The organism is Amycolatopsis sp. NPDC050768 (assembly GCF_040654155.1).
Classification (GTDB): domain Bacteria; phylum Actinomycetota; class Actinomycetes; order Mycobacteriales; family Pseudonocardiaceae; genus Amycolatopsis.
The window spans coordinates 332613-446405 of record NZ_JBFAHL010000002.1 but is presented as its reverse complement, the minus strand read 5'-3'; the positions used below and the strand labels follow the sequence as shown (position 1 = coordinate 446405).

Below are 113793 nucleotides of genomic sequence, written 5' to 3'. Positions count from 1 at the left end.
GGCCGACGCGGCGTTGTCGGGCTCGGACGTCGAGGCGATTTCCGCGCGGTTGCGGAGGTTCGATGCCAGTGGTCCGGACGGCCCGTGGACGAGGGCCGCGCTGGAGGCGATCGCGGCGAACCCGGGGCTGCGGGCGGGGACGCTGGCCGAGCAGCTGGGGTGGGAGGAGCTGCTGGTGTTCAAGCGGTCCGTGCGCAAGCTGAAGGATCTGGGGCTCACGCTCTCGCTCGAGGTGGGGTACCGGATTTCGCCGCGGGGCGAGGCTTATCTCAGGTTGTCAGGTCGTACACGGTGACACCGTCCACTGTGGTCGCCTGGTAGTTGTCGGCGACCCAGGTGGCGATCTGCTGGGCGTAGTCGCTGCCGGTGCTGCCTTGCATCGTGAGGCCGTCGCCGAGGAAGTAGTGGATTTGTCCATTATGGACGTACTGTTGGAACTGGGCGAGGGTCGGGTACGGGTCGGTGCCGTTGAAACCGCCGACGGCGAGGACCGGGAGGTTGCTCGCGAGCTGGTAGCCGGCGGCGTTGTTGGAGCCGACGGTGGCGGCTGTCCAGGTGTGGCCGGGGGCCTGGAGGAGTGCGGTGAGGTTCGGGCCGGGGGTTGCGGTGCCGAGGAGTCCGCCGGCCATGCCGCGGCCGCCTCCGCCTGGGCCGCCGAAGCCTCCGAAGCCGCGGCTTACTGACGGTCCGGCTGACGGAATGGCGCCGCTGTGGGGAGTAGCCGCCGTGGCGATCGTGTACGCACCGGTGGCGGCCAGGAGCGTCACCAGGCCCAGGACCGCGAGCCCCCGTGCGGCGATGCGGCCGAGCTGGTTGATGAAGAACACCGCCACGGCCGCGAGCAGCCCGGCGACCAGGATCGCGGGCGCGAGCCACGGTTGCCAGGACGGTTCGCGGATGAGCAGGACGTAGGAGGTCACGGCCGTGAGCGCGAGGCCACCGCTGAGGACGCCGGCGGCGGCGGGGTCGTCGCGCAGGCGCCACAGCTGGACCGCGGCCGTGCCGACGAGCGCGGCGACGGCCGGGGCCAGAGCGACCGTGTAGTACGGGTGGATGATGCCGCCCATGTAACTGAAGACGATCGCCGTCACCAGCAGCCAGCCGCCCCAGATCACGAGCGCCGAGCGGCTTTGGTCGGTGCGCGGTGCTCGGCGCGTGAACCACAGGCCCGCCCCCAGCGCGAGCAATGCGGCGGGCAGCAGCCACGCGATGCCGCCGGCCATTTCGCTGCCGAACAGGCGGAACAGGCCCGTGGTGCCCCAGCCGCCGCCGCGTCCGCCGCCGACGCTGCCGGTCTCGTCGCCGGTGATGCGGCCGAAGCCGTTGTAGCCGAAGGTGAGGCCGAGGAGGCTGTTGTCCTGGGAGCCGCCGATGTAGGGGCGGTCCGCGGCCGGCCACAGTGCGACGACCGCGAGGTACCAGCCGGCCGACACGATAACGGCTCCCAGTGCGCCGGCGAGGTGGAGCAAGCGTTTGCCCAGCGGCGTCGGCGCGGCGATCAGGTAGGCGAGGCCCAGCGCGGGCAGCACCAGGAACGCCTGGAGCATCTTCGCGAGAAACCCGAACCCGACGGCCACTCCCGCGAGCGCGAGCCACTTCGGGCCGGCCTTCTCGATCGCCCGCACCGTGCAATAGGCGGCGGCGATGAGCAGCAGGACCAAAAGCGCGTCGGGATTGTTGAACCGGAAGATCAACGCGGCCGCCGGGGTGAGGCTCAGGATCGTCCCCGCCAGCAGTCCGGCGGCTGCTCCGGAAGTGTGGCGGACGGTCGCGTAGAGCAGGTACGTCGACCCGACCCCCATCAGCGCCTGCGGGACGAGCACGCTCCACGCGTTCACGCCGAACAGCCGCGTCGACAACCCCATCACCCACAGGGCGGCGGGGGTTTTGTCGACGGTGATGCCGTTGGCCGCGTCGCTGGACCCGAAGAACCACGCCTTCCAGCTCTGCGCGCCAGCCTGGGCGGCCGCGGAGTAGAACGCGTTGGCCCACCCGGAGGCGCTGAGGTCCACCAGGTACAGCGCCGCCGTGCCGGCGAGCAGGACGGCCAACGCCGGCCGCACCCAACGGGGCCGGGCGACGTCCGCCCGCTTCGGTGTGGCGGCGGGAATCGCGACTGCGGTCATGACAGCCACCCTGGCGCCCCACCCTGGGCCGGCCTTGTGGACACCCTGTGTGCGCCCTGTGCGACGGGATGTCACAGCGTGAGCGGACATCACGGGTGGTAGGGGAGGAATCCCGCCTGTGCGGCTGGCTGACTGATGCGCTGGGTCGGGACGGAGACCGGGAGGAGGACTCTGCGCGGCGGGGGATGCTGTGGGCTTCGACGGATCCGTGGTGCGCCGCCGCGTTGGCCAGACCGGGGCCGGCAGCCCTCGGGCTAGGACGTTTGCTGCGCGGCCGGACAGTGGGGGGCGGTGATGTCCGTCGCGTGGTCAGGCGTGGACCCGCGCGAGGGAATCGCGGGCGCGCGTTTCGGGACAGCGGCCGGGATCTCGGTGCGCCGGGGATGGCCTCGACGCTCCCGCGGTGCGCCACGAGTGCGGCGCCCGTGATGGTCGTGGCGAGGTGGACCGCTTGCGGGAGCGGACGGGTCGGGGCGTCGGCGGTGGATGGCCGCCGTGGCGTCAGGCTTCGATCTGTGCCACGGGTGAGTCGGTGCGCTGGGCCGGGACGGTGACCGGTAGCCGGACCGCGAACTCGGTGCGCCCGGGGATGCTGTGGACCTCGATGGTGCCGTGGTGGGCCACCAGCACCGCGGCCGCGATGGCCATGCCCAGGCCCGTCGAGCCGGCGGCGCGGGAGCGGGAGGAGTCGCCGCGGGCGAAGCGTTCGAAGACGGCCGGGAGGAGGTCCGGGGGGATGCCCGGGCCGTTGTCGGTGACGGTGATCACGGCGGTGCCGTCGGCGGAGCGGGCGAGGGACGTCACGACGGTGGTGCCCGGTGGGGTGTGGACGCGGGCGTTGGCCAGCAGGTTGGCGAGGACCTGGTGGAGACGTTGCACGTCGCCCAGGACCAGCACGGGGGAGTCGGGCAGGCGCAGCTCCCAGCGGTGCGAGGGGCCGGCCACGTGGGCGTCGCCGACCGCGTCGGCGACGAGGCGGGCCAGGTCGACTTCGGCGACGTCGAGAGGGCGGCCCGCGTCGAGGCGGGCGAGGAGCAGGAGGTCTTCGACCAGCGTCGTCATGCGGTCGGCCTCGGATTCGATGCGGGTCATGGACCGGGCGACGTCCGGGGGTACGTGCATGCGGCCGCGACCGGCGAGCTCGGCGTAGCCGCGGATGGCGGCCAGGGGCGTACGAAGCTCGTGGCTCGCGTCGGCGACGAAGCGGCGTACGCGCATTTCGCTGGCGTGCCTCGCTTCCAGCGCGGCGGAGATGTGGCCGAGCATGAGATTGAGCGCGGAGCCGACCTGGCCGACTTCCGTGCGGGGGTCGGTGTCGCCGTCGGGAACGCGGACGGAGAGGTCCACGTAGCCGCGGTCCAGGGGCAGCTCGGAGACGCGGGCGGCGGTCGCGGCGACGCGGTCGAGCGGGCGGAGCGTGCGCCGGACCGCGAAGGCGCCGATGAAGGCCGCGCCCGTGACGCCGGCGGCCGCGACGCCGAAGAGGATCAGGCCGACGGTGAGCAGCGTCTGCTGCACGGGCTCGAGCGGCACGCCGGTGACGACCACGCCGTCGGGGATGGGCGTCGCGGTGAGGCGGTAGTCGCCGAGGTCGCCGACGGTGCGGGTGTAGGCGCGGCCGTCGGCGGGCAGGCTCTGCAGGGCGGCGAGCTGGTCGTCGGTGAGTGTGACGCGCTGGCCGTGCTGGGACAGCGAGCCGCCGTCGATGAGGCGGCCGCCGGAGAAGTGGGCGTTGACGGTGCCGGCGCCCTGCCCGGGCGCGTCGAGCGGGTTGTGGCCGCCCAGCGGCCCGCCGTGCGTCGCGAAGTCCTGGGCGCGGCCGGCGGCGGCGTAGAGCTGCCCGTCGGTCTGGTCGATGAGGAACGCCCGCAACGCGAACTCACTCACCACCCCGATCACCAGGCACACCAGCGACAACAGCGCCACGATCGCCACGGTCAGCTTCGCGCGCAACGACAGCCGCCCGAAGCGGGTCCTCGCGCGCTGAGTCATGACACGAGCGTGGGGGCGCCGGGTGTGGGCCGCATGTGTGCTGCCTGTGAGCCCGCTGTGATGTCAGGTGTCCGAAAAGTCGGGGTCACAGGTCGGGCTGACCACGGCCACAGTCCCGGCACAGGGTTCGCCTCGACGGTGGTGGTCAATTCCCCCAGTCGAAGGAGCATGTGATGACCTCGGAACAGTCCACTCAGGACGTTGCGCAGCCCGCTTGGGGTGGCACTCCCGGCAGCTCGAACCCCGGCCCGAATCCTCGGCGCAAGTGGGTCGCGGGCGGGGTTGCCGCGGTGGTCGCCGTCGGTGGCGGCGCCGCGATCTGGATCGCGAGCAGCTCGGCCGACTCCGGCACGGCCACCGCCGCCGGCCCGGGCGCGGGCGCCGGCGCCCGCCAGGGCGGTCCGGGTGGCCCCGGCGGCGCCGCCTCGCTCGGCCAGGCCCTGCACGGCGAATTCACCACCACCGACGACAGCGGCGCCTACGTGACGAAATTCCTCCAGACGGGCAAAGTCACCGCCCTGTCCGCCACCTCCCTCACCGCCCAGAGCGACGACGGCTTCACGAAGATCTACACGATCGACTCGACCACCGCGACGGGCATCACCAACGGCGAAAAGGTCACCATCGTCGCCACCACTTCCGGAGACGCGGCCACCGCCACCTCGGTCACGGAAGCGATGGAGGGCCCACCGTCACAGTAGTTCCGCGGGCCGCGGGTGGTTGGCTTGCTCCGCGTATGACCGCGCAAACGAGGCGGTGTGTGCGAGCGGTGGGAACGGCTGGGCGAACGCCGGTCGGCAATCGTCGATGGCCTGCCGTCACGGCAGTTCCTGCGTTGCGGCCAGGGCTCGCGCGGCACGACACTGCCGCTGAGGGCTGTGTGTGCGGGCGGCGCGAACGCCAATCGGCAGCGGTCGCCGTCACGGCAAGTTCCTGCGCCGCGGTCAAGGCTCGCGCGACACAACACTGCTGAAGAGGGCGGTGTGCGAGCGGCGGGAACGGCTGAGCGGACGCCGGTCGCCAGCGATTGGCAGCCCGTCGTCGCAGTGGTTTCGGGCTAAGGCAAGCGTTTGCGCGAAGCAAGACCGCCGAAAGGAAATCACGCGTGAGCGGTGCGAGCAGCTGGCGAGGGCCGGCTCGGAGCATCCGACGGCCCGCCGTCACAGTAGTTCCCGGGCGGCGGCAAGAGCTTGCGCCGCGTACGACCGTCCGAACAGGACCGTGTGCACGAGCAGCGGGAACAGCTGATGCATCGGCACCCGCGAGCGCCAGCCGGCGGCGAGTGGCGTGGCCTCGTCGTACGCCGCGATCACCTCGGCCAAATGCGGGCAGCCGAACAGGTGGAGCATCGCGAGATCCGTCTCGCGGTGCCCACCGTGGGCGGCCGGGTCGATCAGGCAGACACCGGCCGCGGTCCACAAGACGTTGCCGTTCCACAGGTCCCCGTGCAGTCGCGCAGGCGGCTCCGCAGGCCCGGTAACGGAGGGGAACCGCGAACAGGCCCGTTCGAAAACACGGGCCTCGGCGGCATCAAGGGCCCCGGAGTCCACCGCCTGCCGCACGTACGGCAAGACGCGCTGCTCCGCGTACCACTGCGGCCACTCGGCGCCGGTCACGTTCGACATCGGGGCCAGGCCGATCCAAGCCTCCACCGGTCCACCCGGAGGTGGCGACCCGAACGCCGGCGCCCCGGCCGAATGCAACCGGGCCAAACCCAGGCCGAATGAACGCGCCGCGGCAACCGTCGCAGGAGAAGGCGCAATCCGGTCGAGGACCAGCCACTCCTCGTCAAAGCCACGCACACCGACGACCGAGACCGCATCAGCCGAAGCCAGCCATCGCAAACCCGCGGCCTCGGCGACAGCCGCACCGGGCGCGTGCTTCACCACCACCCACCCGTCGGCCAGCTCGGCTTCCGCCAAAGAACCCGACGAGCGCGTACGCAGCACCTCAAGGCCAGTCAGCCGGGCAACAACGTCAGCAGCGCTCACCGGTCGTAGTCAACCGCCAGCTCAGGCGTCGTCGGGCGGGCCCGGCACGTCAGGATTCGGTTGTCCGCCACATCCGCTTCCGTGAGCGCATACTGCACATCCATGTCCACGCGCCCCCGCACCAGCTTCGCCACGCAGCTGCCGCACGCGCCGCCGGTGCAGGAGTACGGCACGTCGAGGCGGGCGCGCAGCGAAGCGTCCAGCACGGTTTCGCCCGGCTGCGTCACGATGTCCGTCACGTGCCGCCCGACGGTGACCGACAGTGCCGCCGACGCACCTTCCGGGCTGCGCGCCGGGGCGCCGGCGAAGAGTTCGAACTGCACGTCCTCGTCGGGGACGTAGGCCTCGCGCAGGGTGCGGCGCGCCATGTCGAGCAGGCCGCGCGGGCCGCAGAGGAACCATTGATCGACCTTGGCCGGGTGAAGGCGGTTCTGCAGTAGCGCGCGCAGCCGGGTCGCGTCGAGGCGGCCGCTGCGGTAGCGCTCGTGGGAGATCGCGAGGGCCTCGCCGACGGTGTCGAAGTGCCGCACCGGGCGGTGGGCGTGCAGGTCCGGATCGCGTTCGTCGGTGCGGAAGTGGACCACGTGCAGCCGGCCCGCCCACTCGCGGGCCAGCGCGCTGATCTCGTCGGCGAACATCGTCGTCGCGCCGGAAGTGTTGACGTACAACAGGGTCGCGCGGCTGTGGGCCTCCGCGCGCAGGGCGCTGGACAGGATCGACAGCACCGGCGTGATCCCGCTGCCGGCCGCCAGCACGACGTAGTGCGCCGAACGGTCCGGGCACGGCGAAAGCGTGAACCCGCCTGAAGGTGGCAGCAGTTCGAGCACGGCACCCGGCTTCAGCTGCGAAGTCGCGAACGGCGAGAAAGTGCCGCCCGCACGGCGTTTCACCGCGATCCGCAACGACGCCGAACCGGCGGGGGAGCAGAGGGAGTACGTGCGCCGGACCACGGTGCCGTCCACCGTCGTGCGCACGACCACGTGCTGGCCGGGCACGTGCCGGAACGTCTCGCGCAGCTCTTCGGGGACGTCGAAGGTGATCGCCACCGCGTCCTGGGCGATCGGTTCCACGGAAACAACCCGCAGCGCGTGGAACCGCCGAGGCCCGCGCCGCAAGGGTTCCGGCGCGGGTTCCTTCTCGAAGCACTCGGTGAGCCGCCGCCACGCGCGGTACTCGGCGGCCGTCAGCTCGCGGCCCCACGCCGTGGTGATGGGGACTTCGCGCGCCAGGTACGCGTCGCGGTTGTCGTTCCACGCGCGCACGTACCGGTAGAACGGGATCGCCGGGTGAAGATGGTGCACCAGGTGATAGTTCTGGTACAGCATGATCGGCGTCATCAGCCACTCCAGCCCCACGCGCACCCGCGTGGCGCCGAAGCGGTTCTCCGCCAGACCGTGGTGGGGCAGCCAGTCGAACCACCACGCCAGCAGCGCGAGCCCCAGCCGCTGCGGGATGAGGTAGACCACCAGCAGCTCCCAGCCGTGGCCGCACGCCACCACGGTCACCACCATCGCCGCGAACGCCACCAGTGCCACCAGCGTCTCCGCGCGCTCGAGGCGCGGGCGGCCGTGCACGCGACGGGAGTAGAAGCGCACGTACCAGAAGTCGATCGTCAGCCAGCGGAACGGCAGCTGCCACCACGGACCCTGCGAAGTCCACGCGTCCGGGTCCGTGCTCGCGTCGGCGTTGGTGTTGCGGTGGTGCTCGAGGTGGATGAAGCGCAGGAACGGGAACGAGCCGTAGGCCGCCACGAACAGCATCGCCAGCCGGCCGAGCACCTCGTTGAGCCACGTGAGCTTCCCGGCGGCGTGATGGGCCGACTCGTGCGCGACGGTGAACATCGTGAACGTGACGAGCGCGTGCAGCGGGATCGTCACCCACAGTGGCGCAATGCCGCACAACGCGAGCCAGGTGGCCGTGCCCCACACCGCCAGACCGCCCGCGAACAGGGTGAGCGTGGGCAGGGATGCGGGCGCGAGCGGAATCCGGGGACTGGGCACGGCGGTGCGCTCGGGCGCCCCAGGCTGTTCCCCGGCGCCGAGCCGGCTGTCGACGACGGGCATCGAGCGGTCTCCTCGGTCGATCGCTCCTGGCCAAGCGGTGACAACTTAGACAATCGCACGGGGTTTGTAAATCGGTTTGACACGGATTCAGGGGTGCGTCCTGGTCAGTGGCTGCGCAGGCCGTCGTCGCTGAGCTCACTTCCCGTGAAATCCGGTGTCGCCGAGGAGTCCCCGGGGCGCGTGCGCTCGCGGGAGCGGCTGCTCGCGGCCGCGGCCGAGCTGACGAGCGTCGGCGGCTGGGCGAGCCTCACGATGGGCCGGCTCGCGGCCGACCTCGGTGTGAGCCGCCAGACCGTCTACAACGAGGTGGGCTCCAAGGCCGGGCTGGCCGAGGCCCTCGTGCTGCGCGAGACCGACAAGCTCGCCGGCACCGTCGGGCAGATCGTCGCGCGCCACCCGGGCGAAGCGGCCGAGGGCGTCACCGCCGCGTTCTGCCACATCGTGGCGGCCGCGCGCGTGAACCCGCTGCTCAAGACTGTGCTGGGCGGGCAGGACGGCGACGAGCTGCTGTCGCTCATCACCACGCGTTCGCAGGCCGTGCTGGAGCGCGCCGTGACCGCGGTGACGCCCGTGTTGCGGGCGCAGTACCCGGAGCGCGGGTTGTCGGAAGAGGAGTGGTCCGTCTTCGCCGAGACGTTCGTCCGGCTCCTGCTCAGCCACGTAGTGCAGCCCGGCGGGCCGGTCGAGCGGACGGCCACGAGCGTGCGCTGGGTGCTCGGGCGGATGCTCGACCGCTGATCGGGAGGGGTGTCAGGGTGCCCCCGACCAGGTCCGGTGAGGCCAAGGGCCTAGACTCGGCTGTCCCGGTCGGCAGGTGACCGGGGCCGTCCCGAGGGACAGTCCAACCCCCATTGTTTACCGCTCGAGGAGAAGACCTTGAAGAGCACCGTCGAGCAGCTCAGCCCGACGCGAGTCAAGATCAATGTCGAGGTGCCGTTCGACGAGCTCAAGCCGAACTTCGACCGCGCCTACCGCAAGATCGCCGAACAGGTGCGCATCCCGGGCTTCCGGCCCGGCAAGGCGCCCGCTCGCGTCCTGGAAAGCCGGATCGGCCGTGCGCCGGTGCTCGACGAGGTCGTCAACGAAGCCATCCCGGCCAAGTACATCGAGGCCGTTCGCGCCGGTGAGGTCCGCACGCTGGGCCAGCCGGAGTTCGAGGTGACGAAGCTCGAGGACCGCGACGTCCTGGAGTTCAGCGCCGAGGTCGACGTGCGGCCGGAGATCGCGCTGCCCGACCTCGAGGGCCTCGAGGTGAGCGTTGACGACGTCGAGACCACCGACGCGGAGGTCGACGAGCAGCTCGACGAGCTGCGCGCCCGCTTCGGCACCCTGACCGGTGTCGAGCGCCCCGCCGAGAACGGCGACTTCGTGTCCATCGATCTGTCGGCCACGGTCGACGGAACCGCGGTGGAGGAGGCCTCCACCACCGGCCTGTCCTACGAGATCGGCTCCGGCCAGCTCGTGGACGGCATCGACGAGGCCATCGTCGGTGCGAGCGAGGGTGAGACGAAGACCTTCACCACCAAGCTCGTGGCCGGCGAGTTCGCCGGGCAGGACGCCGAGGTCACCGTCACCATGCAGTCGGTCAAGCAGCGCGAGCTGCCGGAGGCCGACGACGAGTTCGCGCAGCTCGCGAGCGAGTTCGACACGATCGACGAGCTGAAGAGCGACCTTCGCGAGCGTCTCGGCCGCGTCAAGAAGATGCAGCAGGGCGTGCAGGCGCGCGACAAGGTCCTCGACATCCTCCTGGAGCGCACCGAGGTGCCGATCCCGGAGAAGGTGCTCGAGGCCGAGATCGAGAACCGCAAGCACGACGCGGTGCACCCGTTCGACCACGACGAGGCGAAGTTCGCCCAGGCGCTCGAGGCCGAAGGCCGTACTCTGGACGAGTTCAACGCCGAAGTCCAGGAGGAGTCGGAGAAGGCGGTGCGCACCCAGCTGCTGCTGGACACCATCGCCGACAACGAGAAGACCTCCGTCAACGACGGCGAGCTCACCGAGCGCATCATGTACCAGGCCCAGCGCTTCGGTGTCAGCCCGGACGAGTACGTGCAGCGGGCCCAGCAGTCGGGCCAGCTGACCGCGATCTACGCCGACGTGCGCCGCGGCAAGGCGCTGGCGTCGGTGGTCCGGGGCACGACTGTGAAGGACGCCTCGGGCGCCGAGGTCGACCTCACCGAGCTGTTCGGCGCCGACGAGGCTGATGCCCCGGCCGGCGACGAGACGCAGGTCACCGAGGAAGCGGCCGCGACCCCTGCGGAGTGACGCTGTAAGCGAACTTGGGCGGTGTCGGGCATTCCGCACCGCCCGAGTTCGTTAGGGTCGGTTGCAAGATCTCAAGCATCTGAACACGACAGCGGTGGCCGACACGACGAAGGGTCACCGCCGGCGAAAAGGCAGGCAGACGTGAAGCAGCACATGCCCGAGGGGCGGACCGGCACCTCCGGACTCACCCTCACCGACTCGGTGTTCGAGCGGTTGCTCCAGGAGCGCATCGTCGTCCTCGGCTCCGAGGTCAACGACGAGATCGCCAACCGGATCACCGCGCAGCTGTTGCTGCTCGACGCGGACGACGGTGAGTCCGACATCCGGTTCTACATCAACTCGCCGGGTGGCTCGGTCACCGCCGGGTTCGCCATCTACGACACCATGCAGCTGATCCGCCCGGACGTCGCCACGTACGCCATGGGCATGGCGGCCTCGATGGGGCAGTTCCTGCTCTCGTCGGGCACGCCGGGCAAGCGGTACGCGCTCCCGCACGCCAGGATCCTGATGCACCAGCCGTCGGCGGGTGTCGGCGGTACCGCGTCCGACATCGCGATCCAGGCGGATCTGTACAACAAGTGGAAGCAGGAGCTCGCCCGCATCACGGCCGAGCAGACCGGGCAGACCACCGAACAGATCGTCAAGGACGGCGACCGCGACCGCTGGTTCACGGCGCAGGAGGCGAAGGAATACGGCTTCGTCGACCACGTGCTGTCGGCCGGCATCACCTCGAACAACTGAGCGCGAAGCACACAGGAGACCTCTCATGAGCAATTACCGGCTCCCGGGTGACTTCCGGGCTCCGCAGACTCCTCAGTCGCGGTACATCCTGCCGTCGTACGTCGAGCGGACGAGCTACGGCGTCAAGGAGTCCAACCCGTACAACAAGCTGTACGAGGAGCGGACGATCTTCCTCGGCGTGCAGGTGGACGACGCGTCGGCCAACGACGTGATGGCCCAGCTGCTGCACCTCGAGCACGAGGACCCGGACCGCGACATCAGCATCTACATCAACTCCCCGGGTGGGTCGTTCACGTCGCTGATGGCGATCTACGACACCATGCAGTACATCCGCCCGGACATCTCCACGGTGTGCCTCGGCCAGGCCGCTTCGGCCGCCGCGGTGCTGCTGGCGGCCGGCACGCCGGGCAAGCGCATGGCGCTGCCCAACGCGCGCGTGCTGATCCACCAGCCGGCCACCGAGGGCACCTACGGGCAGGTCTCGGACCTGGAGATCCAGGCCAACGAGATCCAGCGCGTGCGCCGCCAGATGGAGGTCATCCTGGCGAAGCACACGAACAAGGAGCCCGACCAGATCAGGGCCGACATCGAGCGGGACAAGATCCTGACCGCCGACGAGGCCAAGGCCTACGGCCTGATCGACGAGGTCCTTCCGTACCGGAAGGCCTCCGCCAACTGATCACGGAACCGGTGCGCGTCGAATCGGCGACACGCACCGGTTCTCTGGTCTAGTGTCGACCTCTGACGTGCCTTCTCCTCACCCGGGTGTTCCCGCTCGCGGCTTCGGACGGGTACCGTCAGTGGCAGTGCGTGAAGCTTCGGCCGGTCGGTGTGAAAGCAGTCGGCGCGGGACCGGAGCGGCAAGACAGTGTCAGGTGCGTACCGCGCACCGGAGGGGACGAGGTCAACGGCCATGGCACGGATCGGTGACGGCGGCGACCTGCTGAAGTGTTCTTTCTGCGGGAAGAGCCAAAAGCAGGTGAAGAAGCTCATTGCCGGCCCCGGGGTCTACATCTGCGATGAGTGCATTGACCTCTGCAACGAGATCATCGAAGAGGAACTGGCCGAAGCCGGCGAGGTGAAGCTCGACGAGCTGCCCAAGCCCGCGGACATCCGCGAGTTCCTCGAGCAGTACATCATCGGCCAGGACGACGCGAAGAAGACGCTCGCGGTCGCGGTGTACAACCACTACAAGCGCATCCAGGCCGACGACAAGGCCGGGCCGAAGGACTCCAAGGACGAGCCCGTCGAGCTGGCGAAGTCCAACATCCTGATGCTCGGGCCGACCGGTACCGGCAAGACCTACCTGGCGCAGACGCTCGCGAAGCTGCTGAACGTGCCGTTCGCCATCGCGGACGCCACGGCGCTGACCGAGGCCGGCTACGTGGGCGAGGACGTCGAGAACATCCTCCTCAAGCTGATCCAGGCCGCCGACTACGACGTGAAGCGCGCCGAGACGGGCATCATCTACATCGACGAGGTCGACAAGATCGCCCGCAAGTCGGAGAACCCGTCGATCACGCGCGACGTGTCGGGCGAGGGCGTGCAGCAGGCGCTGCTGAAGATCCTCGAGGGCACCACGGCGTCGGTGCCGCCCCAGGGCGGGCGCAAGCACCCGCACCAGGAGTTCATCCAGATCGACACCACCAACGTGCTGTTCATCGTGGCCGGTGCGTTCGCGGGGCTCGAGAAGATCATCAACGAGCGCGTCGGCAAGCGCGGCCTCGGCTTCGGCGCGGAGATCCGCACCAAGGCCGAGATCGAGGGCAGCGACGTCTTCTCCGAGACGATGCCCGAGGACCTGATCAAGTTCGGCCTGATCCCGGAGTTCATCGGCCGCCTCCCGGTGGTCGCCACGGTGAACCACCTGGACAAGGATTCGCTGGTCTCGATCCTCACGAAGCCGCGCAACGCCCTGGTGAAGCAGTACAAGAAGCTCTTCGAGATGGACAACGTCGAGCTTGAGTTCACCGACACGGCGCTCGAGGCCATCGCTGACCAGGCCATGCTGCGCGGTACGGGCGCCCGCGGCCTGCGCGCGATCATGGAGGAAGTCCTCCAGCCGGTCATGTACGACATCCCGAGCCGCGACGACGTGGCGAAGGTCGTGATCACCGAGCAGACCGTGCGGGAGAACGTGAACCCCACGATCGTCGCGCGGCAGCCGTCCCGGCGGGCCCGCAGCGAGCGTGGTGAGAAGTCGGCCTGAGCCGTTAGCTGATCGGCTTGAGCCGTTTGCGGGAGTCCGCTGCCAGGCTGTTCGCGGCACGCGCGATAATGGACAGGATGACAACCGTGCCGCTGACCGCAGCCCCAGGGGACAACACCACCGCCTCGGTGTCGGACGAGGATGAGGCCACTTCGCCTCCGCCTGCGTCGACTGATGCGCCGTCGGTGGGCATCGTCGAACTGAGCGAGCGAGTCGTCGCGTCCATCCTGACGCGCTTCCCGTGGCTGTACCGCGCGGGCAACATCATGCTGGCCGTCTTCGCGGTCGTCTGCCTGGTGGCGGTGGGGACGCGGTTGTCGGCGTTGCCGCTGATCCCGTTGCCGTTGTTCGCCTTGGCTTGGTACTTCCTGCGCTTCCTGCGCGTGGCGGAGACCCGTCGGCTGCAACTGCGTTGGGCGCTGCTGACGGCGTTGGCGACGATGGTGGGGTTCTGGTTGATCTCGGTGGTGGCTCGGTGGGTGTCTTCCTGAGGCTCGTGTTGCGCGGCTGAGTGCGGGCGGGCTGGTGACCGGGTTGATCGTGCTGGTGCTGGTGGCGCGGAACTGACTTCAAGGGGGCGTCCGTCGCGTTTGGAGCGTGCCCGCTGCCTCACACCGCGCGCGGCACGTGCTTCCCGACGAAGCTCACAAGGCTCGGCACGACGGAGTGGAAGAACGTGTCGCTGTGGATGCCCTTCGCCGTGTAGCCGACGGCCGGGTGGGTGGCCGCGATGTAGCGGCGGACGCCGGTGATGAAGGAGTCCTCCGTGCCGCACCAGAGGGCCGTGGGGATGCCGCGCAGGGCGGTGAGGTGGCGCAGCGGGTCGAGCGAGGTCCAGTCGGTCTGGCCGGTGAAGATGTCGCGCTTGGCCATCTCGGGCCAGTTCGTGATGAGCGCCGGCGAGATGGCCGCGATGGCCTCCGGCGGTTGACGACGTTCGGCGCGGCGGCGGCCGTAGACCATCGCGCCGAAGCCGCCCATCGAGACGCCGGCGCAGGCGAAGGGCAGGCCGTGCGCGCCGCCGAGGCCGCGGGCCGCGAGCCAGCGCGGGACTTCTTCCAGCAGCATCGCCATGGGGTCGTCGCCGGGGCGGACCTCGTGCCAGTAGTTGTCCCCGCCGTCGACGGCGACGTAGCCGTGCGCGGGCACGGCCTTGCGCGCGACGTCCGTGGCGAGCTGTTTGAGCAGGCCGCTGGGGGCGGCGCTGCGGGCGTTGCCGTGCAGGCCGTGCAGCATGAGGGACATCGGCAGGTCGAGCGGCGGCTTCTTGCTCGGCAGGAAGAGAACGAGGTCGACGTCGCGGCCCCTCGCGGCGGAGTGCACCCGCTCGACGCGCAGCGAACCGACCTGGGTGACCGGTGAGTCGGTGGTGACGCCGAGGACCTGCAACGCCTGACCGAGAGGCGTGAGCCCCGCTGCCGTCGCCGCGGCGAGCCCCGCGACGCCCAGGCCCGCGGCCCCGGCGGCGATCGCGGTGCGACGGCTGACGCGGCCGTTCACGCGGCCTCCGTCCCGGCGACGGCGACGGACGCGCGGCGGGCACTCAGGCTGCCCACGGCGCCCTCGGCCCCGGAAACGGCGCCGCGCACGGCCCGGCGGTCGACCCGTCCGTCCACCTCGGCCTCCGTCCCAGACCACCGCAGGAAACTCCCACCCACCTGGACGCAGCTCACCATCCGCGCGTTGCCTGGCGCCACCGATCATCGTGCAGAGTCCGCGCCCTCGGCGCCAGTCCTGAAAACCCGGCCCTTGCGACCGTTCCATAACTCTGTTATCAATGAATAACACTGTTATGGAAGGATCTCGCATGACCAACAAGTTCCTCGAAGGCAACTTCGCCCCCGTCACCCACGAGCACACCGCCACGCGGCTCGAGGTGACCGGGGAGCTGCCCGACTACCTCGACGGCCGCTACCTGCGCAACGGGCCCAACCCGCTCGCACGGCAGGACCCCGAGAGCTACCACTGGTTCCTCGGCGACGGCATGGTCCACGGCGTCCGCCTGCGGGGCGGGCGGGCCGAGTGGTACCGGAACCGCTGGATCCGCACGCCGCACGTCGCGGGGTTGCTCGGGGAGGGGCCGGAGGCGCCGAACATGGGCATCGGGGCCAACACGAACGTCATCGGGCACGCCGGGCGCACGCTGGCGCTCATCGAGGGCGGCCTGCCGGCGTATGAGCTCACCGAGGAGCTCGACACCGTCGGCGCGTGCGACTTCGACGGGACGCTGCCGGGCGGCTACACGGCCCACCCCAAGCGCGATCCGGGCACGGGCGAGCTGCACGCCGTCACGTACACGTTCGGCCTCGGCAATCGCGTGCGGTACTCGGTCGTCGGCACCGACGGGCGGGCGCGGCGCGTCGTGGACATCGAGGTGACGGGCCGGCCGATGATGCACGATTTCTCGCTCACCGAAAAACACGTCGTCTTCTACGACCTTCCCGTGACCTTCGACGCGAACCAGACGCCGGCCCACGTCGACGTGCCCGACCCGGTCACCGCGCGCTCCGGCCGGGGCGTGAGCTCACTGCCGTACCGCTGGAATCCCGAGTACCCGGCACGCGTCGGCGTGATGCCGCGCGACGGGGACAACGCCGACGTGCGCTGGTTCGACGTCGAGCCGTGCTACGTATTCCACCCGCTCAACGCCTACGACGACGGCGACCGCGTCGTGCTCCACGTCGTACGTCACCCCAAGGTGTTCGACCACGGCGTGCACGGCCCGACCGAAGGCGAGCCGACGTTGGACCGCTGGACCGTCGACCTCACGGCGGGCAAGGTCCTCGAAGAACGGATCGACGAGCACGGGCAGGAGTTCCCGCGCGTCGACGAGCGTCACGTCGGGCGCGCGCACCGCTACGGCTACGCGGTGGCCGTGGACGGGCTCTCGAACCTCACCGGCGCGGTCTACAAGCACGACCTGCGCAACGGAACCGCCCAGCGGCATGGGTTCGGCCCCGGCCGCGTGCCCGGCGAGTTCGTGTTCGTTCCGTCCCGTGTGGACGCTGCCGAGGACGAAGGCGTGCTCATGGGTTTCGTCTTCGACGCGGCCACCCAGCGCAGCGACCTGACGCTGCTCGACGCGGGAACGCTCGAGCCTGTCGCGGCCGTGCACTTGCCCGACCGCGTGCCCCACGGCTTCCACGGCAACTGGGTGCCGATCGGCTAGACCGAACGGCCTACGTCAGCACCCGCTGATCGCCCGTGTAGAGGTTCATGCTGTCGCCACGCAGGAAACCGATGAGCGTCATCCCGTTCTCCTCGGCCAGCTCAGCGGCCAAAGAGGACGGAGCGGACACGGCGGCGAGCAGACCGATCCCGGCCATCGCCGCTTTCTGCACCAGCTCGAACGAGGCACGGCCGGAGACCAGCAGCCCACAGTCGGGCGCGGGGATCCGGCCGGCCTGCAAGGCCCACCCGAGCACCTTGTCCACGGCGTTGTGCCGCCCGACGTCCTCGCGCACGACCTCGAGCTCACCGTCCTGAGTGAACAGTGCGGCCGCGTGCAGCCCGCCGGTGGACTTGAACACCTTCTGCTGTTCCCGCAACGTGTCCGGGAGCTTCACCAGCACGTCGGTCTTCACCTCGAACGGCGAGTCCGCGGGGGAGAAGCGGCTCTTCAGCTTCACGGCGTCGAGCGCGGCCTTGCCGCAGACGCCGCACGAGGATGTGGTGTAGAAGTTGCGCTCCACACCGACGTCCGGAGGTGCCACTCCGGGCGCGAGTGTCACGTCGAGCACGTTGTAGGTGTTGCGGCCCTGGTCGTCGACGCCGTCGCAGTAGCGCGCGGCCGCGATGTCCTCACGGGAGCCGAGCACGCCCTCCGACAACAGGAAGCCGTGGGCCAGCTCGACATCGTGACCCGGAGTGCGCATCGTCACAGCGAGTGCTTTGCCGCCGACGCGGATCTCCAACGGCTCTTCGGCCGCCAGTGAGTCGGGGCGACGACGTTCGCCGGTCGAGGAAATCCTCCGCACCGGCCGTCGCACGGTCACCCTGCCCATCTGTCCACCTTTCAGCGGCCTGTGAAGACGTGCGCAGACGATCTACGACACCCAGCCGATGCAACGTCGGGGAATAAGTAATACATTCCCACCATCACCTCACAGTTCGGAGGAGTCTGACGATGGCCCTCGGCTTCCTGGCCCGCTCTCGTATCGTCGCACCGCCTGGCTGGACCCGTTGGCTGGTCCCTCCCGCGGCGTTGTCGATCCATCTCTCGATCGGTCAAGCCTACGCGTGGAGCGTGTTCAAAACTCCGCTCGAGAAGACCATGCACCTCTCGGGCACGGAGTCCGGGCTGCCGTTCCAGTTGGGCATCGTGATGCTCGGCCTCTCGGCCGCGTTCGGCGGCACGCTCGTGGAGAAGAACGGCCCGCGCTGGGCCATGTTCGTGGCGACGATCTGCTTCGGCACCGGCTTCCTCGTGGCGGCGCTCGGCGTGGCCACCGGGCAGTTCTGGCTCGTGGTCGTGGGCTACGGCGGGATCGGCGGCATCGGCCTCGGGATCGGCTACATCTCACCCGTGTCGACGCTGATCAAGTGGTTCCCCGACCGGCCCGGCATGGCCACGGGCATCGCGATCATGGGCTTCGGCGGCGGCGCGCTCATCGCATCGCCGTGGTCCTCGGCGATGCTCGGCTCGGCACCGACCACGAGCGACATCGCGGTCGCGTTCCTGATCCACGGTGTCGTGTACGCGGTGTTCATGACGATGGGCGTGCTGCTCGTGCGAGTGCCGGCCGACGGGTGGAAGCCCGCGGGCTGGGAGCCCAAGGCTCAGGAGACCAAGAAGCTCATCTCCACGCACAACGTCTCGGCCGCCAACGCGCTCAAGACGCCGCAGTTCTGGTGCCTGTGGATCGTGCTGTGCCTCAACGTGACCGCGGGCATCGGCATCCTGGAGAAGGCCGCGCCGATGATCTCGGACTTCTTCAAGGGCACCTCGGCGCCGGTCAGCACGGCGGCCGCCGCCGGTTTCGTCGCGATGCTCTCGCTCACCAACATGCTGGGCCGGTTCGTCTGGTCGTCGGTCTCGGATGCGGTGGGGCGCAAGAACATCTACCGCTTCTACCTCGGCGTCGGCGCGGTGCTGTACCTGGTCATCGCGCTGACCACGAACTCGTCGAAGCTGCTGTTCGTGCTGTGCGCGATGCTGATCCTCTCCTTCTACGGCGGCGGTTTCTCGACGCTGCCGGCGTACCTGAAGGACCTGTTCGGCAACTACCAGGTCGGCGCGATCCACGGCCGGCTGCTCACCGCGTGGTCGGTCGCCGGCGTTCTCGGGCCGCTGATCGTCGACGGCATCGCCGACAGCGAGAAGTCCGCGGGCAAGAGTGGTCCGGACCTCTACGCGACGTCGTTCTACATCATGATCGCGCTGCTCGTGGTCGGCTTCATCGCCAACGAGTTCGTGCGGCCGGTCAAGGCGAAGTTCCACGAGCCCGTGGCGAGCACCCAGGTGGGGAGTGAGGCGTGATGAGCACACCGGACGTGGAAGGCCGCTCGGGCGGGCGCACCTTGCTGCTCGTGGTCGCCTGGCTGTGGGTGCTGGTGCCGTTCGTGTACGGCGTTTACGAGCTGATCCTGAAGGTCATCGATCTGTTCAGCAGCTGATGGCCCGCTGATCGGGATTACCCGGGTCTGCTGAGGAGCGCGACCACCGGTGCACGACGTGCCGGCGGTCGCGCTCTTTTCGCTCCGCCGGCGGCTGCTCGACGGACAGCCGTGATGAGCAACGTCTACTCAGGATCGCCCGGGAACCGTCCGCACATACTGAGGCCCGTGCGACGACCGCAGGTTGTGCCGTGGTTGCCCTGCCACGCTGAAGTTGGCGCCGTGACGCGGGCATGTCCATGGTGTCCCTCGGCGGCCGCGATCATCGTAACGGCTTCGTCCGGAAAGGCGCTGGACAAATGGTCAAGAGTCGTTGACCATTGGCTCTCGTGACTGGGGACGACTACGTTCCGCCCTCCGACAGCGTCGAGGTGCGGACTACCGAACAACTGCGCGCTGTGAACAACCTGGTGCGCCACCGCGTGCTCGCGGTGCTGCGCGACGGGCCCGCGACGATCACGCAGATCGCCGCGCGCTTGGATCTGGCGAAAGGGAGCTCGAGCTACCACGTGCGCGTGCTGGAGCGCGCCGGGCTCATCCACGTGGTCCGCACTCGCAAGGTGCGCGGCGTGGTGGAGCGGTACTACGGGATGGTTGCGCGGACGATCGAGCTGCCGGATCCCGCGCCGGGGCAGCGAGACGTGCTGATGCAGCACGCGATCGACGACCTGGCGACCGCGCCTGACGGGTCGCCGCGGCTGGTGCGGCTGAAGCACCTGCGGCTGAGCGAGGCCCGGTTCGCAGAGTTCGAGCAGCGGCTGGGCGAGCTCCTCGACGAGATGCACGCGGCACGCGAACCCGCCGAGCCCGCGGCGACGATCGCGGTGGCGTTCTTCCGGCCTGGTGAGGGGGCGGCGCGGTGACTGCGGTGATGAGTGTCTTTCGCCGTTCGGGTGCGGCGCCCAAGATGCCGCCCGCCTTCGCGCGGCTGTGGACGGCGGCGACGGTATCCGGGTTGGGGGATGGGGCGTACGCGGCGGCGTTGCCGTTGTTCGCCGTGGCGCTGAGCAAAGATCCCGTCGTGATCAGCCTGGTGTCGGTGGCGATGCTGCTGCCGCACCTGGTGGTGGGGCTGGTGGCGGGCGCGCTGGTGGACCGGTGGGACCGGCGGCGCACGATGTGGCTCGCCGATCTGTGGCAGGCGGGGTTGCTGGTGCTCGCGGTCGTGGCGGGGGCGGTCGGGGCGCTGGGGATCCCGGCGTTGCTGATACTGGCGTTCCTGCTCGGCGCGGGGCAGCTGTTCTTCGACGTGGCCTCGCAGGCCTACCTGCCGGATCTGCTCGGGCGCGACCAGACGTTGCTGCGCCGCGCCAATGGACGCCTGCGCGGCGCGTCGACGGCGGCCGGGCAGTTCGCGGGGCCGCCGGTGGGCAGCTTCCTGTTCTCGCTCGCGCGGACGGTGCCGTTCGTGGTCGACGCCGTGTCGTTCGTAGCGAGTGCGCTGCTGATCCGGACGTTGCCGTCGACGCCGGTGCCCGAGCGCGTCGAGGGCCGCAGTGTGTGGGCGGAGGCGCAGGAGGGGTTCCGGTACGTCGTCCGGGACCGGCTGCTGCTCGGCCTGGCGTTGCGGCCGGCGGTCGGCAACCTGGCGTTCGGTGCGGTGGGTGCGGTGCTGGTGTTGTTCGCGCAGGACACCCTGGGCCTGTCCGCCCTCGGCTACGGCTTCCTGCTCGCCGCCGACGCCGTCGGCGGGGTGCTGGGTGCGATGGTCGTGGCGGGACCGCTCGAGAAGCTGCTGGGCACGGGCACGGCGCTCACTCTGACGGCCGTCGTGGAGGGCGGGTCGATCCTCGTCTTCGGACTCGCGGACAGCCCGTGGCTCGCCGGCGCCATGTTCGCCCTCTGCGGCTGCGGCATGGCGACCACCATGGTGCTCGGCTGGTCGCTGCGCCAGGTGATCGTCCCGGGCCGGCTCATGGGCCGGGTCGCCGCGGCCTCCCGCCTGGTCGCGACGTCGGCCGGCCCCCTCGGCGCGCTGCTGGGCGGCTGGCTCGCCTCGGCGGCGGGCCTGCGCACCCCGTACTTCGCCGCCGCGGCGGTCCTGCTGACGATGACCGTGGTGACGATGAGCATGACCAGCAACGCCAAGGTGAAAGCCGCGTTGGCGTCTACAGTGGACGGTTAGAGCTCCGCCAGCAGCCGGCGCCGCGCGGAGTCCACGTGGTCGGTGGCGACGCGGTCCAGTTCGGCCGCGTCGCCGTCGCGGATGAGGGCCGCCAGTTCGCGGTGTTCGGCGACGACGTGGGAGCGGTACTGCGAGCTGCCCAGGGACACCCGCTGCAGCTGGAACAAGAACACCTGCGAACGCACCGCCTCCCACGCCTCCGTCAGGCGACGGTTGCCCGCGGCGGCGTAGACGCGGTCGTGGAAAGCGATGTCCAGCGCCAGCAACTGGGGGCCGTCCGCGCCGGAGGCGACCGCGGAAGACAGCGCCGCGACGAGGTCGTCCAGCGCGGCCAGATCGTCCACAGAGGACCGCGCCCGAGCCGTGACCGCGGCCAGGCGGTCGAGGGCCGCGCGCACGGAATACACCTCTTCGACGTCCACCGCGGTTACCTCGACGACCGTGGTCGGGCGGTGCCAGCCGCCGCGGACGAGGCCTTCGCGGGTGAGCAGGGCGAGGCCCTCGCGCACCGAGCCGCGGCTGACCTCCAGCGACGCGGCGAGCTCGACCTCACGCAGGGGCGCGCCGGGTGGGAAGTGCCCGGCGAAGATCGCGTCGCGCACGCGGTCGGCGGCTTCCTCGGCGAGGCCGCGGCGCGCCGCTTTCCGCAACGGTGTGGCGTCCATCGGTCAATGTTGACATTCGGACATGGGCACTTCAAGGTGAGGGGGCCACCGTGAGCCGAAGGAGAGCCCATGCGCCCCGCGTTCCACCTCGCCATCCCGGTCGACGACCTCGCCCGTGCCCGCGCCTTCTACGGCGGGGTGCTGGGGCTGGCGGAGGGCCGGTCGGCGGACGCGTGGGTGGACTGGGACTTCCGCGGCCACCAGGTGGTCACGCACGTGGTGCCCGGCGCGAAAGCCGAGGCCGGTCGCAACCCCGTGGACGGCCACGACGTGCCCGTGCCCCACTTCGGCCTGGTCCTCGACGTCGACTCCTTCCACGAGCTCGCCGGTCGCCTGCGCGGCGCCGGCACGGAGTTCGTGATCGAGCCGTACCAGCGCTTCGCGGGCGAGCCGGGGGAGCAGTGGACGATGTTCCTGCACGACCCGGCCGGCAACGCCCTGGAGTTCAAGGCGTTCCGCGACGAAGCGCAGCTGTTCGCGAAGTGAACGTCCTCGTCACCGGCGGCTCCCGCGGCATCGGCCGCGCGATCGCCCACGCCTTCGCCGCCCGGGGTGACCGGGTGGCCGTCCACTATGGATCGAACGCCGCGGCCGCCGAGGAGACACTGGCCGCGCTCCCGGGCGGCGGCCACGTGCTGATCGGCGGCGACCTCGGCGATCCCGAAGCGGCGCAACGGATCGCGGACACGGCCGAGGAGCAGCTCGGCGGCGTCGACGTGCTCGTGAACAACGCGGCCGTCGGCACCACACCCGAGACGTCGACGCCCGTCGCGACCGTCGGCTACGCGCACTGGCAGGAAGTCTGGCGCCGCACGCTGGATGTCAACCTGATGGGTGCCGCCAACATCTCGTTCCACGTCGCGCGCCACCTCATCGCGCGGAAAGCGCCGGGACGGATCGTGAACGTCGGCTCGCGCGGCGCGTTCCGCGGTGAACCCGAGCACCCCGCGTACGGCGCGAGCAAGGCCGCGCTGCACGCGCTCGGCCAGTCGCTCGCGATCGAGCTGGCGCCGCACGGGATCTCGGTCACGTCGGTGGCGCCCGGGTTCACCGCGACCGAACGCGTCGCGCACCGGATCACCGACGCCGTGCGGGAGCAGAGCCCGTTCGGCCGGGTGGCGGAGCCGGAGGAGATCGCCAACGCGGTCGTCTACCTGGCCTCGGCCGAGGCGACTTGGGCCTCGGGCGCGATCCTCGACCTGAACGGCGCGTCGTACCTGCGCTGAAATGTGAACGCTGAAATGTGAACTGGGTCACGCGTGCAGCAGAACCGGTACGCGAGGCGTCGGTAGGGCGTGCGGATCGCAGGAAAGATCGTCGTCTCGGTGCTGGCGCTCGTGGTGTTCACCGGCACGGCTTACGGCTACTCCACATTGAGCTCACTCGACGACGTCAAGCGCAGCAGCGTGATCGACGCCGGCGACGAGCCGGCACCCGGTGAACAGCCGGCCGACGGCTCGCTCGACATCCTGCTGGTCGGCCGCGACTCGCGCACTGACGACCAGGGCAACCCGCTCTCGCCCGACGTGCTGCGTGAACTGCGCGCGGGCGCCAACGGCGACGACCTTACCGACACCCTCATCGTGTTGCGCATCCCCAACGGCACGCAGACGGTGAAGGCCTTCTCGATTCCGCGCGACTCGTACGTGACACTGCCCGGCGGCGACAAGGGCAAGATCAACGCCGCGTACGGACACGGAAAGGCCCTGGAGGTCTCGAAACTGCACGCCGCGGGCGAGACCGACAAGACCAAGATCGAGCAGGAGTCGCTCACCGCCGCGCGCCGCGCCACGCGGCAAGCGGTGGAGGACCTCACAGGCGTGAAGATCGACCACTTCGCCGAGGTCAACCTGCTGAGCTTCTACGACATCAGCAACGCCGTCGGCGGCGTCGAGGTCTGCCTCAACAATGCGACGTCAGACCGCAACTCGGGTGCGAACTTCCCGGCGGGGCCGCAGAAGATCTCGGGCGCGGACGCGCTGGCCTTCGTCCGCCAGCGCGACGGCGTCAAGGGCACCGACTTCGGCCGCATGCGCCGGCAGCAGGTGTTCCTCGCTTCGCTGGCGCACCAGGTGCTTTCGGCCGGCACGCTCGCCAATCCGGGCAGGCTCGGCGCGCTCATCGACGCCGTGAAGAAGTCCGTGGTCCTCGACGATTCCTGGAACCTGCTCGACTTCATCGGGCAGCTGCGCGGCATTTCCGGCGGTGGCATCCAGTTCACGACGATCCCCGTGGTGAACCCCGACTACCGCTACAGCAAAACGAATCCCCGGGCGACGGCGGTGCAGGTGGATCCTGCACAGGTCAAGGCGTTCGCGGCGAGCCTGATCGGCGCACCGCCTGCTTCTCCGGCGAAGCAGGCCGGCTTCGTGGTGGACGTCTCCAACGCGGGCGGCACGAGCGGCCTCGCCCAGCGCGTCTCGGATGTGGTGAAGGGCAACGGTTTCACTCCGGGCACCACCGGCAACGCCACCGCGCGCCGCACCTCATTGGTCCGGTACGGCGCCGCGCTGGCCACCCAGGGCCAGGCGGTGGCGAAGCTCCTGGGGGGCCTCGCCACCGCCGAGTCGCCCGACGTCCCGGCCGGCCACATCGAGGTCACCCTCGGCCAGGTCTACTCCGGCCCGGGCGCGTCCCCCGGCGGCAACCCCACCGGCGGCGGCGCCGGCGCGGGGGGCTCGGGTGACACTCCGATCACGGGCGCGGGGAACAACTGCGTGGACTGACCGGCACCGGACCTGGTCGGCGTGTCGGGGCGGTGGTGCCGCGGAACGGGCTGGTTGACTGGACCGATGCGATCCTGGGCCCGCTGGCTGCTCGCCGCCGCCGTTCTGGTGGTGCTCGCCATCACGCTCCGGCCTGGGCACCTCAGCCCGCCCGAGAACCTCAATCTGGTCCCGTTCGCGGGGATCGTCGACGAGGCCCGCAACGCCAACGGCCGCCTCGGGCTGATCAACAACGCCGGCAATATCGCGTTGTTCGTGCCACTGGGGTTCCTGGCGACCGTGGTCACGCGCCGGAAAGCCGCCGTGATCGCGGCGCTGGCGGGATTCTCGGCAGCGATCGAGATCGTGCAGTACTTCGTGGGCCGCAGCGCCGACGTCGACGACCTGCTGCTGAACACCCTCGGCGCGGCACTCGGCGTGCTGCTCGCCGCCACAGCCCGGTCACGCCGGAAAACCCCCGCGTGACCGGACCGCGGAAGGGTCACGAGTGGTGGTGCGGCTCCAGCCGGACGACGACCGCCTTCGACACCGGCGTGTTCGACTTCTCCGCGACGGAGTCCAGCGGCACCAGCGCGTTGGCCTCCGGGAAGTAGGCCGCCGCGCAGCCGCGAGCGGTCGGGTAGGACACGGCGCGGAAGCGCGGTGCGCGGCGGTCGCCGTCGCGCCACTCCGAGACCAGGTCCACGATCTCGCCGTCGGCGATGCCCAGCTCGGCCAGGTCGTCCGGGTGGACGAAGACCACGCGCCGGCCGTCCTCGATGCCGCGGTAGCGGTCGGACAGGCCGTAGATCGTGGTGTTGTACTGGTCGTGGCTGCGCATCGTCTGCAGCAGCAGCCGGCCCGCCGGCACCTCCGGGTACTCCAGCTCCGACACGGTGAACGTGCCCTTGCCGGTGGCCGTGCCCGTGAACTCGCGGGAGTCACGCGGCGCGTGGGGAAGCACGAACCCGTCGGGCTCGCGTACGCGGCGGTTGTAGTCCTCGCAGCCCGGCACCACACCCGCGATGCGGTCGCGGATCAGGTCGTAGTTCTTCTCGAACGTGCGCCACGGCACGGCGTGGTCGGCGCCCAGCAGCCGCTCGCCCAGCCGGCAGACGATCGCGACCTCGGAGATCAGGTGCTCCGACGCCGGCTTGACCCGGCCGCGCGAGGCGTGCACCTGCGACATCGAGTCCTCGACGGTCACGAACTGCGGTCCCGACTCCTGCACGTCACGCTCGGTGCGCCCGAGTGTCGGCAGGATCAGCGCGGTGGTGCCGTGGACGACGTGCGAACGGTTGAGCTTCGTCGACACGTGCACGGTGAGCGAGCACGAGCTCAGCGCCTTCGCCGTGAGGTCGGAGTCGGGCGTCGCGGAGGCGAAGTTGCCGCCCATCGCGAAGAAGACCTTGCCGCGGCCGTCGCGCATCGCGCGGATGGCGTCGACGGTGTCCCAGCCGTGCTCGCGCGGCACGGTGATGCCGAACTCGCGGTCGAGCGCGTCCATGAACGTCTCGGGCATCTTCTCCCAGACGCCCATGGTGCGGTCGCCTTGCACGTTGGAGTGGCCGCGCACCGGGCACAGGCCCGCGCCCGGCTTGCCGATCATGCCGCGCGCCAGCGCGAGGTTCGTGATCTCGGAGATCGTGGGCACCGCGTGCTTGTGCTGCGTGAGCCCCATGGCCCAGCAGTAGATCGTGCGCTCGGACGTGGCGATCATCCGCGCGACGTGCTCGATCTGCGCACGCTGCAGGCCCGTGGCCTTCTCCGTCTCGGCCCAGTCGAGCTCGAGCAGGTTCTTCGCCCAGTCCTCGAACCCGTAGGTCGCGGAATTCACGAACTCCTGGTCGATGATCGTGCCGGGCGCCTCGTCCTCCCACTGCAGCAGCAGGTGGCCCACGGCCTGGAACAGCGCGAGGTCGCCGCCGAGGCGGATCTGCGCGAACTCGTCGGCCAGCGGGGTGCCCTCGCCGACGACACCGCGCACGTTCTGCGGGTTCTTGAACCGCATCAGCCCGGCCTCGGGCAGCGGGTTCACGGCCACGACCTTGGCGCCGTTGCCCTTCGCCGTCTCCAGCGCCGAGAGCATGCGCGGGTGGTTGGTGCCCGGGTTCTGGCCGACGACCACGATCAGATCGGCGTGGTGGATGTCCGCGAGCGACACCGAACCCTTGCCGATGCCGATGCCGGTGGACAGCGCCGAGCCCGACGACTCGTGGCACATGTTCGAGCAGTCCGGCAGGTTGTTCGTGCCGTAGGAGCGCACGAGCAGCTGATAGAGGAACGCGGCCTCGTTGCTGGTGCGGCCCGAGGTGTAGAACACGGCCTCGTGCGGGCTGGCCAGCCCGTTCAGCTCGCCGGCGACGAGGTCGAACGCAGCGTCCCACGAGATGGGCTCGTAGTGGGTGGCGCCCTCGCGCAGCACGAACGGCTCGGTGACGCGGCCCTGCTGGCCCAGCCAGTAGTCCGTCTTGTCCTGCAGGTCGGAGACCGCGTGGGTGGCGAAGAACTCGCGGTCCGCGCGGCGGCGCGTCGCTTCTTCCGCGACGGCCTTCGCGCCGTTCTCGCAGAACTCCGCGAGTTTGCGCTTCTCGCCGTCGGCCTGGAGCGGCTCGGGCCACGCGCAGCCCGGGCAGTCGAAGCCCGCGCGCTGGTTGAGCAGGCGCAGGGTGAGCGCGGTGCGCGTGGGGCCCATCTGCTCGATGCCGCGCCGGAGCGAGACAGCGACGCCGGGGATGCCGGCCGCGTAGGTCTTCGGCTTGCCCACCTTCAGGTCGGCTTCGTCCACGTCGTGTTTCGGCGCATCACGGTGCATGTGTCCATCGTGCGCTTCGATCATGGATTCCCCGACACGGGGTCTGGTTTTTCACACTTGAAAGATGCTGTTTGACCTGGATACCCACCCGTTCGGCTGAGAGGTTCGACCTTCGGAGTGACGACGGTCACTGATCGTGCCGTCGATCATCTGCGTCGGCGATGTCAGGCGCGCTGCGCCCGTTCGCGGCGTTCGGCCAGCTTCAGCCCGCGGTCGGCGACCGTCACGACCAGAAGCAGCGCGCTGATCACCACGAGCACGGCGCCGAGGTGGTGCAGTCCGGCCGAGTCGGCGCGCACGCCGTAGCACTGGGCGATCACGGTGGAGGCCACGATCGCGCCGAGGTACTGGGCCGTGCGGAACAGCCCGCTCGCGGTGCCCATGGTCTCGGCGGGCGACTCCCGGTAGAGCGTGGTCTGGTTCGCGACGCTGGTCAGGCCCTGGGCCAGGCCGAACACCGCGATCAGCCCGAGCAGCGCGCCCAGCCACGTCGTGTCGCCGACGAACAGCAGCGCGACCGAACCGGCCAGCAGCGCGACGGCGACCACCACCAGTCGTTTGCGGATCCCGGTCGCGCGGCCCGAGAACGCCGCCGCGCACACGGCCACGACCGACATCGGCAGCAGCAGCGCCCCCGCGATCGCGTCGCTGAAGCCGCGGCCTTCCTCGAGCCACTGCACGTAGCCGAACATGATCGCGTAGATCACCATGAAGCTCAGCGCCTGACGCAGGTAGGTGCGCAGGATCGGGGTGTTGGCCGCGAGCATCCGCAGGTCGATGAACGGCACCCGCGTGTGCAGCTCCGCCCACACGAACGCCGCGCCGACGGCGACGGCCGCCGCGAGCAGCCACAGGTCGCCGATGCCCGGCGCCATCAGGTAGCACAGCAGCACCAGCAGGGAGAGCGAGAACAACGCGATGCCGAGCACGTCGATCGGCTTCGGTTTCGTGGCTTCGTCGCGCACCGGCGCGTCCTTGGGGACCCAGAAGATCGCCAGCAGCAGCGAGGCGCCCGCGAGCGGGATGTTCACGGCGAAGATGGCCGGCCAGCCGAAGAGCGTGATCAGCACGCCGCCGAGCGTCGGGCCGATGACCATGATCGTCTGCGAGGAGAGCGAGAGCAGTGACAGCACGCGCGCGGGCACGCCCTGGCCCAGCGTGTCGGCACGCTTGCGCAGCACGGCCATCGCGGCGGGGAAGCCGGCACAGGTGCCGATGCCGAGCACCGCGCGCACGCCGGTGAGCCACTCGACGGAGAACGGGATCATGCCGGCGATCCCGGCGACGATCACCACGGACGCGCCGCCGAGCAGCACGCGGCGGGCGCCGTAGCGGTCCACGAGCAGGCCGACCACGGGCTGGCCGACGGCGGTGGCGAGGTAGAGGGCGGAGATCAGCCAGGCCGTCTTGCCGGGCCCGGCGCCGAAGCTCTGCCCGATCGGCACCAGCGCGACGGCGATGAGGGTGGAGTTGATGGGGTTCAGCACCGCGCTCGCCACCAGCGGGGTGACGAGTTTGGCACCGAAGTTCGCCGGTGCCTTTCGGGGTGTTGCGGTGGTCGTCACGGATCCTTCGTCCTGGAGATGTCGGGGAATATCGGGTGTCCTCCACGGCGTCCGCGCTGACGTCGGTGTTCGGGTCCCGGCGCTGATGCCGGGCACGCTGGATGATCAGTGCTCGGCGACGCGTTGCAGCAGGGGCAGGGCCTGGCGCACCGTCTCCAACTCTTCGGCGGTCAGCTCGGCCGCGAGCGCGTGGGCGAGCCACTCGTCGCGGTGCTGGCGGATCCCCTGCACGGTCTTCGCGCCGAGCTCGGACACCGACAGCACGGTCCGGCGGCCGTCGGCGGGGTCGCGCGAGCGGGCGAGGTAGCCGAGCGAGTCGAGCGCCGAGAGCGTGGTGGCCATCGACTGCTGCCGCACGTGCTCGGCGGCGGCGAGCTCACCCTGCGTCGCGGGGCCCTCGCGGTAGAGGCGGTTGAGCGCCGCCGACTGCGACGGCGTGAGGCTGTCGGCGTTGTCGACCTGCCGCAGCCGGCGGTGCAGCTGCGCGACGACGCCGCGCAGCCAGCCTGCGGATTCGGCGACGGGAGCGGGTACGGTGGCCATATCCACAGTTTAGGCTGTGTAGTCTGGCCTGTGCATCCCGCGAAGGGGCGACCTTGGCCACACCCGGTGACTTCGGTCTCCGCGGTCCTCGGCCGGGTGCGGACCGGGCAAGTGCGAGGACTCGGGACGAAGCGAACGAACGCGACCGGAAGCGGTAACGCCTTTTTCAGAAGCGCCATCAGCTGGATCTGATCAGTGTTTTTCACGCCGTTTCAGATGCAATCGTCGCTTGTTGACAACCCTTTGATCCACGCAGGACGATGAGGATCGCGGTGCTGTACTACGGCACCATTTTTTTGAGTCGGCTGATATGCGCGCCATTTCCGGAAGAATGGCGTGGTGGGGAGGCGCTGATGCCTGCTTGGACGCGGATCCGCCGCAGCCGGGCGGACGCGAGGGCTGCCGCGGAGACCGGACGCGGGCCTGGGTATGCGCTGGTCGCGGGTTGGTCGGGGATCCTCTTCGCGGCGTTGTTCACCGTCGCGCTGGTCCTGGTGCACCGGGCGCCGGGACTGACCGTGGCGGACAGCCAGTACGCGAATTTCTACGCCGACGGTGGTTCCGGTGCATTGGTGACCGCCGGCCTGTACATCGTGCCGTTCGCGGGGATCGTCTTCCTGTGGCACATGATGGCCACGCGTGAATTCATCGCCACCCTGCCCGGCACGCAGAACCGGGAAATGCCGCGGGCGCTTCAGTTGGCGTCCGGGGTGGCGTTCATCATCCTGCTGTTCTCGGGGATGGCGCTGACCGGGGCGATCGCGCTGCTGAAGCAGTTCTCGGTGGCGCCGCTACCGCCCGTGTACGTGGCGCGCGCGCTGAGCGCGGCAGGCTACGGGCTGGTGTTCGTCTTCGGTGCCCGCGTCGCCGGCATGTACATGATCACCACGACGACGCTGCTCAACGCCGCAGGTGTGCTGGCGCGCCCGCTGGCGTGGTTCGGCTACCTCTGCGCCGCGACTGTGCTGCTGAGCTGGACCTTCCACCCGATCTTCGCGCTCATCTTCCCCGGCTGGGTCTTCGTCGTCAGCGTCGTGGCGGTGGTCCGGGCCCACCAGGCCAAGGCGCGGACCACGCAGCCGAGCCGGGCCGGCGCCGTGACCTCGCCGGCCGAAGGGCACCTCTCCAAGGAGTGAACGCCATGACCACCAAGACCCCCATCGACGAAATCCCGGGCCCGCGCGCGCTGCCCTTCGTCGGCAACGCCTTCGACATCGACGCCCACAGCCCGTTCGAAAGCCTGATGGGGATGGCCAGGGAGTACGGCCCGATCTTCCGGCTGACCACACCCGGCGGCACGCGGCTGATCTTGTCCGGCGCCGCACTGGTCGAGGAGATCTGCGACGACTCGCGCTTCGACAAGGTGGTCAGCGGTGGTCTCGCGAACGTGCGGCAAACGGCGACCTCCACCGGATTGTTCACGGCCGAGACGGACGATCCGCTGTGGCACCGGGCGCACAACATCCTGATGAAGCCCTTCAGCCTGCAGTCCATGCGCGACTACGTGCCGATGATGCTGGACATCGCGGGCCAGCTGGTCGACAAGTGGGAGCGGCTGAACCCGGACGAGGACGTCGACGTGCCGGCCGACACGACCCGGCTGACGCTCGACACCATCGCGCTGTGCGGGTTCGGCTACCGCTTCAACTCCTTCTACCGCGAAACCCAGCACCCGTTCGTCGCGGCGATGATCCGCACGCTCACCGAGTCGCAGGCGCGGGCCCGCAGGCTGCCCATCCAGACCCGGCTGCGGATCCACGCGCAGCGGCAGCTGGACGAGGACCAGGCCTTCATGAACGACCTGGTCGACAAGCTCATCGCCGAGCGCCGCGCGGAGGGCGAGGCCGGCAAGAAGGACGATCTGCTCGGCCAGATGATCAACGGCGTCGACAAGAAGAGCGGCGAGCGGCTGCCCGACGAGAACATCCGGGCCCAGTGCATCACCTTCCTGATCGCCGGCCACGAGACCACGAGCGGCCTGCTGTCCTTCGCGATCTACTACCTGCTCAAGAACCCCGACGTGCTGGCCCGCGCCCGCGCCGAGGTCGACGAGGTGTTCGGCACCAGCGCCGAACCGACCTACGAGCAGATCCACAAACTGACCTACGTCCGGCAGGTGCTGAGCGAAGCGCTGCGGCTGTGGCCGACCGCGCCCGGGTTCACGCGCACGCCGTTCGAGGAGACCGTGATCGGCGACCGGTACTTGATCGAGCACGGCGTCCCGTTGACCGTGCTCACCCCGATGCTGCACCGCGACCGCAGCGTGTGGGGCGACAACGCCGAGGAGTTCGACCCCGAGCACATGGCTCCCGAACGGCTCGCGGCCCTGTCGCCCGACGTCTACAAGCCCTTCGGCACGGGGCGGCGGGCCTGCATCGGCCGGCAGTTCGCCATGCAGGAGGCCGTGCTCGTGCTCGGCATGCTCGTGCAGCGCTTCGACTTCATCGACCACCTGAACTACCAGCTCAAGACCAAGACGACGCTGACCATCAAGCCCGACGAGATGCACATCCAGGTGCGCCCGCGCCCCGGGTTCGTGCTGACCCGGCCCGGCGGTGCCCCCGCGGCACCGGCGAAGTCCGTCTCGGCTGCGCCGGCCCCGCGCGTCGCGCTCGCGCCGGACGCGCACAAGACCCCGCTGCTGGTCGCCTACGGCTCGAACCTCGGTACCGCGGAAGGCATCGCGACGCGGCTCGCCGGCGAGGGGACCGAGCGCGGCTACGCCGTGACCCTCAGTGCGCTCGACGACGTCGCGGACGCGCTGCCTGCCCAGGGCACGGCCGTGATCGTCACGTCGTCCTACAACGGCACGCCGCCGGACAACGCCGGCAAGTTCTGCGACTGGCTGCGCGGGCCCGGCACCGCGAAGGACGCCGCTGCGGGGCTGTCCTACACCGTGTTCGGCTGCGGCAACACCGAATGGGCGGCCACCTACCAAGCGGTGCCGAAGCTGATCGACACCGAGCTGGCCGCGCACGGCGCCACCCGGCTGCACGCCCGGGGCGAGGGCGATGCGAACGGCGACTTCGACGCCCAGTACCGCACCTGGCACCACGGGCTCTGGGCCGACGTGGCCGCGAGCGCCGGCCTGCCCGAGAGCGCGGCCGAGCCGGCCACGACGGGCCCCCGGCTATCGATCACGCTGGTCAACCGCCAGCTGAACAACCCGGTGATCATGTCCTACCAGGCCCAGCCGGCCCTGGTGCGGGTCAACCGCGAGCTCCACGCGCCCGACGGCGGGCGGTCCACCAAGCACATCGAGGTCGCACTGCCCGAGGGCGCCGACTTCCACGCCGGGGACCACCTCGGAGTGCTGCCGCGCAACCACATCGACCCGATCCGCCGGGTGATGCAGCGCTTCCAGCTCGACGGCGGCATGTACGCGACGATCATCCCCAACAGCGGAGACCACACCCACCTGCCCGTCGACGAGTCCGCACCGCTGCTCGGCATCCTCGCGAGCTGCGTCGAGCTGCAGGACGTGGCCACGCGGGCCGGCATCGAGGTGCTCGCCGGCTACACCGAGGACCCCGCCCAGCGCGCCGAGCTCGAGTCGCTGGCCGGGGACGACGAGGCGTCCCAGGCCCGCTACCAGGAGCGGGTCTTCACGCCCCGGCGGTCGCTGCTGGACCTGCTGGAGGAGTTCCCCGCCTGCGCCGTGCCGTTCGGCGTCTACCTCGACCTGCTGCCTCCACTGCGGCCGCGCTACTACTCGATCTCGTCCTCGCCGCTGACCGACGCGAAGGTGGCCAGCATCACCACGGGTGTGCTGCGCGCCCCCGTGCGCGGTGGTGGCGACACCACGTTCTCGGGTGTCTGCTCCAACTACCTGGCGGGCAGCCCCGACGGCAGCACGGTGTTCGTCTTCGTGCGGCGCCCGACGATCGAGTTCCGGCCACCGGACAATCCGCACACCCCGATGATCATGGTCGGGGCCGGGACGGGGCTCGCACCGTTCCGCGGGTTCCTGCAGGAGCGGGCGGAGATGCGCGCCCAAGGCGTGCCGATCGCCGAGTCGTTGCTGTTCTTCGGCTGCCGCAACGCGGACCAGGACTTCCTGTACGCCGACGAGCTGCGCGAATACGACCGCCAAGGCGTCGCCAAGCTGCACGTCGTGTTCTCACGCGCCCCGGTCGACGGGCGCAAGTACGTCCAGCACGAGATCGCGGCAGCGGGCGACGAGGTGTGGCGGCTGCTGCAGGACGGCGCGGCGGTGTTCGTGTGCGGCAACGCGAACACGATGGCGCCGGGCGTCCGAGCGGCCTTCACCAAGTTGTTCGCCGAGAAGACGGGCACCGGCGAGGCCGACGCACAGGCCTGGCTCGCCGGGCTTCGCGCCTCGAACCGGTACGTCGAGGACATCTGGGGCGGCGGCTGAGCGCAGGCCGCACTGGCGGCCGTTCGCCGCTGGTGCGGCCCTCGCTCGGGGGCGCGGCCTCGGGGCCCGCCTGGTCAGGCCGGTGGTGTGCCCGTGAACGCGGAGGTACCGAGGCTCACCGCGAACCAGAACTCGTTGACGCCGTGGCCCTGGAGCTGATGGACGATCACGGCGGCCGCCAGGAGCAGGACGAGGCCGCCGACCGCGAGGACACCTGGCCAGCGGCTGGGAGTGCGCGCGCCGTAGCCGTAGCCCGCGGTGACGCCGGAGCGGCGTTCGCGCTTGCGGCGCTTCTTCATCTCCTTCTTGGCACCCAGCCAAGCGTCGAGCTCGGCGTGCTTGCGCCAGTTCGGATCGACGAGGTCCGGGTGCGTCTCCATCCGGTCGTCCGGATCTTCCGGTCGCGTCATCCGTGCACCGCCTTTCCCCCTGAGCAACCCCGCCGGAGCGGGTTCGTAGACTTGTCCATTGTGACCGAGAACGCTCCGCAGCAGAAAACCGACCTTCCGGGTGCCTGGGACCCGGCCGCCGAAGAAGCACCCATGTACGACCGCTGGGTAGCGGCCGGGTACTTCACGGCCGACGCTTCGTCGGAGAAGCCGCCGTTCTCGATCGTACTGCCGCCGCCGAACGTCACCGGCAGCCTGCACATGGGCCACGCGCTCAACCACACCCTGATGGACGCGATGAGCCGCCGCCGTCGCATGCAGGGCTACGAGGTGCTGTGGCTGCCGGGCATGGACCACGCGGGCATCGCGACGCAGAACGTGGTCGAGCGCCAGCTCGCCGGCGAGGGCCTTTCGCGCCACGACCTGGGCCGCGAGAAGTTCGTCGAGCGCGTCTGGGAGTGGAAGGCCGAGTACGGCGGCAAGATCCTCGGCCAGATGAAGCGCCTCGGCGACGGTGTCGACTGGTCGCGCGAGCGCTTCACCATGGACGAGAACCTGTCGCAGGCCGTGCAGACGGTGTTCAAGAACTTCTTCGACGCCGGGCTCATCTACCGCGCCGAGCGCATCATCAACTGGTGCCCGCGGTGCCAGACGGCGCTGTCGGACATCGAGGTGGACCACAGCGACGACGACGGCGAGCTCGTGTCGATCCGCTACGGCGAAGGCGACAACGCCATCGTGGTGGCCACGACCCGCGCCGAGACGATGCTGGGCGACACCGCCGTGGCCGTGCACCCGGACGACGAGCGCTACGCGCACCTGGTGGGCACCGAGGTCGAGCTGCCGCTGACCGGCCGCAAGATCCCGATCATCGCCGACAAGCACGTGGACCCGGAGTTCGGGACCGGTGCCGTGAAGGTGACCCCGGCGCACGACCCGAACGACTTCGAGATCGGCCGCCGGCACGACCTGCCGATGCTCACGATCATGAACGAGCGCGCCGAGATCACCGCGCGGGGCCCGTTCGAGGGGCTCGACCGGTTCGAGGCGCGGCCCGCGATCGTGGCGGCGCTGCGGGAGCAGGGCCGGATCGTGGCGGAGAAGCGGCCGTACGTGCACGCCGTCGGCCACTGCTCGCGCTGCGACACCGTGGTGGAGCCGCGGCTTTCGCTGCAGTGGTGGGTGAAGGTCGAGGAGCTGGCGCGTGCGGCGGGTGACGCGGTGCGCGACGGCCGCACGAAGATCCACCCGGCGGAGCTGGAGAAGCGCTACTTCGACTGGGTCGACAACATGCACGACTGGACGATCTCGCGCCAGCTGTGGTGGGGCCACCGGATCCCGGTCTGGTACGGCCCCGACGACCAGGTCGTGTGCGTGGGCCCGGACGAGCAGCCGCCCTCGGGCGAGGGCTGGACGCAGGACCCGGACGTGCTGGACACGTGGTTCTCGTCGGGCCTGTGGCCGATGTCGACCATGGGCTGGCCGGCGCAGACTGATGATTTGGCGAAGTTCTATCCGACCAGCGTGCTGTCGACCGGCTACGACATCCTGTTCTTCTGGGTCGTGCGGATGATGATGTTCGGCGTGCAGGAGATGGACGGCGTGCAGCCGTTCGACCACGTGTACCTGCACGGCCTGATCCGCGACGCGCAGGGCAAGAAGATGTCGAAATCGCGTGGGAACGTGATCGACCCGCTCGAGTGGATGGACGCCTACGGGGCCGACGCCACCCGCTTCACCCTCGCGCGCGGCGCGAACCCGGGCGCGGACATGGCGCTGGCCGACGAGTGGGCCGCGGGCTCGCGCAACTTCTGCACGAAGCTGTGGAACGCCAGCAAGTTCGCGATGATGAACGGGGCTTCGGTCTCGGCTCCGTTGCCCGCCGCGGCGGAGCTGACCGAGGCCGACCGCTGGATCCTCGGCCGCCTCGGCGCGCTGGTGTCCGAAGTGGACGGCCTGTTCGAGGACTTCCAGTTCGCCAAGGTCGCGGGCGCGCTGTACCAGTTCACGTGGAACGAGCTGTGCGACTGGTACCTGGAGCTCGCGAAGGTCCAGCTGTACCAAGGCGATGACGCGCGCGTTTCGGCAACGCGCTCGGTGCTCGGGCACGTGCTGGACACGGTGCTGCGTCTGCTGCACCCGTTCATCCCCTTCATCACCGAGAAGCTGTGGATCGCGCTGACCGGCGGTGAGTCGCTGGTGATCGCCTCCTGGCCCACCGCGCCGGAGGGCTACGCCGACGCGGTGGCGGACGCCCGGATCGCCGACGTGCAGAAGCTCGTCACCGAGATCCGCCGCTTCCGCGCCGACCAGGGCCTCAAGCCGGGCCAGAAGGTCGCCACCCGGCTGTCCGGCGCGGGCTTCGACGCGGTCTCCGGCCACGACGACGCGATCCGCTCGCTGGTGCGCCTGACGCCGGTTTCCGCGGAGTTCTCGGCGAGCGCGTCCCTGGAGGTCGCCCTCGCAGGGGGCGTGGCCGTGGTGGAGCTCGACCTGTCCGGCACCATCGACGTCGCCGCGGAGCGCAAGCGTCTGCAGAAGGACCTGGGCGTGGCGCAGAAGGAGCTCGCGCAGACCGAGGGCAAGCTGGGCAACGAGTCGTTCATCGCCAAGGCGCCCGAGCAGGTCATCGAGAAGATCAAGACTCGCCGGGCCACGGCCGCGGCGGACATCGAGCGCATCGAGTCGCGGTTGGCGGCGTTGCCGGCTTCGTGAGGTTTGGCTTGACGGTGGCGTCCGGTGCTTCTCGCACCGGGCGCCACTTTGCGTTTCAGCCGAGTTCGCGGCCCGCCTCGATGAGCGCCAGCACTTCCGGCCGCAGCCGGCGGCCGGCTGAGGTGGCGAGGTAGGTGGGCATCACCGGGGTCGGGTTGCGCAGAGAGCGGAAGGCGACGCCCGGTACGGGCAGCAGGTTGGCGTGGGCGCGGTAGAAGACCGTCCACTGGGGACGGCCAAGGCCGAGCGTGCCGAGGGTGTCCTGGGCGTTCGTGAACTCCTTGCCCAGCACCGGTTCGAAGCCGGCCTCGCGGCAGGACGCGAGCACCAGGTCGTGGAGCGGCCGGTTGCGTTCGGGGGAGCTCAGGCGCAGGGGCAACGGTGCGAGGTCGGCGAAGTCGACGGTGTCGCGTGAAGCCAGCGGGTGCGTGGCGGGAAGCGCGACGAGCACCTCGTCCGTCCACAAGGGAGTCAGGTCGAGGCGGTCGGCGGGCCAGTCGCCGCGGAGGAAGGCGGCGTCGAGGGCGCCCTCGCGGACTTGCCGGAGGCGGGCGGGGGTGGGGGCGTGCACGAGCTCCAGCTGGGCGTCCGGGGCGAGGCGCGTGAACGCGGAGAGGAAGCCGTCGAGACGGTCGCCGAGGCCATCGCTGGTGCCCAGCCGCACGAGGCGGGCGCGTTCGGCGCGGAAATCGGCCACGGCGTCCGCCGCGCGCTCGGCGGCGGCGAGCACGGCCCGCGCGTGCGGCAGGAACCGCTCGCCTGCCTCGGTCAACGAGACGGTGCGAGTGGTCCGCTCGAACAGCTCCGTGCCGAGTGAGCGCTCCAGCCTTCGCACCTGCTGGCTCACCGCCGGCTGCACGATGTGGAGGCGCTCGGCCGCGCGCCCGAAGTGCAGCTCCTCGGCCACGACCACGAAGTACCTCAGCTGACGCAGCTCCATCCCCGGCCCCATTCATCAGCGTTCGTGATGAGTCTACGAGCGGACTGGTCGTTGGTCGCCGCGCGCCGTCGCGGTTGGCTCGAAGGCGAACGGAAGAGAGGAAGATCCGATGGCATTCGTCGAGGTCCGGGGCACGCGGCTCTACTACGAGGACGAGGGCGACGGCCCGGCCGTACTCCTGCTGCACGGCTGGGGCACGAGCGGCCGCGTCTGGCAGTCGCAGCTGCCCGACCTGATCCGCGACCACCGCGTGGTCACGCTCGACTGGCGCGGGTGCGGGCGCTCCGACCGGCCTGCGGCCGGCAACACGATCGCCGGCAACGTGGCCGACCTCGTCGAGGTGATCACCGGGCTCGGGCTGGAAAAACCCGCTGTGGTGGGTTCGTCGATGGGCTCGGTGTTCGGCACCGAGCTCGCGCTGGCGCGGCCGGACCTCGTCGGTGGTGTCGTCGCGGTGGACGGCCCGGGGTACTGGCCGTCGGAGGGTATGCGCGACACGGTCCACGAGGTCACCGCGGCGCTGCTGGCCGACCGGCCCGGCCTCGTCGCGAGCTGGGTGCCGAACTGGTGCGCGCCCGGAGCGAGCGCGGCGCTGGTGGACTGGACGATCCGCCAGATCGTCGACTCCGCCGGCTACATCGACCCGCTCATCGGCGAGTCGGCGACGTGGGACCCGCGCCCGCGGCTGCCGGAGCTGAGCGTGCCGATCGCGTATGTCCACGGCGAGCTCGACCTCCAGATCCCGCTGGCAGTGGCGCGCACCTGCGCCGCGCTCACACCCGCCGCGAGCGTGCACGTGGTCGCCGGCTGCGGGCACCTGCCGCACCAGGAGGACCCCGTCGCGTTCACCGCGGTGCTGCGCGACGTGCTCGCGGGCCTGCGCGTGGCGGTGTGACCGTGGTTCCCGTGACCCTCACCGGCGGAACCGCCGAGGTCCACTACGCCGCGACCGGCTCCGGTCCCGGGCTCCTGCTGCTGCACGGCACGGCGGCGTCGCACGAACAGTGGGCGCCGGTGGTCGAGCTCGCGCGCGAGTCGTTCACGGTCGTCGCGCCCGATTTCTCCGGCTCCGGCGGCACCGTCGACCACGGTGGCCCGGTCTCGATCGCCGATCTCGCGGCCGAAGCGCTGGCCGCGGCGGACGACGCCGGCCTCACCACGTTCCACGTCGTCGGTCATTCGCTCGGCGCGGTGGTGGCGGCGCACCTGGCGGGCACACACCCGGCGCGCGTGCGTTCCGCCGTGCTCCACGCCGCGTGGCCGAAGACCGACACGCGGCAGGACGCCGAGTTCCGCTACTGGCTCGAGCTGCTCGACCACGGCGCCGAGGTGTTCGCGCGGATGCTGCCACTGATGGCGTTCGGGCCCGGCTACTGGGCCACGACCACGGCCGACGCCAACGACGAACTGGTGGCGCAGCTGGTGATCCAGCCCGGGACGGCGCGGCAGATCGAGGCAGACCGCGGCGTCGACCTCCAGCCGGTGCTGGGCTCGATCACGGCGCCGAACTTGGTGCTCTCCAGCGCGTACGACCGGTTGATCGAGGCGGCGCAGCAGCAGGAGCTGCTGGCCGCGATCCCGCACGCGAACCACGTCGAGCTGCCGGCCGGGCATGGTGCGCCGGGTGAGCTGCCGGGGGAGTTCGCGAAGGTGCTCCTGGACTTCGTGCGTCACGCCGAGGAGGTCCAGGCCGAGGCGGGCCGGGCCGGCACTTGACTGGGGGTGGGTGCTGGCCCGGTCCTGGCTGCGCCGGTCGTCGTCGGCGCGGGTCTCGCCTGCCGATTTTCATCTCAGTTGGTGTCGTTCGGCAAGCGAATAACCTGAGTTGGCACTCCGGTGTGACGGCTGCGAGACTCTGCGATGCCGAGGGAGGGGCGTGAGCGAGCGACGGGGGCCGGCGGGTGACCGCCGCCCCCGCTCGTTCTCGGTCAGGGAGTCAGCCGACGAGCTGCCGGTGGATGATCCCGGCGAGGCCCGCCATGCCTTCGGGCAGCGGGTGGTAGGCGGCGGCGGTGAACAGCAGGGTGTCCTGGCCGTTGATCCAGGCCGCGCCATCGGGCGCGCAGGCGTCGTGGCCGGCCGACGGAGTGAACGTGTCCACATAGGACGCGTTGCCGTCGGCTTCGACGGCGTTCTCGATCGCAGTGTCGAGGGCTTCCTCCACACTGGACAGCCAGGCGTAGTCACCGTCGGCGAAGGGCAGCACGCTCGGGCAGTAGCCCGACGCGGGTGCGATGCGCGGGTACCCGATCGCGAGCACCTTCGCGTGCGGCGACCGCACGTGGATGCCGGCCAGCACCGTCTGGATGCTCTGCTGCGTGTTCTTCAACGCGGCCTTGATGGAATCCACGCCGCCGGCCGTGAAGTGGCGCTCGCACGGGTTGCCGCTCGGGTCGGTCGAACGCAGCGCCGGGCACGTGCCGATCAGCGTGCCGAAGACGCCGGAGTCGTTGCCGCCGATGCCGAGCGTCACGAGGTCGGTGTCCAGGCGCAGCGCGGAAAACTGCGGCGCGTTCACGCCCAGCGGCACGCTTTGGGTGGCCGTCATGTTCGACGTGTCCGCGCCCGAACAGCTGACGTCGGTGTAGGTGCCCACACGCAGCGCGGACGCCAGGATCGCCGGGTAGTTCGACGAACTTCTCGCGCACCCCAGCGGATCCAGCCGCTGTGTGGGGATCAGCGGCCCGGCGGTATACGAGTCGCCCAGCGCGACGTAATGCCGGAAATGCTCCTGCCGAGGCGCGGCGTCAGCGGTGGCGGTGACTGTCGTGACGGCTGTTGCGGCCGCCAGCGCGGCGAACACGAGCCGGGTGGTACGCATGCGAAGGCCCCGTTTCTCCGAACCGAATTCACGGACTCTCCTCACGTTTAGCCAGCTCTTCGCGGGTTGCCTGCCGCCGTTCGGGTGGACGCCCCGCGGATTCACCCGCCAGTGGTGTGACGCGGCGGGAATCGGTTCAGGCCAACGGTTTCCGGTAGGTCAGGAGGTGCCGCCAGAACGGGAGCCGCCGGATCGTGCTGCCGGGGAGGCGTTGCAGGGCTTGGTGCCTGAGCTCGTTCATGGTCGGGAACGTCATTTCCACGGGTGCGTTCGGCGTCGGGTCCGGGCCGCCGTTCAGCCATTCTCCCACCGCGACGACCAGCCGCGCGGTCACGTTGACCGGCGCGAAGGCGAGCTCGACGGCGTGGTCGGCGGGGGTGCTCGGGCGGGCGAGTCCGAGGACCGCGAGGACTCCGCCGGGCTGCAGGGCGTCGCGGAGCTTCGTGACGGTGTCGAACGGCATGTGGTGGAGGGAGGCGATGCAGGAGATGAAGCCGTAGGCGTCCTGTTCGAGGTCGTCGTTCGCGATGTCGCCTTTCCTCGCGTTGACCCGTCCGGGCCCTGGCGACCCCAGCGCGGCGGCGATCCGCACCATCTCCTCGGACACGTCCACGGCGTCCACGTCGAGCCCTCGCGCCGCCAGCCGCCGCGCGAACCGCCCCTGTCCGCACCCGACGTCCAACGCCCGTTTCGCCTCTGGCGGCACGAGGCTCAGCAGCAGGGGGTGGTAGCGGTGGTTGTGGTTGAACGGCATGTCCCGACCTAACCAGCAACGCCGCCCGCCGGGGTGCTGAACGCCGGTACGCGCGCTCCCTCAACCGCAAACGGATCGCCGCCGGCACGCTGATCCGCGACGACGCCGATCGGGTGCTCGTTGTCGAGCCGTCCTACAAGGACCACTGGGAGATCCCGGGCGGCGCGTGCGAGGCCGGCGAGACGCCGTGGCGCACCGGTCCGCCTGCTCCCGATCGACGAAGCCGCCGCGCGGGTGAATCCGGGGCTGGGGCGTCGGCTGCGGGTGGCGCTGGCCGCCGCGCGGGCCGGTGCGACGGTCGTGTTCTGCGAGGGCGGGCGGCCCGTCGCGAGCTGACCCCGCCGACGGCCGAAACCCGCAGGTCACCACTACCGACACGGGCCCGACGCCCGGCAACTCACCGCACGTAGACTCGTCTGGTCAGGTGAAGCCCGTCGTCGAGGGAGCGTTTGCGTGCCGCGTGGTGAGGCGGACGGCCAGGGGCCGTTCGAGGAGATCGACGAGGCCGGCCAGGGTCGGCCCGATCTCGCGGACCCGGACAGTTTCGCCGGGGTCGACGAGCTGGGGGCCCGGGCGCACGACGAGTCCGACGACACCGACCCCGACCTGGACGCGCCGGACGCCGCGTACACCGTCGGCGGTGGTTCGCGCGGCGGGATCGGCGGCATCGGGCAGCTGGGCGACAACCTGGCGACCGGGCCGGTGCCGGACCTCCTCGGTGCCGAAGACGCGGAGCTGCACGAGCTCGACGACCAGGGTATCGACGAACCGGCCCAGAACCCCAACGGTCCCCAGGCCCGCCGTGAGCTCATGGCCGTCGAGGCGGAGTTGAACCAGCGCTGGCCCGAGACGAAGATCGAGCCGAGCCTCGCGCGGATCCAGGCGCTGGTCACGTTGCTGGGCGAGCCGAACCGCGGCTACCCCGTGCTGCACGTCGCCGGGACCAACGGCAAGGGCTCGGTCAGCCGCATGATCGACGCGCTGCTCACCCGCATGGGCCTGCGCGTCGGGCGGTACACGAGCCCGCACCTGCAGCTCGTCACGGAGCGCATAGCGCTCGACGGGCACCCGATCTCGGCCGCGCACTACGTGGACCTGTTCCGCGACGTCGCGCCGTACGTGAACATGGTCGACGCCGCGAGCGAGGACGGCGTGGCGATGAGCAAGTTCGAGGTGCTCACCGGCATGGCGTTCGCCGCGTTCTCCGACGCGCCCGTGGAGGCCGCCGTGATCGAGGCGGGCATGGGCGGCGCGTGGGACGCCACGAACGTCGCCGACGCCGACGTCGCCGTGATCACCCCCATCGGCCTCGACCACACCGAGTACCTCGGCCCGACGGCCGTCGACGCGGCGCGAGAGAAGGCCGGGATCATCAAGCCCGGCTCCGTCGCCGTGATCGCCGAGCAGGACCCCGACGTGCTCAACGTGCTGCTCAAGCGCGCGGTCGACGTCGACGCCGCGGTGGCGCGCGCGGGCAGCGAGTTCGGCGTGCTCGAGCGCGAGGTCGCCGTGGGCGGGCAGATGCTGAAACTGCAGGGCCTCGGCGGCGTGTACGACGAGATCTTCCTGCCCCTGCACGGCGCCCACCAGGCGGCCAACGCCGCGCTCGCGCTCGCGTCCGTCGAGGCGTTCTTCGGTGCGGGCCAGGAGCGTCAGCTCGTGCTCGAAGCCGTGCGCGAGGCCTTCGCCGAGGTCGAGAACCCGGGCCGGCTGGAGCGCGTGCGCGCCGCCCCGACCGTGCTGCTCGACGCGGCGCACAACCCCATGGGCGCCCAGGCGCTGGCCACCACCGTCACCGACGAGTTCGCGTTCCGCCGCCTGGTCGCGGTCGTCGCGGTGATGGCGGACAAGGACGCGCGCGGCATCCTCGACGCGCTCGAGCCCGTGGTGTCGGACATCGTGGTCACGCGCAACTCGGCCCCGCGGTCGATGGAGCTGGAAGACCTCAACGAGCTCGCCATCTCCATCTTCGGCGAGGACCGTGTGCTCGCCGAGCCCGACCTGGAGACGGCCGTCGAGACGGCCATCGGCCTCGTCGAGCAGTCCGACGACCCGGAGGAACCCCTCGCCGGCGGCGGTGTGCTGGTCACCGGCTCCGTCGTCACCGCGGGCGAGGCCCGCACCCTGTTCGGGAAGGAACCGGTATGAGCGAGACGCCCCCGCCTCCTCCCAAGGACCCGATGAAGGGCTTCCGCGGCGTCCTCTCGGGCACGCTGATCATGGAAGCCATCACGGTCGCCCTCGCCCTGCCCGTCGTCAACAAACTCGGCGGCGGCATCACCTCGGCGACAGGCTGGACGGTCATCGGTATCGCCGTGGCGCTGCTCGTGTTGTGCGGCCTGCTCAAGCACGTCTGGGCGGTGCCCGTGGTGCTGGTGTTGCAGGTCGCGCTGATCGCGATGGCGTTCGTGTTGCCGGCGATCGCGATCATCGGGGTGCTGTTCTTGGCCGCGTTCGTGTGGTTCTTGTACCTGCGCCGCGAAGTCGCGCGCCGGATGGCGGCGGGGACGTTGCCGAGTCAGCAGCAGTCTTCTTCGCAGCAGCAGCGCTGAGGCAGCTACACCCCGCGTAGGGAGTCCGGCTCCTCCGCGTCGTTCCACTCGACCGGCAGCGCTCCGACGGCGGGAAAGCTCAGCCCCGGGTCATCGGACTGCACCAGACACATCATCCGGTGACCGAACAGCAGGGCGCTGCGCGCTTGCCTGGCGAAAATGTCCAGCACCGCGTGGGCTAGATGGCGCTGCACGGCGGCGAACTTGTCGTAGTGCCGCAGGACGAGCACGAACCCGGCCGCAGCGAGGTCAGGGGCGTGGTCACCCGAGGCGATGTCGCCCATGAAGTCGTCAAGGCCGTCGAGGTTGTCGTCGTAGTACTCCGGGAAGTCCACTGCACTGGCGATGTCCCGGTGGAGGTCCGCCTCCCGCGTCCACCCGCCGGTGTCGATCTCGACGATCCGGTAGCCGTGGTCGGCCAGCCACGTGGTCGTGGTGGCCAAGACCGCGGGATCCCAGAACAGCGCGACGCACGTGTTCCGGAGCAGCCAGAAATCCAGTTCCCCGGAGAGCTCAGCGCTTGGATCGAAGGCAGCCATCCTCGCCGACCCTATCCCGTCGGGCACGCCACAGCGCTGACCCAGTTCACCACCGCGTCGCCAGGAGTTGTCCGGAGAGCCGTCGGAACCGGATAGAACGTCCGGCATGACCGAATCGACCCACTCCCGCCGCACCCTGTTCAAGGCCGGTTTCGCCGCGTCGGCCGTTGTCGGCGGGGCGTTGCTCCTGCCCGAGAGCGTGTCCGCCGCGCCGCTGGTGCGCCGCGCGCGCCCGGTGCTCACGCACGGCGTCGCGTCCGGCGATGTCACCACTGGTTCCGGCATCATCTGGTCGCGGGCCGACCGGCCGGCGCGGCTGATCGCCGAGATCGCGCGCGACGAATCCTTCCGGCACGCTCGCAGAGTCACCGGGGACATCACCACGCCCGACACCGGCGGCACCGGCAAGGTGCGCGTCGCCGGGCTGCAGCCCGGGACCGAGTACCACTACCGCGTCACGGCCGTGGACCTCGACGGCCGCACCTCCAGCGAGCCCGTCGCCGGCCGGTTCTCGACGGCGCCCGTCGGCCGCCACGACACGCGCATCCTGTGGAGCGGCGACGTCGCGGGCCAGAACTACGGCATCAACCCCGCGTTCGGCGGCATGACCATCTTCTCCGCCATGGCCGACCGCCGCCCCGACCTGTTCCTGCACAGCGGCGACACGGTCTACGCCGACGGGCCGCTCACCGAGACCGTCACACTGCCCGGCGACGGCGGCACCTGGCACAACATCGTCACGCCGGAGAAGGCAAAGGTCGCCGAGACCCTCGACGAGTACCGCGGCCAGCACTCCTACAACCGCCTCGACAAGAACTTCCTGCGCTTCGCCGCGCAGGTCCCCAGCTACGTCCAGTGGGACGACCACGAGGTGCTCAACAACTGGTATCCCGGCGAAGTCCTCAACGACCGCCCCGAATACACCGAGAAGCGCCTCGACGTCCTGGCCCCGCGCGCGTACCAGGCCTTTCACGAGTGGCACCCCATCGACAGCCGCCGGGCCGTCGACGGGCGGGTGTACCGCAGCTTCCGCTACGGCAGCCGCGTCGAGGTGTTCGTGCTCGACATGCGCACCTACCGCAACGCCAACACCGCGGACCAGACCAAGCCCGGCTACATCCTCGGCGACAAGCAGGCTCGCTGGCTCGCCGACGCGCTGGACCGCAGCACCGCGACGTGGAAGATCGTGCAGGCGGACATGCCGATCGGCCTCGTGGTCCCGGACGGCACGGCCATCGAGGCCGTCGCCAACAACCGGCCGGGCGCGCCCGGTGGTCGTGAGACGGAGCTGGCCTGGGTGCTGCGCGAGATCTCGCGTCGGCGCGTGCGCAACGTCGTGTGGCTGACCGCCGACGTCCACTACTCCGCCGCGCACCACTACTCGCCCGACCGTGCGGCCTTCAAGGACTTCGACCCGTTCTGGGAGTTCGTGTCCGGGCCGCTCAACGCCGGCGCGTTCGGGCCCAGCGCCCTCGACCCGACCTTCGGCCCGGAAGCGGTGTTCGTCCACGCGCCGACGACGCAGAACTCCTCGCCCGCGCAAGGGTTCCAGCACTTCGGCGAGCTGAACGTCGACGGCGGCAGCGGCGACCTGCGCGTCGACCTGCGCGACGCGGAAGGCAAGTCCCTGTGGTCCAAGACCCTGCACCCGCAGGGCCGCTGACCCCGCCGAAACCGGCCGCACGCGCGGATCGGCTAGGCTCGCGCCCGATAACACGAATCCGCACAAGGAGAAACACCGTCGTGACTGAACGCACGCTGGTCCTCGTCAAGCCCGATGGCGTCGCGCGCGGCCTCGTCGGCGAGGTCGTCTCGCGCATCGAGCGCAAGGGCCTGAAGCTGGCCGCCCTCGAGCTGCGCACCGTCGAGCGCTCGCTGGCCGAGGAGCACTACGCCGAGCACAAGGAACGTTCGTTCTTCGGCGACCTGCTGGAGTTCATCACGTCGGGTCCGCTCGTCGCGATCGCCGTGGAGGGGCCGCGCGCCATCGCCGCGTTCCGCCAGCTGGCCGGCGGCACCGACCCGGTCGAGAAGGCCACGCCGGGCACCCTGCGCGGCGACTTCGCGCTGGAGACCCAGTTCAACCTGGTGCACGGCTCCGACTCCCCGGAGTCGGCCGAGCGTGAGCTGAAGCTGTGGTTCCCGGACCTGTGAGCCGGGCTTGAAAGCCGGGGTGGGGCCGAGTGGCTCCGCCCCGGCTTTTCCCGTTTCCGCCAACACTTTCGAGGTGTCATGACTCTGTCCGCCGAGGACTATCTGGCGAGCCTGCGCGCGCTCACGGCCGAGTTCGCCGAGGCCGCGAACTCCGGTGAAGCGAGCGCGCCGGTGCCGGACTGCGCCGGCTGGACACGCGCCGACCTCGTGACCCACCTCGGCGGCATCCACCGCTGGGCGGCGGAGATCGTGCGCACCGGCGAGCCGCAGAAACTGTCCGCCGCGGACGAACCCGGCGACCTCGCCGCGTGGTACGCCGAGAGCGCCGCGATGCTGCTCACCGCCCTCGAAGCGGCCGACCCCGCCGAGAAGTGCTGGCACTTCGGCGGCACCCCGAAGACCAAGACGTTCTGGTTCCGCCGCCAGCTGCACGAGACGGCCGTGCACCTGATCGACCTCCACGGCTGCGCGGGCACCACACCGGTCCTCGACCCCGTCGTGGCCGCCGATGGCGTCGACGAGGTGCTCACCGCACTCCTGTCGCGCGTCACCCGCTGGCACGCCGTGCCGCCGCTGCCCGAGCCGATCACGCTGAGGGCCACCGACACCGGGCACGAGTGGACGGTCGTGCCGGGGGAGCCGCCCGCGGTGGGCGAAGGCGAGGCCGCCGCCACCGTCGAGGCGAGCGCGCAGGAGCTGCTGACGCTGCTGTGGAAGCGCGGCGAGGTCACGCCGCGCGTCACGGGCGACGAGGAGCTGGCGCGCGCCTTCCTGAAAGCGCCGCTGACCCCCTGACCGGAACCGCCCGTTCTGAGCCATTCAGGCGGCGTTCACCCTGAATCCTTCCGCCGGCCGGGCTGCTCCACTTTGCTGGGCGAAGTCACTCACTCGATACTGGGGTACCTGGTGAAGAAGTCACGCTCCGTGCTGCTTTGCGCCCTTTGCGCACTGTTCGCCACCGCCGTCACCGCGCCTGCCTACGGCGATCCGCTCGCCGCGCCACTCGGCACGCGGCCGGTTGAAGGCGCGCCCGCGGCGTCCTCGGCCCGCGAAGCGCCGGTCACGGCCGCGGCGACGACCGACGACGGCCTCGAGACCAGCAGCGCCACCTCGGCCATCGCGCCCGGCCTGCAGCTCACGCAATTCGACCGCTTCGACCCGGCCGGCTGGATCCGCGGTGACACACTGAGCGTCGACCTCACCAGCAAGGTCCTCAAGCCCACGTACCTGAGCCCTGGCACGGTTTCCGCCCGCACGCCGCTGTCGCAGCAGGTGGCGCGCACCGGCGCGGTGGCCGGCGTCAACGGCGACTTCTTCGACATCAACGCCACCGGCGCGCCCGAGGGCGTCGGCGTTTCCGACGGGCAGCTGCAGACCGCGCCGGCCGCAGGGCACAACACCACCGCCGCGATCACCGACGAGGGCCGCGCGAAGCTGGCCGACGTCTTCCTCGAAGCGTCGGTGCAGCTGCCGGACGGGCGCAGCGTGCCCGCCACGAACTTCAACAGCCCCGTGCTGGGCAAGGACGCGCTCGGCGTCTACACGCCGCTGTGGGGTGCTTCGGCGCGCGCGACTTCGGTGGCCGGCGCCGCGCGGGTGGCCGAAGTCGAGGTGCGCGACGGCGTGGTCACGCAGGTGCGTACACAGCCGGCCGACGGGCCGATTCCCGCGGGCAGCACACTGCTGCTGGGCCGGGAAACAGGCGCGGACACGCTTTCCGCGCTGAAGGCCGGCGACCGCGTCGGCGTCTCGTACGCGCCGCGCTCGGACGCCGGGAAGATCGCCGTGGCCGTCGGCGGCAACGAAGCGTTGCTGAAGGACGGCCAGCTGCAGCCGGTCGACGACACCACGCTCGCCCCGCGCACCGGCGTCGGCTTTTCCGCCGACGGCAAGCACCTGTGGCTCATGACGGTCGACGGCCGGCAGGCCGACAGCCGCGGCATGACCGAGGCCGAGCTGGGCCGGCGCCTCAAGGCCCTGGGTGCCGACGACGCCATCAACCTCGACGGCGGCGGCTCCTCCACGCTGCTCGCGCGCGGTGAGGGTGAGGCCGCGCCGAGCGTGCGCAACGCCCCGTCGGACGGCGCGGAACGGCTGGTGCCCAACGGGATCGGCATCAAGACCGGGCCCGGCAGCGGCCGGCTGACCGGCTTCGCGCCGGCTCCCGCGCAGAACACGAAGAACGCCACCCGAGTCCTTTCCGGACTGTCGCGCGTGCTCGTCGCCGACGGCCACGACGAGACCGGCGCGGCCGTCGCGGCGCACCCGCGGTGGAACACGTCGGACGCGGGCCGCGCCACCGTGACGGACAACGTGCTCACCGCCCACGCCGACCGGCAGCATCCGGAAGCGCGCGAAGACATCTCCGTGGTCGCCCGCGACGGCAAGGCTTCCGGCAAGACGACCGCGTCGGTGCTCGGCACACCGGTGCGGCTGGGCACGAGCACCGCACAGGTCGCGCTGTCCGGTGCGGGCGCGCACAGCTCGTTCCAGGTCTACGGCTACGACGCCGACGGCTACGGCACCTGGGTGGAACCGCGCGACGTGCAGCTCGACTACGACCCCGCCGTGGTGGACGTGAAGCCTGCCGCCGACGGGTTCGAGGTCACTGCGAAGGCCGCTTCGGGCGCCTCGGCGATCACGGTGCACGCGGGCGGGCTGACCGAGCACCTGGCCGCTTCGGTGGGCACCGAGCCGCAGGTGGCGTCTCCTTTGGACGGTCCCGCCGGCTGGAGTGCCAGCGTGTACCCGGCTGTGGTCGGAGCCGCGTTGTCGCCGGCCGAAGGACGTGACGGCGGGCAGGGCCTCGCGCTCGACTATCGCCTCACCGGCACCACGGCCACGCGCGCCGCGTACGTGACCGCCGCGACGCCGTTGCCCGTGCCGGCCGGGTCGCAGAAGATCGGCCTGTGGGTCGACGGCGACGGCAAGGGCGCCTGGCTGCGCGCGGAACTGCGCGACGCGGCCAACGTGGCGTCCATTGTGGACCTCTCGCTCAGCGTCGACTGGACGGGCTGGAAGTACGTCACCGCCGCCGTGCCGGCCGGGCTGCCGGACGGCCAGCGCCTCACGCGCTTCTACGCCGTGGAGAACGTGCCGGACCAGCAGTACGAGGGCCACCTCGTGTTCGACGACCTCACCTTCGAGGTCGCGCCGTCCACGTCCGTGCCCGCCGATCCGGCCGAGCACGACCCCGCCCTGGTCACCGACGGCACGCCCGGCACCGGCGGCCTGCGGATCGCGGTGCTCAGCGACGCGCAGTTCACCGCCGATGCGCCCGACGGCCCGCTGGTGGCGCAGGCGCGCCGCGCGATGCGGGAGGCCGTGGCCGCGAAACCGGACCTCGTGCTGATCAACGGCGACCTCGTCGACCGCGGCACCGCACCCGACTTCGTGCTGGCGCGCAAGGTGATCACCGAGGAGCTCGACGGCAAGGTGCCGTGGTACTACGTGCCCGGCAACCACGAAGCCGAGGGCGGCAACGGGCTCGCCAACTTCGAGGCCGTGTTCGGCGTGACCCACCAGGTCGTGGACGTGCACGGCATCCGGCTCGTGCTCATGGACTCCTCGCGCGGCTCGCTGCGCGCCGGCGGGTTCGACCAGGTGCGGATGCTGCGCGACGCGCTCGACGGCGCCGCCCGCGACCGGTCGATCCGCGGCGTCGTCGTCGCGATGCACCACCCGGTGAAGGACCCGAGCCCCACCGGCAACTCGCAGCTGGGCGACCGCAAGGAAGCCGACCTGCTGCAGACGTGGCTCACCGGCTTCGAGCAGTCCTCGGGCAAGCAGGCGGCCGCGATCGCGTCGCACGCCGGCGTGTTCAGCCTGTCGCGCACGGACGGCGTGCCGTACCTGGTCAACGGCAACTCGGGCAAGACGCCCGCGGCCGCGCCGGGTGGCGGCGGGTTCGTCGGCTGGACGCTGGTGCGCGTCGACCCGTCGGCGAAGGACCAGCCGGTGCGCTTCGAGACTCGGCCGAACGTCGACGCGCTGACGCTGTCCGGTCCCGCTTCGCTGCGGTGGGGCGCGAAGGCGCAGCTGACCGCGACGCTCAGGCAGGCCGGCCGGGCCGTGCCGGTCGCGTACCCGGTGAGCGCGGACTGGAGCGGCTTCTTCGCGCACGTCGGCGCGGGGCGTCCGGCCCCGTGGGACGTGGTGTCCTACGACACGGCGAGCGGCGTGCTGACCGCGTTGCACCCGGGTGTCGCGCGGATTTCCGTGACGGTGAACGGCGTTTCGCGGGATCTGACGGTCACCGTCCGCTGACCGATCGGGAAACCGGTCGAAAACTGTCGGTGCCCACGCCTAGTGTCGCATGCGTGGCAGAGGCAACGGCGGAACCGGCACTGGTGCAGGCGAAGGCACTGGTGAAGCGGTTCGGTGAGTTCGAAGCGGTGCGCGGCATCGACGTCGAGGTGCGGCCGGGGGAGGCGTTCGGCTTCCTCGGACCCAACGGCGCCGGGAAGTCGTCGACGATGCGGATGATCGCGTGCGTGTCGCCGCGCACCGACGGTGACCTGCGCGTGTTGGGCATGGACCCGGACGTCGACGGGCCGCGCATCCGCGCGCGCCTGGGCGTGGTGCCGCAGGAGGACAACCTCGACGTCGAGCTCACCGTGCGGCAGAACCTGCAGCTCTACGGCCGGTATTTCGGCCTCTCACGGGCGCACGTGCGGGCCAAGGCCGAGGAGCTGATGGAGTTCGCGCAGCTGAGCGACCGGGCGGAGCAACCCGTCGACTCGCTCTCCGGCGGCATGAAGCGACGGCTGACGATCGCGCGCTCGCTCGTGAACGACCCGGAGCTGCTGCTGCTCGACGAACCCACCACGGGCCTCGACCCGCAAGCCCGGCACCTGCTGTGGGACCGCCTGTTCCGGCTCAAGGCGCGCGGCACCACGCTCATCGTCACGACGCATTACATGGATGAAGCAGAACAGCTCTGCGACAGGCTCGTCGTCATGGACGGCGGCCGGATCGCCGCCGAGGGCTCGCCGGCGGAGCTGATCGCGCGCTACTCCACCCGAGAGGTCGTGGAGCTGCGCTTCGCGCCGGGCGAACAGCAGACCGCGGCTTCGGCGGTCGAGGATCTGGCCGAGCGCGTCGAGGTCCTGCCCGACCGCGTGCTGCTGTACACGATGACGGGCGAGGCCACGCTCGAGCGCGCCCACGAACGCGGCCTGCGCCCGGTGTCGAGCCTGGTGCGGCGCAGTTCGCTGGAGGACGTCTTCCTGCGGTTGACCGGCCGGACGTTGGTGGATTGATGACGGTGTCTTCGACCGGCCGCGTTGTCGGTCCTTGGCGCGGCGCGTGGCTGCGCGTCGAGGGCCACTGGATGTGGTACCGGCGCCACTGGGTGAGCACGTTGTACTCCACGGGCCTGCAACCGGTGCTCTTCCTGGCCGCCATGGGCCTCGGCTTCGGCTCCCAGGTGCAGGCGGGCCCGGCGACGGGCGGCGTGTCGTACCTCGTGTACGTCGCCCCGGCGTTGCTCGTGGCGGGCGCGGCCCAGCTCGGCGTCGGCGACTCGACGTACCCGGTGCTGTCGGGCTTCAAGTGGCAGAAGGACTACTTGGCGGTCACGGCGACGCCCGTGTCCGCCGGCCAGCTCGTCGGCGCGCACTTCATCTGGGCCGCGCTGAAAATCACCCTCGCGGGCGCGATCTACGCGGTGATCGCCGTGTTCTTCGGCGCGTGGCAGAACTTCGGCGCGGTCCTGGTGGTCCTCGTCGGCACGCTCACCGGCCTCGCCTGCGCAGCCCCGATGACAGCGCTCGCCGCGAAGACGTTCGACGAGGGCCAGCGCTTCGGGCTGCTGTTCCGCTTCGTGGTGATGCCGATGACGTTGTTCTCGGGCACGTTCTTCCCGATCACCCAGATCCCGCTGTACCTGCGGTGGCTCGCGTGGCTGTCGCCGCTGTGGCACGGCACGCAGCTCGCGCGGGCCGGCACGCTCGGCGGCGTCGGCGGGCTCGCGGTGCTCGGGCACGTGGCGTACCTGGTGGCTCTCGTCGTGGTGGGCTGGGCGCTGGCCCACCGCTGGTTCTACCGCCGGCTGGTGGCGTGATGACCGACCTCCGTGCACCCGAGATCCCGCGGCGCCGCGGGCTGCTCATCCGCGTGCTGCCGCCCGGCATGTACAGCGGGCGCGCCGGCGCGTTGATCGAGCGGGCGGTCACCGTCTACGGGCGGTCGTGGACGATCCTGCTGTCCGGCGCGCTGGAGCCGTTGTTCTACCTGCTCGCGTTCCAGGTCGGGTTCGGCAAACTGGTCCAGACCGTGCCGGGGCCCGACGGGCGGCCGATGAGCTACGTCGCGTTCGTGGCGCCCGCGCTGCTGGCGTCGTCGGCGATGAACGGGGCCGTGTTCGAGAGCACGTACAACCTGTTCTTCAAGCTGCGCTACGCGAAGACGTACGACGCCATGCTCGCCACGCCCATCGGCCCGCTCGACGTCGCGCTGGGGGAGATCGGCTGGGCCATGCTGCGCGGCGGGCTGTACTCGGTGGCGTTCATGGCCGTCACGGGCGCGATGGGACTGCTCACGTCGTGGTGGGCGCTGCTGCTCCTGCCGGTGGCGCTGCTGGTGTCGTTCGCGTTCTCGGCCATCAGCATCACGCTCGTGAGCTACCTGAAGTCGACGTCGCAGTTCGACTACATCCAGCTCGTGCTGATGCCGATGTTCCTGTTCTCCACCACGTTCTTCCCGATCACGGTCTACCCCGAGGCACTGCAGTGGCTGGTCCGCTGTTTCCCGCTGTACCACGGCATCGAGCTCATGCGCGGCCTCGCCACGGGCTTCTTCTCGTGGAGCATGGCGGGCAACCTCGCCTACCTGCTGGTGCTCGCGGCGATCGGCGTGTGGGGGTCGACGCGGCGGATCGCGAAGCTCTTGCTGACCTGATCGGGGTGTCCAAAGTGCGACCTGTCGTATTTCGGCCACGGCGAAGATCGTGACGGCGCGCCCGGACTGCCCCAGGCTGACCGGATGCACGGAAGACCCCTGAAGCTGGCCGCGCTCACCGCCGGCTTGTCCCTCGCCCTGGCCGTCCCCGCCTTGGCCGAGCCCGCCCACGCGCAGCCGTGGCAGCTCGTCGGCCCGAACAGCGCCGGCGGCCACCTCGCGTTCACGCCCGACGCCCCGGCGCGGCTGTACGTGCTGCCCGACAGCGGCCGCGCCGTCTACCGCACCGACGACCACGGCGACACCTGGACCACGCCAGGTCCGTTGGGCGCCAACGGCACCGCGATCGCGGCTGACCCGCGCGAAGGGTCCGTCGTCTACGTCGCGGCCACCGACCCGGCCACGGGCACCGGCGAGGTGCTGCGCAGCGATGACGCGGCGCGCACGTTCCGCTCCGTCGCCACGAGTCCGGGCCTGCTCGCGTCCGTGGTGGTCTCGCCTTCGGGCGAGGACGTGTTCGCGGCGGGCGACGACGGCGTGCTCACCAGCACCGACCACGGCCGCCACTGGGCGAAGCTCCCGGGCGCGCCGGCGGGCGTCACCGACCTCGCCCTCGACGGCGACCACCTGTTCCTGTCCACCAGCAGCGAAATCCACGTCGTCGACGACGCGCTGAGCCACCCGCGCGCGCCGCGCAAGCTCTCGGTGCCCGGCTCGTCCTACCTCGCGAACCTGGCCGCGGCGGACGGCATCGTCGTCGGTTCGGGTGTGCTCGGTAGCGGCGTGCTCTCCACCGACGGAGGCCGGACCTTCCGCACGCTGACCGGTCCGTGGGGCGCCGACGACGCGACGGCGTTCACCGGGCTGACCTCCGCCGGGGAGCTCGAGGTCCAGTCCATCGCCTCGCCGCAGCCCGACGGCAGCGCCGGCGCCCGCGATGTCTGGGTCAGCCGCGACCGCGGCCGCACGTGGACCGACCACCCGGCCGCGACCGGTGCGATCGACCTCTACTCCGAGATCGGCAGCTTCCCCGACCGCCAGCACGAGCAGGTCGTGGCAGCGGCCGCGGGGATCTTCAGCACGCGGGACTCGGTGACGTTCCGGCGCATCGGCGTGCCCGACACCGAGGTCAACGCGCTCGCGAGCGTCGGCGCGGCACTCGTCGCGGCCACGCGCAGTGGCACCTACCGCTCGACGGCGCCGTTCGCGGCGCACCTCCCGCGCGGCTACGAGGACTGGGGCTGGACCGGCCAGGCCCCGGACACCTTGGGCAACTCCATCGGCGCGCTCGCGACGGTGTCGGCCAAGGCCGTGCTGCGCGTGCGCCAGGGCTACTGCGAGGTCGACTGCTTCACCGTCGAACGCTCCGGCGACGGCGGCACCACCTGGCAGCAGTTCGCGACCGTGCCGGGCAACTCCCGCGCGCTCGCCGTCGACCCGCGCGACCCGAACACGGTCTACGCGGGCAGCTACCTCACGCCCGCCGTCTACACGAGCCACGACGGCGGCCGCACGCTGACGCAGCACGCGCTCGCCGGCCTCGACGGCGTGCAGTCGATCGCCGTCGACCCGCGCTCCCGCGGTGCCGTGTGGATCGGCGACGTCACCGGCCTCTACCGCAGCACCGACGGCGGCGCCACCGCGCAGAAGCTCTTCGACGGCGAGGTCGCCCACGTGACCGTCGACCCGCGCGACGCCCGCCACGTCGTGGTCACCGGCGCCGGCTTCGTCAAGGCCAGCACCGACGGCGGCGCCACTTTCCGCCCCGCTGCGGGCCTCGGCACGGCCGGCTACTCCGACGCCGTCTTCACCCGCGACGGCACCCTCTACGTGTCCTCCGCCGACAAGTACGAACCCGGCGCCGGCGTCCTCCTCAGCCACGACGGCGGCCGCCACTTCACCAAGCTGCCCACCCAACCGGCCGACCGCGACGTCCGCACCCTCCTGCCCTCCGCCGACGGCCACTGGCTGCTGGCCGGCACGGGCGCGGGCGTCTACCGCCTGCCCTTGCACTGATCCGCGGGGCCGGGTGTCCGCGGTGGACACCCGGCCCTGGTCCTCAGTGGACAGTCAGCCGTCCAGCCACCCGAGTTTCGCGACCTGCCACGCCAGCTGCATCCGGCTCTGCGCGTCCGCCCGCTGCATCAGGTCCTGCAACCGCCGCTGAACCGTCCGGTGGCTCACCCCGAGGTGCTTCGCTATCGACTTGTCGCTCACGCCGCCGACGAGGAGAGACAGCATCCGGCGCTCGTCGGGCGACAACTGCGCGTCGGCGGGGACGCCGTCGATGCGAAGGGGAGACGCGCGTTCCCAGTAGCTCTCGAACAGCGCCACCAGCGCGGTCACCAGGCTGCTGCCCAGCACGAGCGCGGCGGTCGGCTCGCCGGTGGCCTCGTCGTCGGCGAGCGGGCACAGCGCGAGCGCCCGGTCGGCCACGGCGAGGCGCACGGGCAGCTTCGCGATCGTGCGCGCCCGTTCGCCCAGGCGGATGCCCTCGGCCAGGCCCGCGATCGCGCCCGGTTCTTCGAGCAGCGCGGTCTCGTACAGCACCCGGAAGCGCACGCCGCGGGCCAGGGCGCGGAACTCCTCGTCGTTGTCGGCGGCCGGCATGGCGATCGGTGCCTCGCGGCAGAACCACAGCACCTCCTCGCGCGCGTCGCGCTGGAGGCTCAGTGCCTGCTGCCGGATCGCCTCCGCGCCGGTGACGACCTCGACCAGCCGTGACGAATCGCGCCGCCGCGCGCTGTCACGGTACTGCTCAGCCAGCTCTGTGACGGCGGCGCGGGCGTGGTCGAGCTCCGACTGGCCGTGGCGCAGCAACGGTCCGAGCGAGACGTCGGGCGGCGCCGGCACGTAGTGCTCGCCGGTGCGGCTCACGAGCCGTTTGGCCACGAGCGAGCCGAGTACCCGCTCGGCCTCGGCCACGGCGAGCCCCAGCCGCGTGGCCACCTCGCCGGCCGCGGCGCGGTAGCCGCCCACGAGCACGCGGAACGCCCGCTCCTCGTCGGCGGTCAGGCCGAGCGCTTCGAGCACCGCACCTCCTCGCGCACGTCAGCGGAACCGCGTCCGGACATCCAACCCGGGGCACCGACGGCCTATCTCGCGGGGTTCGGCGGGCCCGTCTCCGGCGGGGTCACGGCGGCGAGCGCGTCGACGAGGCCGTGGCCGTAGAAGCCGTTGTAGCTGTCGTAGCCGGCGCAGTAGGCGTCCTGGGTGCCGTCGCCGGTGAGGTCGTAGTCGTCGGGGCACGGCATGGGCGTGGCCGCCGTCTCCAGGGCGCGGCGCAGGTCCGCGGCCGACATACCGGGGTGCGCCGACTTCAGCAGCGCCAGCACGCCGGCGACGTGGGGCGCGGCCATCGACGTGCCGCACAGCGGCGCGTAGCCCCCGGGCACGGTCGACACCACGCAGCGCCCGGCCTCGCCGCCGGGCGCGGTGACATCCACCACACCGAGGCCGTACGAGCTGTAACCGGCCTTCACGCGGTCCGCCCCCACAGCCGACACCGCCACCACGTCACGCAGGCCCGCCGGCAGCGCTTCGCATTTCGCGGCCCCGGCCGTCGGCACGCCCGAGTGGGCCGACGGTGTCAGGTCCACGGCCTCATTGGTCGCCGCCGCGACGTTCAGCGTCCCGGCCGACGTGGCGTACTCCACCGCGCGCGCCAGCACCTCGTGGACGACGCCACGGTCGTTGCCGCGCACGCACGAGAGGGACCACGGGTTCACGAACCAGCTGCTGTTGGTCACGGGCAGGTGGTGCGCCGCCGACCACATCAGCCCGCACACCGCGGCCTCGGGATCGGCGTAGCCGCGGTCGTCGATCACCTTCACCGAGGCGATCCGCACACCGGGAGCGACGCCCGTCACGCCCTTGCCGTCGTCGGCCGCGGCGATGATGCCGGCCACGTGCGTGCCGTGCACCGAAGTCGTGGGTTGCCAGGCCGCCGGCCGCGGATCGGGGACGCCGGTGAGGCAGCCCGCGGAGTCGGCCGGGTCGATCGCGGCGGCGAGATCGGGGTGGCTCGGGTCGACGCCGGAGTCGAGCACGCCGACCACCACGTCGCGGCTGCCTTCGCTCACCTGGTGCGCGAAGGTCGCGCCGATCATCTTCATGTCCCACTGCTCACCCGACAGGTCGGCCGTGGACACCTGCGCGGGGTCGCTCAGGTGCAGCTCAGCCCGCGCGGGCTGCGGCGGCACCGCGTCGCCGCTCGCGCGCTGCGCCGCCAGCCGGGTGCCTTGCGCGCTGAACGCCCGGTCGAGCCCGATATTCGACCCGAAGTCCGGATCATCCGAAGTGACGATGCCGACGGCGATCTGCGGGTAGTACCCGGACGAGTGACCGCAGGCGGCTTCCACCTGCTCGCGTGCGGAGTCTTCGGAGGTGCCCCGGTCGAAGGCGACGACGTAGCGCAAGGTTCGCCCGGACGGGTGGCAGCTCGGCTCGTCCGCGCTCGCCGGGCCGGCGGCGAGGCACCCGCAGAGCACCGCGACGAGGCACACGGCCGCGCGCAGCGGCCGCGCCAGCAGGGACACCGGACCTCCTACCGGATGCAGGAAACGCCGGGCACCCGCGCGCACGCGTGCCCGAGCCGCACGGTAACCAGGCTGGGGCGGCGGGACAAGCGGAACGGCCAAGTTCGCACCGCCACGGGCCGCGCAGGGCACCGACTACACCGGGTGCACCCCCGGGTGTGGGATACTCACGTCGACCGCCTCGACGACGGGCATCCTGCCTGCGTCGTGAGTGGTCCGGAGGAGTGCCGGACCGGCACCACTCGCGTCGCCCCCGGGAGGCCGGGCAGCTCGACGTGGTGGGGCTGGCCCGCGAGGGGTCGGAGCCAGGCCGGCACGCCGCCGAGGAGACCTGACCGTGCCCGGTTCGCCGAACCCCGGTGGACCGCACGGTTTGCCACGCAAGGATTCCCGCCGCTGGTCACCACCACGGCGGGCACGGAACAGAAAGGGCCCCTGCGCGGCCGCGTCATGACCGGTGAGAACCGGCAGACGCGCCCGGGGGCGGAGGAGACACATGTCGAACGCGGACACACCCGCCGATCAGACCGGCGGGAATACCGCCGCACCCGTGACCAGTCAGCTGGGGGAGCTGCCGCCGCGCATTCGCGTGCACGCGCTCGCCAAGCTGCTGGGCTCCAGCAGCCGCGACCTGCTCGCCAAGCTGGCCGAGCTGGGCGAGAGCCCCCGCAGCGCGCAGTCGAGCGTGACGCGCGAGGTCGCGGTAAAGGTGGCCGAGGCGCTCGCCCCGGCCGAAGCGGCCGAGAGCACGCCCGAGGTCACCGCGGCGGCCGAGAGCACCGCGACCCCTGAGGTCACCGAGGTCACTGAGCAGCCGGCTCAGCCCGAACCCGTCCAGGCCGAAAGCACCGAAAGCGCCGAGACCACCGAGCAGCCCGCCGAAGAGCAGGCCGCCCCCGGGCAGCGCGAGCCGCGCCGCCGCGTCCGCCGGGCCGCCGTGCCCGCCGTCGTCGTGAGCCACCCGCCCGCCGAGGTCGAGGCCGAGGAGCCGGAGCGGGCGCAGGCCAAGCGCCCGGTGCACGTGCCGGTGTTCGCCGCGCCGTCGCCGGTCTTCCTGCCGCCGGAGCCCGAGCCCGCCGGTGAGCGGCCCGCGCGCAACCGGCCCGCGCCGGTGTTCGGCGTCGGCCCGAAGCCGGTCGCCGAGGAAGCGCCGGCCGAGGACGAGCAGGCCGAGGACACCACGGGCGAGGACACCGACGATCGCTCCGACGACGACGAAGACGGCGCATCCGGTCGTCGCCGGCGTCGTCGCGGCCGCCGTGGCCGCGGCCGGGGCAAGGGCGGCGACGAGGGCGGCACCGAAGACGACGAGCCCGCCGACGAGCCGGACCGCAAGCGCGGCTCGGCGAAGCAGGACGACAAGCAAGCCGAGAAACAGGCCGACAAGCCCGAGAAGCAGGCCGACAAGGCCGACTCCGAGCAGGGCGAGCAGACCGAGTCCGAGGACTCGTCCGGCGAAGCCGATGCCGACGGCGACTCCGACGGCGAGGGCGGCAGCCGCCGCCGGCGCCGTCGCCGCCGTCGCAAGGGCGGGGACGACGACGGGTCCGACGCGACCACCGACGACCCGCCCAACACCGTCACCCACGTGCGCCAGGCGAAGGCCGAGCAGCCCGAGCGCCCGGCGCGCGACGAGGTGCGCAGCGTGCGCGGCTCCACGCGCCTGGAGGCCAAGCGTCAGCGCCGCCGCGACGGTCGCGAGGCCGGCCGCCGCCGCGCCCCGATCCTGTCGGAGGCCGAGTTCCTCGCCCGCCGCGAGTCGGTGGAGCGCACGATGGTCGTCGCCGAGAAGGGCGACTCCACGCAGATCGCGGTGCTCGAGGACGGCGTGCTCGTGGAGCACTTCGTCACCTCGGCCGGCACCGGGTCGATCGTGGGCAACGTCTACCTCGGCCGCGTGCAGAACGTGCTGCCGAGCATGGAGGCCGCGTTCATCGACATCGGCCGCGGCCGCAACGCCGTGCTCTACGCCGGTGAGGTCGACTGGGACGCCGCCGGCCTGGAGGGCAAGGCCCGCAAGATCGAGCAGGCCCTGTCCACCGGCGACAGCGTGCTCGTGCAGGTCACGAAGGACCCGGTCGGGCACAAGGGCGCCCGGCTGACCACGCAGATCTCGCTGCCCGGCCGCTTCCTGGTCTACGTGCCGGCCGGCGGGGCCACGGGCATCTCGCGCAAGCTGCCGGAGAACGAGCGGCGCCGGCTCAAGGACATCCTCAAGCGGATCGTCCCGGAGGACGCGGGCGTGATTATCCGCACCGCGTCGGAAGGCATCGTCGAGGAGGAGCTCGACCGCGACGTCCGGCGCCTCAAGGTGCAGTGGGACGTCATCAAGGAGAAGGCCGACGCCGGTTCCGCCAAAAAGGGCGGCACGCCGACCATGCTCTACGAAGAGCCCGACCTGCTGGTGAAGGTCGTGCGCGACCTGTTCACCGAGGACTTCGCCAAGCTCGAAGTGCAGGGCGGCAAGTCGTTTGACACGATCCACTCGTACGTGGAGCACGTGGCCCCGGACCTGGCCGACCGCCTCAAGCGCTACACCGGCACCGGCGACGTGTTCGCCGACCACCGGATCGACGAGCAGATCACGAAGGCGCTCGACCGCAAGGTCTGGCTGCCCTCGGGTGGTTACCTCGTCATCGACCGCACCGAGGCGATGACGGTGATCGACGTCAACACCGGCAAGTTCACCGGCTCGGGCGGCAACCTCGAAGAGACGGTGACGCGCAACAACCTGGAGTCGGCGGAGGAGATCGTCCGCCAGCTGCGGCTGCGCGACATCGGCGGCATCATCGTGATCGACTTCATCGACATGGTGCTCGAGTCCAACCGCGAGCTGGTGCTGCGCCGCCTCACCGAGTGCCTCGGCCGCGACCGCACGCGTCACCAGGTCGCCGAGGTCACGTCGCTGGGTCTGGTGCAGATGACCCGCAAGAAGATCGGCACGGGCCTGCTCGAGGCGTTCTCCACGCCGTGTGAGCACTGCAAGGGCCGCGGGGTCATCGTGTCCACCGAGCCGCAGCGCACCGGTGGTGGCGGCAACGGCGGCGGCACCAACGGCCACAACCACGGCGGCGGCGGTGGGGACACCAAGAGCTCCCGTCGCTCGCGCGGCCGCGGCAAGGGCGACGAGCAGCAGGCCGAGCCCACCAAGGTCGTGGAGCCGGCCCCGGCGCCCACGCCCGAGCAGCGCGAGTCCGTGGTGTCGGCCGTGCAGGCGATGGTGAACGCGTCGAAGGCGGCGTCCCACAAGGGCGAGCACGAGGGCGAGCCGGAGCCGCACGTCGAGGACGAGCCGAAGCCACTGGCGGAGGCCGTGAAGACGGTGGAGACGGCGCAGGAGACGGCGGCCCCGGCCGCCGAGACCCCGGCGCCGGCCGTCGAGGAAGCGGCTCAGCCGGTTGAGACGGTTGAGAAGACCGAGGTTGCCGAGACCGCCGAGACCGCTGAGGCGGCCGCGTCGACTTCGGAGGCCGAATCCGAGGTCGACGTGCCGGCTCCGGCCACGCGACCCACCCGGCGCCGGTCGCGCCGGGCGGCGTCGCGCCCGGCGGGTCCGCCGGTGCACGCCTCGGAGCAGAGCTGAAAGACCACGTAGGGGACCCCGGTGTCCATCCACCGGGGAACCTCACGTAACCTGTAGTACGGCCTACCACCAGAGCAGGCCGCTGCGCGAGCACCTGGACCGCCTTCGGGCGGGCCGTCCGCGCCAGCCCCCCACCCGATTGCCTAGTAGTTACAGGGCCGAGTTAATGCAGGAGACTTCCGTGTCGGCGTACGCGATCGTCAAGACCGGCGGCAAGCAGTACAAGGTGGCCGTCGGCGACGTCGTCGAGGTCGAGAAGCTCGAGGGCGAGCCGGGCACCGAGCACACCTTCCCCGCTGTGCTGTTCGTGGACGGTGGCGAGGTCACCACGGACGCCGACGCGTTGGCGAAGGTCTCGGTTACCGGCAAGGTCGTGGAGCAGACCAAGGGTCCGAAGATCCGGATCCACAAGTTCAAGAACAAGACCGGCTACCACAAGCGCCAGGGTCACCGGCAGAAGCTGACCCGCGTTGAGGTCACCGGTATCTCCAAGTAGTTCTTCGGATCTTCGCAGACTTTCAGAAAGAGGCTTGAGCGATGGCTCACAAGAAGGGTGCGTCCAGCTCCCGCAACGGTCGTGACTCCAACGCCCAGCGACTGGGCGTGAAGCGCTACGGCGGCCAGGAGGTGAACGCCGGCGAGATCCTGATCCGCCAGCGTGGCACCAAGTTCCACCCCGGCGTGAACGTCGGCCGTGGCGGCGACGACACGCTGTTCGCGCTCGCCGCCGGTGCGGTCGAGTTCGGCACCAAGCGTGGCCGCAAGACGGTCAACATCGTGCCTTCGGTCGCCGCAGAAGCCTGATCTTCGGGTTTTCTGCAACACGACTTTCCGACGAGGGGTGGAGCCGGAATATCCGGCGCCACCCCTCGTTTGTGTTGTCCGAGAGTTTTTTCTTCGCGAGTGAAGTGAGGCAGTGCCATGGCGTCCCGGTTCGTGGACCGCGCGGTGATCCACCTGACCGCCGGTGACGGGGGCAACGGCTGTGCCTCCGTGCACCGCGAAAAGTTCAAGCCCCTGGGGGGTCCGGACGGCGGCAACGGCGGCAACGGCGGCGACGTCACGCTCGTCGTCGACCCCAACGTCCACACCCTGCTCGACTTCCACTTCCGCCCCCATGCCCGCGCCGGCAACGGCAAGATGGGCCAGGGCAACAACCGCAACGGCGCCGCCGGCGACCCGCTGGAGATGCGCGTGCCGTCCGGCACCGTCGTCTTCACGGAGGACGGCGAGCTCGTGGCCGACCTCGTGTCGCCCGGCACCACGTTCATCGCGGCCCAGGGCGGCCGCGGCGGGCTCGGCAACGCGTCGCTGGCGTCGAAGGCCCGCAAGGCCCCCGGGTTCGCGCTGCTGGGCGAGCCCGGCGAGTCGCGCAACCTGGTGCTGGAGCTGCGTTCGGTCGCCGACGTCGGCCTGCTCGGCTTCCCGAGCGCGGGCAAGTCGTCGCTGATCTCCGTGCTCTCGGCCGCGAAGCCGAAGATCGCCGACTACCCGTTCACCACGCTCGTGCCGAACCTCGGCGTGATCACCGCCGGCTCCACCGTGTTCACGATGGCCGACGTGCCGGGCCTGATCCCGGGCGCGTCGGAGGGCAAGGGCCTGGGTCTGGACTTCCTGCGCCACATCGAGCGCTGCGCCGTGCTGGTGCATGTGGTCGACTGCGCGACGCTGGAGCCGGGCCGGGACCCGGTGTCCGATGTGGACGCTCTCGAAGAGGAGCTCGCCAAGTACACCCCGGGCCTGGGCGGCAAGCTCGACGAGCGCCCGCGCGTGGTGGTGCTCAACAAGATCGACGTGCCGGAAGCCGCGGAGCTGGCGGAGTTCGTGCGGCCCGAGTTCGAGGCCCGCGGCCTGCAGGTGTTCGAGATCTCGACGGCCTCGCGCAAGGGCCTGCGGGAGCTCACCTTCGCGCTGGCGAAGGTCGTGGAGGAGTACCGCGAGGCGCAGCCGGTGCTGGAGCAGCAGCGCATCGTGCTGCACCCGCTGGCCATCGACGACAGCGGCTTCACCGTCTCGGCCGACCCGGAGGAAGAGGGCGCGTTCATCGTCCGCGGTGCCCGGCCCGAGCGCTGGATCCGGCAGACGAACTTCGCCAACGACGAGGCCGTCGGCTACCTCGCCGACCGGCTCAACCGTCTCGGCGTCGAGGACGCGCTCGCGAAGAAGGGTGCGAAGCCGGGCAGCCCGGTCACGATCGGCGACGTGCAGTTCGAGTGGGAGCCGTCGTCGCCCAGCGTCGCGGTGCACCTGTCCGGACGCGGCACTGACGTGCGGCTGGAGAAGAGCGACCGCATCGGCGCGGCGGAGCGCAAGGAAGCCCGCCGGATCCGTCGTGACGGGACCGGGGAGGACGAGTCATTCTCCGACGAGGACTCCGACTCGGCCTCCGCCGACCATGCGGATGACTTCGACGACGATCTGGAGGAACTGGACCGGTGAGCGGCACGCGCGTCGAGATCGCCGAAGCCCGCAGGCTCGTCGTCAAGGTCGGTTCGTCCGGGCTGACGACCGCCGGCAGCGGCCTGGACGTCAAGCGGCTCGACGCGCTGGTCGACGCCATCGCGGCGCGCGTGGCCCGCGACTGCCAGATCGTGCTCGTGTCCTCGGGTGCCATCGGCGCCGGCCTCGCGCCGCTGTCGCTGGGCAAGCGCCCGCGTGACCTGGCCACGAAGCAGGCGGCGGCGAGCGTCGGTCAGCTCGCGCTGGCCCACGCGTACGCGGAATCGTTCGGCAGGTACTCGCTCACCGTCGGCCAGGTCCTGCTGACGTCCGACGACGTGGTGCGCCGCGCGCACTACCGCAACGCGCAGCGCACGTTCTCGCGGCTGCTCGCCCTCGGCGCCGTGCCCGTGGTCAACGAGAACGACACCGTGGCCACGCAGGAAATCCGCTTCGGCGACAACGACCGCCTCGCCGCCCTCGTCGCCCACCTCATCGGCGCCGACGCACTGATCTTGCTGTCCGATGTGGACGGTCTCTACGACGGCGATCCTCGCGACGGCGCCACGCGCAAGATCGCCGAGGTGCTGAGCGAGTCCGATGTGGAGGGCATCTCCGTCGGCATGTCCTCCTCGGGCCTCGGCACGGGCGGCATGGTCTCGAAGCTCGCCGCCGCCCGCACCGCCGCGGGCGCCGGCATCCCCGTGCTGCTCGCCGCCGCCGTCGACGCCGCGGGCGCCCTCGGCGCGGCCGACGTCGGCACGGTCTTCGCGCCCGCCGACACCCGCCTGTCCGCGCGCCGCTTCTGGCTCGGCTACGCCGCCGACTCGTCCGGCCGCCTCCGTCTTGACGACGGCGCGGTGGCCGCGATCCTGCGCCGCCGCTCGCTGCTGGCGGCCGGCATCACCGGCGTGCTCGGCAAGTTCGAGGCGGGCGACGTCGTGGACCTCGTTGATGCCAAGGACGTCCCGGTCGCGCGCGGCGTGGTGGCGTTCGACGCGGGCGAGCTGCCGGATCTGATCGGCCGGTCGAGCCACGAGGTCCCCGTGGAGCACCGCCGTGAGGTCGTCCACGCGGACGATCTCGTGCCGCTGCGCCGGTAGACCTCCACCTCGACCCGGGCGGCACACCCGGGTCCGAAGTGGACAGTGGTCAGCCGTTCGTCTTGGCCAGCCCCGCGGGCGTGTCGCGATCTCCCGCCACGGCGGTGTGCGGCACGGCGGCTTCGAGCCGGGCGAGGTCGGCTTCGCTGAGCGAGAAGTCCGTGGCGGCGGCGTTCTCCTCCAGGTACTTCCGCCGTTTCGTGCCCGGGATGGGCACGACGTCGTGGCCCATCACCCAGGCCAGCGCGATCTGGCCCGGGGTCACGCCCTTCTCCTCGGCGAGCGCACGAACCCGGTCCACCAGCACGAGGTTGGCCGCGATGTTCTCCGGCGAGAACCGAGGGAGCCCGCGCCGCGCGTCGCCGGGGGCGAGGTCGTCGACGCTGCGGATCGTGCCGGACAGGAAGCCGCGGCCGAGCGGGGAGAAGGCGACGAACCCGATGCCCAGCTCGTCGACGACGGCCTTCACGCCGTTGCTCAGGGCCTCCTGGCTGAACAGGGAGAACTCCGACTGCAGCGCGGTGATCGGGTGCACCGCGTGGGCGCGGCGGATCGTGGCCGGCGCCGCCTCGGACAACCCGAGGTAGCGCACCTTGCCCTCCTGCACGAGGGCGGCCATGCCGCCGACGGTGTCCTCGATCGGCGTCGCCGGGTCGACCCGGTGCAGGTACAGCAGGTCGATCCGGTCGGTCCCGAGGTGGCGAAGGGACCGTTCGACGGCCTTGCGGGCGTACTCCGGGCTTCCGTTCGGGCCGTGGAAGGTGCCGTCGTCGTCGATTTCGGTGGCGAACTTGGTCGCGAGCACGAGCTCGTCGCGCCGGTGCCCGAGCGCGCGGTGGATCAGCTTCTCGTTCTCGAACGGGCCGTAGGCCTCCGCGGTGTCGATCAGCGTGATCCCGAGGTCGGCCGCGTGGCGGAGAGTGGCGATCGACTCTTCGTCGTCACGGTCCCCGTAGAACGCGCTCATCCCCATCGCGCCGAACCCCTCGGCCGAGACTTCCAGGCCTTGGCCGCCGAGTTTCCTCATCCGCATGTTCTTCGCCCCTTTGCGCTGACTGTCCTCAATGTACTGATGGTTGCCTCGCTCGCCGCTCACCTGATCAGGCGGCGTGCAGCCGCTCGAGGATCACCGCCATCTCCTGCGGCAGGTCGCCGGGGCGCCGGGAGGTGACGATCTGCCCGTCCGCCACGACCGGCTCATCGACGTAGGTTCCGCCGGCGTCGGCGATGTCGCTCTCGACGTGGTAGAAGCCCGTCATGGCGCGGCCGGTCGCGAGGCCCGCCTTGGCGAGGACCCGCGGGCCGTGGCACACCGAACCGATCGGCTTGTCGCGCTCCGCGAACGTGCGCACGAACTCCACCGCGGCGTCGTTCGCCACGAGCTCCTCGGGCGCGAGGCCGCCAGGCATGTACAGCGCGTCGTACGCCTGCGGGTCGGCGTCGGCGAGGGGGAGGGTGTCCTGCAGGGTGGTGCCGCGGTAGCCACTGAGCAGGCCGCCGGCCGGCGTGATCACGTCGACGTCGTAGCCCTCCTCGACGAAGCGGTGGTACGGGTAGAAGAACTCGACGTCCTCGACCTTGTCTGCGGTCAGGATTGCGACGCGGCCGCGACCGGCCTGCGCCAGCGGAACGGGCTTGCGGTTGTCGACTCCGCGAACGGCCGTCTCACGCGTGGTCATGGTTGGTCTCCAAAACGAACGAACTGGATGGTTCGGTATCGACTATAGCACCGAAAGAACCAGATAGTTCGGAACGCTCTATGCTCGCGGGATGCCACGTGACGCGACGGAGACCAAGCGCCGGGTCCTGGAGGCCGCGTACCGGGAGTTCGCCGCGTACGGCCTGGCCGGCGCGCGGGTCGACCGGATCGCCGCGAACGCCGAGGCCAACAAGCGCGCCATCTACGACTACTTCGGGAGCAAAGAGGAGCTGTTCGACACGGTCGTGGTCGAACGCCTGCTGACGGGCATGGAGACCGTCCCGGAGACCTGGGACGACCTGGCGCGCTTCGCCGGCGCCGTCTTCGACTACTACGCCTCGGACCCCGACCGCGCCCGGCTCACGCTCTGGCGGCAGCTCGAACGCCCGGAACCGACCGCGCGCGAGCTGGAGTCGTTCGGCGCCAAGCTCGCCGAGATGCGCGCCGCGCGCCCGACCGACGAGGCCATCGACACCGCGGACCTCTACGCCCTGATCTGGACCCTCCACCACACGGCGATCCTCTACCCCGGCGCGCTGCGGCCGACCGCCGAATCCGACCAGGCGCGGCTGCGGGCCGCCGTCGTGGCCGCGGTGGGCCGCCTCAGCGCGCCGTGGCGTGGGGAGGCGGACTGACGGCGTTGCTTCGGTTGACCGACGGCCGGGGAGGTTTCCGGCGTGGCCCGGGCAGCGGTGGGCCGGCTGAGCGTTGGCGCTGGATGCCGGGCTGGCTGCGATTGCGGTCGGCGTGGGAGTCGGCCTCGCCGTGCAGCTGGGTGTCCCGCTCTCCGAGCCCGACGGTGAAGTGGGGTGCGACGACCCTCCGACTGCGGTGAAACCCGGGGCCACGGCGGGACTTGAGTCGTGATCACGGCTCAAGTCCCGCGGGGCGTCAGAGTGTGATCAGCCGCGCGCCACCGTCGCTCTCCAGGACGGTGCCGGTCGTGGTCGGGTTGGTGGCCGCGAACACCACGGCTTCGGCGACGTCGTCGGCGGAAGCGACCTGTCGCGTCGGCAGGACCGAGGCGACCTGTGCGAAGTAGGCCGCGCGCTGCTCGGGCGGGAAGCCGCTCCACCAAGCCGTGTCCACCACCCCGGGTGACACGGCGTTGACCCGGATCGGTGCGAGTTCCGCCGCCAGCGGTTTGACCGCGGCCTCCAGGGCGCCGTTGATCGCCGCGAGCCCGGTCGTGCCCGGCATGCCGGTGCGCGCGGTGATGGCGGTGACCAGGGTGATCGACCCCGTTGGCGCGAGTCTCGGCAGCACCGCCTGGATGGTGGTGAGGTGCGCCCAGAACTTCGCATCGAAGGCGCGCCGCAGCATTGCCAGGTCCAGGTCCGCGATCGGCCCCATTCCCTCGCTGCCGCTGAGGCTCACCACGAGGGCGTCGATCCGCCCGATCGTCTCGGCGAGCGCGGCCATGGCGGCCGCGTCGCCGCCGTCGGCCTGGTGTCCGGTGAGGCCGGGGTCGCTGGCCGCCAGGTCGTCGAGCCGTTCTTTGCCGCGGCCGGTGAGGTGGACGTCGAACCCGCGTTCGCGCAGCTTGCGCGCGGTCGCCAGCCCGATGCCCGAAGTGCCCCCAGCGACGAGGGCCGTGCTGTTGCTCATGTGGTCTCCAATTTCGAACCGTGACGTCTCGTCTCGAATTACGCTACCATCGGTTCTCGTGACCGACCAGCCCCTCGGCAGCCGCCCCGGCCGAAAGCGCAGCGCCGCCAGCCGCGACGCGATCCTCGTGGCGACCTTGGAACTCATCGCGGAAGTCGGGTACGCCGGCCTGACCATCGAAGGCATCGCGGCGCGCTCCGGCTCGGGGAAGCAGACCGTCTACCGGTGGTGGCCGTCCAAAGCGGACGTGCTCATGGAGGCGCTCGCGAGCAAGGCCGACCTGATCGTGCCGGTGCCCGACCACGGCGACCTCGCGGCCGACCTGCGCGAGTTCCTGCGCGACACGTTCGCGCTCGGCGGCAAGCAGACCGTCGGCGACACGCTGCGCGCGCTGATGGCGCAGGCGCAGGTGGACCCCGCGTTCGGCGACCGCTTCCGTGAAGACTTCCTGCTGCGCCGGCGCGAGGTGCTGGGCCGGATCGTCGACCGCGCGGCCGAGCGCGGCGAGCTCCCCGCCGGCGTCTCCCGCGAAACCCTGATCGACGTCGTGTTCGGCACCCTCTGGTACCGCCTGCTCGCCACCCGCACGCCGGTCGGCCCGGAGCTCGCCGACGAGCTGGTGGCGCTGATCGTCAGGGCTTGAGCGCCCGCACGATGCGGGCCAGCTGCTCCGCGTAGGCGTCGGCGAACTCGGCCGAGCCCGGGTCCTGGCCGGTGAGCGCGCGGGCGACGCGTGGGAACGCGAGCGACGCGCTGGCCGCCGCCATCAGCACGAGCATCAGCGCCGCCGGGTCGATGTCGGCCGGGAAGTCGCCGGCTTCCTGACGTGCGCGGACGTAGTCGAGCTGGCGCTGGAGGAACTCGCGCTGGGCTTCGACACCGATGGCGTCCGGCTCGCCGTCGGTGAGGTTCTCCCAGAGGAACAGGCGGCCGAGGTCGGCGTCGGCGAGGCCCGAGCGCACGAACTCGGCGGCGACGTCCGCCAGCTCGCGATCCGGCGCGGCGATCGTGGTGAAGCTGTCGAAGACCGGGCGGTTCAGCTCGGTGTACAGGCCTTCCTTGCCGCCGAAGTAGTACGAGATCAGCTGCTTGTTCACGCCCGCACGTGTGGCGATCTCGCCGACGCGCGCCGCCGCGTAGCCCAAGCTGGCGAACTCCGCCTTGGCCGCCTCGAGGATGCGCGCCTTCGTGCGCTCGGGGTCGCGCTGACGTTCGCGTGGCGCACGGCGGGGACTGTTCTCGGGCACGGGATCATCCTAGTCGATGACTCAATCATCCTCACGGTTGACTTAATCATCCGTACGGATAATTATGGAATGGTCCGAGAGGGGAAGACCATGAACTTGCGAGTTGCCGTCGTCGGCGGCGGGACGGGTGGCCTGTGCCTGGCCCACGGCCTGGTCCGGGCCGGTGTCGAAGTGGCGGTGTACGAACGCAGCCGCACGCGGACCGAGCGGCTGCAGGGTTACCGCGTGCACATCGATCCACACGGTGCGGCCGCATTGCACGAGTGCCTGCCGCCCGACGCGTGGCAGCGTTTCGTGGCCGCGACGGGGGAGAGTGCGCACGAGTTCGCCTTCGTCACGGAGCAGTTGCGCGAGCTGGCCGTGATGCGCGAACCGGACGCGGCGGATCCGGCGAAGGCCCACCACTCCGTCAGCCGGATCTCGCTACACCAGGTGCTTTCGGCCGGCCTCGAGGGAATCCTGTGGTACGACAAGGAGTTCGTGCGCTACGAGGCCGGGCCCAAGGACGTGACCCTCCACTTCGCCGACGGCACCGCGGCTTCGGCCGACCTCGTGATCGGCGCAGACGGCGCGAACTCCCGCGTGCGCGCCCAATTCTTGCCTCACGCGAATCGGGTGGACACGGGAATCGTCACGATCGTCGGCAAGGCGCCGCTCTCGGGCTGCGCCGGCCGGTTCACCGCCGGTCCGGTGTACGTCGTGGCCCCACCCGGCTGCGGCATGTTCACCGCGCCGCACCTGTCCCCGGAGGTCGCGGTCAACGACGAAACCGCCGACCTCGACCCGGTGCTGTTCGACAACACCGGCAGCTACGTGACGTGGGCCTACGGCGCACGGAACCTGCCGGCCGACCTGTCCGAACTGGACGGTGCCGCCCTGCGATCTCTGGTGCTCGACCTGATCCGCGACTGGCACCCCGACCTGGCGCGGCTGGTTTCGGACTCGCCCGAGGGCACCGTGAGCCGCCTGCCCATCCTCACGTCCGTCCCGGTCCGCCCCTGGCCCTCCGGCCCCGTCACTCTCCTCGGCGACGCCGCCCACAGCATGACGCCCTTCCGCGGCATCGGCGCCAACACCGCCCTCCGCGACGCTCAGCTGCTGTGCCGCAAGCTCACCTCCGGCCGCGCGGCCGGTGTGGCCGTCGCCGAGTACGAACGCGAAATGCGCAAGTACGCCGACAAAGCCGTCCGCACCTCGGCCCGCAGTGCCGACCAATTCGTCTCCGGCAGCCGCCTCGGCCGGGCACTGACGCGGACGATGTTCCGGACTCTCGGCGCTGCCCAGAAACTCCGCCGCTGACGGCTGGGGCGGCCGAATCGACCCCTGTGCAGCGGGGCTGTTCGAAGTCTGGGACTGCGGCGGCTTTCCTTGCCGGGTAGGCATTTCCGGCCGCCGCGCTGGAGTGGGCGGCGTCGGCCCGGCTCACTCACGGAAGTTGGGCCGGCCTTGGCTCAGGCTGTGGGGGCGTCAGCCCGCTCACCCAACGGAAGGTGGGACTTGCCCGGCTCAGGTTGCGGGTCGGGGGAGTACCGCGATCGCCGTTTCCGCGATGTCTTGCAGGGTTTCCTGGCTCGCGCCCGCCTTGCCGACTGCCTCGATGCCGCGCAGGACGGCCAGCAGCAGGGCCGCCAGCTTGACCGGGTCGGCGTCCGCGGCGAGGTCGCCGTTGCGCTGGCAGGCGGCGATGTCGCCGGCCAGCAGCCCCTGCAAAGCCTCGACTGTTTCCCGTGCCCGCCTGGCGACGACGTCGTCGTGTTCCGCCAGTTCGGCGGCGCCCTTGGCGAGGAGGCAGCCGTGGTGGGTGACGTCGGCAGCGGTGGCCGCGGCGACGGCGTTGACGTGTGCGACCAGGCGGGCGTAAGCGTCCTCATCGGACCCGCGCAGGCCGCGCCCGGTGGCGTCGACGATCGCGGTGCAGTAGTCGTCGAACACGCGGTGGAACAGCTCCTGCTTGCCTCCGAAGGCGCCGTACAGGCTGCCCTTGCCGAGGCCCGTCACCTCGGCGATCTCGTCGATGCGCGTACCCGCGTACCCGGCCTGCCAGAACTGGTCCCGGGCCGCGTCCAGCACCTTGCGCTCGTCGAACTTCCGCGGTCTCGCCACACCGCGAGCCTAACCGTTCTTGACTGTATCGTCCATAACAGGCTAGCGTTCTGGACGAAGCAGTCAAGAACTGGAGGAGTTCCATGACAGGGGTGCTGGCAGACAAGGTCGCGGTCGTCACCGGCGGCAACAGCGGGATCGGCCTGGCCGTGGCCCGGCGGTTCGCCGCGGAGGGCGCGCGGGTGTTCATCACCGGTCGCGACGAGGAGAAGCTCGAGGCAGCGGTCGCTGAGGCCGGCCCGGCGGTCACCGGGGTCCGGGTCGACGTGGCGGTCGCCGCGGACCTCGACCGGCTCTACGAAGTGGTGGGCGAGCAGGCGGGCCGCGTCGACGTGCTCGTCGCCAATGCCGGCGGCGGCCTGCCGGGAACGCTCGGGGACATCACCGAGGAATCCATCGACTACACCTTCGGTACCAACGTGAAGGGCGTGATCTTCACGGTCCAGAAGGCCCTTCCTCTGCTCTCGGCCGGCGCGTCCATCGTCGTGACGGGGTCCACCAGCGCCATCCGGCCGAGTGCGCCCCTGGAGGTCTACGGTGCGTCGAAGGCCGCCGTGCGCAACCTGGTGCGCAGCTGGGCCCAGCACGCGGCCGCGCGGAAGTTCCGCATCAACGTGCTCAGCCCCGGCCCGACCGAGACGCCCGGTTTGGTGGGCGCGCTCGGGCCGATGCTGCCCCAGCTCGTCGAGCAGGTTCCCCTCGGTCGGCTCGGCGAGCCGGACGAAATCGCCTCGGTGGCCACGTTCCTGGCCTCCGACGCGTCGTCCTTCGTCAACGGCGCCGAGTGGTTCGTCGACGGGGGACAGGCGCAGATCTGAGCCCCGGCGGGACAACGGGGTCCCGCCGGAGCGCCCGCGATCAGAGCCGGCGCGGGGCCTCGATGCCGAGCAGTTGCAGGCCGAGCACGAGCGTGCGCGACGTGAGCGTGGCCAGCTGCACTCGCGAGGCCCGCAGTTGCGGCGTCTCGGCGGCCAGAACCGGGCACTGCTCGTAGAAGCGGGAGAACGTCACGGCCGTCTCGTAGAGGTACGTACACAGCTTGTGCGGCGCGTACGCGCTGGTCGCCGAGCGGAGGGTCTCGCCGAATCGCAGCAGGGTGAGGGCGAGGGCGCGTTCGGCCGGCTCGGCCAGGGTGACCGGCGCGCCAGTGCTCTGGTCGCCCGCCTTCGCGAGGATCGACTCGATCCGCGCGTGCGCGTACTGCAGGTAGACCGACGTGTTGCCGTCCTTGGCCAGCATGCGGTCCCAGTCGAACACGTAGTCGCGCTCACGGTCGCCGGAGAGGTCGGCGTACTTCACCGCGCCGATGCCGACGGCGCGCGCCACCTCGCGCTGTTCGGCCTCGCTGAGCTCACTGCGTTCGGCGACGACGTCGGCGGCTTGCGCGACGGCCTCGCCCAGCAGGTCGGCGAGCTTGATCGTCTCGCCGGCGCGCGTGCGCATCACTTTGCCGTCGGCACCCAGCACGGAGCCGAAGCCGATGTGCTCGGCGTGCACTCCGTCGAGCCAGCCCGCGGCGCGGCAGACGGCGAAGAGCATCGCGAAGTGCTGGGCCTGCGGTGTGCCGACGACGTAGAGCAGGTCGGTGGCGCCGCGTTCGGTGGTCCAGTACTTCGCGGTGGCGAGGTCGGTGGCCGCGTAGCCGTAGCCGCCGTCGCGCTTGCGCACGATCAGCGGCAGCCGGTCGCCTTCGCGGTTGTGGAAGCCTTCGGGGAACACGCAGACCGCGCCGTCGCTGAGCTCGGTGAGCCCGTCGGCCTCCAGCTCGTCGACGACCTTGGCGAGGTAGGGGTTGTAGAAGCTCTCGCCGTAGATGTCTTCGTCAGTGAGGGTGATGCCGAGCAGGTGGTAGACCTCGTTGAAGTGGCGCGTGGATTCGTCGACGAGCCCCTGCCACGTGGCGAGCGTCTCGGTGTCGCCGCTCTGCAGCTTCACAACGCGCTCGCGCGAGCGGGTGGCGAACGCTTCATCGGAGTCGAACTTGCGGCGCGCGGCTTGGTAGAACTCATTGAGGTCGCCGATGCCGCTGGGCCCGGCGGGCGGTTCGTCGAGCAGGTGCTCGATGAGCATGCCGAACGGGGTGCCCCAGTCGCCGAGGTGGTTGTGGGGCAGCACTTCGTGGCCGGCGAAGCGCAGTAGCCGCACGATCGCGTCGCCGATCACCGACGAGCGCAAGTGGCCGACGTGCATTTCCTTGGCGACGTTGGGGCTGCTGTAGTCCAGCGCGATGCGCCGCGGTTCCGTGGCGGGTTCGACGCCGAGCCTCGGGTCGCTGCCGAGTGCGTTGACGCTGCTTTCGAGCCATTCGCGGCGGAGCACGAAGTTGAGGAAGCCAGGTCCGGCGATCTCCGGCGGTGCGGCGAGGTCGGTGATCTCGAGGTGCTCGACGATGGCCGCGGCGACTTCGCGCGGTGGGCGGCCGAGGCGTTTGCCCAGGCTCATCGCGAGGTTGCACTGGTAGTCCACGCCGTCGCGGGTCGAGACGGTGATGAGCGCGTCGGCCGGGGCGATGTCGACGTCGAGCGCGCGGTGGAGGGCGTCCACCACGCGTCGGGCGAGTTCCTCACTAACCTCGGGCTTGCGCACGGTGTCCCTCCTTCTTCGCGTAGTCGATTCGCCGCAGCGTAGCGACTCGGCCGAAGCGGGCTCGAGGGGATTACCGCAGTTCGCTGCCCTTCGTCTCGGGCAGGCGCAGCACCACGAGGAACGCGATGGCCGCGGCGACCGCGACGTACCAGAAGAACGCCGTGGCCGCGCCGGCCGCGGACAGCGCGCTGAGCACCAGGGGTGCGGTCCCGCCGAACAGCGCGACGGTGAGGTTGTACCAAGCCCCGATGCCCAGTCCGCGCAGCTCGGTCGGGAAGAGCTCGCTCATGATCGCGGGCGCGAGCGACGTCATCGCCGTGTAGAGGCCCAGCCCCACGCAGAACACCACGAGCAGACCGCCGAGCCCGGGCCGCACGAGGAACGACAGCGGCACGATCACCAGCGCCGTTGCGCCCGACCACACGAGCAGCTGCGGCCGGCGCCCGACGCGGTCGGCGAGCGCGCCCATCGGGTACTGCAGCGCCACGAACAGCGCGGTGGCGATCGAGAGCGCGAGGAACACGTCGATGTCGCTCGCCCCGCGCGTCTTCACCGCGAAGGAGGTGAGGGCGCTGAAGAAGGTGTAGTAGCAAAGTGTGGACAGCATCGTGAAGCCCACGAGCTGCCCGACAGCCTTGGGGTGGTGCGTCAGCGTGGTCAGCAACGGCCGCTCGACGCGCCGCGCTTGCTCCTTCTTCTGTTCGAACAGCTCGGTTTCCGCGAGGCTGCGCCGCAACCACAATCCGACGAGCCCCAGCACCCCGCCCAGCAGGAACGGGATCCGCCAGCCGAACGAAGCGAGCTGCGCCTTGTCCATCGTCCGCGCCAGCACGAACCCCAGCACAGTCGCGATCAGCACCGCCGACCCGGTGGAGATGTAGAAGAACGACGAGTACCGCCCGCGCCTCTTCGCCGGCGCGATCTCCCCGAGGTACGCCGAGGCGTTCGACACCTCGCCACCCAGCGAAATCCCCTGCGCCACCCTTGCGAGCAGCAACAGCACCGGCGCGAGCCAGCCCACCTGCGCGAACGTCGGCAGCACCGCGATCGCCACCGACCCGCCCGCCATGAGCGCGATGGTCAGGATCATGGCCGGCTTGCGCCCGTGCACGTCCGCGAACCGCCCGAGCAGCACCCCGCCCAGCGGCCGGAAGAAGAACGCGAGCGCGTAGGTCGCGAACGTGTTGATCAACGCCAGCGCTTCGTTGCCGGAGGGGAAGAACGCGCCCGCGAAGTAGATGCTGAACGTCGCGTAGATCGTCCAGTCGAACCACTCCAGCGCATTCCCGGCACTGGCGGCGAACAACTTCCGCACCGGCAACCGGTGCCTCGTCGCGACCTCCGCCGTCGATCCGGCCATGGCGACCTCCACGTCCCGCTCGGGTGGAAGGGCACTGTGCCAGAAATGCCGGGAGATCGGTAGTTCTTCACCGACCGGAAGTGGTTCTGGTTGGACGTCTTCGCTGGTCTGGACCCGTGGTCGCGGCCTTCCCCCCGAGTCAGGAGGTGCTGGCCAAACCGAACGGCAACACCGCCTTCGCTCCCGCCTTGCGGAGGAGGCGGGAAGCCAAGGTCATCGTCCAGCCGGTGTCGATGACGTCGTCCACGAGGAGGATGGGGCCGGGGGTGTCGGCGACGCGGGCGGCGACGTCGTCGGGCAAGGAGAGGCGCTGCCAGAGGTCGGCGAGGCGCTGGGCGCTGTTGGCCTGCCGCGGGGGTGGGCCGGCGGAGTCAAGCGTGCCGAGGTGCTCCAGGCGGCCGATGGTCGCGAGCCGCTCCGCCAGGTTCGCCACCAGGACCGGCCGGGTCGCCGACGGCACGGCCACGACGGCCGTCGGGCGCTCCGCCCACGGCCACGCCGCCAGGACCTTCACGCAGGCCTGGAACACCGACTCCGGAACCACGTCGTCCGCCGCGCCCGGCCCGACGAGCTCGCGCAGCCGCGAGCCCCAGCCGACGTCGGTGAGGCGGCCCAGCACCTGACCCGGCTCGGCCTGCTCGGTGGCGGCGATGCGGCCCGACAGCGGCACGTCGAGGCCCTTCATTCCGCTGGGCCACTGCTTGCGCGGCGCCACCTCGACGCCCGGCCGGTCCAGCCGTTCGCGTGTGGCGCCCACGACCTCCTCCGACACCGCGGTGTCCCAGTGCTGCCCGGTGCAGTTGTCGCAGCGGCCGCACGGCGCCGCGTCCGGGTCGTCGAGCTGGCGGCGCAGGTACTCCATGCGGCAGCCGGTCGTGGCGATGTAGCCGAGCATCGCCGACTGCTCGGCCTCGCGCGCTTTAGCAACCCGGGCATAGCGGTCGCGGTCGTACTGCCATTCCTGGCCCGTGCTCTCCCAGCCGCCGCGCACGCGCCGGACCGCGCCGTCGACGTCGAGCACCTTCAGCACCATCTCCAGCCGCGAGCGCGACAGCTCCACAGTCGGCTCCAGCGCGGCAGTCGACAGTGGACGGTCGGCGTACGCGAGCGAGTTCAGCACCTGCGACACCCGCAGCTCGTCGGGGAACGCCAGCGAGCCGAAGTACGCCCAGATCGCCTTGTCCTCGCGGCCCGGCAGCAGCACGACCTCCGCGCGCTCCACACCACGGCCCGCGCGCCCGACCTGCTGGTAGTAGGCGATCGGTGACGACGGCGCGCCCAGGTGCACCACGAACCCGAGGTCCGGTTTGTCGAAGCCCATCCCGAGCGCCGACGTGGCCACGAGCGCCTTGACCCGGTTGGCCAGCAGGTCGTCTTCCGCGGCCTGTCGGTCGGCCGGGTCGGTCTTGCCCGTGTACGCCGCCACCGGGTAGCCGCGCTCACCGAGCAGCGCCGCGACGTCGTGGGCCGCCGCGACCGTGAGCGTGTAGATGATGCCGGACCCGGGCAGCTCGGCCAGGTGCTCGGCGAGCCACGCCAGACGCGCCTGATCCGTCGGCAGTTCGGCCACGGCCAGCCGCAAGCTCTCGCGGTCGAGCGGACCGCGCAGCACGAGCGTGTCGCCGCCGGTGCCGATGCCCAGCTGGTCGGCGACGTCGGTGGCCACGCGGTCGTTGGCCGTCGCCGTCGTGGCCAGCACCGGCACGCCGTCGGGCAGGTCGCCCAGCAGCGTGCGCAGCCGGCGGTAGTCGGGCCGGAAGTCGTGGCCCCAGTCCGAGATGCAGTGCGCCTCGTCCACCACGAGCAGCCCGGCGCTCGCGGTGAGCTTCGGCAGCACGGCGTCGCGGAAATCGGGGTTGTTGAGCCGTTCGGGGCTCACCAGGAGCACGTCGACGTCGCCGGCAACGACCGACGCCTGCACCTGGTCCCACTCCTGCGCGTTGGCCGAGTTGATCGTGGCCGCGTGGATCCCGGCGCGCGCGGCCGCCGAGATCTGGTTGCGCATGAGCGCGAGCAGGGGCGAGACGATGACGGTCGGACCGGCGCCCTGCTCACGGAGCAGGGCCGTGGCCAGGAAGTACACGGCCGACTTGCCCCACCCGGTGCGCTGCACGACGAGCGCGCGCCGGTGGTGGGCGACGAGGGCCTCGATCGCCGTCCACTGGTCTTCGCGCAGGGTCGCGGTTTCGCCGGCGAGCGACCGCAGCAGGGTCTCGGCACGCTCGCGAAGGGCTTCGGTGGTGTCCACGTCCCCGGTCTACCCCATGCGGCCGACAGAACGGGAGCCGGACGGGGCACGAACGGACCGTTCGCGATCGAATACCCACAGTTATGTGATTCAAGTCACAAACAAGATTCGCGTAAGGCGCCAGGCGTTCCGAGCTCTCCTCGGCAACCGGTGCCTCTCGGGGGAGGTGACCGGTCGCCCGGCGATGCCCCCTTGACCGCCGGAGCGTGGCGCACGGGCCCCGGCCTCCTCCTGGGGAGCGGGAAGGCCGGGTCCGCGCGTTGCCGATCCGACCAAACGCAGGCGGGCACCCAACCGGACGCTTCCACGCCCGGCAACTGTTCCCGCCATGGCTGTGGTGGGGTGGGTAACGAGCAGCACAGCACGCACATCGCAGCCCGAATGGGCAGGTCTCGCGCGCCCGCGCGTATTAGGCTCACCGGCTATGTCACCACGCCGGATCGGGGTCATGGGCGGCACGTTCGACCCCGTGCACCACGGTCACCTCGTCGCGGCCAGCGAGGTCCAGTCGCGCTTCGCGCTGGACGAGGTCATCTTCGTCCCGACCGGGCAGCCGTGGCAGAAGTCCGAGCGCGTCGTGACCCGCGCCGAGGACCGCTACCTGATGACGGTGATCGCCACCGCGTCCAACCCGGTATTCTCCGTGAGCCGCGTCGACATCGACCGCGGCGGCCAGACCTACACCGTCGACACGTTGCGGGACCTGCACGAGGAGTACCCGGACGACCAGCTGTTCTTCATCACCGGCGCCGACGCGCTGGAGCAGATCCTCACCTGGCACAAGGCCGACGAGCTGTTCAACTTCGCGCACTTCATCGGCGTCACGCGCCCCGGCTATCGCCTCAACTCCCACCACCTGCCGAGCGGCAAGGTCAGCCTCGTCGAGGTCACGGCGATGGCGATCTCGTCCACCGCCTGCCGCGAGCGGGTGGAGCGCGGCGAGCCCGTCTGGTACCTCGTGCCCGACGGCGTAGTCCGCTACATCGCCAAGAAGGACCTGTACCGCAAAGACCGAGGTGAGTGACCGGGTACCCTCGTCCGGGCGTACCCCGAACCCTGAAGGAGCACTGTGGCAGCGACGTCCGAGGCACGAGAGCTGGCCGTCGCGGCCGCGCACGCGGCAGCCGACAAGCTGGCCAGCGACGTGGTCGTGCTGGACGTGTCCGACCAGCTCGTGATCACCGACGCTTTCGTGATCGCGTCCGCGGCCAATGAGCGGCAGGTCGGTGCGATCGTCGACAACGTCGAGGAGAAGCTGCGCATCGGCGGGCACAAGCCGGTCCGCCGCGAAGGTGCCCGCGAAGGCCGCTGGGTGCTGCTGGACTACGTCGACGTCGTCGTCCACGTGCAGCACCAGGAAGAGCGCTCGTTCTACGGCCTGGAGCGGCTGTGGAAGGACTGCCCGCGCATCGAGGTCGAAGGGCTCGAGCCCGCCGCCGCGGCCGATCGCGACGCCGCCGCGGACAGCGCGGACGGCCTGGACGCGTGAGCCTGAAGCGGCTGCTGCTCTGGCGGCACGGCGAAACGGACTACAACGCCGCCGGCCGCATGCAGGGACACCTCGACTCCGCGCTGACCCCGGTCGGCTGGAACCAGGCGCGCTTCGCCGTTCCGGCCCTCGCGCGGTTCTCGCCCGATCTGGTGATCGCGTCGGACCTGCACCGCGCGACCGACACGGCCACCGTCCTCAGCGAAGCCATCGGCGTGCCGCTGCGCATCGACAAGCGGCTGCGCGAGACGCACCTGGGTGAGTGGCAGGGCATGACCGGCCCCGAGGTCGACGCCGCCTACCCCGGTGAGCGCGACAAGTGGCGCACCGACGCCGCGTGGGCGCCGCCGGGCGGAGAGTCCCGAGTGGACGTCGCGGGGCGCGCGGGCGAGGTCGTGAACGACCTGCTGCAGCCGAATTCCGACGCCGGCGAGTCGGTGCTGCTCGCGTCGCACGGCGGTCTGATCGTGGCGCTTACGGCGAAGCTGCTCGGCCTGCCGATCGAGATCTGGCCGTCGCTCGGCGGGATCATGAACTGCCACTGGGTGGAGCTCGGCCGCCGCGACGGAGCCTGGCGGCTGTATGCGTACAACGCGGGGATCACCGGCTGATCGATGGGCCCGCACCTGCTCGTCTTCGGTGATTCGCTGAGCTTCCACGGACCGGTTGGTCCCTGTGCCGCAGACGAACCACGCCTGTGGCCCAACGTCGCGGCCACCGCGCTCGACGGGCGCGCCGACGTGGTCGCCGGCATCGGCTGGACCGCGCGCGACGTGTGGTGGTCCCTGACCGGTGACCCCCGGGTGTGGGCCGATCTGCACCGCGCGGACGCCGTCGTGCTGGCGATCGGCAGCATGGACACGCTCCCGTCGCCGCTGCCGACGTACCTCCGCACCGGCTTGCGTTACCTCCGTCCAGACGGTGTGCGCCGCGTCGTGCGCGGCGCGTATCTGGCCGCGCAACCGCGGTTGTCCGTCGTGTTGCGGGGCCGGCCCACGGTGCTGCCCGCGAAGCTGACCGTGCACTACCTCGACCTGGCCGTGGAGGCTTTGCGCGTGTTGCGGCCCGAGCTGCCGATCTTCGGGATGCTGCCGTCGGTGCACCGCGCCGACGCGTACGGCCGCGTCCACACCGCCCGCCCCGCCGCGGCCGCCGCGATGGCCGCGTGGGGCGCGCGCCTGGACGTGCCGCTGCTCGATCTGCCCGCCGTCGTGGGTGATCACGTGCTCGACGGCGAGGGCAACCCCGACGGCATGCACTGGGGCTGGGCGGGCCACGAAGCAGTCGGCACGGCCATGGCGAAGCTGATGACACCGGCTTTGCGCCCCGGCCACGTAGGCTGACGGCGTGTCGGTAGCCGTGGTCACGGACTCCACCGCTCATCTGCCGGAGGGCTTCGCCGACCGGCACTCGGTGCGCGTGGTGCCTCTGCACGTCCTCGTCGACGGTGCCGTCTCCTACGACGGCACCGAGATGGGCCCCGCCGCGCTCGCGGAAGCGCTGGGGGAGCGCAAAATCGTCACCACGTCACGGCCCACGCCCGCCGAGTTCGCGACCGTCTTCCGGGCCGCGCTCGACGACGGCGCCGAGTCCGTGGTGTCGGTGCATCTGTCCAAAGAGCTCTCCGGCACGTGGGAAGCCGCCGTGCTCGCCGCCCAGGAAGTCGGTCCGGACCTCGTGCGCGTGGTCGACTCGCGCACCACGGCCATGGGGCTCGGGTTCGCCGCGCTGCACGCCGCGGTGGCCGCCACCGCGGGCAAGTCGGCGGTCGACGTCGAGGCGGCCGCGGTCGACGCCGCCGGGCGCTCTTCCACGCTCTTCGTGGTCGAGACGCTCGAGCACCTGCGCCGTGGTGGCCGCATCGGGCCGGCCGCCGCGCTGCTGGGCACGGCGCTCGCGGTGAAGCCGGTGTTGCACATGTCCGAAGGGCGCATCCTTCCGCTGGAAAAGGTCCGGACCATGAACCGGGCCATGGGGCGGCTGGTCGAGCTCGCGGTGAAGGCGGCCGGTGAAGGCCCGGTCGAGCTCGCCGTGCACCACCTCGCCTCGCCGGAACGAGCTGTCGAGCTGGCCAACCGCCTGGAGGAAGCCGTGCCCGGCTGCGCCGGCGGCTGCGTGGTGTCGGAGCTGGGCGCCGTGATCGGCGCGCACACCGGACCGGGCGTGCTCGGGGTGGTCGTGCAGCGGGAGCGGTGATCCTCCTTGGCCGGTAAGGGTTTTCAGCCCTTGCCGGTGGTGAAGCCCGCGAGGAACAGCTCCAGCCACCTCGCCCGCACCGCCGGCTGGACGTCCGTCGGCGCCGTGAGGATGAGCAGGTAGAAGTCGTCGGCGGTCACGTCCTCACGCAGCCTGCCGTCGCGCTGGGCGACCTTGATCATCCGCGTCGTGGCCGCGCGGCTGCGGCTCTCCTGTTCGGGTGTGAGGTACTCCGCCCCGACGTTCTGCGCCGCGGCCTTCACCGCCCGGTCGTCGGCCGCCGCCTCGACGATGTGGCTCACCAGCGCCGAGATCTCGCCCATCGCGTCGGCCCCGCCGGCCACCCGCTCGGCCGCCGCCTCGATCGCCTCGGTGATCAGTTCGCTGTGCTCGCCGATCACCGCCGTGACGAGGTCGGTTTTCGTCGGGAAGTGCCGGTACAACGTGCCCACGGCGACCCCCGCGGCCTCGGCGATCGTGTCCATCGGGACGTCGGGGCCGAGCCGGGTGATCTGCTCCCGCGCCGCGTCGAGGATCTTCGTGCGGTTGCGCACCGCGTCGGCGCGCAGCGGGCGGGACGGCTCCATCGGCTCTCCGTGGTCAGCTCGCGAGGGCTCTCATGATCAGGGTGTCGAAAGCGCGGTCGGGCAGGGCGCGGCGCAGGAAAATCAAGGGTTTCGCGCCGAAACCTGCAGCGTAACGTGTGCGCGGGCGCCGAGCGGTCGCAGCCTTCGCGACGGTCTTCGCGATCACGGACGGCCGGGACATCATCCGCACGTTGATGCCCGAGTTCATGCCCTTCGCCAGCTTCCCGGCCAGGTCCGAATACGCGCCCTCGCCGGAGACCTCCGTCAAGTGGTCCACGGCGATGTTGCCCCACTCCGTCGCGATCCCACCGGGCTCGACCACGACCACGTCGATCCCGAACGGCCGCACCTCCATTCGCAGCGAGTCGGAGAACCCCTCCAGGGCGAACTTCGTGCCGTGGTACCAGGCGCCCAGCGGGGTGTAGATCTTGCCGCCCATCGAGGAGATGTTCACGATCCGGCCCGAGCGTTGCGCTCGCATCACCGGCAGCACGAGCTGGATCAGCCGCGCGGCCCCGAACACGTTCACCTCGAACTGGTAGCGCGCCTCCGACAAGGGCACGTCTTCGACCGCGCCGTACGAGCCGTAGCCGGCGTTGTTCACCAGCAGATCGATCCGGCCGGACTCCGCGACGATCGCCGCCACGGCCTTCTCCACGGACTCCTCGTCCGTCACGTCCAGCGCGATCGCCCGCACCCCGCGTTCGGCGAGGTCCGCCATCCGCTCCACCCTTCGCGCGGCGCCATAGACCGTGTAACCACGCTCCAGCAGCTCTCGTGCCGTGGACTCTCCGATACCCGACGACGCGCCCGTGACCAGGGCGACCTTGGGGGCCATGACCGTCACCTCCTGAAAGTGAACCAGGACTCAGGTTTATCATGAGTCATCGTTCACTTTCAACCGGGTGGATTTCACGGAGGTTGTTTTCGGCAGTGTCACCGTCGACGGCGGCGAACGAGTGGTGCTCGTGCGTCACCACCCAGCGGCCCTGGTCCTTGCGCAGGCCGATGGTCAGCCGAAGGTGATGGCCCGGTGGATCGGCGGAGGTGCCGCAGCGCAGGAGCGCCCAGGCGAACGCCACGTGGTCGCCCGCGGTCACGTCGAGCTCCAGGATGGTGAACGTCGCGCCTTCCGCTTGCCAGACGAAAAACGGTGGCCAGGTCTCGCGGTAGGCGTCGATCCCGCGGACACCTTCGTGAGGCGGCGGGACGTCGAACATCACGATGCCGTCGGAGTGGTCGGCGAGGACGCCGTCGAGATCTCCCGTGTGGACGGCAGTGGCCCAGTTTTCGATCAGGGCGCGGATCTCGGCTTCGTTCGTCATGTGGGTCCTTCCCGTGGAGCGCCGTCGAGGGCGGCGATGGGCGTCAGCATCGCACCGGGGGCCGACCGGAACCGGCGTTCAGCGGTCGCCGAGGCCGAGTTGTCCACAAGGGGGCAGTTATCCACAGGCTGGCGGATTCGGCCTGGTGGCCGGTGTCGATCAGCGCCTAGCGTCGCACGTGTGTTCGAGCAGACCGCCCGTGATCCGGGCACTCCCGTGAACGCCAGGCTCGCCTGGCTGGCCGACCAGCTGGCGGCGGGCCCACGCACCGTCGGGCCCGGCGGCCGGCTGGTCCGGCGCTGGCTGCCCGGCGGCGCCGACCCGGCTCACCCGGGTCTGCCCGGCGTGCTGAAAAGTCACCGAGTCCTCGTCGTGCTGGGGCTGGTGGTCGTGGCTGTGCTGATCGCTGCGGGCTTCGCGGTGTTCAGCGGCTCGCCCGCGATGGAGGTGGCGCCGTCGCTGCCGAGCGCGAAGGCGCACCCTTCCGTCGCGGCGCCGGCGTCTTCGGCGTCCGCGACGCTGGTGATCAGCGTGATCGGCCACGTCCGCGCGCCCGGCCTCGTCACCGTTCCGGCCGGCTCGCGTGTGGCCGACGCGGTGCGGGCCGCCGGTGGCGCGGACCCCGGCACCGATCTCTCCAGCCTGAACCTCGCCCGCAAACTCACCGACGGCGAGCAGCTCGCCGTCGGCATCACGGTCGCGTCCTCGGCACCGGCCGGTGCCGGCGCGGCTCCGGGCAAACTCGACCTCAACTCGGCCACCCCCGAGCAACTCGACACCCTGCCCGGCGTCGGCGAGGTCACCGCCGGCCGCATCATCGACTGGCGCACGCAGCACGGCGGCTTCTCCAGCGTCGAACAACTTCGCGACGTCGAAGGCATCGGCGAAAGCAAGTTCGAGAAGCTGCGCGAGCAGGTGACGGTCGGATGATGTTCGTCCAGCCGGAAGCCGCGCCGTCGTGGCGTGACCACGACCTTCGGCTCGTCCCGGCAGCATTGGCGGCCTGGGGCGGCACCCTGGCGGGCCTGCGGCTCGGGTGGTGGGCGGCCGAGGTTTTCGGCGTTGTGGCAGCGGTTTTGTCGGCCGTATTGCTCGCACGGCGGCGTGGGCGGTGGGTCGGCGCGGCCGGCGCGCTGTTGGTCTTGGGGCTCGTGGTGGCGCTGCCGACAGCGTGGCGCATCCGGGGAGCTGAACAGGACACGCTCGGCCAAGCCGCAGCGCACGGGGTGACCGCCACGCTTCGCGTCGAGGTCACCGAGCGGCCGCGGCCGATCCACAGCGCGGGCTACGCCGATCAGCAGGCGGGTACCCGATCGGTCGTCATCGACGCCCGGGTGGAATCGGCCACTGTGGACGGTCGGGCGGTGGATTCCACCGGCCGGGTCCTACTGCTCGCGCCGGTGGCCGGATGGGGTGATCTCCTGCCGGGCCAGGAGGTCACGGCGTCGGGTCGCCTGGCGCCGGCGCGCGGGGGTGAGCTAACGGCGGCCGTCATCTACCTTCAGGGCGCTCCGGTCGGGGTCACGCGGGCGCCGTGGTGGCAGCGGGCGGCCGCGGCGTTGCGAGCGGGGCTGCATGAGTTGTGCGCGGTGTTGCCGGAGGAGCCGGCGGGGTTGCTGCCCGGACTGGTTTTGGGCGACACGAGTGCGTTGCCCGAGCAGGTCGAGCAGGAGTTCACGGAGTCGGGGCTCACGCACTTGATGGCTGTGAGCGGCGGGAACGTGGCGATCATCTGCGGCGCGGTGTTGCTGTTGTGCCGACTGCTCCGCATCGGGCCCCGGGTGTCCGCCGTCGCGGCGGGATTGTGCCTGGGCGGTTTCCTGATTCTTGTCGGTCCGGCGCCGAGTGTGCTGCGGGCCGGGGTGATGGGCGGAGTGGCGCTGCTGGCGCTGGCGTTGGGCCGTCGTGGATCCGCGTTGCCGGCGCTGGCGTTCTCGGTGTGCGTGCTCGTCGCGTGGGATCCGGTGATGGCGGCGGACTTCGGGTTCGCGTTGTCGGTGTTCGCGACGGCGGGGCTGTTGCTGCTGGCGCCGCGATGGGCGGATTCGCTGGTACGCCGAGGGATTCCGCCGGGGTACGCGGAAGGGATCGCGGTGCCGCTGGCGGCGTTCGTGGTCACCGCGCCGGTGATCGCGGGCATGGCGGGCACGGTGAGTCTCGTCTCGGTGGTGACCAACGTGCTGGCGGCGCCCGTCGTCGCGCCGGTCACGGTGCTCGGGGTGCTGGCCACGGTGGTCGGGCCGTGGTGGCCCGGGGCCGGGCACGTGCTGGTGCACCTGGCCGATCCGGAGGCTCGCTGGCTGATCACCGTCGCGGGGCACGGGGCCCGTGCGCCGGGCGCGGTGCTCAGTTGGCCGGGTGGCTGGTGGGGTGGGGTGTGCGCGGCCGGGGTGCTGGTCGTGGTGGTGGTCGCGTTCCGGTTCCGGCGCGCGCGGCTGCTGGTGGCGATGGGGCTGGCGGCGGTGCTGCTGATCGTGGTGCCGCCGCGGGTGCTCTCACCCGGCTGGCCGCCGAAGGGCTGGGCGATGGTGGAGTGCGACGTCGGCCAGGGCGACGCCGTGGTGCTGGCCACGGCGGAGCCCGGGCGCGCGGTGGTCGTGGACACCGGGCCCGAGCCGGGGCCGGTGGACGAGTGCCTGCGGCGGCTCGGCGTGGAGCGGATCCCGCTGTTGGTGCTCAGCCACCTGCACGCCGACCACATCGGCGGGCTGCCGTCGGTGTTCGACGGCCGGGCCGTGGGGGCGATCGCCGTCGGGCCCGGGCGGGCGCCGGCGTGGGCGTGGCAGCAGGTGTCGCAGGAGGCGGCGACGCACCACGTTCCACTGCTGGAGCTGAGCGACGGGCAGCGGCTCGACTGGCCGGGGTTGTCGCTGGATGTGCTCGGACCGCGCTACGTCACGGCTCGGGCGGCCGCCCTGCAGGACGGCACGATGATCAACAACAGTTCCGTGGTGCTCCGCGCGACCACGGCCGCGGGGAGGGTGCTGCTGACCGGAGACGTGGAGCTGGCCGCGCAGGCCGACCTGCTGGCCGAGGGGGTGGACCTGCACGCCGATGTGCTGAAAGTTCCCCACCACGGCTCGCGCTACTCGTTGCCTCAGTTCCTCGAGGCGGTGGGCGCGCGGGCGGCGATGATCAGCGTGGGCGCGGGCAACAGCTACGGGCACCCGGCGAAGTCCACAGTGGACGTGCTGGGCACGTTGGGTGTGCTCGTGACGCGGACCGATGTGGACGGCGACACGGCCGTGCTGCCCGGTGACGGCGGGCCGGCGGTGGCGCGCCGGGGTGAGCCGCGCGGGCCGCCCCGGTAGGGGAGCGGCCCGCGGGCCCGGCGGTCAGAGGCCGAGGGCCTTGCTCACGGCTTCGGCCGACGGCGGCACGGTGGCCTTGGGGCCGATGCGGCCTTCGAGGGCGTCGAGCGTCTTGAGGCCGTCGCCGGTGATGAGCAGCACGGTCTCGGCGTCGGGGTCGATCTTGCCGGCCTCGATGAGCTTCTTGGCGGTCGCGACGGTGACGCCGCCCGCGGTCTCGGTGAAGATGCCCTCGGTGCGCGCGAGCAGCTGGATGCCCGCGACGACCTCCTCGTCGCTCACGTCCTCGATCGCGCCGCCGGTGCGGTTGACGACGTCGAGCACGTAGGGGCCGTCGGCGGGGTTGCCGATCGCGAGCGAGCGGGCGATGGTGTCGGGCTTCACGGGCTGGACCACGTCGTGGCCGGCGCGGAACGCGGCCGAGACGGGGGAGCAGCCGGTGGCCTGCGCGCCGAACACCTTGTAGGGGCTGGCTTCCACGAGGCCGAGCTGGCCGAGCTCGCGGAAACCCTTGTCCACCTTGGTCAGCTGCGAGCCCGACGCGATCGGCACCACGATCTGCTCCGGCAGGCGCCAGCCGAGCTGCTCGGCGACCTCGTAGCCGAGCGTCTTGGAGCCTTCGGAGTAGTAGGGGCGCACGTTGACGTTGACGAACGCCCACGTCGGGTGTTCGCCGGCGAGCTCGGTGGCGAGGCGGTTGACGTCGTCGTAGTTGCCGTCGACGGCGATCAGATCACCGTCGTAGACGGCGGTGGTGAGGATCTTGGCGCGTTCGAGCGACTTCGGGATCAGGACGACCGACCGCCAGCCGGCGCGGGCCGCCGCGGCGGCCGTCGCGTTGGCCAGGTTGCCGGTCGAGGGACACGCGAGGACCTCGAAGCCGAACTCGCGGGCCGCGGCCAGCGCGACGGCGACCACGCGGTCCTTGAAAGAGTGCGTGGGGTTGCCGGTGTCGTCCTTGACCCACAGGGACTTCAGGCCCAGGGCCTTGGCGAGGCGGTCGGCCTTCACCAGGCGGGTGGCGCCGGGTTCGGTGTTCGGGATCTCCTCGACAGTCGAGGGGACGGGAAGGAGCTTCTTGTAGCGCCAGATGTTCTTGGGGCCGGCCTCGATGTCTTCGCGGCGCACGCGGCCGAAGTCGTAGGCGACCTCGAGCGGCGAGAAGTCCTCCGCGGAGACGAACTCCGGGGCGAGCGGCTGCCGGTGGCCCTCTTCCTTCGACACCAGTTCGACGGCCGGACCGAGGTCCAGGGTCTTCTTGGTGGAGGTCGTGCCGAGGGTAACGGTCATCGCGAGGTTCCTTTCCTCATCTGCCCCGCAAAAGCGGGCCGGAATTGGCACCGTGGTCGTCAGCTATCCCGCAAATTCGGGAAGACAGGCTGTACGCCGGTTGCCGGGGCTTCTTCGGGCCGTTCCCTCTGCCCCTCTGGATGAGCGGTCTTCAGTTGTCGGCGCGCCTCGCTGGGCGCTGCCTCGGGTACACCGTACGACATGGCGATCACCTCGTGCCACGGTGGCGGCGCACATCACCGCAGCGGGCGCGGGGCCGGGCGGGTGAGAGGATGGCGGGGTGACCACCGCACCCGCGCCACTCCACCTCGTCCTCGGTGAGGAAGAACTGCTCATCGAGCGGGCTGTCCGCTCGTCGCTGGACGCCGCGCGGGCCGTGGACTCGACGGCCGAGATGACGCGCAACCGGGTGTCCGAACTCACACCGCCCGTGCTCGCCGAGCTGGTGAGTCCCTCGCTGTTCAGCGAGGGACGGGTCATCGTGCTCGACTCGGCGCAGGACATCTCGCAGGAGCTGGCGGACGCGGTGATGGCGTACCTCAAGGCGCCCGCCGACGGGATCGTGCTCGTGGTCGTGCACAACGGCGGCGGCCGCAGCAAGGCGGCCAAGGCGCTGCCCGCGGCGCTGAAAAAGGCGGGCGCGGAGATCACCGAGTGCCCGAAGCTCACGAAGGCCGCCGATCGGGAGTCGTTCGTGCGCAACGAGGTGCGCCGCGTCGGCGGCAAGATCGACGCGGCGGGGGTGATGGCGCTGATGGATACCGTCGGCTCCGACCTGCGCGAGCTGTCCTCCGCGGCGACGCAGCTCGTCGCCGACACCGGTGGCGCCATCGACGAGCAGGCCGTGCGCCGCTACCACACCGGCCGCGCCGACGTGACCGGCTTCGCCGTGGCGGAGAAGGCCGTGGGCGGCGACCGCGCGGCGGCCCTGGAGTCGCTGCGCTGGGCCATGCAGCTGGGCGTGCCGCACGTCCTGGTCGCCGACGCCCTCGCGGACGCGGTGCGCACAATCGCCCGCGTGTCCGCCGCCGGCCGCGGCAACCCGAACCAGATGGCCGGAGAGCTGGGCATGCCGCCGTGGAAGATCCGCAAGGCGCAGGGCCAGTCGCGCGGCTGGGGCCAGGACGGCCTCGCCACGGCGATGCGCGTGGTCGCCCGCCTGAACGCCGAGGTCAAGGGCGTGGCGGCGGACGCGGACTACGCCCTGGAACGCGCGGTCGTCGAGGTTGTCGCCGCCAAGGGTGAACGCTGACGCTGCTCGGCGGGCAGGGTTCGAGCCACCGGCATCGGGCCTGAGGCACCGCCGAACCGCCGCGAGATGGCCGGGCGGGACCGTTGGTCGCGTGCGCAGATTTTGCAACAGCCACCGCCGGCCGATCGACCGTCGCCGCGGTATCTCAGCGCACAGGCACGCTGCGCGCAGGGGGCGGGAGAGCGCACGAAAAAGCCCGGCGACAGTCGGTCACCGGGCCCTTTCAGGTCTGGCAGGGTGCTGCGATCAGCTCAGAGCTGGTTCGCGCGCTTCGCGAGAGCCGACTTCTTGTTGGCGGCCTGGTTGGCGTGGATGACGCCCTTGGTGACGGCCTTGTCGAGCTTGCGGGCGGCGTCGCGCTGGAGTTCGAGGGCCTTGGTCTTGTCGCCGGAGTCGGCGGCCTCACGGAACTTGCGGATCGCGGTCTTCACCGAGGAGCGGATCGCCAGGTTGCGCTGACGGGCCTTCTCGTTGGTGGTGATGCGCTTGATCTGGGACTTGATGTTGGCCATGAAGGCGTCCTGCTTTCGTCTCGGTGAAGGTCGCTGCCGCGTCGAAGTGGCTCCGGGCGCCTGGTGTGAAGACAGGCGCGGCCGGGTTTCCTCCCTGACGGAATGCCGCACGGCAACGACGGGAAAGTCTAACAGGCCAGCTCGCGGGCCCCTCGGGCGGCCCGGAGTGATCGGTTCGGCTACCGTGGAGAACGTAGTGCCTAGGGTTCCGCTGCCGGCCCGCCGCACCAACGCGAGAGTAAGACGCAAGACAACCAGGGCCGGCGGGACAGGTCCGAGCGGCACCATCGGCGCGGCCCGACGCCCGCCGTTCATCTGACGGGACAAAAGCCTGGAGGACCCGGCCTTCCGCGTGCGCGGAAGACTCGAAGGGGTCCAGTGAACACCACAGCTCTGTCGTTCGTCCTCATCGCCGCTGTCGTGCACGCGGGGTGGAACCTCGCCGCCAAGCGCGTCACCTTCGGCGGGCCGCGGTTCGTGTGGCTGTACTACACCGTCTCCGCCGTGGTGCTGCTCCCCGTGGTCATCACGGCACTCCTGGTCGAAAACGAACGTCCACAGTGGACCTGGCTGCTCGCCGCCGGGGTGACGGCCGTGCTGCACGTGGCGTACGGCACAGTGCTGCAGCGCGGGTACGCCGTCGGCGACCTGTCGATCGTCTACCCGCTAGCGCGCGGCACCGGGCCGCTGCTGTCGGTGCTGGCGGCGGTGCTCGTGCTGCACGAGCACCCCGGCGTGCTGGGCCTGATCGGGGCGTTCCTCGTGGTGGCGGGCGTGCTGGTGATCAGCCTTGGCGGCAGCGAGGCCGACGTCAAAGCGCGCCGCGCCGGTGTGTTCTACGGCGTGCTCACCGGGGCGACCATCGCGGCCTACACGCTCTGGGACGCCCACTCAGTGACGACGCTCGCGGTGCCGCCCCTCGTGTACTTCGGCTGCGGCGCGCTGGTGCAGAGCGTGCTGCTGGCGCCCGCGGCCCTGCGTGACCGGGCCGAGGTCGCGAAGCTGTGGCGCGAGCACCGCAAGGAGACGCTGATCGTCGGGATCGCCTCGCCCGCGGCGTACCTGCTGGTGCTGTACGCGCTGCGGATGGCGCCGGTCAGCCTGGTCGCGCCGGCGCGGGAGCTGTCGATCGTGCTGGGCGGGCTCGCGGCGTGGTTCGTGCTCGGTGAGCGGCACGCGGCGCGCCGGCTGGTGGGCTCGCTGGTGGTGCTGGCCGGGATCGTCGCGATTGCGGTGGCCTGAGCCACTCGGGTAGGCAGGACGCATGGACGTACTGAGCAGCCGGGTGCTGATCCACCCGCGCGACCTGGAGGCCTCGACCGCGTTCTACCGGGACACGCTCGGGCTGGCGATCCAGCGCGAGTTCCCCGGTGGCACGGTCTTCTTCGCGGGCGGCGGTTCGATCGAGGTCGTGGGCAGCAACGACGCCACTCCCTCCACGGCCGTCGACCTGTGGCTGCAGGTCCGCGACCTGCCGGCGACGCTCGAGGAGCTGGCCGCACGCGGCGTCACGCCGGTCCGCGGGGCGCGCCGCGAGCCGTGGGGGCTGGACGAGGCCTGGATCACCGACCCGGACGGCCTGCGCATCGTCCTGGTGCAGGTGCCGCCCGACCACCCGCTGCGGACGGACTCGCGCTAGGCGTGGGCCAGTGGCGAGGTCACGAAGCGAATCGTGGCCTCGCGGCAGCGTGAGCGGCGGAGGCAGGCCTGACCGGGCCACGGGCTGGGTGCCCCGACACAGACGGTGCCGCGCGTGTGACGGCGCGCCACCGCGTGCCGCGTCCGGCGACACCCGGCCCCGATCGGCGGGCAGGTGATCCGGGCCGGCAGGACCATCGCAATCCGCTACGAGCGGGGCCGGCCCGGTGGGCTGGTCGGCCTGCACGTCGAAACGGCCGGCCGGATCCCCGGCGAGCCCACGGCTGTGCCCGGCGGGAAGCCACCCGTGACCGCGGCGTCAAGATCGGATACGACTACCTCCACTCCCGCCTGGCTCGCTCCGGGATCCACGCCGACGGGTAAGACCGACCTGCGCCGGGTGTCTGGCCGGCGCGATCACTTACGCCGCTGACCAGGGCATCTTCGGCGAAACGGAAAAGGGTCGACCGCCTCGACCGCACCCTAGGCCTCCGGCGGCCCCACCGAGATCAGCTGTCCGGTCACGTGCCCGGCCGCCGGGGACGCGAGGAACGCGACGGTCGCGGCCACGCGCTCGCGGCGCAGCTCCGACTCGGCTGCGTCGGGAGCGTTCATCCGACCCGGGGACACGGCGTTCACCGTGATCCCTTCGGCGGCGTAGGCGGCGGAGAGGGCCTTGGTCAGCCCGACAACCCCGTGCTTGGCGGCGGAGAGGTGCACCCGCGACGGATCACCGCGCAGGGCGTTGGCCCCGATCATCGAGACGATGCGGCCACCGCCCGCGCGGCGCAAGTGCGGGAGGACGGCGTGGGCGCAGTGGAAAGCGCCGTCGAGGGTCACCGAGCGCACCGCCGCCCATTCGGCGAGCGTCAGTTCGTCGAACGGGACGCGGGTGCGCAGCGCGGCATTGTTCACCAGCACCCGCACCGGGCCGAGCTCGGCGGCCCGCTCGACCATGCCGGCGACGGCGGCCGGATCGGCGACGTCCGCGACCAGCCCGAGGGCCGGCACCCCGAGCGCGGCGATCTCCCCGGCGGTCTGCTGCGCCGTCGCGTGGTCCGAACCCGCGGTCACCACCACGCCGAAGCCGTCGGCGGCCAGCGCGAGCGCGATCGCACGGCCGAGGTTGCGCACGCCGCCCGTGACGATCGCGATCGGCGGGGTCACGAGACCGCTCCCGTCCGCCGGACCAGCGCGGCGAAGTCTTCGTCCGCGCCGATCCGCCAACAGAGGTCTAGCAGCTCCCGGGCCGGTTCCGCGCCCAACCGCGGCGCCGCGGTGTCGAGGAACTTCGCTGCGAGGTCGTCGTCCGGCAGCGGGTTGTCCGGCGTGCCGCGGTTGTCCGCCACGGACTCGGTGAACAGCTGCCCGTCGGAGGTCGTGACGGTGACGACGGCACCGCGTTTCGTCAGCGTGGGGTCGGCCACGACCGTGACCCGTTCCCGCACCTGCGTGAGGACCGGGTCGGTCGCGCCGGCGTCGCTGAAGTGCTCGAGTCCCGGCCGCTGTGCCACCAGGGCCACCGCCGCGCCGTGGGTGAGGCTGAACTTCGCGTCGAGACCCGTCCGGGGCCGCACCTTCCCGGTCACGGTCGCGGCGTAGGGGTGCACTCGTGCCTCCACTTCGGACACTTCCTCGGCCGTGAAGCCGTGGCGTGCGCGCAACGTCCGGATCGCGTCGAGCGTGGGATGGGTGAGCGAGCCGCTCGGGTAGGCCTTGTACCCGTTGGCCAGGAGGTGCCACGTCTCGTGGAGGTCTTCGGTGAGCCGGTCCGGTTTGGGCGCCGGCGAGAGCACCGCCAGGAATCCGCGCTCCCCCTCCAGGATGTCGGTGGAAGACGTGAATCCTTCGGCCGCGGCCAGCCCGGCCAGCAGGCCGTCCATCGCGGCCTTACCGGGGTGCAGGGCCTTTCCGTCGGTGCCGTAGACGTTCTTCAGCCCCGCGGCCTGTGTCCCCGCTGTCCCGAACGCCTGCGCCGTCACGTCCGGCGCCAGGCCGAGCAGATTCGCCGCGGCGGCCGCCGCGCCCAGGTGCCCGGTCGTGCCGGTGACATGCCAGCCCGCCTCGTAGTGTTCCGGTCCTGCCGCGAGCCCGACCCGGGTCTCCGTCTCGAATCCGGCGACGAACGCGGCCAACGCCCGAGCGCCGCCGATCGGTGCCTGCTCGGCCGCCGCGAAGACCACCGGCCACACCGGCGCCGAACCGTGCACGGTCGTGCCACCGGGGTTGAACGTGTCGTCGTAGTCCTCGACGTGCGAGGCGAACCCGTTCACCAGAGCCGCGAACGGCGCCGAAGCCCGCTCGCGGCGGCCGATGAGCGTGGTGGTCCCGGGGCCGACGCGGGCGGCCACCCGCACCAGCGCCCCGGTTCCCGTCGCGGAGGCGCCCGCGAGCGCACACGCCAGCCAGTCGATGAGCGCACGACGGGCCTCGTGCACCACCTGTTCCGGCAGCTCCTCGTAAGCCAGAGCCGACGCGAATGCCGCCAGCGACCGGGTCTCGTCCACCTTTTCCCTCTCCTGTCGGTCTTCCGTCACCGCGAAGCCAGCCCCAGCTGGTCCACCAGCTTCTTCAGCGAAGCCTGCTGCTGCGCCAGGTAGGTCCGGAACTGGTTCGCGTCCAGGAACTTGGTCACGTCACCGTCCGACTCGGCGTACTTCTTCCAGTCCGGTTGCGTGCTCAGCTTCCGCAGCTGCTCCTGGTAGTAGGCCACGGTCTGCGCCGGCATGTCCGGCGGGCCCATGAAACCGCGGAACTCCTCGGGCAGGCCTTCGCTCGGCACGCCCTCCTCGGCCAGCGTCGGCACGTTCGGCAGCGCTGCCAGCCGCTTGTCGCCGACCGCCCCGATCACGCGGATCGCACCGGCCCGCACCTGCTCGCTGAAGTCGCCGGTGGACCCGATCATCATCTGGGCGTCGCCCCGCAGCAGCGACGCGATGCGCTGGCCGCTGTCGGAGAACGTCAGGAAGCTCCACTTCGTCTTGGTCCTCGACTGAAGTGCCTGTCCGGTCAGGGAATCCGTCGCGGTGACGGAGCCACCGACCTGCACGAGCCCGTCGGGGTGGGCGCGCGCGTCGGCGATGAAGTCGGCCGCCGTGCGGTACTTCGAGTCCGCCCGCACGGCCATCACCTGCGGCTCGACCAGCAGGCCGGCGATGGGCTGAACGTCGGAGACCGACACCGCGGCTCCGTCGAGGGTCAGCGGCGTGACGATCCACGTCGGGGTGATGGCCGCGATGGTGTCCTCACGGCCACGCCGGCCTTTGAGGTACGACATCGCGCCGATACCGGAGCCGGCGGTCTCGTTGCGGACCGGCCAGTTGGCGTCGATCAGCTTGTCGTCCTGGAGCATCTTCACGACCTGCCGGGCGAAGACGTCGCTGCCCCCGCCCGGACCGGTGTGGACCACCACCTCGGTCCGGCTCGGCACCCCGTTCGCGGAGTGCCGCTGCGCGATGCCGCAGCCGCTGAGGATCAGCGTCATCGCCGCGAGGCAGGCGCCCAATCTCAGGGAAGTGCGCATGGGATCTCCTTGTTCAGTGGGTGGCCACGGGCTGGGGCACCGCGGCCCGCGTGGCGCGGCGCCGCCGCCCGGTCACGGCGAGTGCGATGGCGGCCAGCACGGCCACGCCGAGGATCACCGCGGCGATCGGCCGTTGCACGAAGATCAGCGGGCTGTTCTTCGACAGCACCAGTGACTGGCGCACCGCGTTCTCCGCCATCGGCCCCAGCACGAAAGCCATCAGCATCGGCGCCGCGGGCACCCCCAGCTTCCGGAAGACGTAGCCGACCACTCCGAACACGGCGAGCAGCGCGACGTCGAACATGGAGCTGCGGATGCTGTACACACCCACCACGGCCAGCACCAGGATCGCCGGGTAGAGCACCCAGTAGGGCACCTTCAGCAGCTTCACCCAGATCGGGATCATCGGCAGGTTCAGGATCAGGAGCGCGACGTTGCCGATGTAGAGGCTCGCGATCACCGGCCAGCCGATCTCCGGGTGCTCGGTGAAGAGCAGCGGCCCGGGCTGCAGGCCGTACAACAGCAGCGCGGCCAGCATCACGGCCGTGCTCGCCGTGCCGGGCAGGCCGAGGGTGAGCAACGGGATCATCGCGCCACCGGACTCGGAGTTGTTCGCCGCCTCCGGCCCGGCCACGCCTTCCATGGCGCCCTTGCCGAACCGCTCCGGCGTCCGTGAGGTGCGCTTGACCAGCGTGTACGACAGGAAGGACGCGACGGTCGAGCCGCCACCGGGCAGCGCGCCGACGAGGAAGCCGAGCACCGAACCCAGCGTGATCGCGCCCGAGCTCTGGCGCAGGTCGGCTTTGCTGGGCAGCAGTTCGCGGAACTTGGACGGCATGGTGAACAGCGGCCGTCCGCTCGCCTTCTCCACGTTGACCAGCACCTCGGCGACGGCGAACAGGCCCACGGACAGCGTGATGAACTCGATGCCGTCCGACATCGTGACGCTGCCGAAGGTCAGCCGCTGCTGCCCGGTGAACAGGTCGATGCCCACAGTGGACAGGAGCAGGCCCAGCCCCATCGAGATGAAACCCTTCAACGGCGATTCACTGGCCATCATGATCACCAGCAGCAGCGCGAACACCATCAGCGCGGCGTACTCCGGCGGGCCGAAGTCCACGGCCAGCTTGGCCACGACCGGTGCCGTGAACGTCAATGCGACCACGCCGACCGTGCTGGCGATGAAACCGGAGATCGCCGACATCCCCATCGCGGGTCCCGCGCGGCCCTTCTTCGCGAGTTCGTGGCCGTCCAGGCAGAGCACCACGGACGAGGGTTCAGTCGGGATGTTCAGCAGGATCGCCGTGGTCGATCCGGCGAACTTCGCACCGTGATAGATGCCGGCCATCAGGATCAGGCCGGTCGCCGGTTGGAGGCTCGTGGTCAGCGGCAGCAGGATCGCGAGCGTCGCGGGCGGGCCGAGCCCGGGCAGGATGCCGACGAGCGTGCCCACCACCACGCCGACCGCCACCCAGAACAGGTTCGTCGGGGTGAGCGCGGCGGCGAAGCCGTCGAGGAGGTTGTTCAAGGCGCCCATGGAACTCTCCTTTGAGACCAGCTGAGGGCAAGCAGGGCGGGATCAGACGGGGAAGAGAATCGACTCGGGCAGCTCGACTCCGAGCACGACCGAGAACAGCAGGTAGACCAGAGCCGGCACGAGCACCACCGCGAGCACTGGGCGGAACCCGCGGATGCGCTCCACCCCGAACACCAGGAAGGCGACCAGCGCGGCCATCGCGGGCGCGAAGCCGAGCAACACGAGCAACGGAATCGAGACGACGAACGCCAGCCACACGGTGACCACCCGCCGGAACCCCCGCGGATCGACGGTCTCACCGTCTTCCTTCGGCTCCGCGCGCACCGGCCGGACGAGCGTCAGGACCGTCAGCCAGATCCCCAACACGACCAGCAACGCCGCGATCAGATCCGGGAACAACCCCGGCCCGGGCTGGCCGCTCTTGCCGAACTTCGCCAGCCCGGCGGCGTCGACGAGCGCCGCCACCCCGACCGCCACGGACACGACCCCGAACACGACTTGTCCGATCGCGAAGCGGTCCAGGCGGGGCACGCCTTCGGGGCCGGCGGCCGTGGCCTCCGCGATCGTGGCGCCGGGCGGGGTGGCGACTTCCGCCGGCCGACCGTCCGTGGCGACCGCCGCGGCGGTGCCCCGAATCCGGGATTCACCGGACTCTCCCGCCGCGGTGTCACGCGAACCCGCGGCCTCCGAATTCCCGCTGAAACCGGCACTTTCCCCACCTGCGGCGCCATCCGACGCCACAGCCTCCGGGCTTTCCGTACCGCCGGCGATGCCCGCCGCGGCATTTCCCGGCACCGCGGACCCGGAACCACCGGTGCCCGGACTTGGTGTGCCGCCGCCCTTGTTCACAGCCGGGGCGGCCTCGCGTGCCACCGCGGTCTCGGAACCACCGGCACCCTCCGCCGCACCCGCCACGACGGGCGCGACTTCCGGGCTTCCGGTGTCACCGGTGGCTGCCGGTGGGTCCGTCCTCGTCGGACGGTTCCCGTTCCGGCGGGCTCCCGGGCTGCGCTGCACAGGTTCCTCGCTGCTCACCGTGTTCTCGCCTTCGCTCGGTTGTGCTCGGACGGCTACCGGGGCGCCGACATCAGCGCGTACAGGCCGCGGCGGCCCGCCAGGGGGTCCTCGGCGGCGGTGAAGCCGTTGCGGGCCATGAGTGCTGCCTCCACACCCGTGGCGGCGGCACGGCCGACCTGCACGGCGCCCAGCGGGGAGCCGACGACGGACTGCAGGCCCGAGGCTTGGGTGGCGGCGATGCCGACGGCGTAGCGGAGCGCGGAGTCCCGCAGACCGAGCACGCGGGCGGCCGCCGCCGCTGCGCCGACGACGCCCGCGGTGGTTTCGAGGCACCAGCCGGCCGTGACGTGCTGGGGGCCGAGGGCATCGGCGACCGCCTGGGCGACCGCGGAGCCGGCGACGACCGCGTCGGCGTCGGCGTCGAGAGCGGCGGCCGCGGCCAGCGCCGCGGCCCACTCGACTTCGGGCCGCAGATTCGCCGCTGCGGCGCCGTAGAGCCAGGCACGGCCCGTCGAGCGGGACGCCGAAGCGCCCAGCACGCCGCTCAGCACCGGGTCCGGCGAGGCGGCCCGGACCTGTGCCAGTGCCCCGGCTGCCTTAGTGCGTGCCGTTTCGTCGACCGGTGCGTACACCAGTTCCAGCACCGCGTCCGTCCCCATCACTTCGCCACCTCCGGTCGCACTGCCTCGATCACCGCGTCGATTCCGGGCGCACCGGGAAGGCCGTCGACAGCCGCCTCGATCTTGCGGGCGGCGCCGGCGCCCAGCACCGGTTCGACCAGCCGGTCGACCTTGGTGAAGAGTTCTTCGTCGGTCAGCGGGCGCGCCATGCTGCCGCGCGCGTGTTCGATGTGGACTTCCACGGGCTCGGCACCGGCACGCTCCACGCGGATCGTCGCCGAGTCCCGGGGGCAGTCGGGGGTGGGCACGAGCTCGGTCAGCGCCCGCAGCCGGGTCACGTCCTCGTCGATCGCCCGCTCGTCGGAGAACTGCCGCAGCCCGACCTCGCCGTCGAGCAGGCCGACCGCCGCGGCGTGCCGCGCGCTGAACCGCGCCTGCAGGCCGTCCGCGGGCTGCAACCGGCCCATCAGCTCCGGCACCAGCGGGTGACAGCTGATCCGCACAGCGGTGATCGCGCCCGGATCGCCGACGGCCGCGGAAGCGCCGATCGCCGCGTCGATCGCGGGATGCGCGACGATCCCGCACGGATACGGCTTGAACGCGTTGTACTCCAGCTCCCACGTGCCGGCCCAGTCGCGCCGCAGCTCGTCGTAGTCGGGCTCGGAGAACACCGGCAGCACCCCACCGGGTCCCAGCGGATCCTCGGGGGCGGTCAGCCCGGCGGCGGCCAGGCGGGCCGCGAAGACGCCCACCGCCGCGGCCTTGCCGGGGTGCAACGGTTTGGTCATGGAGCCGAACGCCTCGCGCTGGCCCAGCGTGCCGGTCGACGCGATCCCGAGAGCGTGACCGAGCTGGTCGGCGTCGAGCCCCAGCAGGTGCGCGGCGGCGACGGCCGCGCCGAACACGCCGCACGTGCCGGTGATGTGCCAGCCGTAGTCGTAGTGGCTGGGCGAGATCGCGACACCGATCCGCAGCTGCGCCTCGCACCCGAGGGCGAACGCCTCGAGCGCGGTCGCGCCGTCGGGTGCCGTTTCGGGCGCCAGCGCCAGCACCGCGGCGAGCACGGCCGCGCCGGGGTGGATCACCGTGGCGAGATGGGTGTCGTCGAAGTCGTCGAGGTGGGCGGCGGTGCCCACGACGGTCGCGGCCCACTCGGGGTCGAGCAGCTCCGCCCGCCCGGGGACCGGCACGGCACCGGCGGCGCCGAGCTCCTCCGCCGTGGCGAGCAGCGCCTCGACCGCGGGGGTCCGAGCCGCGCCGATCGCCGTGCCCAGCACGTTGAACAGACTGCGTCGCGCGGCTCGCGACACCGTTTCGGGCAGCGGAGCGTCCGCCGCCTTCCGCACGTTCGCGCAGAAGACTTGCGTTGTTACGAATGGCATGCGGCGAGCATTCCGCCCCGCCCGCGGCCGAACAACGCCAACCTCACGCCCCAATCATTGCGTTTTGCACAATGATCAAACGACGCTCCCCTGCGCCACCGCTACCTTCGCGAGCACTCGGACCATGGCGGCGACGGCCGACTTCTTCGGATGCGCCAGGAAGACCGTCCGGTGCCCGCTTTGGTCGTCGATCGGGATCCGCGTCACCCGGGGATGGTGGTGGTCGGCCATCCGGCCCGGCACCACGGACACCCCCAGACCGGCGCCCACCATCGACTCGACGATGAACGGATCGCTGCCCTCGACCGCGATCCGCGGCACGAATCCGGCCCGGGCGCACGCGTTGGCCATGTGGGTGCGGCTGCTGGACCCGGACGCCATCGCGACGAACGGCCGGTTCCGCGCCGTCCGCAGCGCCACCGAGCCGTGTGCCGCGAGCGGGTCGCCCGCCGGCACCGCGAGCAGCAACGGCTCGCTGAACAACGGCAGCACCACGATGTCGGGATCGGTGGGCGGGGTGGAGCCGAAGATCACGTCGGCGTCGCCGCGCAGCAGGTGGGTCACCACCTCCGTCGCCGACGTCTGGTGGCAGCGGAACCGCAGGTCGGGATTCCGTTCCAGCACCTTCGCCAGCACCGTCGGCACGAATCCGAGGCCGAGCGAGTAGGTGTGCGCGATCCGCAGCACCTGCTGGGGACCGCCGGCTTCTTCCCGCGTCTTGGCGACGACGTCCGAGCGGGCCCGCAGCACCATGCTCGCCTCCTGCGCGAGGACGTGCCCGGCGTGCCTCAGCCGCACCCGTCGCCCGGCCTGTTCGACGAGCGCGACCCCGAGCTTGCGCTCCAGCCCCCGCACACTGCGTTGCACCGTCGCGGTGTTCAACCCCAGGTCCTCGCCGGCCTGGGCGAAGTGCTCGCGCCGTGCGAAGGCGATGAAAACCTCGAGGTCGTGGAACGAGACGTCGTCGGCACCGTGTATCACCCTCCCGTTCTACCTGCCCGGTGCCTCTCCGTCGCCGACCGGCACGACCCAGCGGGGTGGGCTCGCGCCGTCGCGAGCGGCCGCGCCGCGAAGGCGGAGACTCGCGCTAGGGCTTGCGAGCCCGCAGCTGCGCCGCCAGCGTCGCGAAGCCCGGGGGTTCCCAGGTCCACGTCTGGAGGTCGGTGAAGCCCGCCGCGGTGACTTCGGCGGCCAGGGCGTGGCGGGGGATGGGCAGCCATTTCTCGTGGGCCGACAGCAGGAGCCGGCCACCGGGGCGCAGTACGCGGAACAGCTCGGCGAAGCCGGCCGCACGGTCGGGCCAGAGCTGGACGTTGTTGACGCTGAGCACGGCGTCCACCGACGAATCGAGCGAGCCCGTGGCGGCCGCCGTGCCACTCCGCAGCTCCACGCGGTCGCCGCAGCGTTCGTGGCACAGGACGCGCATCTCGGGCGAAGGTTCGACGCCGATGGTTTTGCCCGCGAGGCGGCTCGCGGCGTCGAGGCCGATACCTGGGCCGGGGCCCACGACCAGCACGGTTTCGTCGGGTTCGAGGCGGGCCAGTGCCACGAGACGGCGTTCGGTGGCGGCGTTGGCGCGGGACATCAGCCGGCCGCCGACACGGCCCAGCAGGCCGCTGGGGTGGCCGAACGCCCGGTCGAGGGCGCTGTCCAAGGCGCTGTCGAACGCGCCCGGGGGAGGGTTTGGAGTGCTCATCCTTCGAGGTCACCACCAGCCCGGCGCGCTCGCATCGGGGATGACCCCCAACCGCACCCGGAGGTCCATGGGACGATAGGAAGCGGCCACCCCCGACCTTTCCCGAGGACCACACGAGTGACAGCGCCCAAGACGTTCGCCGACACCACCTTCACGCCGCCGGAACTGATCCGCAACTTCTGCATCATCGCCCACATCGACCACGGCAAGTCGACGCTGGCGGACCGCATGCTGCAGCTCACCGGCGTCGTCGAGGAACGGGCGATGCGCGCGCAGTACCTCGACCGGATGGACATCGAGCGTGAGCGCGGCATCACGATCAAGGCCCAGAACGTCCGGCTGCCCTGGCAGGTCCAGGGCCAGGACCACGTGCTGCACATGATCGACACCCCCGGCCACGTGGACTTCACCTACGAGGTCTCGCGCGCCCTGGAGGCGTGCGAAGGCGCGGTCCTGCTGGTCGACGCCGCGCAGGGCATCGAGGCGCAGACGCTGGCCAACCTCTACCTGGCGCTGGAGAACAACCTCCAGATCATCCCGGTGCTCAACAAGATCGACCTGCCCTCGGCCGACCCGGACAAGTACGCCGCCGAGCTCGCGCACATCATCGGCTGCGAGCCCACCGACGTGTTGCGCGTCTCGGCGAAGACGGGCGTCGGCGTCGGCGCGCTACTCGACGAGGTCGTGCGCCAGGTCCCGGCGCCGGTCGGCGACGCGGACGCCCCGGCGCGCGCGATGATCTTCGACTCGGTCTACGACACCTACCGCGGCGTCGTCACCTACATCCGTGTGGTCGACGGCAAGATCACCCCGCGCGAGAAGATCCGCATGATGTCCACCGGCGCGACCCACGAGCTGCTGGAGGTCGGCATCATCTCGCCGGAGCCCAAGCCCAGCAAGGGCCTCGGCGTCGGCGAGGTGGGCTACCTGATCACCGGTGTGAAGGACGTCCGCCAGTCGAAGGTCGGCGACACCGTGACCTCCGAACGCCACGGCGCCACCAAACCGCTCGCCGGCTACCGCGAGCCGAAGCCGATGGTCTACTCGGGCCTCTACCCGGTCGACGGCTCCGACTACCCGGAGCTGCGCGAGGCACTGGAGAAGCTGCAGCTCAACGACGCGGCGCTCGCCTACGAGCCGGAGACCTCGGTCGCGCTGGGCTTCGGCTTCCGCTGCGGCTTCCTCGGCCTGCTGCACCTGGAGATCACGCGCGACCGCCTCGAGCGCGAGTTCGGCCTCGACCTGATCTCCACCGCGCCCAACGTGGTCTACCGCGTGGTGCTCGAAGACCGCAGCGAGATCGTCGTCACCAACCCGTCGGACTGGCCGACCGGGCTCAAGATCTCCGAGGTCCACGAGCCGGTGTCGAAGGTGAGCATCCTCGCGCCGAGCGAGTTCGTCGGCACGATCATGGAGCTGTGCCAGAGCAAGCGCGGTGTGCTGCTCGGCATGGACTACCTGTCCGAAGACCGCGTGGAGCTGCGCTACAACATCCCGCTCGCGGAGATCATCTTCGACTTCTTCGACACGCTGAAGTCGCGCACCCGTGGGTACGCCTCGCTCGACTACGAAGAGGCGGGCGACCAGGTCGCCGAGCTGGTGAAGGTCGACATCCTGCTGCAGGGCGAGACCGTGGACGCGTTCTCGGCGATCGTGCACAAGGACGCCGCCTACGGCTACGGCAACCGGATGGCGACGCGGCTGCGCGAGCTGATCCCGCGCCAGCAGTTCGAGGTGCCGATCCAGGCGGCCATCGGCTCGCGCATCATCGCGCGTGAGACGATCCGCGCGATCCGCAAGGACGTGCTCGCCAAGTGCTACGGCGGTGACATCTCGCGTAAGCGCAAGCTGCTCGAGAAGCAGAAGGAAGGCAAGAAGCGCATGAAGACCGTGGGCCGGGTCGAGGTCCCGCAGGAGGCCTTCGTCGCGGCTCTGTCCACTGAGGACAGCGGCAAGAGCAAGAAGTAGAAGAAGGCGAGCCCGCCCGGTGCGGGCTCGCCTTCGGGGTTTCAGCGGTTGCCGATGATCCGATCAGCCGCGACGAACACCGCGACCCGGCGCTCTTCGGCCATCACGCGGTCGTACTCGGCCCAGTCGTCGTGGGTACCGGTGGCGGCCTTGAACACGTCGCGCAGCAGCGTCGGCAGGCCGGCCTGGTCGAAGGCCGCGTCGGGGTTGTCGGGGCCGACGAGGTGGGTCGCCCCGGTCACCGACACCCAGTCCCAGCCGCGGCGGAACGTGAGCGTCGCGTGCCCGGCGGTGCGCAACAGCTTGAGCTTGTAGGCCCCGCCCATCGCCACGAAGGCGACGCCGGGTTTGCCCGTGACGGGGTCGTCGAACACCCCGGCGTTGACGACGGACGAGTGCACCGTCCCGTCGGCGCGGGTGGTCGAGACGGTCGCGAGGCCGTTCTCCTGCAAGGACAGCTTGCGGACGTGCTCCAGATCGGCGGTCATGTCGCACACCAACGCCGCGGCACGCGAGCCTCTTCCCCGCTCACCCGCCTGAGCGCGCCGGCGACCGCGCAAGCCCGGCACCGAGAACGTGCCTCACCGACCGGTCACGAGATCGACTACGGCGACAGGGCGGGGAAACTTCCGGCCGGACGGTGCGCCGATCCCGCGTATCGGCGCCCGGCGGTGGGTTACGCGCAGGTCAGCCCGATCTCCGCCAGGGTGCTTCCGGCTTAACGACGGCGTTACGCTTCCGGCCTTCCGGACAATCGGCAGCGAGCGCACCCTTCCTGCATGAAGCAGGCCAGGATGGATCCGCGGACCAAGCGTCGCCTGAGCGCTGCCCGCCGGGTGCGAGATCTGCTCCGGGCGGCCATCGTGCACGAGGAGTTCCCCGCAGGGGCACTGCCGGGCGAGGCCGAACTCATGTTGTCCTTCTCGGCCAGTCGTCAGGTCATCCGCGACGCGCTGGCGCTCCTGCGAGAGGAAGGGCTTGTCAAACGTGTGCAGGGGACGGGCACGTTCTCCGTCGCGTCCAAGGTGCGGCACGCCTTCAGCCACCTGCACGGCCCGGAACCGGCGCTGGAACGGGTGTCCCACCAGATCCTCGCGATCGCTCAAGAGGTGGCCGCGCCGCGCGTCGCCGACCGGCTGGGCCTGCCGGTGGGCGCCGAGTGCGGCGTGATCGAGTACCTCGCCGTGCTGGGGACCGAACCGTATTACGCCTGCACGGCCTACGTGCCGCTGCCGCTGCTCGGGGTGGTGCGGCACGGGCGGACCGTGACGGAGTGGTACTCGGTCTACGAGGCGGCCGGGTTCGAGCTCGGCGTGACCGACCAGGCGGTGGAGGCGATCGTCGCCGACGACGAGGCCGGCGCGGTGCTCGACGTGCCGGCGGGCGCGCCACTGATGCTGTTCGAACGGCTCGTCCGCGATCGCAGCGGGCGGCCTCTGGAGTACGCGTTCGCCAGGGTGCGGGGCGACCGCATCGCACTGCTGGCCCAACTGCCCCGACACCGCCGGCAACGTCGCCTGCCCCAAGCCGCGCAGGAGGCGTGATGCCCGGTTATCTCGGACGACGGCTGCTGATGACGATCCCGATCCTGATCGGCGTCTCGATCGTCATCTTCGCCACCATCAAGATCATCCCCGGCGACCCGGTCGCCTCGATGCTCGGCCCGACCGGCAGCCCGGAGGCGCGAGCGGCCCTGCACGCGCGGCTCGGGCTCGACAACCCGTTGCCGGTGCAGTACTTCTCCTGGCTCGGCCACACCCTCACCGGAGATTTCGGCACCAGCATCACCCGCCACGACGCGGTCGCGCCGATCGTGCTCGACGCGCTGGTGAACACGCTCGTCCTCACCGTCGCCGCCGGCGCGCTGGCGATCGTGCTGGGCCTGCTCGTCGGTGCCCTGACCGGCCTGCGCCGCACCGGCATCGCGGCCCGGCTCGGCAACGCGTTCGCGCTGTTCTCGATCTCCGTGCCGCAGTACTCCATCGGCCTGCTGCTGATCATCTACCTCGCGTCGAACGCGGGCCTGTTTCCCGTCAGCGGCATGCACAACCCGAACGGCGATGGCGGATTCGTCGACCTGGTCAACCATCTCATCCTGCCCGCCGTCACCGCGGCGCTGGTTCCCGCGGGGATCATCGCGCGGATGTTCCGCTCTTCGGTGCTCGACGTGATGAGCATGGACTTCGTCGAGGCGCTCACCGCGCGCGGACTTTCGCGGGCCCGGGTGATGCGCCACGCGTTCCACAACACCGTGCCGTCTCTGCTGACCGTGGCGGGCCTGCAGGTCGGCTACCTGCTCGGCGGCGTCGTGTTCGTGGAGGCGGTGTTCGCGTGGCCGGGCATCGGGCTGCTGGTCTACCAGTCGATCACCCAGCGCGACCTGCCGGTGATCCAAGCGGGCGTGCTGGTCTCCGCGTTCGCGTTCGTGCTGATCAACCTCGTGGTCGACGCGCTGCACGGCCTCGTCGACCCCCGCATCCGCACCTGACGGCAGCGTCGCCGGTCCCGTCCCCACCGACCGAACTCCTCGAGGAGTGTCTTCGATGACCGCACTGACCGAACCGGCGCCGGCCGCGTCGCTGCCCCATACCGCCCCGGCGGCCGCCCCGGCGCGCAGGCGCCGCCGGATGACGGTGAGCGCCACCGTCGCCGCCGCGGTGGTCCTCCTGATCGTGCTCACCGCCCTCGTCGGGCCGCTGCTGGCCGGCGACCCGATCGCGGGCGACACCGCGCACCGGCTGCTGCCGGCCGGCACCCCGGGCCATCTCCTCGGCACCGACGGTCAAGGCCGCGACGTGCTCGCCCGCCTGGTCGACGGAACCCGCCTGTCGCTGCTGGCCGGCCTGGTCCCGGTGGCGTTCGCCGCGCTCGTCGGCACCGGGCTCGGGGTCACGGCGGGCCTGTCCGGCAGGTGGGGCCAGCGGCTGATCATGCGCACGCTGGACGTGTTCTACGCGTTCCCGGCGGTGCTGCTCGCGGTCGCGATCGCCGCCGCGCTCGGGTCCGGGCTGTCCAACGCGATCATCGCGCTCGCGGTGATCCTCGTGCCGCCGGTGGCGCGTGTCGCGGAGACGGAGACGCGGCGGCTGGTGGACCTGGACTACATGGAGGCGGCGCGGGCGAGCGGTGCCACCCGTTCGGCCATCGCGCTGCGGCAGGTGTTGCCCAACGTCGCCCCGCCGGTCGTCGTGTACTGCACGGCGCTGATCGGACTGTCCATTGTGTACGCGGCCGGGCTGAGTTTCCTCGGCCTGGGGATCTCCCCACCGACCCCGGAGTGGGGCCTCATGGTCAGTGAGCACACGCAGTACATCTACTCCGCGCCGTTCCTGGCCGCGATCCCCGCGCTGGCCATCCTCGTCGCGTCGGTCGCGTTCAACGTCCTCGGCGACGGCCTGCGGGATCTGCTCGACGTGCGGGCGGAGGCGCGGGCATGAACGCGAGCGTTTCCCCGCCCCTGGCGGTCGAGGATCTCACCACGACGTTCGTCTCCCGGCACCGCCGGACCGAGGTCGTGCGCGGGGTGTCGTTCACCATCGGCCGCGGCGAGACGATGATGCTGCTCGGCGAGAGCGGCAGCGGCAAGTCCGTGACCGCCCGCTCGATCATGCGGCTCTACGGATCCACCGCCGAACTCGGTGGCAGCGTGCGGCTGAGCGGCCGCGAGCTCACCGGGCTCGCGGAGCCGCAGCTGCGCGACCTCCGCGGCGGGCAGATTGCGCTGGTGCCCCAGGACCCCACGGGTGCTCTCGACCCGTTGCGCCGCATCGGAGCGCAACTGGCCGAAGTGCTCGCCGCTCACGGTGTGGAGCGCGTGAAGACCGCGGCCCGGCGGCGAGCCGAGGAACTGCTGGCGCTGGTCGGCATCCCCGACCCGAAACGCGTGGCCGGCAGCTATCCGCACGAGTTGTCCGGCGGCATGCGCCAGCGCGCGGTGATCGCGATCGCGGTGAGCTGCGACCCGCAGGTGCTCATCGCCGACGAGCCCACCACGGCACTCGACGTGACCGTGCAGGCGCAGATCCTCGAGCTCATCGCCGACCTGCAACAGCGGCTCGGCATGGCGGTGCTGATGGTCACCCACGACGTCGGCGTCGCCGCGGACTTCGGGGGCCGGGTCGGCGTGATGTACGCGGGCCGGCTCGTCGAGGAAGGGCCCGCGCACGAGGTGCTCTCCGCCCCACGCCACCCGTACACCGCCGGGCTGCTGGACTCGCTGCCCACGCCCGGTGTCGCCCGGGGCGCGCTGCACTCGATCGTCGGGGCACCGCCCGCGGTCGGCGCGTTCCCCGACGGCTGTGCCTTCGCCCCGCGCTGCCCCCAGGCCCGGCCGTCGTGCGCGGAGGCCGATCCCGCGCTGACCGCTGTGGCCGAGGACCGGTCGGCGGCCTGCCCCGTGGTGAACCCGGAACCGGCGTCGGTGGTGGCGTGATGGCCGACGAGCTGCTGCGGGCCGAGGGCCTGACCAAGACGTTCGGCAACGGGGTGCGGGCCGTCTCCGACGTGTCCCTGACCGTCCACAAGGGAGAGACACTCGGCGTGGTCGGCGAGTCCGGCTGCGGGAAGTCCACCACCGGGAAGATGCTGCTGGGCCTGCTGTCGCCGGACAGTGGCGCCGTGACGTTCGACGGCGTGCCGCTGGCCGGGCTGAGCCGCCCGCGGATGCGAGCGCTGCGGGCCCGGCTGCAGGTGGTACCCCAGAACCCGCAGACGTCGCTGAACCCCCGGCTGCGCGTGCGCCAGTCGATCGAGTTCAACCTCCGGGCGCACGGGGTCGAACGCGGTGCGCGCCGGCCGCGCGTGCTGGAGCTGCTGGAGCGCGTCGGGCTCACCGCGGCGCAGGCGGAACGGTTCCCGCACGAGCTCTCCGGCGGCCAGCTGCAGCGCGTCGCGATCGCCCGCGCGCTGGCCACGGGGCCGGACCTGGTCGTGTGCGACGAAGCGGTGTCCGCTTTGGACAAGAGCGTGCAGGCCCAGGTGCTCAACCTGCTCGCCGACCTGCAGGCCGAGACCGGCGTCGCGTTCCTGTTCATCTCCCACGACCTCGCCGTGGTGGAGCACATCTCCGACCGGGTGGCCGTGATGTACCTCGGCCGGGTCGTGGAACTGGCCCCGGCGCGCGAGTTGTGGGCCACCCCGCGCCACCCGTACACCGAGGCCCTGCTGTCGGCGACCCCGGGACAGGGCCGCGAGCGCATCGTGCTCGCCGGCGACCTGCCCAACCCGGCCGCCCCACCGTCCGGCTGCGGGTTCCGCACGCGCTGCCCGGTCGCGGAACCGGCCTGCACGACCGACTGGCCGGCGCTCACCGAGGCGGCACCCGGCCATCGGGCGGCCTGCGTTCACGTGAGCCCGGTGGCCGTACCGGGCTGACCCCGGCACTCACCTCTTGCCCAGCGGCCTCGCCGGCCGCCGGGCCGACCCCGCACGCCCTCGACCCCTGCCGAGAGGAAAACCCTTGTCCCCCAACCGTTACTTCGCCCAGCGGAGAGGACGAACCGCGCTGCTCGGCGCGTTCGCCGCCGCCGTTTCGCTCCTGCTGTCCGCCTGCGGCGGCAGCGCCACCGCCGGCAGCTCCGGCGGCAACACGCTCACCATCGGGATGACCGCGTCCGACATCCCCGTGCTCGACACCGGTCTCGCCCAGGGCCAGGGCTACGAGGGCTTGCGCTTCGTGGCCAACCAGCTCTTCGACGGGCTGACGAAGTTCGACCTGACCAAGGACAACCAGATCCCGAAGATCACCCCCGACCTCGCCCAATCCTGGACGCCCAATGCCGACCTGACGAGCTGGACGTTCAAGCTGCGGGCCGGAGTGACCTTCCACGACGGCACGCCGTGGAACGCGGACGCGGCGCTGTTCAACCTCGACCGCTACACGAACAAGAACAGCCCGCAGTACTACCAGGAGCTCAACGCCCAGGGCGGGCTGTCGATCGCCGGGATCAAGAGCTACCACAAGGTCGACGACCTGACGATCGTGATCGACACCAACGGCCCGTGGGCCTACCTGCCCAGCGATCTGGCGACAGTGTACTTCGCCAGCCCCACCGCGGTGAAGGCCGAAGGCAACCAGGGCTTCGCCGAGAAGCCGGTGGGCACCGGGCCGTTCAAGTTCGACTCGCTCGTGCGCGGTCAGCGCATGGTCATGCTGGCCAACGACAAGTACTGGGCCGGCCGGCCCAAGGTCGACAAGGTGATCCTGCGCCCGATCCCCGACCCGACCGCGCGCGTGGCGGCGCTGCGCTCCGGTGAGGTCAACTGGATCGAGGTGCCGCCGCCGGACGACGTGCCGAACCTGAAGTCACAGGGCTTCCAGGTGCTGACCAACTCCTACGACCACATCTGGCCGTGGGTCTACAACCTCACGAAGCCGCCGTTCACCAACGTGAAGGTCCGCGAAGCGCTCAACTGGGCGATCAACCGCCAGGCGCTGGTCGACAACATCCTCAAGGGCACCGCCGAACCCGCGCTCGGCTTCGTGCCGCACGCCAACGCGGCGTACGAACGCGCCGACGACTCCTACGGCTACGACCCGGCGAAGGCCAAGCAGCTGCTCGCGGAAGCGGGCTACCCCAACGGGTTCACCATGACGCTGTCCTACCCGACGAGCGGTTCGGGCAACATGGTCCCCACCCCGATGAACACGGCACTGCAGGCCGATCTCGCCAAGGTGGGCGTCAAGGTCCAGCTCAAGCCCATCGAGTGGGCGGCCATGCTGACCGACTTCTTCAGCGGCAAGATCCCGGACAACGCCGACGCCCTCAACATCTCGCTGAGCTACCAGCAGGAAGGCTTCTGGCGCAACTGGTTCGGCACCGGCTCGACGGCCAACGCGGGCAAGTACACCAACCCCCAGGTCGACGCGCTGTTCGCCAAGGCGCGCACGGTGCTCGACGACCAAGCGCGGGCGAGCCTCTACTCGCAGGCCGCGCAGATCCTCGCGAAGGACTCGCCGTGGCTGGTCGTGGTCGACGACCGCAACCCGCGCGTGCTCTCGCCCAGCGTGCACGGCTTCGTGCAGGCGCAGTCCTGGTTCGCCGACCTCACCCAGCTGTCGGTCGGCTGACCGACCCCATCGAAAGGAGACCGCCATGGCGATGCCCCGCGGCCGCATCCGCGGCTTCGTGCGCAGGCCGACGCCGCAGGAGCTGTCGGACCTCGGCGCGACCGAGCACATGTCCCTCACCCCGCGTGAAGCCGAGCAGTACGCGCAGATCCTCGACCAGACCTTCGCCGGCGTCGACCGGCTGGACGAACTGCACGCGCCCGCCCCGCCGTTGACCTGGACCGAGCGCGATCCCGGCGGCCCGGTCGACGACGCCGAAGACCCGTTCCACGCGTTCATCCGGCGCTGTCACGTGAAAGGCGCGCCGGACGGGCCGCTCGCGGGACTCACCGTGGGCGTCAAGGACAACCTCGCCGTGGCGGGGGTGCCGATCACCAACGCGTCGCGAACGCTGAACTACACGCCGACGTCCGACGCGGTCGTGGTGTCGCGGCTGCTCGCCGCCGGCGCCGACGTCGTCGGCAAGACGAACCTGGACGACTTCTCCACGTCCGGCACCGGCGAGTCGAGCTGGTACGGCCCGGCCCGCAACGCCGTGGACCCCACCCGCTCGGCCGGCGGCTCGTCGGGGGGCTCGGGGTCGGCGGTCCGCTCGGGTGCGGTCGATCTCGCGGTCGGCGTCGACGAGGGCGGGTCGGCCCGGATTCCCGCGTCCTTCAACGGAATCGTCAGCATCAAACCGACGCAGGGCCTGGTTCCCTCGCACGGGCTGACGTACATGGACCACACGATCGACGCGGTGTGCCCCATGGCGGGCACGGTCGAGCTGACCGCCCGGATGCTCGACGTGATGAGCGGGCACTCCGATCTCGACCCGCAGTGGGTCCGGGGTACCCCCGTGCCGACGAACGCCGTCGCGGCCCTCGGCGAGGGGGTGGGCGGGCTGCGGATCGGCGTGGTGACCGAAGGCCGCGACCCGGCTCTGTGCGAACCGGGCGTGCTCGCCGCGTTCGAGTCTTCGTGCGCCGCGCTGGAGGCCGCCGGCGCGACCGTGACCCCTGTATCCGTTCCCCTGTGGACGGACGCGTGGGCGATCGAAACCACGCTGCTGCTGCACCTGGCGTGGCTCAACGCCCAGTCCGACGGCGCCGGCTACGCCCACCTCGGCGAGGTGGACGTGGAGCGGACCCACGCCTTCGGCCTGGTCCGCCGGCTCGAGGCGGACTCGTTCCCGCCGTTCTTCAAGGTGTGGCTGCTGGGCGGAAGGTACTTGCACGACAAGTACTTCTCCACCTACTTCGCCAAGGCCGCGAATCTGCGCCGGGCCCTGACCGCGCAGCTCGACGCCGCGTTCGCGGGGTTCGACCTGCTCGTCACCCCGACCACGCCGCAGGTCGCGCCGGTGCTGCTGGACCGGCCCGCCGAAGACCTGGAGCTGCTCGCGCGCGGCACCACGATGGTCAGCAACACCTGCGTGCTCAACCTGACCGGGCACCCGGCGCTGGCCGTTCCGAGCGGCACGGACCCGGAAACCTCGATGCCGACGTCGATCCAGATCATCGCGCCGCGGTGGCAGGACACGCTGACGTTCCGGGCGGGCGCGGTCGTGGAGGACGCGGCCGGCGTGATGCCGGGCGGCGTCGCGGCGCAGCGGGCCAGCCGGCCCGAACCGCAGCCGGCCGGTTCGCGGTGATCGAAACCGTGCCCCCGCGGGCACCCGTGTCCGCCCCGGTGCCCGTCTCCGGGGCGGACACCCGCCGCCGCTTCCACCTCGTCGTCGTGGGGGCCGGGGTCGGGTTCGGGCTGACCGCGCCGTTCACCGCGCTGCTCGTGGTGGGGCTCGGCGGATCGCCGTCGTGGGCGGCCTTCGTGGTCTCCTCGATCGGGCTTTCCCTGCTGCTGGTGGACTTCCTCGGCACCCGGTTCGTGCCGAGGGTGTCCTCCCGCACCGCGCTCACGGTTTCGTTGCTGGTGTTCGGTGTCGGCTGCCTGCTCTCGGCCGCCACCACCAGCTGGGAGATCGTCGGGCTCGCACGGGTGCTGCAGGGCTTCGGCACGGCGCTGTTCATGGGCGGCGGGATCGCCCTCGCCGTCCGGCTCGTCGGCGAGCGGGTGCGCGGGAGCGCGATCGGCACGTTCAACGCGTTCTGGTTCCTCGGCGTCGCGACCGGGCCGCTCGGCGGCGGCCTGATCGCGGCGGTGGCGCCCGGGCCCGCCGGGTTGCGGCTGCTGTTCGGCGTGTGCGGCGTGGTGAACCTGGCCGGCGCGGTGGCGGCGTGGTTCCTCGCTCCCCGCTGGGTTTCCGCCGTGCGGCCCCGGCTCGGGCTGCCCGCGGGCCTCGGGGTGCGCGGCCGCCGGCTGTGGTCGGTGCTCGTGCTGACCGGGCTCGGGCAGGCGGTGCGCTCCGGGCTCGCGCTGACCCTCGTGCCGCTGCTGGGCGCGCAGCTCGGCATGGGCTGGGTCGCCTTGGGGCTGGCGTTGTTCGCGCTGTCGGTCACCGACGTCGCCGCGATGCACTTCGGCGGCCGGTTCGGCGACCGCCACGGCCGGCTGCTCCCGCTGGCGGCGGCGCTGGCGTGGGGCACCGTCGCTGTGCTGGCGCTCGCCACCGTGGTCCGCGGCCCGGTCGCGTTCGCCTTCGGAGCGCTCGCCGCCGGCGTCACCGTCGGCACGACCTGGGTCATCCCGGCCGCGATGACCGTCGACCTCGCCGAGGACCCGGACACCGCGCTCGCCGCGTACCGGATCGCCTGTGACATCGGGATGCTCGCCGGCGGACTGCTCGCCGGAGCGGGCATCGCCGTCGGCGGCGTGCACACCGCGCTGGCGGCCACGGCCGCCTGCCTCTTCGGCGGGCTCCTGCTCACCCTCACCGTCCGGGAGACGCTGCCCCGCCGCCCCCACCTGTCCGTCGTCAAGGAGGAATCCGTGCCCCTGCCCTCACCCGAGGAGTTCGCCGTGTTCGCCGCGAACTCCGACATCACGCTCACCCCGGAGCGCCTCGCGCAGGCCTACGCCACGCACACCCACTACCGGGCGGACCTGGAACGCCTGCGGCGCCTGCCCCTGCCGTTCACCGAGCCGGTCAGCGAACCGGCCACCGCGCTCGCCTGGATCACCAAGGGAGGCACAGCATGACCGACCTCGCCGACCTCACCGCGACGGAGCTGCTCGCCGCGTTCGCCGCCGGCACCGCGACACCGAGCGAAGCCGTCGCGGCCTGCCTGGCCCGGATCGAGGCCACCGACCCCGGCCTCAACTCGATCATCACCCTCCTCGCCGACTCGGCGCGCGTGAAAGCGGCCGAATCCGACGCGCGCTGGCGGGAGGGCACCGCCCGCCCGCTGGAGGGAGTGCCCTACGG

Annotated in this window: 102 protein-coding genes and 1 riboswitch (2 of these 103 running past the window's edge); of the genes, 62 read left to right on the top strand and 40 right to left on the bottom strand. The window is 71.2% G+C overall.

Features of this window, described 5'->3' with window-relative positions; genetic code table 11:
- On the top strand, window positions 1-295 hold the 3' end of the coding sequence (locus tag AB0H62_RS09325; protein WP_220242924.1) for a hypothetical protein. The gene continues 299 nt to the left of window position 1, outside the view; only the last 295 of its 594 coding nucleotides appear in the window; the start codon falls outside the window, past its left edge; the stop codon is at window positions 293-295.
- On the opposite strand, the gene AB0H62_RS09320 is transcribed toward AB0H62_RS09325, so the two are convergent.
- Window positions 270-2126: a glycosyltransferase family 39 protein gene (locus tag AB0H62_RS09320; protein WP_360585162.1), complete on the bottom strand. Its 1857-nt coding sequence runs from the start codon at window positions 2124-2126 to the stop codon at window positions 270-272. The genes AB0H62_RS09325 and AB0H62_RS09320 overlap by 26 nt on opposite strands.
- Window positions 2127-2627: 501 nt before the next feature.
- Window positions 2628-4118, bottom strand: coding sequence for a HAMP domain-containing sensor histidine kinase (locus AB0H62_RS09315; RefSeq protein WP_220242922.1), 1491 nt, complete (start codon window positions 4116-4118; stop codon window positions 2628-2630).
- 173 nt (window positions 4119-4291) lie between these two features.
- Here AB0H62_RS09315 and AB0H62_RS09310 point away from each other — a divergent pair, with 173 nt between their 5' ends.
- Window positions 4292-4819, top strand: a complete 528-nt coding sequence (locus AB0H62_RS09310) for a hypothetical protein (protein ID WP_360585160.1) — start codon at window positions 4292-4294, stop codon at window positions 4817-4819.
- 459 nt (window positions 4820-5278) lie between these two features.
- Here the strand turns inward: AB0H62_RS09310 and AB0H62_RS09305 are convergent, their stop codons facing one another.
- Both AB0H62_RS09305 and AB0H62_RS09300 read right to left on the bottom strand, forming a co-directional pair.
- Window positions 5279-6109: a fructosamine kinase family protein gene (locus AB0H62_RS09305; protein WP_360585158.1), complete on the bottom strand. Its 831-nt coding sequence runs from the start codon at window positions 6107-6109 to the stop codon at window positions 5279-5281.
- Window positions 6106-8172, bottom strand: a complete 2067-nt coding sequence (locus tag AB0H62_RS09300; protein WP_360585156.1) for a fatty acid desaturase — start codon at window positions 8170-8172, stop codon at window positions 6106-6108. Before AB0H62_RS09300 ends, AB0H62_RS09305 begins: the two co-directional genes overlap by 4 nt.
- Window positions 8173-8265: 93 nt before the next feature.
- Between AB0H62_RS09300 and AB0H62_RS09295 the strand changes: the two genes are divergently transcribed.
- The 6 genes from AB0H62_RS09295 to AB0H62_RS09270 all read left to right on the top strand — a co-directional run bounded on the left by AB0H62_RS09295 (window position 8266) and on the right by AB0H62_RS09270 (window position 13878).
- A complete protein-coding gene (locus tag AB0H62_RS09295) occupies window positions 8266-8910 on the top strand; it encodes a TetR family transcriptional regulator (protein WP_360585154.1) in 645 nt (214 codons plus the stop codon).
- Between the two features lie 138 nt (window positions 8911-9048).
- Window positions 9049-10437 carry a trigger factor gene (tig, locus tag AB0H62_RS09290; RefSeq protein WP_220242919.1) on the top strand — a complete coding sequence of 463 codons (1389 nt, stop codon included), beginning with the start codon at window positions 9049-9051 and terminating at the stop codon, window positions 10435-10437.
- A gap of 141 nt (window positions 10438-10578) precedes the next feature.
- Entirely contained in the window at window positions 10579-11178 is a 600-nt protein-coding gene (locus AB0H62_RS09285) for an ATP-dependent Clp protease proteolytic subunit (RefSeq protein WP_220242918.1), read from the top strand.
- A 25-nt stretch (window positions 11179-11203) separates the two neighbouring features.
- Window positions 11204-11857 carry an ATP-dependent Clp protease proteolytic subunit gene (locus AB0H62_RS09280; RefSeq protein ID WP_220242917.1) on the top strand — a complete coding sequence of 218 codons (654 nt, stop codon included), beginning with the start codon at window positions 11204-11206 and terminating at the stop codon, window positions 11855-11857.
- Window positions 11858-12091: 234 nt separating this feature from the next.
- On the top strand, window positions 12092-13387 hold the full coding sequence (gene clpX / locus AB0H62_RS09275) for an ATP-dependent Clp protease ATP-binding subunit ClpX (protein WP_360585151.1): 1296 nt from the start codon (window positions 12092-12094) through the stop codon (window positions 13385-13387).
- A gap of 77 nt (window positions 13388-13464) precedes the next feature.
- Window positions 13465-13878 carry a hypothetical protein gene (locus tag AB0H62_RS09270; protein WP_220242915.1) on the top strand — a complete coding sequence of 138 codons (414 nt, stop codon included), beginning with the start codon at window positions 13465-13467 and terminating at the stop codon, window positions 13876-13878.
- A 118-nt stretch (window positions 13879-13996) separates the two neighbouring features.
- Here AB0H62_RS09270 and AB0H62_RS09265 read toward each other — a convergent pair whose 3' ends face one another.
- Window positions 13997-14887 carry an alpha/beta hydrolase-fold protein gene (locus tag AB0H62_RS09265; RefSeq protein WP_360585149.1) on the bottom strand — a complete coding sequence of 297 codons (891 nt, stop codon included), beginning with the start codon at window positions 14885-14887 and terminating at the stop codon, window positions 13997-13999.
- A 307-nt stretch (window positions 14888-15194) separates the two neighbouring features.
- On the opposite strand from AB0H62_RS09265, the gene AB0H62_RS09260 reads away from it, so the two are divergent.
- Window positions 15195-16556, top strand: coding sequence for a carotenoid oxygenase family protein (locus tag AB0H62_RS09260; RefSeq protein ID WP_360585147.1), 1362 nt, complete (start codon window positions 15195-15197; stop codon window positions 16554-16556).
- Between the two features lie 10 nt (window positions 16557-16566).
- Here the strand turns inward: AB0H62_RS09260 and fdhD are convergent, their stop codons facing one another.
- On the bottom strand, window positions 16567-17391 hold the full coding sequence (gene fdhD / locus AB0H62_RS09255) for a formate dehydrogenase accessory sulfurtransferase FdhD (RefSeq protein ID WP_220242912.1): 825 nt from the start codon (window positions 17389-17391) through the stop codon (window positions 16567-16569).
- A 122-nt stretch (window positions 17392-17513) separates the two neighbouring features.
- On the opposite strand from fdhD, the gene AB0H62_RS09250 reads away from it, so the two are divergent.
- The 4 genes from AB0H62_RS09250 (at window position 17514) to AB0H62_RS09235 (ending at window position 21128) form a co-directional block, all read left to right on the top strand.
- A complete protein-coding gene (locus AB0H62_RS09250) occupies window positions 17514-18866 on the top strand; it encodes an OFA family MFS transporter (RefSeq protein ID WP_220242911.1) in 1353 nt (450 codons plus the stop codon).
- On the top strand, window positions 18866-19003 hold the full coding sequence (locus AB0H62_RS09245) for a hypothetical protein (protein ID WP_220242910.1): 138 nt from the start codon (window positions 18866-18868) through the stop codon (window positions 19001-19003). The genes AB0H62_RS09250 and AB0H62_RS09245 overlap by 1 nt, the downstream gene beginning before the upstream one ends.
- A gap of 329 nt (window positions 19004-19332) precedes the next feature.
- The gene (locus AB0H62_RS09240; protein WP_255638285.1) at window positions 19333-19866 is read left to right on the top strand and encodes a helix-turn-helix domain-containing protein; all 534 of its coding nucleotides are present in this window, start codon (window positions 19333-19335) and stop codon (window positions 19864-19866) included.
- 8 nt (window positions 19867-19874) lie between these two features.
- Entirely contained in the window at window positions 19875-21128 is a 1254-nt protein-coding gene (locus tag AB0H62_RS09235) for an MFS transporter (RefSeq protein WP_220242909.1), read from the top strand.
- Here the strand turns inward: AB0H62_RS09235 and AB0H62_RS09230 are convergent.
- The gene (locus tag AB0H62_RS09230) at window positions 21125-21793 is read right to left on the bottom strand and encodes a GntR family transcriptional regulator (RefSeq protein WP_360585143.1); all 669 of its coding nucleotides are present in this window, start codon (window positions 21791-21793) and stop codon (window positions 21125-21127) included. The two genes, AB0H62_RS09235 and AB0H62_RS09230, sit on opposite strands and share 4 nt — an antisense overlap.
- Before the next feature lie 69 nt (window positions 21794-21862).
- Here AB0H62_RS09230 and AB0H62_RS09225 point away from each other — a divergent pair, with 69 nt between their 5' ends.
- The 4 genes from AB0H62_RS09225 to AB0H62_RS09210 all read left to right on the top strand — a co-directional run bounded on the left by AB0H62_RS09225 (window position 21863) and on the right by AB0H62_RS09210 (window position 24984).
- Window positions 21863-22279, top strand: coding sequence for a VOC family protein (locus tag AB0H62_RS09225; RefSeq protein WP_220242907.1), 417 nt, complete (start codon window positions 21863-21865; stop codon window positions 22277-22279).
- Window positions 22276-23019 (top strand): SDR family oxidoreductase, encoded by a 744-nt coding sequence (locus AB0H62_RS09220; RefSeq protein WP_220242906.1) that lies wholly within the window; start codon window positions 22276-22278, stop codon window positions 23017-23019. The genes AB0H62_RS09225 and AB0H62_RS09220 overlap by 4 nt, the downstream gene beginning before the upstream one ends.
- A 69-nt stretch (window positions 23020-23088) precedes the next feature.
- Window positions 23089-24519 carry an LCP family protein gene (locus AB0H62_RS09215; protein WP_360585140.1) on the top strand — a complete coding sequence of 477 codons (1431 nt, stop codon included), beginning with the start codon at window positions 23089-23091 and terminating at the stop codon, window positions 24517-24519.
- 66 nt (window positions 24520-24585) lie between these two features.
- On the top strand, window positions 24586-24984 hold the full coding sequence (locus tag AB0H62_RS09210; RefSeq protein ID WP_220242904.1) for a VanZ family protein: 399 nt from the start codon (window positions 24586-24588) through the stop codon (window positions 24982-24984).
- A 16-nt stretch (window positions 24985-25000) separates the two neighbouring features.
- On the opposite strand, the gene AB0H62_RS09205 is transcribed toward AB0H62_RS09210, so the two are convergent.
- The 3 genes from AB0H62_RS09205 to AB0H62_RS09195 all read right to left on the bottom strand — a co-directional run bounded on the left by AB0H62_RS09205 (window position 25001) and on the right by AB0H62_RS09195 (window position 29421).
- Window positions 25001-27313, bottom strand: coding sequence for an FdhF/YdeP family oxidoreductase (locus tag AB0H62_RS09205; RefSeq protein WP_360585138.1), 2313 nt, complete (start codon window positions 27311-27313; stop codon window positions 25001-25003).
- A gap of 164 nt (window positions 27314-27477) precedes the next feature.
- Window positions 27478-28812: an MFS transporter gene (locus AB0H62_RS09200; RefSeq protein WP_220246978.1), complete on the bottom strand. Its 1335-nt coding sequence runs from the start codon at window positions 28810-28812 to the stop codon at window positions 27478-27480.
- A 171-nt stretch (window positions 28813-28983) separates the two neighbouring features.
- The gene (locus AB0H62_RS09195; RefSeq protein WP_220242902.1) at window positions 28984-29421 is read right to left on the bottom strand and encodes a MarR family transcriptional regulator; all 438 of its coding nucleotides are present in this window, start codon (window positions 29419-29421) and stop codon (window positions 28984-28986) included.
- A gap of 272 nt (window positions 29422-29693) precedes the next feature.
- Between AB0H62_RS09195 and AB0H62_RS09190 the strand changes: the two genes are divergently transcribed.
- Window positions 29694-30557, top strand: a complete 864-nt coding sequence (locus AB0H62_RS09190; protein ID WP_360585135.1) for a hypothetical protein — start codon at window positions 29694-29696, stop codon at window positions 30555-30557.
- A 5-nt stretch (window positions 30558-30562) separates the two neighbouring features.
- Complete coding sequence (locus tag AB0H62_RS09185) at window positions 30563-33799, top strand: cytochrome P450 (RefSeq protein ID WP_360585133.1); 3237 nt, start codon at window positions 30563-30565, stop codon at window positions 33797-33799.
- A 74-nt stretch (window positions 33800-33873) separates the two neighbouring features.
- Here the strand turns inward: AB0H62_RS09185 and AB0H62_RS09180 are convergent, their stop codons facing one another.
- Window positions 33874-34209: a hypothetical protein gene (locus AB0H62_RS09180; RefSeq protein ID WP_220242899.1), complete on the bottom strand. Its 336-nt coding sequence runs from the start codon at window positions 34207-34209 to the stop codon at window positions 33874-33876.
- Between the two features lie 60 nt (window positions 34210-34269).
- On the opposite strand from AB0H62_RS09180, the gene AB0H62_RS09175 reads away from it, so the two are divergent.
- A complete protein-coding gene (locus tag AB0H62_RS09175; RefSeq protein ID WP_220242898.1) occupies window positions 34270-36903 on the top strand; it encodes a valine--tRNA ligase in 2634 nt (877 codons plus the stop codon).
- Between the two features lie 55 nt (window positions 36904-36958).
- Here AB0H62_RS09175 and AB0H62_RS09170 read toward each other — a convergent pair whose 3' ends face one another.
- Window positions 36959-37843, bottom strand: a complete 885-nt coding sequence (locus tag AB0H62_RS09170; protein ID WP_360585130.1) for a LysR substrate-binding domain-containing protein — start codon at window positions 37841-37843, stop codon at window positions 36959-36961.
- A gap of 109 nt (window positions 37844-37952) precedes the next feature.
- Here AB0H62_RS09170 and AB0H62_RS09165 point away from each other — a divergent pair, with 109 nt between their 5' ends.
- Complete coding sequence (locus tag AB0H62_RS09165) at window positions 37953-38738, top strand: alpha/beta hydrolase (protein WP_360585128.1); 786 nt, start codon at window positions 37953-37955, stop codon at window positions 38736-38738.
- Between the two features lie 11 nt (window positions 38739-38749).
- Complete coding sequence (locus AB0H62_RS09160) at window positions 38750-39559, top strand: alpha/beta hydrolase (RefSeq protein ID WP_360585126.1); 810 nt, start codon at window positions 38750-38752, stop codon at window positions 39557-39559.
- 220 nt (window positions 39560-39779) lie between these two features.
- Here the strand turns inward: AB0H62_RS09160 and AB0H62_RS09155 are convergent, their stop codons facing one another.
- Together AB0H62_RS09155 and AB0H62_RS09150 are read right to left on the bottom strand one after the other, a co-directional pair.
- Window positions 39780-40664, bottom strand: coding sequence for an SGNH/GDSL hydrolase family protein (locus tag AB0H62_RS09155; protein ID WP_360585124.1), 885 nt, complete (start codon window positions 40662-40664; stop codon window positions 39780-39782).
- Between the two features lie 136 nt (window positions 40665-40800).
- Window positions 40801-41418 (bottom strand): class I SAM-dependent methyltransferase, encoded by a 618-nt coding sequence (locus tag AB0H62_RS09150; RefSeq protein WP_360585122.1) that lies wholly within the window; start codon window positions 41416-41418, stop codon window positions 40801-40803.
- A 113-nt stretch (window positions 41419-41531) separates the two neighbouring features.
- Between AB0H62_RS09150 and AB0H62_RS09145 the strand changes: the two genes are divergently transcribed.
- The 3 genes from AB0H62_RS09145 to AB0H62_RS09135 all read left to right on the top strand — a co-directional run bounded on the left by AB0H62_RS09145 (window position 41532) and on the right by AB0H62_RS09135 (window position 43970).
- Complete coding sequence (locus tag AB0H62_RS09145) at window positions 41532-41828, top strand: hypothetical protein (protein WP_360585120.1); 297 nt, start codon at window positions 41532-41534, stop codon at window positions 41826-41828.
- 85 nt (window positions 41829-41913) lie between these two features.
- Window positions 41914-43566, top strand: coding sequence for a folylpolyglutamate synthase/dihydrofolate synthase family protein (locus AB0H62_RS09140; RefSeq protein ID WP_360585400.1), 1653 nt, complete (start codon window positions 41914-41916; stop codon window positions 43564-43566).
- Entirely contained in the window at window positions 43563-43970 is a 408-nt protein-coding gene (locus AB0H62_RS09135) for a DUF4233 domain-containing protein (protein ID WP_360585118.1), read from the top strand. The genes AB0H62_RS09140 and AB0H62_RS09135 overlap by 4 nt, the downstream gene beginning before the upstream one ends.
- Window positions 43971-43975: 5 nt before the next feature.
- Here AB0H62_RS09135 and AB0H62_RS09130 read toward each other — a convergent pair whose 3' ends face one another.
- Entirely contained in the window at window positions 43976-44509 is a 534-nt protein-coding gene (locus tag AB0H62_RS09130) for a barstar family protein (protein ID WP_360585116.1), read from the bottom strand.
- A 106-nt stretch (window positions 44510-44615) separates the two neighbouring features.
- Here AB0H62_RS09130 and AB0H62_RS09125 point away from each other — a divergent pair, with 106 nt between their 5' ends.
- From AB0H62_RS09125 to AB0H62_RS09090, 8 genes are all read left to right on the top strand, one after another.
- Complete coding sequence (locus AB0H62_RS09125; protein WP_360585114.1) at window positions 44616-46172, top strand: alkaline phosphatase D family protein; 1557 nt, start codon at window positions 44616-44618, stop codon at window positions 46170-46172.
- Between the two features lie 80 nt (window positions 46173-46252).
- A complete protein-coding gene (gene ndk, locus AB0H62_RS09120) occupies window positions 46253-46663 on the top strand; it encodes a nucleoside-diphosphate kinase (RefSeq protein ID WP_220242889.1) in 411 nt (136 codons plus the stop codon).
- 78 nt (window positions 46664-46741) lie between these two features.
- Window positions 46742-47458: a maleylpyruvate isomerase family mycothiol-dependent enzyme gene (locus tag AB0H62_RS09115; RefSeq protein WP_360585112.1), complete on the top strand. Its 717-nt coding sequence runs from the start codon at window positions 46742-46744 to the stop codon at window positions 47456-47458.
- Window positions 47459-47569: 111 nt separating this feature from the next.
- Window positions 47570-50929 carry a phosphodiester glycosidase family protein gene (locus AB0H62_RS09110; RefSeq protein ID WP_360585110.1) on the top strand — a complete coding sequence of 1120 codons (3360 nt, stop codon included), beginning with the start codon at window positions 47570-47572 and terminating at the stop codon, window positions 50927-50929.
- A 53-nt stretch (window positions 50930-50982) separates the two neighbouring features.
- Window positions 50983-51924: an ABC transporter ATP-binding protein gene (locus AB0H62_RS09105; RefSeq protein WP_220242887.1), complete on the top strand. Its 942-nt coding sequence runs from the start codon at window positions 50983-50985 to the stop codon at window positions 51922-51924.
- Window positions 51924-52727 (top strand): ABC transporter permease, encoded by an 804-nt coding sequence (locus tag AB0H62_RS09100; RefSeq protein WP_220242886.1) that lies wholly within the window; start codon window positions 51924-51926, stop codon window positions 52725-52727. Before AB0H62_RS09105 ends, AB0H62_RS09100 begins: the two co-directional genes overlap by 1 nt.
- Entirely contained in the window at window positions 52727-53563 is an 837-nt protein-coding gene (locus AB0H62_RS09095; RefSeq protein WP_360585108.1) for an ABC transporter permease, read from the top strand. The genes AB0H62_RS09100 and AB0H62_RS09095 overlap by 1 nt, the downstream gene beginning before the upstream one ends.
- Window positions 53564-53647: 84 nt before the next feature.
- Window positions 53648-55579: a hypothetical protein gene (locus AB0H62_RS09090; RefSeq protein WP_360585106.1), complete on the top strand. Its 1932-nt coding sequence runs from the start codon at window positions 53648-53650 to the stop codon at window positions 55577-55579.
- A 54-nt stretch (window positions 55580-55633) separates the two neighbouring features.
- Here AB0H62_RS09090 and AB0H62_RS09085 read toward each other — a convergent pair whose 3' ends face one another.
- The gene (locus tag AB0H62_RS09085) at window positions 55634-56596 is read right to left on the bottom strand and encodes a LuxR C-terminal-related transcriptional regulator (RefSeq protein ID WP_360585104.1); all 963 of its coding nucleotides are present in this window, start codon (window positions 56594-56596) and stop codon (window positions 55634-55636) included.
- A gap of 62 nt (window positions 56597-56658) precedes the next feature.
- Window positions 56659-58101 carry a S8 family serine peptidase gene (locus AB0H62_RS09080; protein WP_360585102.1) on the bottom strand — a complete coding sequence of 481 codons (1443 nt, stop codon included), beginning with the start codon at window positions 58099-58101 and terminating at the stop codon, window positions 56659-56661.
- 496 nt (window positions 58102-58597) lie between these two features.
- On the opposite strand from AB0H62_RS09080, the gene AB0H62_RS09075 reads away from it, so the two are divergent.
- From AB0H62_RS09075 to proB, 5 genes are all read left to right on the top strand, one after another.
- Window positions 58598-61684, top strand: a complete 3087-nt coding sequence (locus AB0H62_RS09075) for a translation initiation factor IF-2 N-terminal domain-containing protein (RefSeq protein WP_360585100.1) — start codon at window positions 58598-58600, stop codon at window positions 61682-61684.
- Between the two features lie 181 nt (window positions 61685-61865).
- Window positions 61866-62180 carry a 50S ribosomal protein L21 gene (gene rplU / locus AB0H62_RS09070; protein ID WP_009081084.1) on the top strand — a complete coding sequence of 105 codons (315 nt, stop codon included), beginning with the start codon at window positions 61866-61868 and terminating at the stop codon, window positions 62178-62180.
- A 41-nt stretch (window positions 62181-62221) separates the two neighbouring features.
- Window positions 62222-62488 (top strand): 50S ribosomal protein L27, encoded by a 267-nt coding sequence (gene rpmA, locus AB0H62_RS09065; RefSeq protein ID WP_220242880.1) that lies wholly within the window; start codon window positions 62222-62224, stop codon window positions 62486-62488.
- 117 nt (window positions 62489-62605) lie between these two features.
- A complete protein-coding gene (obgE, locus tag AB0H62_RS09060; RefSeq protein WP_220242879.1) occupies window positions 62606-64123 on the top strand; it encodes a GTPase ObgE in 1518 nt (505 codons plus the stop codon).
- Window positions 64120-65226, top strand: coding sequence for a glutamate 5-kinase (gene proB / locus AB0H62_RS09055; protein WP_354873961.1), 1107 nt, complete (start codon window positions 64120-64122; stop codon window positions 65224-65226). Before obgE ends, proB begins: the two co-directional genes overlap by 4 nt.
- Before the next feature lie 49 nt (window positions 65227-65275).
- On the opposite strand, the gene AB0H62_RS09050 is transcribed toward proB, so the two are convergent.
- Together AB0H62_RS09050 and AB0H62_RS09045 are read right to left on the bottom strand one after the other, a co-directional pair.
- A complete protein-coding gene (locus AB0H62_RS09050) occupies window positions 65276-66259 on the bottom strand; it encodes an aldo/keto reductase (protein ID WP_360585096.1) in 984 nt (327 codons plus the stop codon).
- Between the two features lie 67 nt (window positions 66260-66326).
- A complete protein-coding gene (locus AB0H62_RS09045) occupies window positions 66327-66905 on the bottom strand; it encodes a DJ-1/PfpI family protein (protein ID WP_360585094.1) in 579 nt (192 codons plus the stop codon).
- Between the two features lie 91 nt (window positions 66906-66996).
- Here AB0H62_RS09045 and AB0H62_RS09040 point away from each other — a divergent pair, with 91 nt between their 5' ends.
- Window positions 66997-67560, top strand: coding sequence for a TetR family transcriptional regulator (locus AB0H62_RS09040; RefSeq protein ID WP_360585092.1), 564 nt, complete (start codon window positions 66997-66999; stop codon window positions 67558-67560).
- Between the two features lie 256 nt (window positions 67561-67816).
- Here AB0H62_RS09040 and AB0H62_RS09035 read toward each other — a convergent pair whose 3' ends face one another.
- A complete protein-coding gene (locus AB0H62_RS09035; protein WP_220242874.1) occupies window positions 67817-68533 on the bottom strand; it encodes an SDR family oxidoreductase in 717 nt (238 codons plus the stop codon).
- Window positions 68534-68591: 58 nt separating this feature from the next.
- Between AB0H62_RS09035 and AB0H62_RS09030 the strand changes: the two genes are divergently transcribed.
- A complete protein-coding gene (locus AB0H62_RS09030) occupies window positions 68592-69176 on the top strand; it encodes a TetR/AcrR family transcriptional regulator (protein ID WP_220242873.1) in 585 nt (194 codons plus the stop codon).
- Here AB0H62_RS09030 and AB0H62_RS09025 read toward each other — a convergent pair.
- On the bottom strand, window positions 69166-69780 hold the full coding sequence (locus tag AB0H62_RS09025) for a TetR/AcrR family transcriptional regulator (protein WP_220242872.1): 615 nt from the start codon (window positions 69778-69780) through the stop codon (window positions 69166-69168). The genes AB0H62_RS09030 and AB0H62_RS09025 overlap by 11 nt on opposite strands.
- Before the next feature lie 90 nt (window positions 69781-69870).
- Here AB0H62_RS09025 and AB0H62_RS09020 point away from each other — a divergent pair, with 90 nt between their 5' ends.
- Entirely contained in the window at window positions 69871-71079 is a 1209-nt protein-coding gene (locus AB0H62_RS09020) for an NAD(P)/FAD-dependent oxidoreductase (RefSeq protein ID WP_360585089.1), read from the top strand.
- Window positions 71080-71286: 207 nt separating this feature from the next.
- Here the strand turns inward: AB0H62_RS09020 and AB0H62_RS09015 are convergent, their stop codons facing one another.
- The gene (locus AB0H62_RS09015) at window positions 71287-71883 is read right to left on the bottom strand and encodes a TetR/AcrR family transcriptional regulator (protein WP_360585087.1); all 597 of its coding nucleotides are present in this window, start codon (window positions 71881-71883) and stop codon (window positions 71287-71289) included.
- Between the two features lie 83 nt (window positions 71884-71966).
- On the opposite strand from AB0H62_RS09015, the gene AB0H62_RS09010 reads away from it, so the two are divergent.
- Window positions 71967-72701, top strand: a complete 735-nt coding sequence (locus AB0H62_RS09010) for an SDR family oxidoreductase (protein WP_220242869.1) — start codon at window positions 71967-71969, stop codon at window positions 72699-72701.
- Between the two features lie 40 nt (window positions 72702-72741).
- On the opposite strand, the gene argS is transcribed toward AB0H62_RS09010, so the two are convergent.
- From argS to AB0H62_RS08995, 3 genes are all read right to left on the bottom strand, one after another.
- On the bottom strand, window positions 72742-74469 hold the full coding sequence (gene argS, locus AB0H62_RS09005) for an arginine--tRNA ligase (protein ID WP_360585085.1): 1728 nt from the start codon (window positions 74467-74469) through the stop codon (window positions 72742-72744).
- 70 nt (window positions 74470-74539) lie between these two features.
- Window positions 74540-75829, bottom strand: a complete 1290-nt coding sequence (locus AB0H62_RS09000) for an MFS transporter (RefSeq protein WP_360585083.1) — start codon at window positions 75827-75829, stop codon at window positions 74540-74542.
- 139 nt (window positions 75830-75968) lie between these two features.
- Complete coding sequence (locus tag AB0H62_RS08995; RefSeq protein WP_360585081.1) at window positions 75969-78077, bottom strand: RecQ family ATP-dependent DNA helicase; 2109 nt, start codon at window positions 78075-78077, stop codon at window positions 75969-75971.
- A 424-nt stretch (window positions 78078-78501) separates the two neighbouring features.
- On the opposite strand from AB0H62_RS08995, the gene nadD reads away from it, so the two are divergent.
- From nadD to AB0H62_RS08970, 5 genes are read left to right on the top strand one after another with little or no spacing between them, the layout of a single operon-like run.
- The gene (nadD, locus tag AB0H62_RS08990; RefSeq protein WP_220242865.1) at window positions 78502-79101 is read left to right on the top strand and encodes a nicotinate-nucleotide adenylyltransferase; all 600 of its coding nucleotides are present in this window, start codon (window positions 78502-78504) and stop codon (window positions 79099-79101) included.
- Window positions 79102-79146: 45 nt separating this feature from the next.
- Window positions 79147-79566, top strand: coding sequence for a ribosome silencing factor (gene rsfS / locus AB0H62_RS08985; protein ID WP_220242864.1), 420 nt, complete (start codon window positions 79147-79149; stop codon window positions 79564-79566).
- The gene (locus AB0H62_RS08980) at window positions 79563-80177 is read left to right on the top strand and encodes a histidine phosphatase family protein (protein ID WP_220242863.1); all 615 of its coding nucleotides are present in this window, start codon (window positions 79563-79565) and stop codon (window positions 80175-80177) included. Before rsfS ends, AB0H62_RS08980 begins: the two co-directional genes overlap by 4 nt.
- A gap of 3 nt (window positions 80178-80180) precedes the next feature.
- Window positions 80181-80909 (top strand): diglucosylglycerate octanoyltransferase, encoded by a 729-nt coding sequence (gene octT, locus AB0H62_RS08975; protein ID WP_220242862.1) that lies wholly within the window; start codon window positions 80181-80183, stop codon window positions 80907-80909.
- Window positions 80910-80913: 4 nt separating this feature from the next.
- Window positions 80914-81762, top strand: coding sequence for a DegV family protein (locus AB0H62_RS08970; RefSeq protein ID WP_220242861.1), 849 nt, complete (start codon window positions 80914-80916; stop codon window positions 81760-81762).
- Between the two features lie 23 nt (window positions 81763-81785).
- Here the strand turns inward: AB0H62_RS08970 and AB0H62_RS08965 are convergent, their stop codons facing one another.
- The 3 genes from AB0H62_RS08965 to AB0H62_RS08955 are packed head-to-tail and all read right to left on the bottom strand — an operon-like array spanning window position 81786 to window position 83674.
- Window positions 81786-82349, bottom strand: coding sequence for a TetR/AcrR family transcriptional regulator (locus tag AB0H62_RS08965; RefSeq protein WP_220242860.1), 564 nt, complete (start codon window positions 82347-82349; stop codon window positions 81786-81788).
- Window positions 82350-82362: 13 nt separating this feature from the next.
- Window positions 82363-83187 (bottom strand): oxidoreductase, encoded by an 825-nt coding sequence (locus AB0H62_RS08960; RefSeq protein ID WP_220242859.1) that lies wholly within the window; start codon window positions 83185-83187, stop codon window positions 82363-82365.
- 46 nt (window positions 83188-83233) lie between these two features.
- Window positions 83234-83674 carry a nuclear transport factor 2 family protein gene (locus tag AB0H62_RS08955; RefSeq protein ID WP_360585077.1) on the bottom strand — a complete coding sequence of 147 codons (441 nt, stop codon included), beginning with the start codon at window positions 83672-83674 and terminating at the stop codon, window positions 83234-83236.
- 180 nt (window positions 83675-83854) lie between these two features.
- Here AB0H62_RS08955 and AB0H62_RS08950 point away from each other — a divergent pair, with 180 nt between their 5' ends.
- A complete protein-coding gene (locus AB0H62_RS08950; RefSeq protein ID WP_220242857.1) occupies window positions 83855-84604 on the top strand; it encodes a ComEA family DNA-binding protein in 750 nt (249 codons plus the stop codon).
- On the top strand, window positions 84604-86985 hold the full coding sequence (locus AB0H62_RS08945; RefSeq protein ID WP_360585398.1) for a ComEC/Rec2 family competence protein: 2382 nt from the start codon (window positions 84604-84606) through the stop codon (window positions 86983-86985). Before AB0H62_RS08950 ends, AB0H62_RS08945 begins: the two co-directional genes overlap by 1 nt.
- A 24-nt stretch (window positions 86986-87009) precedes the next feature.
- On the opposite strand, the gene thrC is transcribed toward AB0H62_RS08945, so the two are convergent.
- Complete coding sequence (gene thrC / locus AB0H62_RS08940) at window positions 87010-88275, bottom strand: threonine synthase (RefSeq protein WP_220242856.1); 1266 nt, start codon at window positions 88273-88275, stop codon at window positions 87010-87012.
- Between the two features lie 13 nt (window positions 88276-88288).
- Window positions 88289-88422: riboswitch (SAM riboswitch) on the bottom strand.
- Between the two features lie 133 nt (window positions 88423-88555).
- On the opposite strand from thrC, the gene holA reads away from it, so the two are divergent.
- On the top strand, window positions 88556-89527 hold the full coding sequence (holA, locus tag AB0H62_RS08935) for a DNA polymerase III subunit delta (protein WP_220242855.1): 972 nt from the start codon (window positions 88556-88558) through the stop codon (window positions 89525-89527).
- 251 nt (window positions 89528-89778) lie between these two features.
- Here the strand turns inward: holA and rpsT are convergent, their stop codons facing one another.
- Window positions 89779-90039 carry a 30S ribosomal protein S20 gene (gene rpsT, locus AB0H62_RS08930; RefSeq protein ID WP_220242854.1) on the bottom strand — a complete coding sequence of 87 codons (261 nt, stop codon included), beginning with the start codon at window positions 90037-90039 and terminating at the stop codon, window positions 89779-89781.
- 378 nt (window positions 90040-90417) lie between these two features.
- Between rpsT and AB0H62_RS08925 the strand changes: the two genes are divergently transcribed.
- Entirely contained in the window at window positions 90418-91281 is an 864-nt protein-coding gene (locus AB0H62_RS08925; protein WP_220242853.1) for an EamA family transporter, read from the top strand.
- A gap of 22 nt (window positions 91282-91303) precedes the next feature.
- A complete protein-coding gene (locus AB0H62_RS08920; protein WP_220242852.1) occupies window positions 91304-91678 on the top strand; it encodes a VOC family protein in 375 nt (124 codons plus the stop codon).
- Between the two features lie 482 nt (window positions 91679-92160).
- Here the strand turns inward: AB0H62_RS08920 and AB0H62_RS08915 are convergent, their stop codons facing one another.
- The 9 genes from AB0H62_RS08915 to AB0H62_RS08875 form a co-directional block, all read right to left on the bottom strand.
- Entirely contained in the window at window positions 92161-92844 is a 684-nt protein-coding gene (locus tag AB0H62_RS08915; protein WP_220242851.1) for an SDR family NAD(P)-dependent oxidoreductase, read from the bottom strand.
- A complete protein-coding gene (locus tag AB0H62_RS08910; protein ID WP_360585072.1) occupies window positions 92841-94184 on the bottom strand; it encodes an MmgE/PrpD family protein in 1344 nt (447 codons plus the stop codon). Before AB0H62_RS08910 ends, AB0H62_RS08915 begins: the two co-directional genes overlap by 4 nt.
- A 26-nt stretch (window positions 94185-94210) precedes the next feature.
- Window positions 94211-95200 carry a tripartite tricarboxylate transporter substrate binding protein gene (locus tag AB0H62_RS08905; RefSeq protein ID WP_360585070.1) on the bottom strand — a complete coding sequence of 330 codons (990 nt, stop codon included), beginning with the start codon at window positions 95198-95200 and terminating at the stop codon, window positions 94211-94213.
- Window positions 95201-95213: 13 nt separating this feature from the next.
- Window positions 95214-96737: a tripartite tricarboxylate transporter permease gene (locus tag AB0H62_RS08900; RefSeq protein ID WP_220242848.1), complete on the bottom strand. Its 1524-nt coding sequence runs from the start codon at window positions 96735-96737 to the stop codon at window positions 95214-95216.
- Between the two features lie 42 nt (window positions 96738-96779).
- The gene (locus AB0H62_RS08895) at window positions 96780-97610 is read right to left on the bottom strand and encodes a tripartite tricarboxylate transporter TctB family protein (protein WP_360585067.1); all 831 of its coding nucleotides are present in this window, start codon (window positions 97608-97610) and stop codon (window positions 96780-96782) included.
- 197 nt (window positions 97611-97807) lie between these two features.
- Window positions 97808-98413 carry an MmgE/PrpD family protein gene (locus AB0H62_RS08890; protein WP_360585065.1) on the bottom strand — a complete coding sequence of 202 codons (606 nt, stop codon included), beginning with the start codon at window positions 98411-98413 and terminating at the stop codon, window positions 97808-97810.
- A complete protein-coding gene (locus AB0H62_RS08885; protein ID WP_360585063.1) occupies window positions 98413-99756 on the bottom strand; it encodes an MmgE/PrpD family protein in 1344 nt (447 codons plus the stop codon). The genes AB0H62_RS08890 and AB0H62_RS08885 overlap by 1 nt, the downstream gene beginning before the upstream one ends.
- A gap of 75 nt (window positions 99757-99831) precedes the next feature.
- Window positions 99832-100737, bottom strand: a complete 906-nt coding sequence (locus tag AB0H62_RS08880) for a LysR family transcriptional regulator (RefSeq protein WP_360585060.1) — start codon at window positions 100735-100737, stop codon at window positions 99832-99834.
- Between the two features lie 106 nt (window positions 100738-100843).
- The gene (locus AB0H62_RS08875) at window positions 100844-101452 is read right to left on the bottom strand and encodes a class I SAM-dependent methyltransferase (protein WP_220242843.1); all 609 of its coding nucleotides are present in this window, start codon (window positions 101450-101452) and stop codon (window positions 100844-100846) included.
- A gap of 117 nt (window positions 101453-101569) precedes the next feature.
- Here AB0H62_RS08875 and lepA point away from each other — a divergent pair, with 117 nt between their 5' ends.
- A complete protein-coding gene (gene lepA / locus AB0H62_RS08870) occupies window positions 101570-103420 on the top strand; it encodes a translation elongation factor 4 (protein ID WP_220242842.1) in 1851 nt (616 codons plus the stop codon).
- Window positions 103421-103461: 41 nt separating this feature from the next.
- On the opposite strand, the gene AB0H62_RS08865 is transcribed toward lepA, so the two are convergent.
- A complete protein-coding gene (locus AB0H62_RS08865) occupies window positions 103462-103908 on the bottom strand; it encodes a pyridoxamine 5'-phosphate oxidase family protein (protein ID WP_360585058.1) in 447 nt (148 codons plus the stop codon).
- Between the two features lie 291 nt (window positions 103909-104199).
- Between AB0H62_RS08865 and AB0H62_RS08860 the strand changes: the two genes are divergently transcribed.
- The 9 genes from AB0H62_RS08860 to AB0H62_RS08820 form a co-directional block, all read left to right on the top strand.
- Entirely contained in the window at window positions 104200-104964 is a 765-nt protein-coding gene (locus AB0H62_RS08860; RefSeq protein ID WP_220242840.1) for a GntR family transcriptional regulator, read from the top strand.
- The gene (locus tag AB0H62_RS08855; protein ID WP_220242839.1) at window positions 104964-105908 is read left to right on the top strand and encodes an ABC transporter permease; all 945 of its coding nucleotides are present in this window, start codon (window positions 104964-104966) and stop codon (window positions 105906-105908) included. Before AB0H62_RS08860 ends, AB0H62_RS08855 begins: the two co-directional genes overlap by 1 nt.
- A gap of 55 nt (window positions 105909-105963) precedes the next feature.
- A complete protein-coding gene (locus AB0H62_RS08850) occupies window positions 105964-106857 on the top strand; it encodes an ABC transporter permease (RefSeq protein WP_220242838.1) in 894 nt (297 codons plus the stop codon).
- Window positions 106854-107852, top strand: a complete 999-nt coding sequence (locus AB0H62_RS08845) for an ABC transporter ATP-binding protein (RefSeq protein ID WP_360585055.1) — start codon at window positions 106854-106856, stop codon at window positions 107850-107852. The genes AB0H62_RS08850 and AB0H62_RS08845 overlap by 4 nt, the downstream gene beginning before the upstream one ends.
- Window positions 107852-108793 (top strand): ABC transporter ATP-binding protein, encoded by a 942-nt coding sequence (locus AB0H62_RS08840; RefSeq protein WP_360585053.1) that lies wholly within the window; start codon window positions 107852-107854, stop codon window positions 108791-108793. The genes AB0H62_RS08845 and AB0H62_RS08840 overlap by 1 nt, the downstream gene beginning before the upstream one ends.
- 85 nt (window positions 108794-108878) lie before the next feature.
- Window positions 108879-110489: an ABC transporter substrate-binding protein gene (locus AB0H62_RS08835; RefSeq protein ID WP_360585051.1), complete on the top strand. Its 1611-nt coding sequence runs from the start codon at window positions 108879-108881 to the stop codon at window positions 110487-110489.
- A gap of 25 nt (window positions 110490-110514) precedes the next feature.
- Complete coding sequence (locus AB0H62_RS08830) at window positions 110515-112122, top strand: amidase family protein (protein WP_220242834.1); 1608 nt, start codon at window positions 110515-110517, stop codon at window positions 112120-112122.
- Window positions 112119-113567, top strand: a complete 1449-nt coding sequence (locus tag AB0H62_RS08825) for an MFS transporter (protein ID WP_360585049.1) — start codon at window positions 112119-112121, stop codon at window positions 113565-113567. Before AB0H62_RS08830 ends, AB0H62_RS08825 begins: the two co-directional genes overlap by 4 nt.
- Window positions 113564-113793, top strand: the start of a protein-coding gene (locus AB0H62_RS08820; protein WP_360585047.1) for an amidase. It continues 1180 nt past the right edge of the window; only the first 230 of its 1410 coding nucleotides appear in the window; the start codon lies at window positions 113564-113566; its stop codon lies beyond the right edge, outside the window. The genes AB0H62_RS08825 and AB0H62_RS08820 overlap by 4 nt, the downstream gene beginning before the upstream one ends.

Excerpts from the sequence above, each read along its gene's own strand:
- AB0H62_RS09320 (WP_360585162.1), bottom strand. The coding sequence starts at position 2,126 with ATGACCGCAGTCGCGATTCCCGCCGCCACACCGAAGCGGGCGGACGTC.
- AB0H62_RS09315 (WP_220242922.1), bottom strand. The coding sequence starts at position 4,118 with ATGACTCAGCGCGCGAGGACCCGCTTCGGGCGGCTGTCGTTGCGCGCG.
- AB0H62_RS09310 (WP_360585160.1), top strand. The coding sequence starts at position 4,292 with ATGACCTCGGAACAGTCCACTCAGGACGTTGCGCAGCCCGCTTGGGGT.
- AB0H62_RS09300 (WP_360585156.1), bottom strand. The coding sequence starts at position 8,172 with ATGCCCGTCGTCGACAGCCGGCTCGGCGCCGGGGAACAGCCTGGGGCG.
- AB0H62_RS09280 (WP_220242917.1), top strand. The coding sequence starts at position 11,204 with ATGAGCAATTACCGGCTCCCGGGTGACTTCCGGGCTCCGCAGACTCCT.
- clpX (WP_360585151.1), top strand. The coding sequence starts at position 12,092 with ATGGCACGGATCGGTGACGGCGGCGACCTGCTGAAGTGTTCTTTCTGC.
- AB0H62_RS09270 (WP_220242915.1), top strand. The coding sequence starts at position 13,465 with ATGACAACCGTGCCGCTGACCGCAGCCCCAGGGGACAACACCACCGCC.
- AB0H62_RS09260 (WP_360585147.1), top strand. The coding sequence starts at position 15,195 with ATGACCAACAAGTTCCTCGAAGGCAACTTCGCCCCCGTCACCCACGAG.
- fdhD (WP_220242912.1), bottom strand. The coding sequence starts at position 17,391 with ATGGGCAGGGTGACCGTGCGACGGCCGGTGCGGAGGATTTCCTCGACC.
- AB0H62_RS09250 (WP_220242911.1), top strand. The coding sequence starts at position 17,514 with ATGGCCCTCGGCTTCCTGGCCCGCTCTCGTATCGTCGCACCGCCTGGC.
- AB0H62_RS09245 (WP_220242910.1), top strand. The coding sequence starts at position 18,866 with ATGAGCACACCGGACGTGGAAGGCCGCTCGGGCGGGCGCACCTTGCTG.
- AB0H62_RS09235 (WP_220242909.1), top strand. The coding sequence starts at position 19,875 with ATGAGTGTCTTTCGCCGTTCGGGTGCGGCGCCCAAGATGCCGCCCGCC.
- AB0H62_RS09230 (WP_360585143.1), bottom strand. The coding sequence starts at position 21,793 with ATGGACGCCACACCGTTGCGGAAAGCGGCGCGCCGCGGCCTCGCCGAG.
- AB0H62_RS09225 (WP_220242907.1), top strand. The coding sequence starts at position 21,863 with ATGCGCCCCGCGTTCCACCTCGCCATCCCGGTCGACGACCTCGCCCGT.
- AB0H62_RS09210 (WP_220242904.1), top strand. The coding sequence starts at position 24,586 with ATGCGATCCTGGGCCCGCTGGCTGCTCGCCGCCGCCGTTCTGGTGGTG.
- AB0H62_RS09205 (WP_360585138.1), bottom strand. The coding sequence starts at position 27,313 with ATGCACCGTGATGCGCCGAAACACGACGTGGACGAAGCCGACCTGAAG.
- AB0H62_RS09195 (WP_220242902.1), bottom strand. The coding sequence starts at position 29,421 with ATGGCCACCGTACCCGCTCCCGTCGCCGAATCCGCAGGCTGGCTGCGC.
- AB0H62_RS09185 (WP_360585133.1), top strand. The coding sequence starts at position 30,563 with ATGACCACCAAGACCCCCATCGACGAAATCCCGGGCCCGCGCGCGCTG.
- AB0H62_RS09180 (WP_220242899.1), bottom strand. The coding sequence starts at position 34,209 with ATGACGCGACCGGAAGATCCGGACGACCGGATGGAGACGCACCCGGAC.
- AB0H62_RS09170 (WP_360585130.1), bottom strand. The coding sequence starts at position 37,843 with ATGGAGCTGCGTCAGCTGAGGTACTTCGTGGTCGTGGCCGAGGAGCTG.
- AB0H62_RS09165 (WP_360585128.1), top strand. The coding sequence starts at position 37,953 with ATGGCATTCGTCGAGGTCCGGGGCACGCGGCTCTACTACGAGGACGAG.
- AB0H62_RS09155 (WP_360585124.1), bottom strand. The coding sequence starts at position 40,664 with ATGCGTACCACCCGGCTCGTGTTCGCCGCGCTGGCGGCCGCAACAGCC.
- AB0H62_RS09150 (WP_360585122.1), bottom strand. The coding sequence starts at position 41,418 with ATGCCGTTCAACCACAACCACCGCTACCACCCCCTGCTGCTGAGCCTC.
- AB0H62_RS09135 (WP_360585118.1), top strand. The coding sequence starts at position 43,563 with ATGAGCGAGACGCCCCCGCCTCCTCCCAAGGACCCGATGAAGGGCTTC.
- AB0H62_RS09130 (WP_360585116.1), bottom strand. The coding sequence starts at position 44,509 with ATGGCTGCCTTCGATCCAAGCGCTGAGCTCTCCGGGGAACTGGATTTC.
- AB0H62_RS09125 (WP_360585114.1), top strand. The coding sequence starts at position 44,616 with ATGACCGAATCGACCCACTCCCGCCGCACCCTGTTCAAGGCCGGTTTC.
- AB0H62_RS09115 (WP_360585112.1), top strand. The coding sequence starts at position 46,742 with ATGACTCTGTCCGCCGAGGACTATCTGGCGAGCCTGCGCGCGCTCACG.
- AB0H62_RS09100 (WP_220242886.1), top strand. The coding sequence starts at position 51,924 with ATGACGGTGTCTTCGACCGGCCGCGTTGTCGGTCCTTGGCGCGGCGCG.
- AB0H62_RS09095 (WP_360585108.1), top strand. The coding sequence starts at position 52,727 with ATGACCGACCTCCGTGCACCCGAGATCCCGCGGCGCCGCGGGCTGCTC.
- AB0H62_RS09090 (WP_360585106.1), top strand. The coding sequence starts at position 53,648 with ATGCACGGAAGACCCCTGAAGCTGGCCGCGCTCACCGCCGGCTTGTCC.
- AB0H62_RS09075 (WP_360585100.1), top strand. The coding sequence starts at position 58,598 with ATGTCGAACGCGGACACACCCGCCGATCAGACCGGCGGGAATACCGCC.
- rpmA (WP_220242880.1), top strand. The coding sequence starts at position 62,222 with ATGGCTCACAAGAAGGGTGCGTCCAGCTCCCGCAACGGTCGTGACTCC.
- obgE (WP_220242879.1), top strand. The coding sequence starts at position 62,606 with ATGGCGTCCCGGTTCGTGGACCGCGCGGTGATCCACCTGACCGCCGGT.
- AB0H62_RS09050 (WP_360585096.1), bottom strand. The coding sequence starts at position 66,259 with ATGCGGATGAGGAAACTCGGCGGCCAAGGCCTGGAAGTCTCGGCCGAG.
- AB0H62_RS09045 (WP_360585094.1), bottom strand. The coding sequence starts at position 66,905 with ATGACCACGCGTGAGACGGCCGTTCGCGGAGTCGACAACCGCAAGCCC.
- AB0H62_RS09040 (WP_360585092.1), top strand. The coding sequence starts at position 66,997 with ATGCCACGTGACGCGACGGAGACCAAGCGCCGGGTCCTGGAGGCCGCG.
- AB0H62_RS09035 (WP_220242874.1), bottom strand. The coding sequence starts at position 68,533 with ATGAGCAACAGCACGGCCCTCGTCGCTGGGGGCACTTCGGGCATCGGG.
- AB0H62_RS09020 (WP_360585089.1), top strand. The coding sequence starts at position 69,871 with ATGAACTTGCGAGTTGCCGTCGTCGGCGGCGGGACGGGTGGCCTGTGC.
- AB0H62_RS09010 (WP_220242869.1), top strand. The coding sequence starts at position 71,967 with ATGACAGGGGTGCTGGCAGACAAGGTCGCGGTCGTCACCGGCGGCAAC.
- AB0H62_RS09000 (WP_360585083.1), bottom strand. The coding sequence starts at position 75,829 with ATGGCCGGATCGACGGCGGAGGTCGCGACGAGGCACCGGTTGCCGGTG.
- nadD (WP_220242865.1), top strand. The coding sequence starts at position 78,502 with ATGTCACCACGCCGGATCGGGGTCATGGGCGGCACGTTCGACCCCGTG.
- octT (WP_220242862.1), top strand. The coding sequence starts at position 80,181 with ATGGGCCCGCACCTGCTCGTCTTCGGTGATTCGCTGAGCTTCCACGGA.
- AB0H62_RS08965 (WP_220242860.1), bottom strand. The coding sequence starts at position 82,349 with ATGGAGCCGTCCCGCCCGCTGCGCGCCGACGCGGTGCGCAACCGCACG.
- AB0H62_RS08960 (WP_220242859.1), bottom strand. The coding sequence starts at position 83,187 with ATGGCCCCCAAGGTCGCCCTGGTCACGGGCGCGTCGTCGGGTATCGGA.
- AB0H62_RS08955 (WP_360585077.1), bottom strand. The coding sequence starts at position 83,674 with ATGACGAACGAAGCCGAGATCCGCGCCCTGATCGAAAACTGGGCCACT.
- AB0H62_RS08945 (WP_360585398.1), top strand. The coding sequence starts at position 84,604 with ATGTTCGTCCAGCCGGAAGCCGCGCCGTCGTGGCGTGACCACGACCTT.
- thrC (WP_220242856.1), bottom strand. The coding sequence starts at position 88,275 with ATGACCGTTACCCTCGGCACGACCTCCACCAAGAAGACCCTGGACCTC.
- rpsT (WP_220242854.1), bottom strand. The coding sequence starts at position 90,039 with ATGGCCAACATCAAGTCCCAGATCAAGCGCATCACCACCAACGAGAAG.
- AB0H62_RS08920 (WP_220242852.1), top strand. The coding sequence starts at position 91,304 with ATGGACGTACTGAGCAGCCGGGTGCTGATCCACCCGCGCGACCTGGAG.
- AB0H62_RS08905 (WP_360585070.1), bottom strand. The coding sequence starts at position 95,200 with ATGCGCACTTCCCTGAGATTGGGCGCCTGCCTCGCGGCGATGACGCTG.
- AB0H62_RS08900 (WP_220242848.1), bottom strand. The coding sequence starts at position 96,737 with ATGGGCGCCTTGAACAACCTCCTCGACGGCTTCGCCGCCGCGCTCACC.
- AB0H62_RS08890 (WP_360585065.1), bottom strand. The coding sequence starts at position 98,413 with ATGGGGACGGACGCGGTGCTGGAACTGGTGTACGCACCGGTCGACGAA.
- AB0H62_RS08885 (WP_360585063.1), bottom strand. The coding sequence starts at position 99,756 with ATGCCATTCGTAACAACGCAAGTCTTCTGCGCGAACGTGCGGAAGGCG.
- AB0H62_RS08875 (WP_220242843.1), bottom strand. The coding sequence starts at position 101,452 with ATGAGCACTCCAAACCCTCCCCCGGGCGCGTTCGACAGCGCCTTGGAC.
- AB0H62_RS08865 (WP_360585058.1), bottom strand. The coding sequence starts at position 103,908 with ATGACCGCCGATCTGGAGCACGTCCGCAAGCTGTCCTTGCAGGAGAAC.
- AB0H62_RS08860 (WP_220242840.1), top strand. The coding sequence starts at position 104,200 with ATGAAGCAGGCCAGGATGGATCCGCGGACCAAGCGTCGCCTGAGCGCT.
- AB0H62_RS08855 (WP_220242839.1), top strand. The coding sequence starts at position 104,964 with ATGCCCGGTTATCTCGGACGACGGCTGCTGATGACGATCCCGATCCTG.
- AB0H62_RS08850 (WP_220242838.1), top strand. The coding sequence starts at position 105,964 with ATGACCGCACTGACCGAACCGGCGCCGGCCGCGTCGCTGCCCCATACC.
- AB0H62_RS08845 (WP_360585055.1), top strand. The coding sequence starts at position 106,854 with ATGAACGCGAGCGTTTCCCCGCCCCTGGCGGTCGAGGATCTCACCACG.
- AB0H62_RS08840 (WP_360585053.1), top strand. The coding sequence starts at position 107,852 with ATGGCCGACGAGCTGCTGCGGGCCGAGGGCCTGACCAAGACGTTCGGC.
- AB0H62_RS08830 (WP_220242834.1), top strand. The coding sequence starts at position 110,515 with ATGGCGATGCCCCGCGGCCGCATCCGCGGCTTCGTGCGCAGGCCGACG.